This window comes from Nocardia sp. CA-120079, from assembly GCF_050955745.1.
In the GTDB taxonomy this organism is placed as follows: Bacteria; Actinomycetota; Actinomycetes; order Mycobacteriales; family Mycobacteriaceae; genus Nocardia.
On the sequence record NZ_CP192088.1, the window covers coordinates 2,521,911 to 2,635,868 of the forward strand.

At 66.2% G+C, this 113,958-nt stretch carries 106 protein-coding genes, 4 tRNA genes and 1 pseudogene (1 of these 111 cut by a window edge); 73 read left to right on the top strand and 38 right to left on the bottom strand.

What is annotated here, in order from left to right; all coding sequences use genetic code 11:
* From ACQPYR_RS11630 to ACQPYR_RS11650, 5 genes are all read right to left on the bottom strand, one after another.
* Positions 1–50, bottom strand: partial view of a 2-aminoethylphosphonate ABC transporter permease subunit gene (locus ACQPYR_RS11630; RefSeq protein ID WP_433631007.1) — the start only. 853 nt of this gene lie to the left of the window's left edge; the window shows 50 of its 903 coding nt (coding positions 1–50); the start codon lies at positions 48–50; its stop codon lies beyond the left edge, outside the window.
* Positions 51–111: 61 nt separating this feature from the next.
* Positions 112–1,299 (bottom strand): ABC transporter ATP-binding protein, encoded by a 1,188-nt coding sequence (locus ACQPYR_RS11635; RefSeq protein ID WP_433631009.1) that lies wholly within the window; start codon positions 1,297–1,299, stop codon positions 112–114.
* A 27-nt stretch (positions 1,300–1,326) separates the two neighbouring features.
* Positions 1,327–2,394, bottom strand: coding sequence for a 2-aminoethylphosphonate ABC transporter substrate-binding protein (locus tag ACQPYR_RS11640; protein WP_433631012.1), 1,068 nt, complete (start codon positions 2,392–2,394; stop codon positions 1,327–1,329).
* A gap of 62 nt (positions 2,395–2,456) precedes the next feature.
* Complete coding sequence (locus ACQPYR_RS11645; RefSeq protein ID WP_433631014.1) at positions 2,457–3,143, bottom strand: phosphonatase-like hydrolase; 687 nt, start codon at positions 3,141–3,143, stop codon at positions 2,457–2,459.
* A 9-nt stretch (positions 3,144–3,152) separates the two neighbouring features.
* The gene (locus ACQPYR_RS11650; protein WP_433631017.1) at positions 3,153–4,280 is read right to left on the bottom strand and encodes a TIGR03364 family FAD-dependent oxidoreductase; all 1,128 of its coding nucleotides are present in this window, start codon (positions 4,278–4,280) and stop codon (positions 3,153–3,155) included.
* Between the two features lie 135 nt (positions 4,281–4,415).
* Here ACQPYR_RS11650 and ACQPYR_RS11655 point away from each other — a divergent pair, with 135 nt between their 5' ends.
* Positions 4,416–5,138, top strand: a complete 723-nt coding sequence (locus tag ACQPYR_RS11655) for a GntR family transcriptional regulator (RefSeq protein ID WP_433635104.1) — start codon at positions 4,416–4,418, stop codon at positions 5,136–5,138.
* Between the two features lie 122 nt (positions 5,139–5,260).
* Complete coding sequence (locus ACQPYR_RS11660) at positions 5,261–5,668, top strand: hypothetical protein (protein WP_433631020.1); 408 nt, start codon at positions 5,261–5,263, stop codon at positions 5,666–5,668.
* A 43-nt stretch (positions 5,669–5,711) separates the two neighbouring features.
* Here the strand turns inward: ACQPYR_RS11660 and ACQPYR_RS11665 are convergent, their stop codons facing one another.
* Positions 5,712–6,722, bottom strand: a complete 1,011-nt coding sequence (locus ACQPYR_RS11665; protein ID WP_433631022.1) for an LLM class flavin-dependent oxidoreductase — start codon at positions 6,720–6,722, stop codon at positions 5,712–5,714.
* A gap of 143 nt (positions 6,723–6,865) precedes the next feature.
* Between ACQPYR_RS11665 and map the strand changes: the two genes are divergently transcribed.
* The 3 genes from map (at position 6,866) to ACQPYR_RS11680 (ending at position 10,228) form a co-directional block, all read left to right on the top strand.
* Complete coding sequence (gene map / locus ACQPYR_RS11670; RefSeq protein ID WP_433631024.1) at positions 6,866–7,729, top strand: type I methionyl aminopeptidase; 864 nt, start codon at positions 6,866–6,868, stop codon at positions 7,727–7,729.
* Between the two features lie 181 nt (positions 7,730–7,910).
* The gene (locus ACQPYR_RS11675; protein ID WP_433631027.1) at positions 7,911–9,464 is read left to right on the top strand and encodes a cobyric acid synthase; all 1,554 of its coding nucleotides are present in this window, start codon (positions 7,911–7,913) and stop codon (positions 9,462–9,464) included.
* 200 nt (positions 9,465–9,664) lie between these two features.
* Positions 9,665–10,228 (top strand): alpha/beta hydrolase, encoded by a 564-nt coding sequence (locus tag ACQPYR_RS11680; protein WP_397046632.1) that lies wholly within the window; start codon positions 9,665–9,667, stop codon positions 10,226–10,228.
* Here the strand turns inward: ACQPYR_RS11680 and ACQPYR_RS11685 are convergent.
* Positions 10,208–11,275, bottom strand: a complete 1,068-nt coding sequence (locus ACQPYR_RS11685) for an alpha/beta hydrolase (RefSeq protein ID WP_433631030.1) — start codon at positions 11,273–11,275, stop codon at positions 10,208–10,210. The two genes, ACQPYR_RS11680 and ACQPYR_RS11685, sit on opposite strands and share 21 nt — an antisense overlap.
* Positions 11,276–11,535: 260 nt before the next feature.
* Here ACQPYR_RS11685 and mqo point away from each other — a divergent pair, with 260 nt between their 5' ends.
* The 6 genes from mqo to ACQPYR_RS11715 all read left to right on the top strand — a co-directional run bounded on the left by mqo (position 11,536) and on the right by ACQPYR_RS11715 (position 19,263).
* The gene (mqo, locus tag ACQPYR_RS11690; RefSeq protein ID WP_433631032.1) at positions 11,536–13,038 is read left to right on the top strand and encodes a malate dehydrogenase (quinone); all 1,503 of its coding nucleotides are present in this window, start codon (positions 11,536–11,538) and stop codon (positions 13,036–13,038) included.
* A gap of 107 nt (positions 13,039–13,145) precedes the next feature.
* On the top strand, positions 13,146–13,595 hold the full coding sequence (locus ACQPYR_RS11695) for a GNAT family N-acetyltransferase (RefSeq protein WP_063045533.1): 450 nt from the start codon (positions 13,146–13,148) through the stop codon (positions 13,593–13,595).
* Positions 13,596–13,978: 383 nt separating this feature from the next.
* Entirely contained in the window at positions 13,979–16,123 is a 2,145-nt protein-coding gene (locus tag ACQPYR_RS11700) for a VWA domain-containing protein (RefSeq protein ID WP_433635105.1), read from the top strand.
* A 291-nt stretch (positions 16,124–16,414) separates the two neighbouring features.
* Positions 16,415–17,029, top strand: coding sequence for a cob(I)yrinic acid a,c-diamide adenosyltransferase (gene cobO / locus ACQPYR_RS11705; RefSeq protein ID WP_433631035.1), 615 nt, complete (start codon positions 16,415–16,417; stop codon positions 17,027–17,029).
* A 151-nt stretch (positions 17,030–17,180) separates the two neighbouring features.
* The gene (locus ACQPYR_RS11710) at positions 17,181–18,761 is read left to right on the top strand and encodes a cobyrinate a,c-diamide synthase (RefSeq protein ID WP_433631038.1); all 1,581 of its coding nucleotides are present in this window, start codon (positions 17,181–17,183) and stop codon (positions 18,759–18,761) included.
* Entirely contained in the window at positions 18,748–19,263 is a 516-nt protein-coding gene (locus ACQPYR_RS11715) for a cobalamin biosynthesis protein (RefSeq protein WP_433631040.1), read from the top strand. The genes ACQPYR_RS11710 and ACQPYR_RS11715 overlap by 14 nt, the downstream gene beginning before the upstream one ends.
* Before the next feature lie 6 nt (positions 19,264–19,269).
* On the opposite strand, the gene ACQPYR_RS11720 is transcribed toward ACQPYR_RS11715, so the two are convergent.
* The 3 genes from ACQPYR_RS11720 to ACQPYR_RS11730 form a co-directional block, all read right to left on the bottom strand.
* On the bottom strand, positions 19,270–20,484 hold the full coding sequence (locus ACQPYR_RS11720) for a cytochrome P450 family protein (RefSeq protein ID WP_433631042.1): 1,215 nt from the start codon (positions 20,482–20,484) through the stop codon (positions 19,270–19,272).
* 351 nt (positions 20,485–20,835) lie between these two features.
* Positions 20,836–21,966 carry a hypothetical protein gene (locus tag ACQPYR_RS11725; RefSeq protein ID WP_433631045.1) on the bottom strand — a complete coding sequence of 377 codons (1,131 nt, stop codon included), beginning with the start codon at positions 21,964–21,966 and terminating at the stop codon, positions 20,836–20,838.
* Positions 21,967–21,974: 8 nt separating this feature from the next.
* Positions 21,975–23,105 (bottom strand): phosphotransferase family protein, encoded by a 1,131-nt coding sequence (locus tag ACQPYR_RS11730; protein WP_433631047.1) that lies wholly within the window; start codon positions 23,103–23,105, stop codon positions 21,975–21,977.
* Between the two features lie 387 nt (positions 23,106–23,492).
* Here ACQPYR_RS11730 and ACQPYR_RS11735 point away from each other — a divergent pair, with 387 nt between their 5' ends.
* Positions 23,493–24,806, top strand: a complete 1,314-nt coding sequence (locus ACQPYR_RS11735) for a DoxX family protein (RefSeq protein ID WP_433635106.1) — start codon at positions 23,493–23,495, stop codon at positions 24,804–24,806.
* Positions 24,807–24,822: 16 nt separating this feature from the next.
* On the opposite strand, the gene ACQPYR_RS11740 is transcribed toward ACQPYR_RS11735, so the two are convergent.
* Entirely contained in the window at positions 24,823–25,275 is a 453-nt protein-coding gene (locus ACQPYR_RS11740) for a nucleoside deaminase (RefSeq protein ID WP_433631050.1), read from the bottom strand.
* Between the two features lie 212 nt (positions 25,276–25,487).
* Here ACQPYR_RS11740 and cobA point away from each other — a divergent pair, with 212 nt between their 5' ends.
* The 3 genes from cobA (at position 25,488) to ACQPYR_RS11755 (ending at position 29,910) form a co-directional block, all read left to right on the top strand.
* Complete coding sequence (cobA, locus tag ACQPYR_RS11745) at positions 25,488–26,747, top strand: uroporphyrinogen-III C-methyltransferase (RefSeq protein WP_433635107.1); 1,260 nt, start codon at positions 25,488–25,490, stop codon at positions 26,745–26,747.
* Between the two features lie 128 nt (positions 26,748–26,875).
* Positions 26,876–28,426 (top strand): MFS transporter, encoded by a 1,551-nt coding sequence (locus ACQPYR_RS11750; RefSeq protein WP_433631052.1) that lies wholly within the window; start codon positions 26,876–26,878, stop codon positions 28,424–28,426.
* A 2-nt stretch (positions 28,427–28,428) separates the two neighbouring features.
* On the top strand, positions 28,429–29,910 hold the full coding sequence (locus ACQPYR_RS11755; protein WP_433631055.1) for an MFS transporter: 1,482 nt from the start codon (positions 28,429–28,431) through the stop codon (positions 29,908–29,910).
* Positions 29,911–29,929: 19 nt separating this feature from the next.
* Here the strand turns inward: ACQPYR_RS11755 and ACQPYR_RS11760 are convergent, their stop codons facing one another.
* Positions 29,930–30,337: a PPOX class F420-dependent oxidoreductase gene (locus ACQPYR_RS11760; RefSeq protein ID WP_387288957.1), complete on the bottom strand. Its 408-nt coding sequence runs from the start codon at positions 30,335–30,337 to the stop codon at positions 29,930–29,932.
* A gap of 50 nt (positions 30,338–30,387) precedes the next feature.
* Positions 30,388–32,004, bottom strand: a complete 1,617-nt coding sequence (locus tag ACQPYR_RS11765) for a PucR family transcriptional regulator (protein WP_433631057.1) — start codon at positions 32,002–32,004, stop codon at positions 30,388–30,390.
* Positions 32,005–32,124: 120 nt separating this feature from the next.
* Between ACQPYR_RS11765 and ACQPYR_RS11770 the strand changes: the two genes are divergently transcribed.
* Positions 32,125–33,615 (top strand): CoA-acylating methylmalonate-semialdehyde dehydrogenase, encoded by a 1,491-nt coding sequence (locus tag ACQPYR_RS11770; protein ID WP_433631060.1) that lies wholly within the window; start codon positions 32,125–32,127, stop codon positions 33,613–33,615.
* Between the two features lie 17 nt (positions 33,616–33,632).
* Entirely contained in the window at positions 33,633–35,000 is a 1,368-nt protein-coding gene (locus ACQPYR_RS11775) for an aspartate aminotransferase family protein (protein ID WP_433631063.1), read from the top strand.
* Positions 35,001–35,094: 94 nt separating this feature from the next.
* Here the strand turns inward: ACQPYR_RS11775 and ACQPYR_RS11780 are convergent.
* Positions 35,095–35,229: transfer RNA gene (locus ACQPYR_RS11780), tRNA-OTHER, on the bottom strand.
* A gap of 514 nt (positions 35,230–35,743) precedes the next feature.
* Here ACQPYR_RS11780 and ACQPYR_RS11785 point away from each other — a divergent pair.
* Both ACQPYR_RS11785 and ACQPYR_RS11790 read left to right on the top strand, forming a co-directional pair.
* Positions 35,744–36,421 (top strand): NADPH-dependent F420 reductase, encoded by a 678-nt coding sequence (locus ACQPYR_RS11785; RefSeq protein WP_433631065.1) that lies wholly within the window; start codon positions 35,744–35,746, stop codon positions 36,419–36,421.
* A gap of 427 nt (positions 36,422–36,848) precedes the next feature.
* A complete protein-coding gene (locus tag ACQPYR_RS11790; protein ID WP_433631067.1) occupies positions 36,849–37,694 on the top strand; it encodes a hypothetical protein in 846 nt (281 codons plus the stop codon).
* Between the two features lie 862 nt (positions 37,695–38,556).
* Here the strand turns inward: ACQPYR_RS11790 and yaaA are convergent.
* The gene (yaaA, locus tag ACQPYR_RS11795; protein ID WP_433631070.1) at positions 38,557–39,303 is read right to left on the bottom strand and encodes a peroxide stress protein YaaA; all 747 of its coding nucleotides are present in this window, start codon (positions 39,301–39,303) and stop codon (positions 38,557–38,559) included.
* Between the two features lie 214 nt (positions 39,304–39,517).
* Between yaaA and ACQPYR_RS11800 the strand changes: the two genes are divergently transcribed.
* Together ACQPYR_RS11800 and ACQPYR_RS11805 are read left to right on the top strand one after the other, a co-directional pair.
* Entirely contained in the window at positions 39,518–41,272 is a 1,755-nt protein-coding gene (locus ACQPYR_RS11800) for a proline--tRNA ligase (protein ID WP_433631073.1), read from the top strand.
* A gap of 159 nt (positions 41,273–41,431) precedes the next feature.
* On the top strand, positions 41,432–43,183 hold the full coding sequence (locus tag ACQPYR_RS11805) for an acyl-CoA dehydrogenase family protein (protein ID WP_433631076.1): 1,752 nt from the start codon (positions 41,432–41,434) through the stop codon (positions 43,181–43,183).
* Between the two features lie 347 nt (positions 43,184–43,530).
* Here ACQPYR_RS11805 and ACQPYR_RS11810 read toward each other — a convergent pair whose 3' ends face one another.
* A complete protein-coding gene (locus tag ACQPYR_RS11810; protein WP_433631079.1) occupies positions 43,531–43,965 on the bottom strand; it encodes a ferritin-like domain-containing protein in 435 nt (144 codons plus the stop codon).
* Between the two features lie 73 nt (positions 43,966–44,038).
* Positions 44,039–44,668: a hypothetical protein gene (locus ACQPYR_RS11815; RefSeq protein WP_433631082.1), complete on the bottom strand. Its 630-nt coding sequence runs from the start codon at positions 44,666–44,668 to the stop codon at positions 44,039–44,041.
* Between the two features lie 277 nt (positions 44,669–44,945).
* Between ACQPYR_RS11815 and rimP the strand changes: the two genes are divergently transcribed.
* From rimP to ACQPYR_RS11855, 8 genes are all read left to right on the top strand, one after another.
* Positions 44,946–45,659 carry a ribosome maturation factor RimP gene (gene rimP / locus ACQPYR_RS11820; protein WP_433631085.1) on the top strand — a complete coding sequence of 238 codons (714 nt, stop codon included), beginning with the start codon at positions 44,946–44,948 and terminating at the stop codon, positions 45,657–45,659.
* The gene (gene nusA, locus ACQPYR_RS11825; protein ID WP_062992797.1) at positions 45,656–46,687 is read left to right on the top strand and encodes a transcription termination factor NusA; all 1,032 of its coding nucleotides are present in this window, start codon (positions 45,656–45,658) and stop codon (positions 46,685–46,687) included. The genes rimP and nusA overlap by 4 nt, the downstream gene beginning before the upstream one ends.
* A 176-nt stretch (positions 46,688–46,863) precedes the next feature.
* Positions 46,864–47,142, top strand: a complete 279-nt coding sequence (locus tag ACQPYR_RS11830; protein ID WP_433631088.1) for a YlxR family protein — start codon at positions 46,864–46,866, stop codon at positions 47,140–47,142.
* A gap of 108 nt (positions 47,143–47,250) precedes the next feature.
* Positions 47,251–50,286 (top strand): translation initiation factor IF-2, encoded by a 3,036-nt coding sequence (gene infB / locus ACQPYR_RS11835; RefSeq protein ID WP_433631090.1) that lies wholly within the window; start codon positions 47,251–47,253, stop codon positions 50,284–50,286.
* An 88-nt stretch (positions 50,287–50,374) separates the two neighbouring features.
* Positions 50,375–50,665 carry a DUF503 domain-containing protein gene (locus ACQPYR_RS11840; protein WP_396956059.1) on the top strand — a complete coding sequence of 97 codons (291 nt, stop codon included), beginning with the start codon at positions 50,375–50,377 and terminating at the stop codon, positions 50,663–50,665.
* Between the two features lie 101 nt (positions 50,666–50,766).
* Positions 50,767–51,210, top strand: coding sequence for a 30S ribosome-binding factor RbfA (rbfA, locus tag ACQPYR_RS11845; RefSeq protein ID WP_433631093.1), 444 nt, complete (start codon positions 50,767–50,769; stop codon positions 51,208–51,210).
* A 22-nt stretch (positions 51,211–51,232) separates the two neighbouring features.
* Entirely contained in the window at positions 51,233–52,252 is a 1,020-nt protein-coding gene (locus ACQPYR_RS11850) for a DHH family phosphoesterase (RefSeq protein WP_433631096.1), read from the top strand.
* A complete protein-coding gene (locus tag ACQPYR_RS11855) occupies positions 52,249–53,610 on the top strand; it encodes an MATE family efflux transporter (protein ID WP_433631098.1) in 1,362 nt (453 codons plus the stop codon). The genes ACQPYR_RS11850 and ACQPYR_RS11855 overlap by 4 nt, the downstream gene beginning before the upstream one ends.
* A 226-nt stretch (positions 53,611–53,836) precedes the next feature.
* On the opposite strand, the gene ACQPYR_RS11860 is transcribed toward ACQPYR_RS11855, so the two are convergent.
* Positions 53,837–54,649 (bottom strand): hypothetical protein, encoded by an 813-nt coding sequence (locus ACQPYR_RS11860; protein ID WP_433631100.1) that lies wholly within the window; start codon positions 54,647–54,649, stop codon positions 53,837–53,839.
* A 111-nt stretch (positions 54,650–54,760) separates the two neighbouring features.
* Between ACQPYR_RS11860 and ACQPYR_RS11865 the strand changes: the two genes are divergently transcribed.
* From ACQPYR_RS11865 to truB, 7 genes are all read left to right on the top strand, one after another.
* Positions 54,761–56,575 carry an Hsp70 family protein gene (locus tag ACQPYR_RS11865; RefSeq protein ID WP_433631102.1) on the top strand — a complete coding sequence of 605 codons (1,815 nt, stop codon included), beginning with the start codon at positions 54,761–54,763 and terminating at the stop codon, positions 56,573–56,575.
* 3 nt (positions 56,576–56,578) lie between these two features.
* Complete coding sequence (locus tag ACQPYR_RS11870; protein ID WP_433631105.1) at positions 56,579–58,675, top strand: Ig-like domain repeat protein; 2,097 nt, start codon at positions 56,579–56,581, stop codon at positions 58,673–58,675.
* 654 nt (positions 58,676–59,329) lie between these two features.
* Positions 59,330–60,334, top strand: a complete 1,005-nt coding sequence (locus ACQPYR_RS11875; RefSeq protein ID WP_433631108.1) for a permease — start codon at positions 59,330–59,332, stop codon at positions 60,332–60,334.
* Complete coding sequence (locus ACQPYR_RS11880) at positions 60,331–61,329, top strand: TIGR03943 family putative permease subunit (RefSeq protein ID WP_433631111.1); 999 nt, start codon at positions 60,331–60,333, stop codon at positions 61,327–61,329. The genes ACQPYR_RS11875 and ACQPYR_RS11880 overlap by 4 nt, the downstream gene beginning before the upstream one ends.
* A gap of 80 nt (positions 61,330–61,409) precedes the next feature.
* On the top strand, positions 61,410–62,366 hold the full coding sequence (locus tag ACQPYR_RS11885) for a metallophosphoesterase family protein (RefSeq protein WP_433635108.1): 957 nt from the start codon (positions 61,410–61,412) through the stop codon (positions 62,364–62,366).
* Between the two features lie 172 nt (positions 62,367–62,538).
* Positions 62,539–63,210: a 4'-phosphopantetheinyl transferase Npt gene (gene npt / locus ACQPYR_RS11890; protein ID WP_433631114.1), complete on the top strand. Its 672-nt coding sequence runs from the start codon at positions 62,539–62,541 to the stop codon at positions 63,208–63,210.
* Positions 63,210–64,115 (top strand): tRNA pseudouridine(55) synthase TruB, encoded by a 906-nt coding sequence (gene truB, locus ACQPYR_RS11895; protein WP_433631116.1) that lies wholly within the window; start codon positions 63,210–63,212, stop codon positions 64,113–64,115. The genes npt and truB overlap by 1 nt, the downstream gene beginning before the upstream one ends.
* Here truB and ACQPYR_RS11900 read toward each other — a convergent pair.
* The gene (locus ACQPYR_RS11900; RefSeq protein WP_433631118.1) at positions 64,087–64,686 is read right to left on the bottom strand and encodes a TetR/AcrR family transcriptional regulator; all 600 of its coding nucleotides are present in this window, start codon (positions 64,684–64,686) and stop codon (positions 64,087–64,089) included. The genes truB and ACQPYR_RS11900 overlap by 29 nt on opposite strands.
* 85 nt (positions 64,687–64,771) lie before the next feature.
* Between ACQPYR_RS11900 and ACQPYR_RS11905 the strand changes: the two genes are divergently transcribed.
* Both ACQPYR_RS11905 and ACQPYR_RS11910 read left to right on the top strand, forming a co-directional pair.
* Positions 64,772–65,185, top strand: coding sequence for a DUF4345 domain-containing protein (locus tag ACQPYR_RS11905; RefSeq protein WP_433631120.1), 414 nt, complete (start codon positions 64,772–64,774; stop codon positions 65,183–65,185).
* 44 nt (positions 65,186–65,229) lie between these two features.
* A complete protein-coding gene (locus ACQPYR_RS11910) occupies positions 65,230–65,496 on the top strand; it encodes an EF-hand domain-containing protein (protein ID WP_433631123.1) in 267 nt (88 codons plus the stop codon).
* A 158-nt stretch (positions 65,497–65,654) separates the two neighbouring features.
* On the opposite strand, the gene ACQPYR_RS11915 is transcribed toward ACQPYR_RS11910, so the two are convergent.
* Positions 65,655–66,431, bottom strand: a complete 777-nt coding sequence (locus ACQPYR_RS11915; RefSeq protein ID WP_040692983.1) for a metal-dependent transcriptional regulator — start codon at positions 66,429–66,431, stop codon at positions 65,655–65,657.
* A 149-nt stretch (positions 66,432–66,580) separates the two neighbouring features.
* Here ACQPYR_RS11915 and ACQPYR_RS11920 point away from each other — a divergent pair, with 149 nt between their 5' ends.
* The 5 genes from ACQPYR_RS11920 to ACQPYR_RS11940 all read left to right on the top strand — a co-directional run bounded on the left by ACQPYR_RS11920 (position 66,581) and on the right by ACQPYR_RS11940 (position 73,645).
* Positions 66,581–67,549 carry a bifunctional riboflavin kinase/FAD synthetase gene (locus tag ACQPYR_RS11920; protein ID WP_084509053.1) on the top strand — a complete coding sequence of 323 codons (969 nt, stop codon included), beginning with the start codon at positions 66,581–66,583 and terminating at the stop codon, positions 67,547–67,549.
* A gap of 127 nt (positions 67,550–67,676) precedes the next feature.
* Positions 67,677–67,946: a 30S ribosomal protein S15 gene (rpsO, locus tag ACQPYR_RS11925; protein ID WP_433631126.1), complete on the top strand. Its 270-nt coding sequence runs from the start codon at positions 67,677–67,679 to the stop codon at positions 67,944–67,946.
* A gap of 503 nt (positions 67,947–68,449) precedes the next feature.
* A complete protein-coding gene (locus ACQPYR_RS11930; RefSeq protein ID WP_433631128.1) occupies positions 68,450–70,723 on the top strand; it encodes a polyribonucleotide nucleotidyltransferase in 2,274 nt (757 codons plus the stop codon).
* Between the two features lie 89 nt (positions 70,724–70,812).
* Positions 70,813–72,114, top strand: coding sequence for a M16 family metallopeptidase (locus ACQPYR_RS11935; protein WP_433631130.1), 1,302 nt, complete (start codon positions 70,813–70,815; stop codon positions 72,112–72,114).
* 61 nt (positions 72,115–72,175) lie between these two features.
* Positions 72,176–73,645 carry a tetratricopeptide repeat protein gene (locus tag ACQPYR_RS11940; protein ID WP_433631133.1) on the top strand — a complete coding sequence of 490 codons (1,470 nt, stop codon included), beginning with the start codon at positions 72,176–72,178 and terminating at the stop codon, positions 73,643–73,645.
* A 1-nt stretch (position 73,646) separates the two neighbouring features.
* Here the strand turns inward: ACQPYR_RS11940 and ACQPYR_RS11945 are convergent, their stop codons facing one another.
* Positions 73,647–73,976: an ArsR/SmtB family transcription factor gene (locus tag ACQPYR_RS11945; RefSeq protein WP_433631135.1), complete on the bottom strand. Its 330-nt coding sequence runs from the start codon at positions 73,974–73,976 to the stop codon at positions 73,647–73,649.
* Positions 73,977–74,055: 79 nt separating this feature from the next.
* Here ACQPYR_RS11945 and ACQPYR_RS11950 point away from each other — a divergent pair, with 79 nt between their 5' ends.
* Positions 74,056–75,291, top strand: coding sequence for an MFS transporter (locus ACQPYR_RS11950; RefSeq protein WP_433635109.1), 1,236 nt, complete (start codon positions 74,056–74,058; stop codon positions 75,289–75,291).
* A gap of 11 nt (positions 75,292–75,302) precedes the next feature.
* Here the strand turns inward: ACQPYR_RS11950 and ACQPYR_RS11955 are convergent, their stop codons facing one another.
* Positions 75,303–75,842 (bottom strand): helix-turn-helix transcriptional regulator, encoded by a 540-nt coding sequence (locus tag ACQPYR_RS11955; protein ID WP_433631138.1) that lies wholly within the window; start codon positions 75,840–75,842, stop codon positions 75,303–75,305.
* Between the two features lie 124 nt (positions 75,843–75,966).
* On the opposite strand from ACQPYR_RS11955, the gene ACQPYR_RS11960 reads away from it, so the two are divergent.
* The 3 genes from ACQPYR_RS11960 to ACQPYR_RS11970 all read left to right on the top strand — a co-directional run bounded on the left by ACQPYR_RS11960 (position 75,967) and on the right by ACQPYR_RS11970 (position 79,212).
* Complete coding sequence (locus ACQPYR_RS11960) at positions 75,967–76,830, top strand: SDR family NAD(P)-dependent oxidoreductase (protein ID WP_433631140.1); 864 nt, start codon at positions 75,967–75,969, stop codon at positions 76,828–76,830.
* The gene (locus ACQPYR_RS11965) at positions 76,827–77,681 is read left to right on the top strand and encodes an SDR family NAD(P)-dependent oxidoreductase (protein WP_433631143.1); all 855 of its coding nucleotides are present in this window, start codon (positions 76,827–76,829) and stop codon (positions 77,679–77,681) included. The genes ACQPYR_RS11960 and ACQPYR_RS11965 overlap by 4 nt, the downstream gene beginning before the upstream one ends.
* Positions 77,682–77,811: 130 nt before the next feature.
* Positions 77,812–79,212, top strand: coding sequence for a pentapeptide repeat-containing protein (locus ACQPYR_RS11970; protein WP_433631146.1), 1,401 nt, complete (start codon positions 77,812–77,814; stop codon positions 79,210–79,212).
* Positions 79,213–79,304: 92 nt separating this feature from the next.
* On the opposite strand, the gene ACQPYR_RS11975 is transcribed toward ACQPYR_RS11970, so the two are convergent.
* On the bottom strand, positions 79,305–79,703 hold the full coding sequence (locus tag ACQPYR_RS11975) for a VOC family protein (RefSeq protein ID WP_433631148.1): 399 nt from the start codon (positions 79,701–79,703) through the stop codon (positions 79,305–79,307).
* A gap of 216 nt (positions 79,704–79,919) precedes the next feature.
* Here ACQPYR_RS11975 and ACQPYR_RS11980 point away from each other — a divergent pair, with 216 nt between their 5' ends.
* Entirely contained in the window at positions 79,920–81,026 is a 1,107-nt protein-coding gene (locus ACQPYR_RS11980) for a zinc-binding dehydrogenase (RefSeq protein WP_433631151.1), read from the top strand.
* A gap of 43 nt (positions 81,027–81,069) precedes the next feature.
* On the opposite strand, the gene ACQPYR_RS11985 is transcribed toward ACQPYR_RS11980, so the two are convergent.
* On the bottom strand, positions 81,070–81,516 hold the full coding sequence (locus tag ACQPYR_RS11985; protein WP_433631153.1) for a MarR family winged helix-turn-helix transcriptional regulator: 447 nt from the start codon (positions 81,514–81,516) through the stop codon (positions 81,070–81,072).
* 59 nt (positions 81,517–81,575) lie between these two features.
* Between ACQPYR_RS11985 and ACQPYR_RS11990 the strand changes: the two genes are divergently transcribed.
* The 8 genes from ACQPYR_RS11990 (at position 81,576) to ACQPYR_RS12025 (ending at position 88,656) form a co-directional block, all read left to right on the top strand.
* On the top strand, positions 81,576–81,986 hold the full coding sequence (locus ACQPYR_RS11990; RefSeq protein WP_433631156.1) for a MarR family winged helix-turn-helix transcriptional regulator: 411 nt from the start codon (positions 81,576–81,578) through the stop codon (positions 81,984–81,986).
* Between the two features lie 90 nt (positions 81,987–82,076).
* Positions 82,077–82,823, top strand: coding sequence for a 4-hydroxy-tetrahydrodipicolinate reductase (gene dapB, locus ACQPYR_RS11995; RefSeq protein ID WP_433631159.1), 747 nt, complete (start codon positions 82,077–82,079; stop codon positions 82,821–82,823).
* Positions 82,820–83,338: a hypothetical protein gene (locus ACQPYR_RS12000; RefSeq protein ID WP_433631162.1), complete on the top strand. Its 519-nt coding sequence runs from the start codon at positions 82,820–82,822 to the stop codon at positions 83,336–83,338. Before dapB ends, ACQPYR_RS12000 begins: the two co-directional genes overlap by 4 nt.
* Before the next feature lie 544 nt (positions 83,339–83,882).
* Positions 83,883–84,335, top strand: coding sequence for a flavodoxin family protein (locus tag ACQPYR_RS12005; protein WP_157124579.1), 453 nt, complete (start codon positions 83,883–83,885; stop codon positions 84,333–84,335).
* A 117-nt stretch (positions 84,336–84,452) separates the two neighbouring features.
* Positions 84,453–85,136, top strand: a complete 684-nt coding sequence (locus ACQPYR_RS12010; protein WP_387290019.1) for a response regulator transcription factor — start codon at positions 84,453–84,455, stop codon at positions 85,134–85,136.
* Entirely contained in the window at positions 85,133–86,419 is a 1,287-nt protein-coding gene (locus ACQPYR_RS12015; protein ID WP_433631165.1) for an ATP-binding protein, read from the top strand. The genes ACQPYR_RS12010 and ACQPYR_RS12015 overlap by 4 nt, the downstream gene beginning before the upstream one ends.
* Positions 86,412–87,425 carry a hypothetical protein gene (locus tag ACQPYR_RS12020; RefSeq protein WP_433631168.1) on the top strand — a complete coding sequence of 338 codons (1,014 nt, stop codon included), beginning with the start codon at positions 86,412–86,414 and terminating at the stop codon, positions 87,423–87,425. Before ACQPYR_RS12015 ends, ACQPYR_RS12020 begins: the two co-directional genes overlap by 8 nt.
* A gap of 31 nt (positions 87,426–87,456) precedes the next feature.
* The gene (locus ACQPYR_RS12025; RefSeq protein WP_433631170.1) at positions 87,457–88,656 is read left to right on the top strand and encodes a winged helix-turn-helix domain-containing protein; all 1,200 of its coding nucleotides are present in this window, start codon (positions 87,457–87,459) and stop codon (positions 88,654–88,656) included.
* Between the two features lie 243 nt (positions 88,657–88,899).
* On the opposite strand, the gene ACQPYR_RS12030 is transcribed toward ACQPYR_RS12025, so the two are convergent.
* Positions 88,900–89,346 (bottom strand): toxin-antitoxin system HicB family antitoxin, encoded by a 447-nt coding sequence (locus ACQPYR_RS12030; protein WP_433631173.1) that lies wholly within the window; start codon positions 89,344–89,346, stop codon positions 88,900–88,902.
* Between the two features lie 147 nt (positions 89,347–89,493).
* On the opposite strand from ACQPYR_RS12030, the gene dapA reads away from it, so the two are divergent.
* From dapA to ACQPYR_RS12055, 5 genes are all read left to right on the top strand, one after another.
* A complete protein-coding gene (gene dapA, locus ACQPYR_RS12035) occupies positions 89,494–90,402 on the top strand; it encodes a 4-hydroxy-tetrahydrodipicolinate synthase (protein WP_433631176.1) in 909 nt (302 codons plus the stop codon).
* A 67-nt stretch (positions 90,403–90,469) separates the two neighbouring features.
* Positions 90,470–92,449: a ribonuclease J gene (locus tag ACQPYR_RS12040; RefSeq protein ID WP_433631178.1), complete on the top strand. Its 1,980-nt coding sequence runs from the start codon at positions 90,470–90,472 to the stop codon at positions 92,447–92,449.
* A gap of 137 nt (positions 92,450–92,586) precedes the next feature.
* Entirely contained in the window at positions 92,587–93,213 is a 627-nt protein-coding gene (locus tag ACQPYR_RS12045) for a TIGR03085 family metal-binding protein (protein WP_433631181.1), read from the top strand.
* Positions 93,214–93,451: 238 nt separating this feature from the next.
* A complete protein-coding gene (locus ACQPYR_RS12050) occupies positions 93,452–96,040 on the top strand; it encodes a DNA translocase FtsK (protein ID WP_433631183.1) in 2,589 nt (862 codons plus the stop codon).
* A 69-nt stretch (positions 96,041–96,109) separates the two neighbouring features.
* Complete coding sequence (locus ACQPYR_RS12055) at positions 96,110–97,540, top strand: carbamoyltransferase N-terminal domain-containing protein (RefSeq protein WP_433635110.1); 1,431 nt, start codon at positions 96,110–96,112, stop codon at positions 97,538–97,540.
* A 177-nt stretch (positions 97,541–97,717) separates the two neighbouring features.
* Here the strand turns inward: ACQPYR_RS12055 and ACQPYR_RS12060 are convergent.
* The 5 genes from ACQPYR_RS12060 to ACQPYR_RS12080 all read right to left on the bottom strand — a co-directional run bounded on the left by ACQPYR_RS12060 (position 97,718) and on the right by ACQPYR_RS12080 (position 98,713).
* Positions 97,718–97,791: transfer RNA gene (locus ACQPYR_RS12060), tRNA-Leu, on the bottom strand.
* Between the two features lie 7 nt (positions 97,792–97,798).
* A tRNA-OTHER gene (locus ACQPYR_RS12065) sits at positions 97,799–97,906 on the bottom strand.
* 81 nt (positions 97,907–97,987) lie between these two features.
* Positions 97,988–98,060: transfer RNA gene (locus ACQPYR_RS12070), tRNA-Trp, on the bottom strand.
* Between the two features lie 78 nt (positions 98,061–98,138).
* Positions 98,139–98,285, bottom strand: coding sequence for a hypothetical protein (locus tag ACQPYR_RS12075; protein ID WP_433631186.1), 147 nt, complete (start codon positions 98,283–98,285; stop codon positions 98,139–98,141).
* Positions 98,286–98,368: 83 nt separating this feature from the next.
* On the bottom strand, positions 98,369–98,713 hold the full coding sequence (locus ACQPYR_RS12080; RefSeq protein WP_433631188.1) for a hypothetical protein: 345 nt from the start codon (positions 98,711–98,713) through the stop codon (positions 98,369–98,371).
* A gap of 244 nt (positions 98,714–98,957) precedes the next feature.
* Between ACQPYR_RS12080 and ACQPYR_RS12085 the strand changes: the two genes are divergently transcribed.
* Positions 98,958–99,959 (top strand): TerC family protein, encoded by a 1,002-nt coding sequence (locus ACQPYR_RS12085; protein WP_433631190.1) that lies wholly within the window; start codon positions 98,958–98,960, stop codon positions 99,957–99,959.
* On the opposite strand, the gene ACQPYR_RS12090 is transcribed toward ACQPYR_RS12085, so the two are convergent.
* From ACQPYR_RS12090 to ACQPYR_RS12100, 3 genes are all read right to left on the bottom strand, one after another.
* Positions 99,956–100,495: a hypothetical protein gene (locus ACQPYR_RS12090; protein ID WP_433631192.1), complete on the bottom strand. Its 540-nt coding sequence runs from the start codon at positions 100,493–100,495 to the stop codon at positions 99,956–99,958. The genes ACQPYR_RS12085 and ACQPYR_RS12090 overlap by 4 nt on opposite strands.
* A gap of 114 nt (positions 100,496–100,609) precedes the next feature.
* Positions 100,610–100,894, bottom strand: coding sequence for a YciI family protein (locus tag ACQPYR_RS12095; RefSeq protein WP_433631194.1), 285 nt, complete (start codon positions 100,892–100,894; stop codon positions 100,610–100,612).
* Positions 100,895–100,910: 16 nt separating this feature from the next.
* Entirely contained in the window at positions 100,911–101,477 is a 567-nt protein-coding gene (locus ACQPYR_RS12100; protein WP_433602198.1) for an amino-acid N-acetyltransferase, read from the bottom strand.
* Between the two features lie 155 nt (positions 101,478–101,632).
* On the opposite strand from ACQPYR_RS12100, the gene pgsA reads away from it, so the two are divergent.
* The 5 genes from pgsA (at position 101,633) to pspM (ending at position 105,445) form a co-directional block, all read left to right on the top strand.
* A complete protein-coding gene (pgsA, locus tag ACQPYR_RS12105) occupies positions 101,633–102,289 on the top strand; it encodes a CDP-diacylglycerol--glycerol-3-phosphate 3-phosphatidyltransferase (RefSeq protein ID WP_387296630.1) in 657 nt (218 codons plus the stop codon).
* Positions 102,286–102,780 (top strand): CinA family protein, encoded by a 495-nt coding sequence (locus ACQPYR_RS12110; protein ID WP_433631197.1) that lies wholly within the window; start codon positions 102,286–102,288, stop codon positions 102,778–102,780. Before pgsA ends, ACQPYR_RS12110 begins: the two co-directional genes overlap by 4 nt.
* 129 nt (positions 102,781–102,909) lie before the next feature.
* Positions 102,910–103,347, top strand: a complete 438-nt coding sequence (locus ACQPYR_RS12115) for a helix-turn-helix domain-containing protein (RefSeq protein WP_433631200.1) — start codon at positions 102,910–102,912, stop codon at positions 103,345–103,347.
* Between the two features lie 202 nt (positions 103,348–103,549).
* Positions 103,550–104,386 carry a phage shock protein PspA gene (pspA, locus tag ACQPYR_RS12120; protein ID WP_433602202.1) on the top strand — a complete coding sequence of 279 codons (837 nt, stop codon included), beginning with the start codon at positions 103,550–103,552 and terminating at the stop codon, positions 104,384–104,386.
* A gap of 168 nt (positions 104,387–104,554) precedes the next feature.
* On the top strand, positions 104,555–105,445 hold the full coding sequence (gene pspM, locus ACQPYR_RS12125) for a phage shock envelope stress response protein PspM (RefSeq protein ID WP_433631203.1): 891 nt from the start codon (positions 104,555–104,557) through the stop codon (positions 105,443–105,445).
* A 128-nt stretch (positions 105,446–105,573) separates the two neighbouring features.
* Here pspM and ACQPYR_RS12130 read toward each other — a convergent pair whose 3' ends face one another.
* The 3 genes from ACQPYR_RS12130 to ACQPYR_RS12140 are packed head-to-tail and all read right to left on the bottom strand — an operon-like array spanning position 105,574 to position 108,768.
* Positions 105,574–107,244, bottom strand: coding sequence for a hypothetical protein (locus ACQPYR_RS12130; protein ID WP_433631206.1), 1,671 nt, complete (start codon positions 107,242–107,244; stop codon positions 105,574–105,576).
* Between the two features lie 35 nt (positions 107,245–107,279).
* The gene (locus ACQPYR_RS12135) at positions 107,280–107,846 is read right to left on the bottom strand and encodes a suppressor of fused domain protein (RefSeq protein ID WP_433631209.1); all 567 of its coding nucleotides are present in this window, start codon (positions 107,844–107,846) and stop codon (positions 107,280–107,282) included.
* Between the two features lie 46 nt (positions 107,847–107,892).
* A complete protein-coding gene (locus ACQPYR_RS12140; RefSeq protein ID WP_433631212.1) occupies positions 107,893–108,768 on the bottom strand; it encodes a GH-E family nuclease in 876 nt (291 codons plus the stop codon).
* Between the two features lie 251 nt (positions 108,769–109,019).
* Here ACQPYR_RS12140 and ACQPYR_RS12145 point away from each other — a divergent pair, with 251 nt between their 5' ends.
* From ACQPYR_RS12145 to ACQPYR_RS12170, 6 genes and pseudogenes are all read left to right on the top strand, one after another.
* Entirely contained in the window at positions 109,020–109,649 is a 630-nt protein-coding gene (locus tag ACQPYR_RS12145; protein ID WP_433631215.1) for a TetR family transcriptional regulator, read from the top strand.
* Positions 109,650–109,668: 19 nt separating this feature from the next.
* Positions 109,669–110,334, top strand: coding sequence for a VC0807 family protein (locus ACQPYR_RS12150; protein WP_433631217.1), 666 nt, complete (start codon positions 109,669–109,671; stop codon positions 110,332–110,334).
* Positions 110,335–110,367: 33 nt separating this feature from the next.
* Positions 110,368–110,457, top strand: a pseudogene (locus tag ACQPYR_RS12155) (SWIM zinc finger family protein); the annotation flags it as partial.
* A gap of 33 nt (positions 110,458–110,490) precedes the next feature.
* Positions 110,491–110,940, top strand: a complete 450-nt coding sequence (locus ACQPYR_RS12160; RefSeq protein WP_433602207.1) for an SRPBCC family protein — start codon at positions 110,491–110,493, stop codon at positions 110,938–110,940.
* A complete protein-coding gene (locus tag ACQPYR_RS12165; RefSeq protein ID WP_433631220.1) occupies positions 110,937–111,284 on the top strand; it encodes an ArsR/SmtB family transcription factor in 348 nt (115 codons plus the stop codon). The genes ACQPYR_RS12160 and ACQPYR_RS12165 overlap by 4 nt, the downstream gene beginning before the upstream one ends.
* A 29-nt stretch (positions 111,285–111,313) precedes the next feature.
* The gene (locus ACQPYR_RS12170; protein ID WP_433631222.1) at positions 111,314–111,757 is read left to right on the top strand and encodes an SRPBCC family protein; all 444 of its coding nucleotides are present in this window, start codon (positions 111,314–111,316) and stop codon (positions 111,755–111,757) included.
* 98 nt (positions 111,758–111,855) lie between these two features.
* Here ACQPYR_RS12170 and ACQPYR_RS12175 read toward each other — a convergent pair whose 3' ends face one another.
* Together ACQPYR_RS12175 and kdgD are read right to left on the bottom strand one after the other, a co-directional pair.
* On the bottom strand, positions 111,856–112,989 hold the full coding sequence (locus ACQPYR_RS12175; RefSeq protein ID WP_433631229.1) for an L-talarate/galactarate dehydratase: 1,134 nt from the start codon (positions 112,987–112,989) through the stop codon (positions 111,856–111,858).
* A gap of 17 nt (positions 112,990–113,006) precedes the next feature.
* Positions 113,007–113,921 carry a 5-dehydro-4-deoxyglucarate dehydratase gene (gene kdgD / locus ACQPYR_RS12180; protein ID WP_433631232.1) on the bottom strand — a complete coding sequence of 305 codons (915 nt, stop codon included), beginning with the start codon at positions 113,919–113,921 and terminating at the stop codon, positions 113,007–113,009.
* Positions 113,922–113,958 lie beyond the last annotated feature (37 nt).

Genomic DNA, 113,958 nt, shown 5'->3' on the forward strand with positions numbered 1-113,958 from the left:
GGCGACCCATCGTCGGTGATCTGCGGTTCCAGCAGGGCAGAAGTAGTCATGCCTTGGCCTCATCGCCGCTCGGCTCCGACATGCCCATGGAGGTGAGGCCCGCGCCGCCCCTCATCTCGGCACGCCCGGCTCGTGCGCGGCCGAAGTCCCTGCCGTCGGCGGGATCAAGACTCCGGCCGGGTCCGGGAACCGTACGCCGACGATCGCGCCGACCTCGGTATCGAGATGGCCGGGCACATCGGCGGTGATCCCCTCACCCAATCCGTCGACCGTCAGCCGCAATCGCGTCGAAGCCCCACGCCACACATTCGATACAACGATGCCGCGTACCGCATTCCGCTCGGAGGTGGCACCGATCTGCACAGTATGCGGACGCACACAGAGCAATCCGAGGGCGTCCACGCCCCAACCGCCGGGGGTATCCGGTGCCTCGGCCCGCAGCGTGAAAGTCCCGACGGTAACCAGCGCTGCGGTGCCGGACGTTCGATTCACCATGCATGGCAACAGGTTTGCGCCACCGAGGAAAGCCGCAGTGAAGTCGCTCGGCGGTCGCCGCCACAGATTCTCGGCGGTGTCGATATCGACCAGCCGCGCGTCACGCATCACCGCGATCCGGTCCGCCAAGGCCAGCGCCTCGGTCTGGTCATGGGTGACATACAGCATCGCCGTATCCGGCAACGCTTTTCGCAACTCCTGCAACTCACCGAGCATCGTCTGCCGCAACTGGGCATCGAGCGCGGCCAGCGGTTCGTCGAGCAGCAACACCTTCGGCCGGATGGCCAGCGCACGCGCGATCGCCACCCGCTGCTGCTGACCACCGGACAGTTCACGCGGCAACCGCTTGGCGTAGGCCGCCATGCCGACCATTGCCAGGGCTTCGGCCACCCGCCCGTCGATTTCCTTGCGCGGCACCCGATGCGCCTTCAATCCGAACGCCACATTGTCGTGCACCCGCATATGCGGAAACAGTGCATACGACTGCACGACCACACCGATCCCGCGCTTGGCGGGTGACAGGTCGGTGACATCGCGCCCGGCCAGCCGCACCGCGCCCGAGGTCGGCCGGACGAATCCGGCCAGCGCCCCGAGCGCGGTCGACTTGCCCGAACCGCTCGGTCCGAGGAGCGCGACCGTCTCACCGCCGGCGACGCGCAGATTGAAATCGGTCAGTGCGACCGTGGTCTTACGGCCGCGGCCGTAGCTGACTCCCACCCGGTCGAACACGATCGCGGGTTCGGTTGCGGTGGTGAGTATTTCGGCTGCGATGACCGACCTGGGATGCGCTTCGCCGACGGACATGATTGCGGCTCCTCGGTTTCAGTGGTTCTACTGCCCGGTTGCCTTGTTGTAAGCCGCCACATCGGCGTCCAGGTCCGAAAGCACCTTGGTCCAATCGACATTCACGACCTCGACCCCTTTGAGCGCGGCGCTGGCCGAGGGACCGGAACCGGTCGCCGGGGCATCACGCAGCTCCTTGCGGGCGGGCACCGCGAAGGTGTCGGGCAGCGACTTCTGCGCGTCGGCCGAGAGCAGGAATTCCATGAGCTGCTTCGCCTCGCGCTGGTGCGCAGCGCCCTTGGCCAGGCCCATTACGTACGGCACGGCCACGGTGGAGCGCTTACCGTCGGCGGCGGCCGGGAAGAAGATATTGAACTTCGAGCCCTTGTCCTTGACAGTGGTGAGGTTCATCTGCACATCGCCATTGGCGACAACCAGCTCACCCTTGTCGACCTTGGCCTGCAGCTTGCCGGTGGACGAGGACGGGCCGACATTATTGGCCTGCAGTTTGGCCAGGTAATCCAGCGCGCCCTGCTTGCCGAGCAGATTCTGCAGCAGGATCAGCACCGCGGTGCCGTCACCGGCCTGACCCGGCGTCGAATACTGCAGCTTGCCCTTGAACTCCGGCTTCAGCAGGTCGTCCCAGGTGAGATTGGTGGTGTCGACCGAGGGATTGGCAATGAAGGACAGGTAGTTGCCCGCCAGCGTGACGTACTTGCCGTCGGCATCCTTATCGCCGGCCGCGACGAAGCTGGTGTCGATTCCGCTGTCCTGCAACAACCCCGAGCTTTTGGCCTTCTGAATGAACGGCGGCAGCGTCACCAGCACATCGGCCTGCGGATTGGACTGCTCCTTGTCCACCCGGTTGACCACTTCACCCGAACCGGCCTCGACCAGGTTCACCGAAATACCGGTCTTCTTCTCGAATTCGTCGAATTGGGTCGTGTACCAGCTGCCGACGCCGTCGGCGGAGTACACGGTGATGGTCTTGCCGCCGCTGCCGGTGCCGGTGCCGCCACAGGCCGCGGTGAGCGCGACGGCGGTGACGGCGGTGACGGCCAGCGCGGTCCGGGAAATGGTGCGTGCCAGACGGCCCTGCGTGTTCGAAGTACGCACGATGACTGCAACTTTCGGTTCGTGTCGGGTGTGGAATCGAAGGGACGGGGGATTCGGGGCGATCAGGTTCGGTCGAGGATCAAGTCCGCGAATTCGGTCACCGAGGCCACCACATGGGTGGCTCCCGCCGCACGCAACTGCGCTGCGTCATGTGCGCCGGTCAGCGTCCCCGCGACGATTCGCGCACCCGCGGCCAGACCGCTGGCGATATCGCTGGTCGTATCACCGAGTACCGCAACCTGATCCACGGCATCGATACCGAGCCGCAGCAGCGCGGTCAGGACCATGTCCGGGTACGGGCGGCCGCGTCCGGCATCCGAAGGGGCCAGCGTCAGATCGGCGATCTCGTTCCAGCCCAACGCATGCAGCAGCCGATCCTGGGTGGTACGGCTGAAGCCCGTGGTGAGCGCGGCCTTGACGCCCGCCGCGCGCAGTGCGGAAATCGCATCGGCCGCACCGGGAATCGGAGTGATATCGACCTGGTCGATCAGGGCGTCATAGGCGGACTCGAACGCGAGGTTGGCGGCCCGTGCGCGCCCCTCGTCGCCGAGCAGGGCCCGGAAGACCGCGATCTTCGACTGACCCATTGTGTCGAGCACATACTGGCGGGCCCTATCGCGTTGCGGCCCTTCGGTTTCGATACCGGCACTGGTCGCGGCGGCATCGAAGGCGCGCAGTACCAGTCCGCCGTCGGCGACCGTGGTGCCCGCCATATCCAGGACGGCGAGAGTGATGTTCTTGTCCGACACGGGTGCTCCTCAGAGATTCAGCAGGTCGGCGGTTTCCGCGCCGATCGCGGGGCCGAGGGTCATGCCGCGGCCACCCGGACCGGTGACGACCCAGATGTGCGCATCAGCCTTCGCGCGGGTCACGATGGTGGCCGGATCGATGCTCTGGCTGTAGACGCCCGCCCAACGCCGCACTACCTGCGGGAGTTTGCGTCCCAGCAGTTCCTCGGTGACGGCGGTGAGGTGTTCGTAGGGTGCCTCGTCCACATCGAAGGCGAAGGGCTCCTCGTATTCGTGGGTGTCGCCGATGGTGAGACCGCCGTTGAGGCGCTGTACGCACAGCAGCTGCATCCTGTGCTCGGCGGCGATCGCGGTCTGCGATTGTTCCGCGTTCAGCACGTCCAACTCCGGACCGGCGAAGCCCGGGTAGTAGCGGAAGCTGTCGCCGTCGGCGATCGCGGTGGTCAATGGCTCGCCGAGCGGCGCGGTCTGCATCATCTGCAGCCGGACTCGGCGCACCGGGATGGTGCCGACGAGTTCGCGGGTCAGGCCGGTATGCGCGGCGCCCGGACAGACCAACACCAGATCCGCTTCGAAGGTGCGGCCATGATCGTCGAGAACCGTTGCGCCGGAACCGGTATCGGTGACCTGACGCGCCTCGGTGCTCGCATGGAAGGTATAGCGGTCCGATGCGGTCAGATATGCGCGCAGCGCGGGCAGTGCCTGCCGGGATTCGACGGCGGCATCGGTCGAACAGTGCAGTCCGGCAAGGAATTTGCCGCGCAGGGCCGGATTGATCGCGCGCACCTGTTCGGGTTCGAGCAGTTCGAAGCCGCGGGCTCCGGCATGCGTGCTCGCCGCGGCGGCCTCGGCGACCGCGAGTTCGGCGGGGGTGCGTACCAGCGTGATCGATCCGGCGGGTCGGAATCCGACACCGGGCACCTTGCCGCCGATCTCCTCCCACAGTTGCCGGGAGCGCAGCGTGAAGTCCAGTTCGGTGGCCGAGCGCCCGGAAACCCACACCAGGCCGAAGTTGCGCACCGTCGCACCACGCGCCTCGGGCTCCCGCTCCAGCTGCACGACCTCGTGACCACGGCCGATGGCGGCCAGGGCGTGCGCGGTGCCGAGGACTCCGCCGCCGATGATGACCAATCGCATGAATACATAGTGCGCAATGGTCTAGACCAACGAGTGTTGCTCGCGCGAACGCTGGGTTAACAATTGGTATAGACCAATCCGGGGTAGGCTGACGGTATGGACACATCAGGTGCGACGAGAGCCGAGGCCGATGAAATGCGCGGCGGGCGTATCGATTCGGTGCCGCGGCTGCCGAAGTCGTACCTGGTGCGCACCGAACTCGAGCAGCTGCTGACCGATCTGGAGGAGGGCGACCCCGTCCCCTCCGAGCGCGACCTCGCGGTTCGATTCGAGGTCGCCCGCGAAACCGTCCGGCAGGCGCTGCGAGATCTATTGGTGGAGGGTCGAATCCGCCGCCAGGGCCGGGGGACGGTGGTGTCCCGGCCGAAGATGGTGCAGCCGCTGTCGCTGCGCTCCTACACCGAGGGGGCCATCAGTCACGGCCGTGTGCCGGGCCGGCTGCTGGTCGGTTGGGGCGACGTCCCCGCCGACGCCGATACCGCCCGTGACCTCGGGCTCACGCTGGGCGCCCCGGTCATGCACCTGGAACGCGTACTCCTCGCCGACGGCGAACGCATCGGCCTGGAGAGCACCTTCATGCCCCTCGACCGGTTCGGTCACCTACGGGATACTTACGATCCGACGACATCGCTCTACGCGGCGGTGCGCGCCTCGGGCGTGGTACTCGGCAAGGCCACCGAACGCATCGAAACCGTCCTTGCTTCCCCGCGCGAGGCCGCCCTGCTCGAGTGCACCACGGCCCTACCGCTGCTACTCCTGCACCGGCGCAGCGTGGACCAACAGGGTGCGCCCGTCGAACGCGTCCGCGCGCTCTACCGGGGCGACCGCATCGCCTTCGAAGCGCAACTCGGCGGATAGGCACTTGGGCTACATCCACGCTCGCCGCGACGGCTCGAGCCTCGGTACCGCGTGGCGCGAGTGCGATCGCTGCGGCCGAGATCTGTTGCGCGCGTGAATGGTCGGCCAACTACGCTGTGCCGGTGTTTGCCCTCTACAGTGCTGCGATCGCGATCGTGACCGGTGCCACCTCGGCCTGGATCGGCTACTACTTCAACATCCGCAAGGACCGCTTGCAGTGGGACCGCCAGCATGCGACACGATGGGACGGCGCCCGGCGGGAGGCGTACGTCGCCTTCGCCGCGGCCATCAAGCACGAGGTTCGGCTGCACACCAAGATGGCGGCGGGCACACATCCGGACCTGTGGCCGGGGCATGAAACCTTGGCAGTGTCGGAAGGCTGGCCGATGCTGGTCGTCGCCGAGGATGCGCGCGCCGATCTGCTCGAAGCGATCCTCTTGCTCGCGGACGGTCCGACGGTGGCGGCGGCACGGGCCTGGCAGCAGAAAGTGTGGGACCTACGGGTACTGCACACAGCCGCCCATAAGTGATACCGCTTCGGTACCACTGTTGGCGAGGCGGCGTTGTGCTGGCTCAGCGCACCTGGGGTGCGACCTTCGCGCCGAGCAATTCGATGTTGTGCAGCACCTTTTCGTGCGGCAGGGTGCCGACGCTGGTGTGCAGCATGAAGCGGTCCAAGCCGAGGGTGTCGCGGGTGTCGGTGATCTTTTCCGCGACGTAGTCCGGGGTGCCGACGAAGAGGGAACCGCTCTGAGAGCGAAGGGCATCGAACTGTGCGCGGGTCATCGGGCCCCAACCGCGTTCGCGCCCAATGGTGCTCATCGCTCCGGCGTACGGCGCGTAGAAGTCGGCGACGGCCTGCTCGTCGGTATCCGCGATGTAGCCGTGCGCGTGTACCGCCACCGGCTGCTTCTCGTGGCCGCCCTCTTCGAGTGCCCGGTGGTACAGATCCACCAGCGGCTTGAAGCGTGCGGGCTGGCCGCCGATGATCGCGATCGCCAGCGGGAGGCCGAGCAGCCCGGCGCGAACCACGGATTCCGGGCTGCCGCCCACCGCGATCCAGACCGGCAGCGGCCGGTTGTCGGTGCGCGGGTAGATCACCGCATCGCGCAGCGGGGCACGGAATTTGCCGTTCCAGGTCACCGGCTCGTCCGCGCGAATGTGCAGCAGCAGCGCTAATTTCTCCTCGAAGAGCTCGTCATAGTCGCTCAGGTCGTAACCGAACAGGGGGAAGCTCTCGGTGAACGAACCGCGTCCGGCCATCAGCTCGGCGCGACCGTTCGAGAGTCCGTCCAGTGTCGCGAAATCTTGGTACACCCGTACCGGATCGTCCGAGCTCAGCACGCTGACCGCGCTGGTCAGCTGGATGCGCTCGGTCCGTGCCGCGATCGCGGCCAGCACGACCGCCGGCGCGGATGCCGCGAAATCCTTCCGGTGATGTTCGCCGACGCCATAGACGTCGAGTCCGGCGCGCTCGGTGGCGACCGCCTCGTCCACCACCTCGCGCAGCCGTTCGGCCGCGGTGGGCGCCGGTCGGTCGCCGACCGGGTACAGCTCCGCGAAAGTCGTGAGTCCCAGTTCCACAGCTCGAGTCCTGTTCGTGTGAAGTTTCTACGTCAACCACTAGCCTAAACGGACCGTGGTCCGCGACTATTCCTTCGGTTGACCGCGCGTTCGCGGCGCAGGCAAGGACAGTGCGAGATGACCGGTGCGGATACTCTTGTTCCATGTCAGTGCGTACCCGCCAGCCGCTTGTTCCCGGCACGCTCTCGCCCACCCGTGAGGTTCCGCGCTCGATCGAGCGTCCGGAGTATGCGTGGAAGAAGACCGTGAACGAGGGCCGTGAACCCTGGGTGCAGACTGCCGAGACCATCGAGAAGATGCGGATCGCGGGCAAGATCGCGGCGCAGGCGCTCGAGGAGGCGGGCAAGGCGGTCGCGCCCGGTGTCGCCACCGATGAGCTGGACCGGATCGCACACGAGTTCATGTGCGATCACGGTGCCTACCCATCGACGTTGGGGTACAAGGGTTTTCCGAAATCGTGCTGCACCTCGCTGAACGAGGTGATCTGCCACGGGATTCCGGATTCGACGGTGATCCAGGACGGTGACATCGTCAATATCGACGTGACCGCCTACATCGACGGCGTGCACGGCGACACCAATAAGACCTTCCTGGCCGGTGATGTCGACGAGGAGGTGCGACTGCTGGTCGAGCGCACGCACGAAGCGACCATGCGGGCGATCAAGGCGGTGCGGCCGGGCCGGGCGCTCAATGTGATCGGGCGCGTCATCGAGTCCTACGCCAACCGCTTCGGCTACGGCGTGGTGCGCGATTTCACCGGGCACGGCGTCGGCCCCACCTTCCACAGCGGCCTGGTCATCCTGCATTACGACCAGCCCGCCATCGAATCGGTCATCGAGCCCGGTATGACCTTCACCATCGAGCCGATGATCAACCTCGGCGGTATCGACTACGAGATCTGGGACGACGGCTGGACCGTGGTCACCAAGGACCGCAAGTGGACGGCGCAGTTCGAACACACACTGGTCGTGACCGACACGGGCGCCGAAATTCTCACTTTGCCGTGACAGGTGGACCGCGCAGTTCGAAGTTCGCGCTGTTGGGTTGTGACTGGCCCGGGCGCCGAGATTCTGACCGTGCCGTGACGGGTGGACCGCGCGGTTCGAAGTTCGCGCTGTTGGGTTGTGACCGGCCCGGGTGCCGAGATTCTCATCGTGCCGTGACGGGTGGACCGCGCGGGCTCGCGCCGTGACCAGCGCATCGACGGGCGCGCTGCTGATCGCCGGAACAACCTCCGACGCCGGGAAAAGCGTTGTGGTGGCCGGACTTTGCCGCATGCTCGCCCGGCGCGGCGTTCGAGTCGCGCCGTTCAAGGCGCAGAACATGTCCAACAATTCGGTGGTCACCCTCGACGGCGGCGAGATCGGTCGCGCGCAGGCCCTGCAGGCGGCGGCGTGCGGGCTCGAGCCGAGCGTCCGATTCAATCCGGTCCTGCTCAAACCCGGCAGCGACCGACGCTCCCAACTCGTGGTGCGCGGCAAGGCCATCGGCACCGTCGGTGCGCGTGACTATTTCCAGCATCGCCAGGACCTACGCGAAGTCGTTGCCGCCGAACTGGATTCGCTGCGCGCCGAATACGACGTGGTGATCTGCGAGGGCGCCGGTTCGCCCGCCGAAATCAACCTGCGCGCCACCGATCTGGCGAATATGGGGCTCGCCCGGGCGGCGCGACTGCCGGTGCTCGTGGTCGGCGATATCGACCGCGGCGGCGTGCTCGCGCACCTGTTCGGCACCGTGGCCGTCCTCGAGCCCGAAGACCAGCAACTGATCGCCGGCTTCATCGTCAACAAGTTCCGCGGCGATGTCGAATTGCTGCGTCCCGGACTCGACCGGCTCACCGAGCTGACCGGACGCCGCACACTCGGCGTCATTCCCTACGCGGACGAACTGTGGATCGACGCGGAGGACTCGCTCGGCACGGTCGCCGACGCGCCGGTCGGCCGTCCCAGCCCGCCGGTCGGCGCCGATTGGCTCACGGTCGCCGCGATCCGTCTGCCGCGCATCTCCAATTCCACCGATATCGAAGCGTTGGCCTGTGAGCCCGGTGTCGCGGTGCGCTGGGTCGGCGAACCGTCCCGGCTGGCCGATGCCGATCTGGTGGTGCTGCCGGGCAGTAAGGCGACCGTCTCGGATCTGGAGTGGTTGCGGCGCACCGGAATTGCCGATGCGCTACAGGCCAGAGCGGCATCCGGGCGGCCGATCCTCGGCATCTGCGGCGGATATCAGATGCTCGGGAGTCGCATCGTCGACCGGGTCGAATCGGATGCCGGGACGGTCGCGGGTCTGGGTCTGCTCGATCTGGAGATCGAATTCGCCGACCCCAAGGTGCTGCGACGCAGCACCGGGCGCGGTAACGGAATCCCCGTGCACGGCTACGAGATTCACCACGGTCGCGTCGAGCGCAGCGGTGATCCGTCCTGGCTGGAGCTGGACGGCTCGCCGACCACAGAGGGCACGGCGCGCGACGCGATCTGGGGCACCCACCTGCACGGGTTGCTGGAATCGGATGAGTTCCGTCGCTCTTGGCTACGCGAGGTCGCCGTCCACGCCGGACGGCACGGTTTCGTCGTTGCCGACAACATTTCGGTAGCCGCGATCCGCGCGTCTCAACTCGACCTGCTCGCCGACCTGATCGAACAGCACCTCGACATCGCCCACCTCGAACGCCTGCTCGCCGACGGTGCGCCCACCGATTCGCCGACCATCGTCTCTGGCTTGGGAGTCGGCAGCACACCCTTTTGATCAGCTCGCACAATCGCCGAAATGTTGTGCGTTCCTGGCTTGTGTGAACTGACAACGGTCCCGTTCTACTTGGTGCGCAAGGCGTCCCGGATTCCCAGCGCTAGGGAGAAATTGCGGACTCAGGCGTCGGTCCGGTCGTTTCCACCGCGCGCGGCCATTACGGACCGAGAAGTTGACTTCGAGCGTGTACCGTATTTCGGGTGAAATCTCGGCGGATCACGGTCGGTGACCGGGCATGGACCGTACGGGTCGACGGCCCGGAGTCTCGGCACAGCGTGCTGCTGTTGCCCGATGCCGGTGATCCGGTCGACGTCTACGACCAGGTGTGCGCGCGCCTGCACACCTCGGACCTGCGCACCATTGCGGTGGAATCGATAGCGGACCTGGATCCGGCGGGCGTGCACGCCATCCTCGACGAACTCGGCATCCCCTGGGTGAATGTCGCAGGACGCGGCGCCGGCGCGCAGCTGGGCTGGCAGGTCTGCGCGGGCGGTTTCGGCCGGTTCATCAGCCTTGTCGTCGCCGATCGCGGCCATCCCGCGATTCCGGCTGCCGACGGCACCGTCGCGGACCCCACGTGTCGTCCGGTGGAGGTCGCCGCCACCGTGCTGGTCACCAAGAATCTGCCGCGTTCGGTCGCGGATGCCTCCGGGCGCTACGTCTACGGCGAATTCCGGGTCGTGGAGATCGACGTCGACAATGTGGCGACCGAGGCCGACCACGAATTGGCCACCGAGATCGTGCTACGCACCAGCCTCTGGTGATCCGGCGGTCTTCCGGTGGAAGGCCGCTAGCCAGTCCAGCCAGCTGTCGAGTTCGGCGAAGGCCTTGGCCAGCGGTTCGGCCGAGGACAGGAAGACATCGTGGCGGGCGCCGTCGATCGGGACGATATTGGTCCGATCACCGAGGCAGCCCGACCAGCGCTGGATCTGGCGCACATCGAGCACCGCATCCGCCACATCGACGGCCGGACCGTACTTGCGCGCGAATTTCGTGATGCGCGAACGCAGAATCAACGCGGGCACGCCGACCGACAGCCCCGCCTGCAACTGGGCGTGCCCGTTGCGGATCGCGCGCAGCCAGCCGAGCCGGACCGGGAAGCCCGCCAGCGGCTTCCAATCCAGGTTGTAATCCCACTCGCCCGCGACGCTGTGGTGCAGGCTGTCGCCGTAGGAGCTGATCTTGTTACCGGGTAGCTCGACCATCGACCGGATCCGGCCGAGCATCTTGATCACCGGGGTGCCGATGGTCCGGTAGTACGACGGGCCCTGCAGATCGAACCAGGGGCTGTTGAGCACCAGGCCGACAATGCCCGACTTGGCCGTGCCCTTCGCGTCGTTGAGCCGGTTCAGCCAGAGCGACACGATGAGTCCACCGGTCGAATGCGCGACCAGCAGCACGTTGTCGCCCGCCTCTTCCTGGACGATGCGCAGCGACTCGTTCAGCTCGGCGTCGTAGAGCGCCAGATCGGTGACGTAGTGCGGCGTCTGGCCGTCGCGCAGCGAGCGACCGCACTTGCGCAGATCCAGCGCGTAGAAGCGATGTCCGCGCCCGGCGAAGTGTTCGGCGAGATGCTGCTGGAAGAAGTAGTCGGTGAAACCGTGGACGTAGAGCACCGCGGGTTCGGTGGTGGCGGCGCCGGTGTCGGGGGTGTAGCGAACGAGGGTCGCGACGGCCTCGCCCTCACCATCGGGGTCCGGACCGAGCGGCAGCGTGCGCTGCTCATAGCCCGCACCGAGGACATCGGGCTGCCATCGCTCGGTTGCCGGGGCGGTGATATCGGACACGCTGAGCGAAGCTTTATTCGTCACAAGGATCAATCTAGGCGACGTCAGGGACGTTTCGAAGGTCGAACCCAGGAAGGAATGTATGTCACATTCAGTAGGTTCGTTGCCGGACTTCGAACAGGTGAGGTGCACAATTGGGCTAGGTGAACGGCGGGTAACCTACACCTCGCCGAGTCACGCAGGACTCGCAACAACCACATAGCGCCCGTGCCCAGCAGGCCCACCGTGGGGGTGGGCGTGCGCAGAAGGACAAGGAAGTCGATCTACCCGTGCCGAACGCTGCCATGACTGAAAAGACCGATGTAGTACTCATCGGTGCCGGCATCATGAGTGCCACTCTCGGCGCACTGCTTCGGCAGCTGCAGCCGGAATGGTCGATCTCCCTATTCGAGCGGCTGGACGCGGCCGCCGCCGAGAGCAGCGATCCGTGGAACAACGCGGGCACCGGACACTCCGCACTGTGCGAACTGAACTACAGTCCGCAGAATCCGGACGGCTCGGTCGATATCAGCAAGGCCATCGACATCAACGAGCGCTTCCAGGTCTCGCGCCAGTTCTGGTCCTACGGCGTGGAGAACGGCATCCTCGGCGATCCCTCCGCCTTCATCAACCCCATCCCGCACGTCAGCTTCGTGCACGGCGCGGACAATGTGGACTACCTACGCAAGCGGTACGAGGCGCTTTCGCGGCATCCGCTGTTCTCGACGATGGAATACGTCGACAGCCCCGACGAATTCGCCAAGCGGCTGCCGCTGATGGCCAGGGGCCGCGACTTCTCCGATCCGATCGCGCTCAACTGGACCGATGAGGGCACCGATATCGACTTCGGTTCGCTCACCAGCGAACTGCTTGCCTACCTCGGCCGTTCCGGCGTCGATCTGGCCTTCGGTCACGAGGTGCGCGACCTCACCAAGCAGTCCGACGGTTCCTGGCTGGTCAAGGTGCGCAACCTGCGAACTCGCCAAACCCGGACGCTCATCAGCAAATTCGTCTTCGTCGGCGCCGGCGGCGGTGCGCTGCCGCTGCTGCAGAAGTCGGGCATCAAGGAGGCCAAGGGTTTCGGCGGCTTCCCGATCAGCGGTCAGTTCATCCGCTGCACCAACCCGGATCTGATCTACAAGCACGAGGCCAAGGTCTACGGCAAGGCCGCCGTCGGTGCGCCGCCGATGTCGGTGCCGCACTTGGACACTCGCATCATCAGGGGTCGTCCCGGCCTGCTGTTCGGCCCGTACGCCGGGTGGACGCCGAAGTTCCTCAAGGACGGTAAGAACACCGATCTGTTCAAGTCGGTGAAGCCGAACAACATCTTCTCGCTGCTCGGCGTCGGCGTCACCGAACTCGGCCTGACCAAGTACCTGGTCAGCGAGCTGCTCAAGTCCGAGGCGGGCAAGGTTGCCACGCTGGAGGAGTTCATTCCGCGCGCGGACGGCCACGACTGGGAGCTGATCACCGCGGGGCAGCGCGTGCAGGTCATCCGGCGCAAGGGTGCGGGCGGTGTGCTCGAGTTCGGCACGGCGGTCGTTGCCGCTGAAGACGGCACCATTGCGGGTCTGCTCGGCGCGTCACCCGGCGCGTCGACCGGCGTGAGCGCCATGATCGACGTGCTGCAGCGCTGCTTCCCGCACGAGTACGACGACTGGTCGCCGAAGCTGAAGGAAATGGTGCCCTCGCTGGGCGTGAAGCTCTCGGAGAACCAGGCGCTGTTCCAGGAAGTCTGGGATTGGTCGACCAAAACCCTGAACCTGAACGGTGTGTCGGACAACACGCCGAAGCACACCGTGATGTGAGCGACGGGCTCGGAGGCGGTGGCTCGCGTAACCACGCAGGGCCCCGCGAACATCGCAAATTGGATACAGCGGTCGCGCGGATCGCGTAATTGTGATAGCAAGACGCGATGATGTCAACGGTTGCACTCAAACGGTCCTGGGCGCTCGATCTCGACACCGCCACCCTGTACCAGCTGTTGAAGCTTCGCGTCGAAGTATTTGTCGTCGAGCAGAAATGCGCGTACCCGGAGCTGGACGGTTTCGACCTGCTGCCGGAGACGCGCCATTTCTGGCTCGATGACGAGGGCGAGATCATCTCGACGCTGCGGTTGACCGAGGAGCACGAGAACGGTGTGAAATCGTTCCGCATCGGCCGGGTGTGCACGTCGGTTCCGGCGCGTGGACACGGGTACACCACCCGGCTGGTGCAGGCCGCGCTCGCCGAGGCGGGTTCGGCGACCGTGCGCCTGAGTGCCCAGACCTACCTGGTCGACTTGTACGCCAAGTTCGGCTTCAAACCGGACGGCGACGAGTTCGAAGAAGACGGCATCATGCATCTGCCCATGCGCAAGGGCTGAGTTGTTGGCCGCGCCTTCGGCGCGGCGTGTTCGCGGCCCCCTGGTGTCTCGCGTCCGAGCCGTCGAGACTCGCGACTTCGTCGCATGCGCTTCGACGGCTCGGACGCGAGACGGGCCGCGAACTCCTCGCTCGTAAGACTCGCTCCGTGGGGGTCGGTGATGGTGGGTCGTTCGGCACCTGATGTGCGCACCGACATTCGGAGTGTGCGCTGCGTTCGGTTCGACGAGACCGCCCGTGAGCGGGTTGCTCATGAGACTCGCTCCGTGGTGGTTGATCGAGTGGAAGGCCCGCTCTTTCCCCTGATGCGACTCTGGATGGTGTCCCGCAGTGGAGGGTGCTGGAGGGTGGGGGTGGTGGCGCTAATAGAGTCGGGGGCGTGTCGATGTCCCGTACCGAAACCGCGCCGCATGCCTCTTCGCTGACCGGGGCGCGTCCCGGTGCTGATGGTGATGCGGGCTTTCCGTTCTCGGCGGTGGTGGGGCAGGAGCGGTTGCAGCTGGCGTTGATCCTGTGTGCGGTGCATCCCGGGATCGGCGGCGTCTTGGTGCGCGGGGAGAAGGGAACCGCGAAATCGACTGTGGTGCGGGCGCTTGCGCAATTGCTGCCGCCCATCGTCGATGAGACGGGTGCGCGGCCGGCTCGGCTGGTCGAGTTGCCGGTGGGGGCCACAGAAGACCGAGTGGTCGGTTCCTTGGATCTGGAGCGGGTGCTGCGCGACGGCGAGCAGGCGTTCCGGCCCGGGCTGTTGGCGGCCGCGCATCACGGCGTGCTCTACGTCGACGAGGTGAATCTGCTGCACGACCACCTGGTGGACGTGCTGCTCGATGCCGCCGCGATGGGACGGGTGCATATCGAGCGCGATGGGGTCTCGCATTCGCATCCGGCGCGGTTCGTGCTGGTCGGCACCATGAATCCGGAGGAAGGCGAGTTGCGGCCGCAGCTGCTGGACCGGTTCGGGCTCACCGTCGATGTCACGGCATCGCGGAACGTGGACGTGCGGATGTCGGTGGTGCGGCGTCGGCTGGACTACGAGGCGGATCCGGCCGGATTCGCCGCACGCTATGCCGCGGCCGATCGAGAGGTGGCCGAGCGAATTCTCACCGCCCGCGAGCGGGTCGCGTCCGTCGCGCTCGATGATGTGGAGTTGCGGCGGATCGCCGCGCTATGTGCGTCATTCGATGTGGACGGGATGCGGGCAGACCTCGTGGTTGCCAGGACCGCCACCGCGCATGCGGCCTGGCGCGGGGCGGACGCGGTGGCCGAGGCGGATGTGCGGGTTGCGGCCGAGTTGGCATTGCCGCATCGGCGGCGGCGGGATCCGTTCGACGAGCCCGGGATCAGCGAAGAGCAGCTGGACGAGGCGATGCGTGCGGCGGGGGAAGAGGCAGAAAGGTCCAGCGAGCGTGCGGAATTGGAGCACGGTGCGGACGAGCTTGCAGGAGATGATCTCGACGGCCGGTCGAACGATGGGGGTTCGCGTGGTGGTCCGGACGGCCCCAGCGATGTCGACAGTGCGGGGAACAATGCGAACGATCGGGATGGTGGTCCCGCTAACGGTGGCTCGGATGATCGAGGCCCGGACGACGATCCGGATGGCGGTCCAGGCCCTGGCGGTCCGGGTGCACCAGCCCCTGACGGCGATGGATCGGATTCGCTGGGCGGCGGGCAGTCGCCGTCCGCGCGCGAGGGTCGTATCGGCGCTCCCGCGACATCCATTGTGACACCGCCGCGTTGGGAGGTGCCCGGCATCGGCGAGGGTGCGGCGGGCCGCCGTTCGCGCGCACAGACGAGGCAGGGACGCACGGTGCGGTCCAGTACCGATACCTCCGGCGGCCTGCACCTACTCGGCACCGTATTCGCCGCCGCACCGCACCAGCACTCCCGCGGCCGAGCCGACGGCCCGTTGAAACTGGCCGCCGAGGATCTGCGCGGTGCGTATCGCGAAGGGCGCGAAGGCAATCTGGTGGTATTCGTGGTCGATGCCTCCGGATCCATGGCGGCGCGCGACCGTCTGTCGGCGGTTACCGGCGCGGTCGTCGCTCTGCTGCGCGACGCCTACCAGCGTCGGGACAAGGTCGCCGTGATCACGCTGCGGGGCGTGGAAGCCGAACTCGTCCTGCCGCCGACCTCCTCGGTGGATATCGCGGTGCGACGCCTGTCCGGTATTCGCACAGGCGGCAAAACCCCACTCGCCGCAGGGCTTTTGAAGGCCCGCGAGGTCGTGCACCGCGAACGCGTCCGCGATCCGCGCCGCCGCCCGATGCTGGTCCTGCTCACCGACGGCCGTGCCACTGGCGGCGTCGATCCGGTGCCCCGCGCCCGCGCCGCCGCGAATCTGCTTGCCGTCGAGGCGATCACCTCGATCGTCGTGGATTGCGAACGCGGCATGGTCCGCCTTGGCCTCGCCGCCGACCTGGCCCGCACGCTCCGCGCAGGCTACCTCCAACTCGCCGAACTGACCGGCGACTCGGTCGCCGACGTCGTCCGCGCCGGATCCGGTCGCCTCGGTGTGACCCGAGCCGCCTGATCGTGGCGGATCTACCTACCGAACCCGTAGCCCGGCATTCGGCCTTTCGGCGCATGATCGCATCGGCATCGGCATCGGCATCTCGATCCGTCTCGCGTCATCACGGCGCGGACAAGGCTGGCCGGCGAACCTGTGCGGGGGACCCTCCGCGTCTTCGGTCGTCGATCGGCTCGGAATCACCGCCGGTCGGGTTGCTTGCACGCGAGCGCCTTGGGGGCCATTACTTTTCGCGAGTTCGGCCGCCGTGCGGTCGGATGGAAGTTCTGTTCGATGGGCTATCAAGGAGTTTCGATGCCTAAGGGTGTGCCGGAGACGGTTCCGGATGACGGGCTGACGACGCGGCAGCGGCGGAATTTGCCGGTGCTCGCGGTGCATACGGGGCCGGGGAAGGGGAAGTCGACGGCCGCGTTCGGGATGGCGTTGCGGGCGTGGAATCAGGGATTCGATATCGCGGTATTCCAGTTCGTCAAGAGTGCCAAGTGGAAGGTGGGGGAGGAGGCGGCATTTCGCACCCTCGGCCGCCTGCACGAGGAGACCGGTGTCGGTGGGCCGGTCGAATGGCACAAGATGGGCGAGGGGTGGTCGTGGACCCGCAAGCAGGGCACCGATGAGGACCATGCCGCCGCCGCACTGGCCGGGTGGCGCGAGATCGCGCGCAGGCTGCAGGCTGAGCAGCACCGCTTCTACGTTCTCGACGAATTCACCTACCCGCTCAAATGGGGTTGGGTCGATACCGACGAGGTAGTCGAAACTCTGCGCAACCGCCCAGGCAACCAACATGTGGTCATCACCGGCCGCGATGCCCCCGCAGCACTCTCGGATGCCGCCGACCTCGTCACCGAAATGACCAAAATCAAGCACCCCATGGACGCCGGCCGCAAGGGCCAACGAGGCATCGAATGGTGACCACACCCTCCGCGGAACCGCTCGAGAATGCACTGGTGGAGGCTGGTACTCGGGGTTTGCCTGCACCAGCGCATGGTGATCACCCGACGTACCGAAAGCCGGCGCGGGTCGGTATTCCGCGTTCGTGTGCCCGAGAAAGTGGGCGGCGGTCGTGAGCGCGGGGCAGGTTCCGGCGGTAGTGATCGCCGCGCCCGCTTCGGGCAGCGGGAAGACGACGTTGGCGACCAGTCTGATCGGGGCGCTGCGCCGGGCCGGGCATCGGGTGGCGCCATTCAAGGTGGGGCCGGACTATATCGATCCGGGGTATCACGGCCTGGCGGCTGGGCGGCCCGGTCGCAATCTCGATCCGGTGCTGGTCGGCGCGGATCGCGTTGTTCCGCTGTACCGCCACGGTGCCCAGGGGTGTGATCTGGCGGTGGTCGAGGGCGTAATGGGTCTGTTCGACGGCCGCATCGACGAGAACCACGCCGCACCGATCGCCGAGGGGTCGACCGCGCAGGTTGCCGGATTGCTCGGCGCCCCAGTGATTTTGGTCGTCGATGCCCGTGGCCACAGTCAGAGTCTCGCCGCTCTCCTGCACGGCTTCGCCACCTTCGACACCGCCATCAGCTTGGGCGGCGTCATCCTGAACCGCGTCGGGAGCGAGCGTCACGACCAGGTACTGCGCGCCGCCTGTGACCGAGTCGGCCTCCCGGTCCTCGGATCACTACCGCGCATGGCCGAACTCGAGGTCCCCTCCCGCCACCTCGGGCTCATCCCCGCAGTCGAACACGGCCACGCCGCCACCGCCGCCGTCGAAGCAATGACCGACCTCGTCGCCGCCCACGTCGATCTCGGCACCATCGCCCGCCTCGCCCGCTCGACCACCACCGCCCCAGCCTGGGATCCGGTAACCGCGGTCCGCGAATCCGAAGACTCGAGCACCGCGGCCGCGCCGAGCGTGGACGAAGCGATCGCCGCAGATGTGACCAGCGCGTTTGCGGGTGCCGCGAGTCATTCGAATGCCGAGGGTCGCAACAACACTGCCATTGCAGCTCCTGCAGGGGGCGGCGAGGGAGCGCGTTCAGCCGCAGAACGCGCGACGCCGGCGTTCGCAGGGGCCGGGCTCGATCCGGTAATTGCGATGGCTGGTGGGCCTGCGTTCACGTTCGGGTACGCGGAGCACCGGGAGTTGTTGGAGGCCGCAGGAGCGCGGGTTGTGGTCTTCGATCCGATGCGGGATGAACTGCCCACGGGGACAGCAGGTTTGGTATTGCCCGGCGGGTTTCCGGAGGAGCATGCGGCGGCACTGGCTGCCAATGATCGGCTGTTGGCGCAGGTCGCGGAGCACGCCGGGGCGGGCCTTCCAGTGCATGCCGAATGTGCCGGATTGCTCTATCTCAGCCGCTCGCTGGATGGCCATCCGATGGCGGGTGTGGTTGATGCGACAGCCGAATTCGGCCCCCGCTTGACCCTCGGCTATCGAGATGCCGTGGCACTGGCCGATTCCGCGCTATGGCGCGCGGGAGAACGGGTGCGCGGCCACGAATTCCACCGCACCCGCCTGGTCACCGCCGGCACCGATACCCCCGCCTGGGGCTGGCACTCCGCAGGCGACCGGATCCGCGAGGGCGCTCTCATCCACCGTGTCCACGCCTCCTACCTGCACACCCATCCCGCCGGAAACCCCGGAGCCACCAGCCGCTTCGTCGCGGCAGCCGCCGACTACGCCCGCACCCGTGCCGCCGGCTGACACGCCCGAGTTGCGCACCGCCGCACCGGTGATTCGGCCCAACTCGTTTGCGGCACAGCTTGATCCGGCCCTGGATCCGCACGATCCCGTGGCAGCGCTGTGCGATGCGACGGCAGCGCCGGCAGGATATCCGCGAGCGCCTGAACTGGTTGTCGGTCTCGGGTTCCGGTCGGGCACATCGACCGGACGGATTCTGAATGCGCTGCGAGAAGTGCTGGGCGACAAGCTTATTACCTGTCTCGCGACGATCGATCGACGCGCCGAGGAACTACGTGCTGCCGCCGACTGCCTGGGCGTCTCGGTCCGCACATTCACCGCGGCCGAGCTCGCCCAGGTCGACGTACCGAATCCCTCGGCACGCACCGATGACGCACTCGGCACCGCCAGCGTCGCCGAGGCGGCCGCGCTACTGGCCGCCGACGGTCCGCTCGTTATTCCCAAGCGGACCGTCGACGGAATAGTGATCGCGGCCGCGCTCACCCCGAAATCGCCACTGACATAACGAGCGTCAGGACACCTTTCCCAATTCGATCGGCAGGGACAACGGGCCGACGGTGAAGAACGACGGCGAGTAGGGAATATCGTCCGGATCGATGGTGAGCCGCAGATCCGGCAGCCGCCGGTAGAGGGAGGCGAGGGCGAGTCGGCTCTCCAATCGGGCGAGCGGTGCGCCGATGCAGTAGCGCGGTCCGTGTCCGAAGCCGAGATGTCCGGTCTGTTCGCGGGTGAGATCGAACTGGTTCGCGGTCGCGCCGTACTTCTCCGGATCGACCCCGGTCGCCTGATAGGCCACACCGACCGCATTCCCCTTGGGAATGGTCACACCGGCGATCGTCACATCGATCAGCGTGAACCGGTAGCTGGTCATCATCACCGAATGGCGGTACCGCAGCGTTTCCTCGACCACATCGGCCCAACGGTCTTCGGCCTTGGCCAATGCCAGCTGATCGGGGTCCCGGTGCAGTGCGACGACGGCGTGGCCGAGCAGATGCACCGTGGTCTCGTGACCGGCGATCAGCATCAGCCAGAGCACGCCGACCAATTCGTCGGTGGTGAGCCGATCGCCCGCATCGCGGGCCTGCACCAGATCCGAGGTCAGGTCGTCGCCGGGTTCCAACTGCTTGCGCTGCACCAATTCGTGCAGGAAAGCCCCGAGCTCGTTCTGGGTCGCGAATGCCACCTCCGGTGGGGTGGTGTGCGCCAACAGCGTGGAGGTCCATTTCCGCAGCCGCGGCCGGTCCGCATCTGGCACACCGAACAATTCGGCGATGACCGCCATCGGCAGCGCGTCGGTGAAGGCTGGTACCAGATCCACGCCGTCACCTGCGGCGATCACGTCGTCCAACAGGCCATCGATGAGCTCTTGGATGCGCGGTTCCATCGCCTGCACCCGTCGAGGTGAAAATCCCTTCCCGACCAGACCACGCAGCCGGCGGTGATCCTCACCATCCTTCGTCGACAGATGGTCGCCTTGGACGATGGCCCGTAGCGGCCAATCCTCCGGTATCGATCCGTCGTATAGCGCGGGCCAATGCTTCGGGTCCCTGGCGAAGGTCTTGTTGTCGCCGGCGAGGACTTCCGCAACGGCGTTGTGCGTCAACGCCAAATAGGCGGGCACGCCGCCCGGGAATTCCACCTCGACCACGGGCGCGGTCTGCTGTAGCCGGATGCAGGTGTCGAGCGGGCTTTCGTCGGCGGCGGGGAATGCGGGAAGACTTGTCATGATGACCCCTCGGGCGGTGCCGACCCGTTGGCACGGGTATGGACGATCGGTCGCTTACGCAACCAGACAAAGCTTCCGCCGAATCACCTTGTTCAGCAAGATGTTTCGCCGGTGGAGCGACATGGTGCCAGGCATCGGGCACATCCGCCGGCAGGACAGTTCTCAGTCGCGGGAAGCCCATCGATTCGGCATCGCTCCCTTGGACCAACGTGGTTTAGTGGGGTGATGGATATCCGAGGCGATCCATGGGGAAATGTGATCGGGTTGACCGACTACCGCAAACGTCCCGAGTTGGCACGGCCGACGAGCTGAATCCGGTGGGCACGCACGAGCACGTGCCCACCGAAAACCTCACGGCGCGACCGAACCCCAGTCGGCGAACCCGGTCGGATCGTGCCGCCCGAGACTTCCGTGTTCGAACAGGCCCCACCCCTCGGAATCCCCGCAGCGCGCGTGCGCCACATGATCGATGACCCCGAACGGGATGCGCCCCGCGATGGCCGGATCGGTCAGGTCGTAACTACTGCTCGAGGACCAGTCGCGACCCATCCATCGACCGTGCAACCAGTCCGGATCTCCACCGTATCCGCAGCCGACGTGCAGGGGGATATTGGTGACGGTCCGGACTTCGACCTCGAGCGGCTTACCGTCGGGGGTGATCATCTCCAGCCGTGCGCCGATGGGATGCCTTGTACCGGAACGATATTCGATGTGGTAGCGCGGCCACCCCAGCTGCTCGGTGCGACCGTCCGGGAAGATGCGGACGGCGTCGTTGAGGGTGCGCTTGCCGTCTGGTTCCTCCTGCAGTATCAGCACGATGGCGAAATCGTCGAAGCGCAGCGGCGCGTACATCCACCAGAATCCGCCGGACGGTTCGGCGGCGGCCCGGCCCGGCGGCTCGGGTTCGCCGACCGGGCGAATGCCCCAGGAGCGGTCTCTGGTGCCCATCCAGACGGCCGGGTCGACGCTGAGATCCGTGCCGTCGACGTGCAGCGTTCCCTCCCACGAGCCGACCTGTGCGAACCGGGTGGCCTGGATGATCGGGCGGTTGCCGTTGAGGATCAGATGCGGTTGTTCCTCGACGGTGGGGAAGGATCCGTGCCAGGTGAGGTCGAAGCCGAGGTCATCGTGCTCGCAGATCACCCGGATCCGCTGCAGCGGTTCCTGCACCTCGATGCGGTAGCCGCCGACACGCAGGTCGACGCCGCGATCGCCGAGCGCGTCGGAGAAGCGGACCGTGCGCTGGATGTCGCCACGTCGGACGCAGGCGTACGCGTCGATCACCCCGAGGTTCGGATACACCCCGCCGCCGGTGACGAAGAAGGTGCCGCCGTCGCGGTCGTGACCGTTGAAATAGCTTCTGTCGTAGAAGTTCCGGTCGCTGCTCGCGACTCGGGACATGGACAGGTGGGTCTGGTGGATGGGGTATTCGTCGAGGGGCGAGGGAGCGGAGCCTGCGGAGCGACCATTGGATACAGCCATGATTTCCTCTAATCCCATTCGTAGGTTCCGTCGAGCAGCGCCTCCAGGCTTGCTCGGTGCATCACGTAGTCGTCGCGATCGGGGGTGTCGGTGTCCTCGCCGAAGTGGATCATCCGGCGCTTGACCCTGGCCATCACGATCGCGTGCCGCAGCGCGGCGTACACGATGTAGAAGTCGAGATCCCGAACCGTATATCCGGTGTTCTCCTCGTATTTCGCGACGACATCCGCGCGCCGCAGGAAGTCCGGCAGTCCGGGCTGATCGAAGCGGGTGGCAAGGTCCTGGAAGAAGCGGTGAATGAAGATGACCCAGGCGATATCCAGTTCGCGCGGGCCGAGTCCGGCCATCTCCCAATCCAGTACACCGACCGGGGTGAAGCCGTCGTACAGAATGTTGCCCGGTCGCGAATCGCCCCAACTCAGTACGTCCGGACCTGGATCGGCGGGCCAGTGCGCGTCGAGCCAGTCGAAGGTTCGCTCGATCAGGGGAATCGGGTAGCCGTCGTCGGCCAATGCCCAGCGGTACCAGTTGCGGTGCCATTCGACATGTCGGCGCAGTGCCTGACCAGGACCGTCCAGCATCGGGAATCGCGTTGCCGGATCGGGGATTTCGTGTACCTTCGCAATGACCTCGACGGTCTTGGCGGTCAATTCCGCCCGCTCCTCGGGACTGGCGTCGAAGAGCCAGCCGATGAACACATACGGCGGATTGTCCGACGGCACCCGCCCATCGACGCGCCGCATCACGAAAAACTTTGTGCCGAGCGGCTTCTCGTCGGTCTCCAGCCAGCACAGCTCGGGGACCGGCACCGTCGAGGCGGCCGCGACCCCGGCCATGATCCGGTATTGCAGCTCCAGGTCGTAGTTCTCGAAGACCGGGAACGAGTCGGCCTCCGGTGTCATCCTGGCCACGAACGAACCACCGTCCGCGCGCCCGTCCACACTCCATTCGGCATCGAACAGCACCGTCGGACTCGACATCCCCGCACCCTGCGGCCGCGACAGCGCCGAAATCTTGGGCGGGTGATCCGCGTGGACCTTGCCGTCCAGCCACCGGGACAGGTCCTCGGCGAGGGTGTCGAGGTCCCGCGCGCTGACGGTCAACTGCCGTCGCGCGGTGGGATCGGGATCGTCGGCCATTCTTTGTCCTCCTGACGCATGTGCCTGCGGAAACTGTAACGCGTTCTAGTCGGTGCTTACCGCAGAAATTCGAAGAAATCGAGCGACCCTCACTGGGTGATATTCGGTATTGACAATCCACTGCACGAGGTGAGGGGTCATACTTCCGGCGGAGTCGCGTACACCGATGGATGGGGGTGGAATCGGGGTTTTCCTGGAAGCGGGCGGTTATTCCGCGCCGATACTGTCGGCTGAAGTGGAGTCGTGCGAGGGAGGGATTCGTGTGAGCGAGCGCCGGCGAGTGAACCATCGGCACAGGGCGCCTTCGCGCACGACGGAGCCGAGCGCCGGCGAGGCGCAGTCGTGAGCGCGGTCGGTGCGGAGGTTCTCGATCGGGAAGACAGCGTCATACCGTCCGAGCCGATCCGGTGGAATCCGTTGACCAGGATCGCTTTCCGGTTCTCCTTCGGCTATTTCGGACTGTTCTGCCTGCTGTTCACCCAGATTCCGTTCGCCTTCGCCGGGCTGCTCGCCGGATCGCTGTCCGACAGCGCGGTGCTCTGGGAATTTCGCGCCTTGCGCCCGATCATCGAGCCGACCGGACGACTGTTCTTCGATACCGATGTCGTGCTGCGCGAGGATTCGGGCAGCGGCGATCAATACTTCATCTGGACATTCGTTTTCTGTGTGCTGATCGCCGCCGCGGTGGCGACCCTTATCTGGACCGCGCTGGACCGGCGCAGGCCGAACTATGGGCAGCTTCAGGCCTGGTTCCTGCTCTTCATCCGGATGTGCCTGGGCGGGCAGATGCTGCTCTATGGCTTCGCCAAGGCGATTCCGACGCAGATGCCGCAGCCGGCGCTGGCGAAACTGTTGCAACCCTACGGTGAGTTCAGCCCCGCCTCGGTGTTGTGGAACCAGGTCGGGAGTTCACCCACCTACGAGATCCTGCTCGGCTGTGCCGAAGTGCTGGGCGGACTGCTGCTCTTCCTGCCGAGGACCGCGACGCTCGGCGCAATGCTGAGCCTGGTGAGCTTGGCGCAGGTTTTCGTGCTCAATATGACCTTCGATGTCCCGGTCAAGATCCTGGCCTTCCACCTCATGCTGCTGAGCATGGTGCTGCTCGCACCGCAGGCGCGGCGGTTGGCGAACGTGCTGGTGCTGAACCGGCCATCCGAACCCGCCACGCAACCGGACCCGTTCCGCGGCAACCGAACTCGCCGGATCGCGATCGCGCTGCAAGCCGCACTGGGCCTGTGGATGGCAGCGGGTTTCGTGCACACCGGCCTGAAGTACTGGAACGAAGGCGGCGGTGGCAGTCCGAAGCCGCCGCTGTACGGGATCTGGACGGTATCGGAATTCACCGAGGACGGTGTGCCGGTCCCTCCGCTGACCACCGACGAGACACGTTGGCAGCGAGTCGTTTTCGACGTAGCCGGTATGACCTACCAGAAGATGGACGGCACCCTGGTGCCCGCCGTCCCCTCCGTCGATACCGCCGCCCACAGGATCTCGGTGTCCACCCCGCCGGAGCAGCCGGACGCGCAACCCGCCCAGATCGCCGACTTCACCTTCGAACAGCCCGCGCCCGACCGTCTGAAGCTCAACGGGCAGCTGAACGGTCGGCCGGTGACCATTATCGTGCAGCAGGTCGATCTGAACAGCTTCCCGCTGCGCGGCCGTGGGTTCCACTGGGTGCAGGACTATCCGTACTTCCGCTGAAATCGTTTGTCCGACATCAATCCTCAGCTACCCCGATGTCCTCGTGCCAGAGCAACGGTTGCTCGACGATGAATTCGGTCATCAGGTCGACGCAGCGCTGGTCCTCGAGCACGGTCACCGCGACGCCGTGCTCGGCCAGCCAGTCATGCCCGCCGTAGAAGGTCTGTGCTTCCCCGATGATCACCGCGCCGATCCCGAACTGGCGCACCAGCCCGCTGCAGTACCAGCACGGTGACAGGGTGGTCACCATGATGGTCGAGCCGTAGTCGCGGCGGCGACCGGCATTGCGGAAGGCATCGGTTTCGGCATGCATGCTGGGATCGCCGGACTGCACCCGCCGGTTGTGCCCACGTCCGAGCAGGGTGCCATCGGCCGCGAACAGGGCCGCGCCGATCGGAATCCCGCCTTCGGCCCGGCCGCGCAGTGCCTCCTGGTATGCGACCTCGAGCAGTTGCTGTGCCTGTGTCATCGCTCCAACCCGCACCCCGGATCCGCCTGTGCGGCACCGCCCGTCGCGAGCCACCCGATCAGCGCTGCCGATACCGCCGCCCGACCCCAGCGATTCATGCGCAGAAGTATAGGGAGGCAGTCCGCGGTGGGTGATTGCCGGGCACGCGCACGCAGGACGTAGGCTCGAACATTGTGCCGAACACGTCAGTACCTATCGATGACCAGCCGGAAATCAACCCGGCCGACCGTCCCGCGAGTGATCCGAACTACCTGGTCGGGCTCGATCTCGATGGGCGGCGCGTTGTCGTAGTCGGCGGCGGGACGGTGGCGCAGCGCAGGCTCGGCCTATTGATCGCCTCCGGGGCGGACGTGCACGTCATCAGTCGCGAAGTCACCCCGGCTGTGGAGGGAATGGCTACGTCGGGGCAACTCACGCTGACATTGCGCGCCTATGCCGAGGGCGATCTGGACGGCGCCTGGTATGCGATCGCGTGCACCGACGAACCCGAGACCAATGCGGCGGTTGTCGAGGAGGCCACGCGGCGACGGATCTTCTGTGTGCGCGCCGACGTCGCGCGGCTGGGCACCGCGGTAACTCCGGCGACGGCTCGGCACGACGGCCTCACCCTCGGCGTGCTCGCCGGTGGTCAGCACCGGCGGTCCGCCGCCGTGCGCAATGCGCTGCTCGAGGCGCTGCAATCAGGTGTGGTGACCGATGATTCGACGCCGATCACCCCGGGTGTCGCGCTGGTCGGCGGCGGTCCCGGCGATCCGGATCTGATCACGGTGCGCGGCCGCCGCCTGCTGGCCCGCGCGAATCTCGTTGTCGCCGACCGGCTCGCACCGCCGGAGCTGCTCGCCGAACTCGGCCCGGACGTCGAGGTGATCGACGCGGCCAAGATTCCATACGGGCGGGCGATGGCACAGGAGGCGATCAATTCCGCGCTGATCGAAGGCGCCAAGGCGGGCAAGTTCGTGGTGCGGCTCAAGGGCGGCGACCCGTATGTGTTCGGGCGCGGGTACGAGGAGCTCGAGGCTTGCGTCGAGGAAGGCATTCCGGTGACCGTGGTCCCCGGCATCACCAGCCCCATCTCCGTCCCCGCCGCCGCGGGCATTCCGGTGACCCATCGCGGCGTCACCCATGAATTCGTGGTGGTCAGCGGCCACGTCGCACCCGACCATCCGGATTCCCTCGTCGACTGGCCCGCGCTGGCCCGCCTGCGCGGCACCATCGTGCTCATGATGGCGGTCGAGCGCATCGAACAATTCGCCACCGCTCTCATCGAGGGCGGCCGACCGGCTGACACCCCGACCACGGTGATCCAGGAGGGCACCCTGCGCACCCAACGCGTGCTGCGCGCGGACCTCGGCACTGTCGCCGCTCGCGTTCGCGAAGAAGCCATCCGCCCGCCCGCGATCGTTGTGATCGGCCCCACAGCGGGCTTCTCCACCGAATCCGCCGCACCGCGAGTCGAGTCCTCCGCCGGGTAATGCCGCACAACCGCTGGACTCCCGCAACTGGAAGGTCTCACAACCGCCCAGTGACTTTCGCTATGACTAGATGAATCGCACCCGCGGGAGCGGAGACCCGGGTTCCGGATCAATTACAGTGGCTCACCGTGCTCGATAACCCCCCTGCGAAGACGCAGTACCCGGTGACGCAGCGGGCCTTCGGGCTCGCCATTCTCGTGCTGAGCGGGCTGCAGCTGATGGTTGTGCTCGACGGCACCGTGGTCATCTTCGCGCTGCCCCGACTGCAGGAGGAGATGGGCATGTCCAGCGCGGGCGGCGCGTGGACGGTGACCTCCTACGGTCTGACCTTCGCGGGACTGATGCTGCTCGGCGGGCGACTCGGGGATGCGTTCGGTCGCAAACGCATGCTGGTCCTGGGCGTCGGCATGTTCACCATCGCCTCGCTGCTGTGCGGGTTGGCGCAGGGCCAGGCCATGTTGATCGCGGCCCGAGCCGTGCAGGGCGCGGGCGCGGCGATTGCGGCGCCGACTGCATTCGCCCTGGTGGCAACCACTTTCGCGCCGGGAAAGGCGCGTAACCAGGCCATTGCGATCGTCGGCTCGATGGTCGGTATCGGCTCGGTCGGCGGTCTGGTGGTCGGTGGTGCGCTGACTCAGCTGTCCTGGCGGTGGATCTTCCTGATCAATGTGCCCATCGGTGTATTGATCATTCTCGGTGCGCTGTCCCAGCTCGCGGATACCGAACACCACCGATCGCCACTGGATATACGCGGCGCGGTACTCGGCACCGTGGCCTGCGCGTCGATCGTGTTCGGTGCGACGGAGGGGCCCGAGTTGGGCTGGGGGAGTCCGGCGGTTATCGGCGCGCTGGTGGCGGGTGCGGTGCTGCTGATCGTCTTCGTGGTCGTCGAACGCACCGTCGATGATCCGCTGCTGCCGTGGTCGCTGTTCGACAGCCGCGATCGGGTCACCACCTTCATGCTGATCTTCCTGGCCGGCGGCGTTCTCGGTGCGATGACGTTCTTCGTCGCGCAGTTCCTGCAGAATGTGCTCGGCTACGGACCGCTGATCGCGGGTATCGCTTCGATCCCGTTCACGATCGGTATCGGCATCGGCGGCGCGGTGGCCTCCAAGGCGGCGCTGTTCGTCGCACCGCGCTGGTTGGTGTGTGGCGCGGCATTCGTCCTGGCCGCCGGACTGCTGGTCGGCTCGCAGCTCGACGGCGGCGTGAATTACCTGACCACCCTGCTGCCGCTGTTGATAGTGATCGGCTTCGGTGTCGGCGTGGCAATGGTGCTCGCGCCGCTGTGCGTGCTCGTCGGGGTGCCTGCGTCCGATATCGGTCCGCTGTCCGCGGTGGGGCAGATGTTCATGAATCTCGCGACGCCGGTATTCATCGGTCTGCTCACTCCCATCGCGGCATCGCGCACCATGTCGATGGGCGGGCGCACCGGTAAGGCGGCCGATATGAACGAGGCCGAGATCTTCGCGCTCGGCAGCGGATACACGCTGGTGCTCGCGGTCTGCTCGCTGGTCGCGGTGCTGGCGGGCTTCATCGCGCTGACATTGCGCTATACGCCCAGACAACTGGCCGAGGCACAGCACGCGCAAGAAGAATCGCAGCGGACCGGCTCCATGCCGGTGGTGCCACGGACGGGGCCGCTACCTGTCATCCGTCGCTCTGACTACAGTGGCTGACTGTGCCAGACAATCCCGCCACGACGCCGTATCCGGTGACGCGGCGGGCCTTCGGCCTGGCGATCCTGGTGCTGAGCGGGCTGCAATTGATGGTCGTCCTCGACGGCACGGTGGTGATTCTCGCCCTGCCCCGACTACAGGACGAACTGGGTCTATCGAGCTCCGGTAGCGCCTGGATGGTCACCGCCTACGGTCTGCCGTTCGCGGGTCTGATGCTGCTCGGCGGCCGGATCGGCGACTCCTTCGGCCGCAAACGCATGTTCATCGTCGGCGTCGCACTGTTCACACTGGCCTCGCTGCTGTGCGGACTCGCGCAGAACGAGGGCATGCTGATCGCGGCCCGCGCGATCCAGGGCACCGGCGCCGCGCTCGCCGCTCCGACCGCACTCGCCCTGGTCGCGACCACTTTCGCGCCCGGCCGGGTGCGCAATCAGGCGATCGCGATCTTCGGCTCCATGATGGCCGTCGGCTCGGTCGGCGGACTGGTGATCGGCGGCGCGCTCACCGAGGTGAGCTGGCGCTGGATCTTCCTGATCAATGTGCCGATCGGTGCGTTGATCCTCACGGGCGCGGTGCTGCGGCTGCGCGACACCACTCCCCACCGACTACCCCTGGACGTGCGCGGGGCCGTACTCGGCACCCTCGCCGTCGCGTCCCTGGTGTTCGGCGCGACCGAAGCGCCCGAATTCGGCTGGGACAGTCCGGTCATCATCGGTTCGATTGCCGCCGGTCTGGTGTTGTTGGTCGTCTTCGTGCTAGCTGAACGCTGGGTGGACAACCCGCTGCTGCCCTGGTCGCTATTCGATAAGCGCGATCGGGTCGCCACCTTCGGCGCTATCTTCCTGGCCAGCGGAGTGCTGGCCGCGACAACCTATTTCGCGGGATTGTTCGTGCAGAATGTCGTCGGCTACAGCCCGCTGGTCGCCGGGGTCGCATTCATCCCGTTCACCATCGGCGCTGGTATGGGCACCGCCACGGCTTCGCAACTGGCGATGACGGTCGCGCCGCGCTGGCTGTTGAGCGGTGCCGCGGCGATTCTCGTCGTCGGACTGCTGTTCGGCTCGACGCTCGAACGGGGCGTACCGTACTGGCCGACCCTGGTGGGGCTGTTCATCATGATCGGATTCGGCATCGGTATGGCCGTGGTGATCGTCCCGCTGTGCGTATTGGTTGGTGTCGCGCCGAAGAATATCGGCCCGCTGACCGCGGTCGGCCAGATGTTCATGAACCTCGGCACACCCGTCGCGATCGGTCTGCTCGCGCCGGTCGCCGCATCCCGCACGGTGTCGCTCGGCGGGCGAACGGGTAAGCCAGCCGGTATGACGCCCGCGGAGCTGGATGCGCTCGGAAGTGGTTACACGCTGGTGCTTTTCGTCACCGCCTTCGGCGCACTGCTGGTGGGGCTGGTGGCACTGACATTGCGCTACACCGCGGCCGAGGTCGGTCAAGCGCAGCACGCAAGGGAAGAGGCCGGGCAGAGTTGAGCCCCGCCCGGCCGTGAGCTCACAGTCGACCGGCGACCTTGCGCGGGGTCACCCGCACGATTACCCGGGGTCCGTCATTGACGGAGGCGGGGTTGAATTCGACGTACGGCAGCCCGGTGTAGTGGTGCGACAGCTTGTCCGGCAGCGTCTTGTCGGGATCGGGGGTGATCGTGGCGGTGCCGCGAATCTCCGCGTACGCGTACGGATTATCCGGCGGATTGATCATCACCGTGATCCGCGGATCACGGGCGAGATTCTTGCCCTGCTGCCGATCCACCGTCGTGGAGAACAGCAGATCGTCGCCATCACGCTCGAGCCAGATGACGGTCAAATGGGGTTGCCCGTTCGGTCCGATCGTCGCCGCGGTCGCGAAGACCTTCGACTCGTCCAGGTACTTCTTCAATTCCTCGGAGAGCACAGCTGTCATGCGTCGAGGAAACGATTGCCGACTCCAGAACATTCCCGATCCGGTCGAAATCACCTGTCGGTCCTGGAGTTCGAGTCGGCGGTCAGATCGCGAATGAGCAGTGCGGTATGCAGTGAGGTCCGGGATTCCCCGTCCTCGAGGTCGACGTCGAGAATCCGCTCGATGCGGGCGAGCCGGTCGTAGAGGGTCGGTCTGCTGATATTGAGCCGCTTGGCGAGTTCGGTCTTATTGCCCGCGACGTCGAGAAACTGTCGCAACGTGCGGGTCAGATCGGCCGCATGCCGAATGTCGTAGCGCAGCAACGCACTCAGCTCCGTTTCGGCGAAGCTCTGCACGCCGGGTTCATCGCGGATCAGCGAGAGCAGTCCGCGCAACCGGATATCGCCGCTGCGATAGAACGGTCGCGGCCGATCGGATGCCGCGTCCAGCGATAACGCGATTTCGGCGATGTGCGCCGCCTGCGCCAATTCGCGTGCGGTGTCGAGCAGTGAATCCGCTTGCGCGCCAACGCCTATGACCACACGCCGCACCCCCTCCACCCGCCGCACCTCGGCGATGATCGCCGAGCACACGGTGCGGAGCGTGTCATCGAGATCGGCGCTGCGCGGGATCGCGAGCACCATGCCGACGCGGTCGCCGTGCTCGGCCGCGGTCAATGCGGTGGCCTTCGACAGTCCGAGACCGTGGGTGACCGCGTCGAGCACGCCCGCGCTGCGGCGCTGCCTGGCGACCTGATCGGATTCGGCAAGGGCGGCAACGTCGATCGCGAGCGGAACGTAGTGCGCGCGGCGGGTCAACAGGCCCAATGCGGCCGCCCTGGCCTGCGCATCGCGTTCGTCGAGGACGCGACCGTTGACCATATCGTCGATGAGTCCGGTCTGCGCTTGGCGATGCAGGCCGAAGCGATCCTTATCGATCATCCGATGCAGCGTCAGCGTCTGTGCGGCACGCTCGAGCACCATGCGGGCGCGCGGCGTCGCCAGGCCGCTCGAACGCAGGATCAACCGACCCCAGCGCTGGGTATGCGGGCCGACCTGCACCACATCCCAGCCCTCGGGCAGCAGTCGCGAGGTGGTCTCCCAGTTCTCCAGAATCGCCGAGGTGCTGGTGTGCCGGGCGGTCAGCGCCAGCACCCGGTGTGCCAGATCTTCCAGTACGACCGAGGAATCGAGCATGTCCGCGGCCGTCTCGACGATTTCGGCCAGCGCGGCGCGGCGCACGCTGAGCTCGGTGAACGTCTCGTGCACGGTACGCGCGAATTCGAGTTCGGCGTACTGGTCGGCCACGATCACCCGGTGCACCGCCTCGGTGATCTCCACGAAGCGGGTGACGCGATGCAGCGCGATGACCGGGAGTCCGAGGGCGTCGGCGGTCTCGGCGACGATCGGCGATAATCGCGGCACGGCCTCGCCGAGCTCGATGACCAGTCCGGCGACCCCCGCGGCGGCCAGCGAATTCAGATACGTGACCGTCGACTCGTCGCTGCCGGTCAATGCCAAGCCCGTAGTCAGCATCAGCTCGCCGCCGACCAGCAATTCGGCGACCTCCGGCAGATCGCTGACGTGCACCCACCGCACCGGCCGATCCAGCGCCGCCGCACCGACGACCGCTGGCTCGCCCGCCCGCACAACCGGCATTGCCAGCACATCGGCGACAGAAAGCAGCATCCTACAAATCGTAATAGGAAATCCGAAATCGCATACAGAACGTCGGGCCGAAATCGGGCATCGATGGTGCAGAGTCGAAACCACGACACCATCCGGAGTTCGGGATCGAATCGAGGAGATATGCAGACAATCGCGCACTGGCTCGACGGCAAACCCTTCGCGGGCACGAGCTCGGCGACCGCGCCGGTGACGAATCCGGCGACCGGGGTGGTGACCGGGCAGGTAGCGCTGGCCGGTGTCGAGGATGCCAGGGCGGTGATCGCATCGGCGACGGCGACGTTCCCGGAATGGCGCGACACCTCGCTGGCGCGACGCACACAGATCCTGTTCCGGTTCCGCGAACTGCTCAACGAGCGTAAGGAAGAACTCGCCAAGCTGATCACCGCCGAACACGGCAAGGTGCACTCCGATGCGCTCGGCGAAGTGAACCGCGGTCTCGAAGTGGTCGAATTCGCCTGTGGTGTACCGCATTTGATCAAGGGTGGCTTCACCGAGAACGCCTCGACGAAGGTGGACATCTTCTCGATCCGCCAGCCGCTGGGCCCGGTCGCGGTGATATCACCGTTCAACTTTCCGGCGATGGTGCCGATGTGGTTCTTCCCGATCGCGATCGCCGCCGGGAATACCGTGGTGCTCAAGCCGAGCGAGAAGGATCCGTCATCATCGCTGTGGCTGGCCGAGCTGTGGCACGAAGCCGGTTTGCCCGCCGGGGTTTTCAATGTGCTGCAGGGCGATAAGGTCGCGGTCGACGAACTGCTCGACAACCCGCATATCAAGGCCGTCTCGTTCGTCGGCTCCACACCCGTCGCGAAGTACGTCTACCAGCGCGGCACCGCCGCCGGTAAGCGCGTGCAGGCGCTCGGCGGCGCGAAGAACCACATGGTGGTGCTGCCCGATGCCGATCTGGATCTGGCCGCCGATGCCGCGGTGAATGCCGGATTCGGTTCCGCCGGAGAGCGCTGCATGGCGATCAGTGTGGTGCTGGCGGTCGGTGCGGTCGGCGACGAACTGGTCGCCAAGATCGCCGAGCGCGCGAAGACCATCAAGACCGGTGACGGCACCCGCGATACCGATATGGGTCCGCTGGTGACCCGCGAGCATCGCGATCGCGTCGCCGCTTATATCGATGCGGGCGAATCCGCCGGTGCCAGTGTCGTTCTCGACGGCCGCGGCGTCGAAGCCGATGGTGAAGCGGATGGATTCTGGCTCGGCCCGACGATTCTCGATCATGTGGGCACCGAGATGAGCGTCTATACCGACGAAATCTTCGGCCCGGTCCTGTCGGTCGTGCGCGTCGACGGCTACGACGAGGCGCTGGCACTGGTCAACGACAATCCCTATGGCAACGGGACCGCCATCTTCACAAATGACGGTGGTGCGGCCCGGCGCTTCCACAATGAGGTGGAGGTCGGCATGGTCGGCATCAATGTGCCGATCCCGGTTCCGATGGCCTACTACAGCTTCGGCGGCTGGAAGAATTCGCTGTTCGGCGATTCCCATGCACACGGCATCGAGGGCGTGCATTTCTTCACCCGCGGTAAGGCCGTCACGACGCGTTGGCTCGATCCGAGCCACGGCGGTCTCGAGCTCGGATTCCCGCAGAACAAGTAGCTACGCAGGAGAATTCGATGACCCTCCCGAATGGATCGGCACCCGAACTCGCCCGGCAGGCCGCCGACCGCGCCTACGAGCTCGACCGCCGCCATGTATTCCACTCGTGGTCCGCGCAGGCGCACCGGACGCCGATGACCATTACGGCCGCCCAGGGCTGCTACCTATGGGACGCCGACGGTAATCGGCTGCTCGATTTCTCGTCGCAGATGGTGAACACCAATATCGGTCACCAGCATCCGAAAGTCGTTGCCGCGGTGCAGGAACAGGCCGCAAAGCTGTGCACCGTCGCACCGCAGCACGTCAACGATGCTCGCTCCGAGGCCGCCCGGCTGATCGCCGAGCGAACCCCGGGCGAACTCGACAAGATCTTCTTCACCAATGGCGGCGCCGATGCTGTAGAACACGCGGTCCGGCTGGCGCGTCTGCATACCGGCCGCTACAAGGTGCTTTCGCGCTACCGGTCCTACCACGGCGGCACCGAGACCGCGATCAATCTCACCGGCGACCCGCGGCGCTGGCCCAACGACCACGGCAACAGCGGCGTCGTCCATTTCTTCGGTCCGTTCCTGTATCGCTCGCAATTCCATGCGAGCACCGAAACCGAGGAAGCCGAAAGGGCTTTGGCGCATCTCGAACAGACAATTGTGTTCGAGGGACCGGACACGATTGCCGCCATAGTGCTCGAATCCATCCCCGGCACAGCGGGAATCATGGTTCCGCCGCCCGGGTATATGGTGGGTGTCCGGGCGCTGTGCGACAAATACGGCATCGTCTTCATCGCCGATGAGGTGATGTCGGGGTTCGGGCGCACCGGAAAGTGGTTCGCCATAGAGCATTTCGAGGACGTCGTCCCCGACCTGCTGACCTTCGCCAAAGGGGTGAACTCCGGTTATGTGCCGCTCGGCGGTGTCGCGATCAGTCCCGCCATCGCGGCGACCTTCGATGATCGTCCGTACCCTGGCGGGCTGACCTATTCAGGCCATCCGTTGGCTACGGCCGCGGCGGTCGCGACCATCAACGCGATGCGGGACGAGCGCATCGTGGAGAACGCCGCCGATATCGGCATCCGTGTCCTCGGACCCGGCCTGCGCGAACTTGCCGAACGCCACCCCAGCATCGGTGATGTGCGCGGGGCGGGTGTGTTCTGGGCACTGGAACTGGTGCAGGACAAGCGAACTCGTGCGCCGCTGGCGCCCTATGGGGGGACCAGCGCGGCCATGAACGAAACGGTTGCCGCGGCCAAGGCGGCGGGCCTGCTGCTGTTCGTCAACTTCAACCGACTGCATGTGGTTCCGCCGTGCATCATCGACGAGGCCGAGGCCAAGGAAGGTTTGGACATTCTCGACCGTGCACTGGTGCTCGCCGACGAGCACACACTCTGACCTGTTCCTTGGTGCCACCCGAATTCGCGCACCGGGTCGGCGGGATCGGATCAATCTGATACGACGTGTCATACGATTAGACCATCTTCCATTGTGGCTGGAAGAACAGGATTTGAACCCGTATCTCGTCGCGATTGTGTCCTTCCTCGTGATCGGGTGTTCGGCGGCGAATACTCAATCTGGAGCGAGAGTCTGAGATTCCGGCTGCCTCTACCGCTTGGGCTATCCGGGCCCGTGCCCGGGGCGGGATTCGAACCCGCACTGTCACCGTGTCTTCAGGCTTACCTTCAGTTCGAGTTTGCGCTCTTGCGCTTCGCCCGCACGCGGCGAGTTTCGCGGGCCGAACGACACAAACGCATCGATGTGGTCGGGGAGCGCTGGTTGCAGGGACCGGGGGTGTCGATCTGGCGCGTCGCTATCGTGAGTCGCATCGGCGGTGGTACGCCATTGATCATCGGCTGCGATGAGGTGGGGCACAGGCGATCTCGCATTGCACTGATGCGCAGCCGCTCCGTCCAGCGAACTCGTCTTGCGCGCCTTCCGCACCCGGCTTCACCACCAGATCCGACCACCGCCGACCGAGGCGATCGCGGTTGTCGCTGTCGAGGTGGTGCGGACCGGGGCGACGGCTCTGTTGACTCGTATGCCGACTCTCCTGGCGGATCAGCCGAACGTTGTGATCGACATCTGCTGCTAGGGGCGGGTGCGGGAACATTCGCGACGCCGCCTCGGTTGGGTGGGGCATGACAACGCTTGGATTGATCGGTAGCGGGAATATCGGCGGCACGCTGGCGCGGTTGGCCGTCGCGGCCGGACTCGATGTCGTGGTCAGTAATTCACGTGGCCCGGAAACGCTGGCGGAGCTGGTGGCCGAGCTCGGGCCGCGGGCGCGCGCCGCCACCGCCGCGGAGGCGGCCGCGGCCGGTGACATCGTCGTGGTCACGGTGCCGTTGAAGAACTACCGGCAGGTCCCGGTGCAGCCGCTGGCAGGCAAGGTCGTCATCGACACCAACAACTACTACCCGGACCGCGACGGCACCTTCCCCGAACTCGAGGACGGCACCACCACCAGCAGTGAGCTGCTGCAACGCCACCTGCCGACCTCGAAGGTCGTCAAAGCGTTCAACAACATCTTCTACCCCCACCTGGCCGCCCTCGCCCGCGTCGCCGACTCGCCCGACCGCTCGGCCCTCCCCATCGCAGGCGACGACGCCGACGCGAAAAAGGCTGTCGCCGAACTACTCGACACCCTCGGCTACGACATAGTCGACGCCGGCGCCCTGAACGAGAGCTGGCGCTCGCAGGTGAATACCCCCGTCTACGGCGACCCCTACGCCGAAGCCCTCCCCTTCTGGGAGCACCCCGCCACTTCCGCCCCCGCCGAAAAGATCCGCACCGCCCTCGCGGCCGCCCAGCGCTGAAATCGCAGGACAGCACCGCGCCGAATGCGCACCCACCGACGTGGCGCATATCCGGTGAGCGCCGCGCACAAGTTGCAACTCGTGCGCGGCGCTCACCGGATATGCGCCATCTGTATGTCACGACCTCGCGCCCATTGTGGGCTGGGGCATCGCAGGATGGTGCTCACTGGAGCCTGGTAGGTCGTAGGTGGCGGCTCAGATGGTCTGTGTGGCATGGAGTTATGCACAGGGCGCGAGTTGTCCACAATCCGTGGATTGGGGCTTTCGGCTGGATGGGGTTGGTCGAGAACATCGGGGAGTGGACGTACCTCGAACTATTTCTCGGCGGACTGCGCTGGAAGCAGGATTCACCGGACGTGAGCTGAGCAGGCGACCTTGGCAGCGGGTGTGTCGGGGGCAGTACGTGAGCGCAGTCGATATCGGCGAAATGAGTACTGCACAACGGCATCTGGTGCTGACCGGTGCTGTCGCCGCCGGCTCCAGCTCAGCTGCCGTCGTCAGTCATGTCTCTGCGGCTGTCGTGCACGGTCTGCCGGTGTGGTCGATTCCGTTGGCGCGGGCTCACTTGACCCGCAATCGAAGAACCGGGGCGCGCACGGGTAGGCGGGTCATGATGCACGCCGCGTCCATCGAGTCGGACGAGGTGGTGCAGATCGGCGATCTGCGGGTCACGACAGTAGGGCGCACGATCGTCGACCTCGCCAGAACCGTGCCCTTCGAACAAGCTGTCGTCGTGGGTGATGCCGCACTGCGCCTCGGGCGCACCGGCCGTGCCGAACTGGCAGAACAGCTGGTGCGGGCGAACGGCTGGCCGGGCTGCCCGGCCGCGCGCCGAGTCGTCGACTTCCTCGACGGTCGCGCCGAGAGTCCCGGCGAATCGCGCAGTCGAGTCGTTCTGCGCACCGCCGGACTGCCCGTACCGGAGCTGCAGTCGACCGTCCTGGACAGCGACGGCGGATTCGTCGCTCGGGTCGACTTCTTGTTCCCGACACTGGGCGTCATCGGCGAATTCGATGGAATGGTCAGGTACCGCAGGAACTTCCGGCACGGATCACCGGAATCCACAGTGGTCGCCGAGAAGCTCCGCGAGGACGCTCTGCGTGTCCTCGGCTGGGCCGTCGTCCGCTGGACCTGGCCCGACCTGGACACCCCCGACCGTTTGCTGACCCGCCTGACCCGAGCCGCCGCCTTCGCCCACCGCACTCCTAGATCCGGCACCTGGCACCCCGCCGACCACGAATGCCCAGCCGCAACTCACCGACGTCCGAAGTGAATTGCTCGCACCGAGCCAGTGCATGCCGCACACAAGTTGCGGAGCCTGTTGCCGAATTGTGGGTGCTGGTCGTGTTGGTTGGTGTGGTGATCGTGGTCGCGGGCCATCGGCCCGCCGACCACGATCAGGTGGCTGGTGCGGTGGCTTGGTGGATGAGGTAGCGCAGGATGTTGGTGGCGGTGGCGGCGAGTTTGAGTTCCGCAGTGCAGGCGGGCGGCCGGCGCTCCCTCTGAGCGAGTGGAGTGCGCGCACCGAGCCAGTGCGCGCCGCACATATGTTGCGACCTCTGTGCGGCGTGCACTGGTCATGTGCAGCTGCGGTTCGGTTGCAGGTGATGCCGTTGACGCGGCCGCAGCGTCTTTGCGGGCGATCCAGTGCTAGCGGACCCTCACCCTTCGCCCGGCGGGCGTAGGTAAGCGAGTGGAGTGCGCGCACAGAGCTAGTGTGCGTCGCACATATGTTGCGACCTCTGTGCGGCGTGCACTGGTCATGTGCAGCTGCGGTTCGGTTGCAGGTGATGCCGTTGAGCCATGCCGCAGCATCGATACGGTCGATCCAGGACCTCACCCCTTGCGCGCCCGGCGAGCGTAGGTGAGCGAGTGGAGTGCTCGCACAGGGCTAGTGTGCGCCGCACGCAAGTTGCGACCTCTGTGCGGCGTGCACTGGTCATGTGCAGCCGCACGTCGGTTGCAGGTGATGCCGTTGAGGCATGCCGCAGCATCGATACGGTCGATCCAGGACCTCACCCCTTGCGCGCCCGGCGAGCGTAGGTGAGCGAGTGGAGTGCTCGCACAGGGCTAGTGTGCGCCGCACGCAAGATGCGATCTCTGTGAGAGGTGCACTGGTCATGTGCCGTCGTACCTCAGCTGGTGATGATGAGGAGTTCGGTGGGGGAGGCTATTTCGGCGCGGAGGCCGGATTTGGTGGCGATGCGGGCTACGGCGCGGATGTCGGTGGGGTCGGCACGGGTGAGGACGAGGGCGCGGGCGAGTAAACCCTTGTGGTGTTTGTTGAAGTGGCTCACCACGGTTCGTGAGCCGTCTGGATGTTCGGTGAGCACATTGGCGGTGATGGCGTCTGGGATGCGGCCGAGCTGCTGGTAGGTGCCCGAGCGCAGGTCGATGACGAGTTCACCGGAGGCCTCGGCGACCAGCGCGTCGGGCAGGACATCACGCCAGATGGCGGAAAGCGTCGAGAGGCCGGGAAGTTTGGCACCGCCGGACAGTCGGTAGGCGGGGATGAGGTCATCGGCGCGGACGGCGCCGAACAGGGCGGAGCCGATGCCGAGGCGGGCATAGGCCTTGGCGCGTTGGACCTTGGTGAAGGAGCGGGCATCGAGGGCGTCGTAGAGCACGCCGGTGTAGCGCTCGAGTGCGGGCCGGGTGGCTGACGTGCGCAGCGTCGCATTGCGCGCGATCTCGGTATCAGCCCCCTTGCCGAGGCCGAGCACCGCGCGCGAAGCGTCTGGGTCGGCGGCCAGCTTGACGACCTCGTCGATGAGCCGGTCGCGCACCGCCGTGAGCTGCGGCATCGCCAGCGACTCCAGCTCCAGCGGCACATCGGTTCCGCCATCGGACTTGGTTTCGGAAGGGGGCAGCAGCACCAGCACGAGTGGATAGGGTACCGCGTGAGCGAGCGTCAGCGAGTGAACCATCAACACAGCGCGCAATCGCGCACGGCGGAGCCGAGCGCCAGCGAGGTGGAGTCGTGAGCGGTCAGGGCTCGGAGGCGGTAGCTTGCGTAACCACGGAGAGCCCCCGCTCATGCCGAAATGGGCCAATGCGTTGCAGACATCGTCGGGCCAGCGACTACCCTGTCGTTCCGTGATCACCCGCCTCTCCCACCTGTTCCTGCGTACCCTGCGCGACGATCCCGCCGACGCCGAGGTGCCCAGTCACAAACTCCTCGTCCGCGCCGGATATGTGCGGCGCATCGCCCCGGGCGTGTACTCGTGGCTGCCGCTGGGCCTGCGGGTGCTGCGGCGGGTCGAGCAGGTTGTGCGGGAGGAGATGAACGCCATCGGCGCACAGGAGATCTCGCTGCCCGCGCTGCTGCCGCGCGAACCGTACGAGACCACCAACCGGTGGACCGAATACGGCGACGGACTGTTCCGGCTGCAGGACCGCAAGGGTGCGGACTATCTGCTGGGGCCTACGCACGAGGAGCTGTTCGCGCTCACGGTGAAGGGTGAATACAGCTCGTACAAGGATCTTCCGGTCACGCTCTACCAGATCCAGACCAAATACCGCGACGAGGAGCGGCCTCGCGCGGGCATTCTGCGCGGCCGCGAATTCGTCATGAAGGACTCCTATTCCTTCGATCTCGACGAGGACGGACTGAAGGCCAGCTACAACGCGCATCGCGAGGCCTACCAGCGCATTTTCAACCGGCTCATGGTCAAGTACGTCATCGTCGCGGCCACCTCGGGTGCGATGGGCGGCAGCGCGTCGGAGGAATTCCTCGCGGACAGCCCGGTCGGCGAGGACACCTACGTGGTGTGCCGCGAATCCGGCTACGCCGCGAATGTGGAAGCGGTGGTCACGCCCGCTGCCGAACCGCAACCCATCGAGGGCCTGCCCGCCGCCGTCGTACACGACACCCCGAACACCCCGACCATCGCGACGCTGGTGGATTGGGCGAACGGTGCGGGCTTTTCCGCGCAACCGGTCACCGCGGCCGACACCCTGAAGAACATCATGGTCAAGCTGCGCCACCCGGATGGCAAGACCGAACTACTCGGCATCGGCATTCCGGGCGATCGTGAGATCGACGACAAGCGCCTCGGCGCCGCGGTCGAACCCGCCGAGGTGGAACTGCTCACCGAGGCCGATTTCGCCGCCAACCCGTTCCTGGTCAAGGGCTACATCGGCCCGAAGGCATTGCAGGCCAACGGTGTTCGCTATCTCGTCGACCCGCGCATCGGCACCGGAACCAGCTGGATCACCGGCGCCGACGAGCCGGGCAAGCACGTCGTCGGCTTGGTCGCGGGCCGCGATTTCACCCCTGACGGCATCATCGAGGCCGCCGAGGTGCGTGACGGCGATCCCTCGCCCGACGGGCGCGGCGTCCTGGTGTCCGCGCGCGGGATCGAGATCGGCCACATCTTCCAGCTCGGCAACAAGTACACCGACGCGTTCGAGGTCGATGTGCTCGGCGAGAACGGCAAGCCGGTGCGGCTCACCATGGGCTCCTACGGCGTCGGCGTCTCCCGCATGGTCGCGGTGATCGCCGAACAGCAGCATGACGAGAAGGGGCTGCGCTGGCCGCGCGAGGTCGCGCCGTTCGACGTGCACGTGGTGATCGCGAACAAGGACGACTCCTCGCGCGAGGGCGGCGAACAGGTTGCGGCGCTGCTGGATACGGCCGGACTCGATGTCGTCCTGGACGACCGCAAGGCCTCGCCCGGTGTGAAGTTCAAGGATTCCGAGCTGATCGGCGTTCCGCTGGTCGTGGTCGTCGGCCGCGGCTGGGCCGAGGGCAAGGTCGAGATCCGCGACCGCTTCACCGGCGAATCCACCGAGGTCCCGGCCGATTCGGTGGTCGAATCGGTGCTCGCGCAGGTCCGCGGCGGGCGGTAGGTCTGCCTTCGACAACCGGTAGGGAAGCCCGGTCGACCGAGCTCGGTCGACCGGGCTTCTCGCATTCGTCCGGACCTACGGTTCCGTAGGCACGATTCGTGGCGCGCGGTAATCCCGGACCCGCTTCTTACTGCTGTTACCCGCTGGTAAGTTAGCGGCATGACGAGCATCGACGCGTTGTTGTTCAACCCCACCAGCTATGACCCGAAGCAGTTCGACGCCGAGACGCGGCGGCTGCTCAAGGCCACCATCGAGTGGTTCGAGTCGCGGGGCAAGCGGCAACTGCTGGCCGATGACGCGGATGCGGTGTGGGTGTCGGACTTCCTCGAGTTCGTCAAGAAGGAGCGCCTGTTCGCGACCTTCCTGACCCCGGCCGCCTACGCCGACGGTGACGCGAACCGGCGGTGGGACGGTGCGCGCAATGCGGCGCTGTCGGAGATCTTCGGCTTCTACGGTCTCGCGTACTGGTACGCCGAGCAGGTCACCATCCTCGGCCTCGGCCCGATCTGGCAGAGCGATAACGAGGACGCCAAGAAGCGCGCGGCCGCCGATCTCGCCGACGGCCAGGTGATGGCATTCGGTCTGTCCGAGCGCGATCACGGTGCCGACATCTACAACACCGACCTGATCCTGACGCCGACCGAGCCGGGCAGTGCCGATGCCGAGGCCGGCATCCTGTTCCGCGCCAATGGCGTCAAGTACTACATCGGCAATGGCAATGTCGCATCGATGGTGTCGGTGTTCTCCCGCCGCGCCGATATCGAGGGCGCGGACGGCTATGTGTGGTTCGCCGCGGACAGCCGCCACGACAACTACGAGCTCATCGACAACGTCATCCACGGTCAGCTGTATGTCAGCACCTTCGCGCTGCACGACTACCCGGTGACCGCCGCCGACATCCTGTCCACCGGTCCCGAGGCCTTCTCCGCCGCGCTCAACACCGTCAATGTCGGCAAGTTCAACCTGTGCCACGGCAGCATCGGCATGGTCGAGCACTCGTTCTACGAGGCCATCACGCACTCCAACAACCGCATCCTCTACGGCCGGGCCGTCACCGAATTCCCGCATGTGCGAACGAATTTCGTGGATGCGTACGCGCGCATCGTCGCGATGAAGCTGTTCAGCGACCGCGCCGTCGACTATTTCCGCAGCGCCGGCCTGGAGGACCGCCGCTACCTGCTGTTCAACCCGATGACCAAGTCCAAGGTGACCTCCGAGGGCGAGACCGTCATGACGCTGCTGCTGGATGTGCTCGCCGCCAAGGGGTTCGAGAAGAATACCTACTTCGCGCAGGTCGCCCGCTATATCGGCACGTTGCCCCGGCTCGAGGGCACGGTGCACGTCAATGTCGGCCAGATCCTGAAGTTCATGCCGAACTACCTGTTCAACCCGAAGGACTACCCGGAGATCGGCACCCGTGTCGATGCCGCCGACGACGAGTTCTTCTTCCGGCAGGGCCCCGCTCGTGGCGCGGGCAAGGTGCAGTTCGCCGACTGGACTCCGGTGTACGAAAAGCACGCCGATCTGCCGAATGTCGCGCGCTTCTACGAGCAGGCCCAGGCCCTGCGCACCCTGCTGACCACGGCAGCACCCGATGCCGATCAGCAGAAGGACCTCGACTTCATGCTGACCATCGGCCACCTGTTCTCCCTGGTGGTCTACGGCCAGCTGATCCTGGAGCAGGCCGCTGTCACCGGCTTGGACCGCGACATCATCGAGCAGATCTTCGACTTCCAGATCCGCGACTTCAACGGCCACGCCACCACCCTCTACGGCAAGCCCTCCGCCACCCCCGACCAGCAGGCCTGGGCCGCATCCGCCCTGCGCCCGCCGGTCACCGACCGTCCCCGCTTCGACCGCGTCTGGGCCGAAGTCGCCGCCTACGACAGCGCCTACGAAATGCGCCCGTAGTCGCGACCGCACTGGCCGCCCACCCGCGCACTGGCCACCTGTGCCGTGCATGGGTTGGTGTGCCGTGCATGGGTTGGTGTGCCGTGCATGGGTTGGTGTGCTGTGCACGGATTGGCGCCGCGCACGGATTGGCGCCGCGCACGGATTGGCGCCGCGCACGGATTGGCGCCGCGCACGGATTGGCGCCGCGCACGGATTGGCGCCGCGCACGGATTGGCGCCGCGCACGGATTGGCGCCGCGCACGGATTGGCGCCGCGCACGGATTGGCGCCGCGCACGGATTGGCGCCGCGCACGGATTCGCTGACGAATCCGTGCGCGGCGGGCGAAAAGGTGCGCGGAGGGCGGTTAGGTCTTGCCCGGGAAAGCCACGGTGGGTGGGTTGGCGCCGAGGATGGCTTGCCAGGTGGCCAGGCGCAGCGCGCATTCGGTGAGGGCGTCGACACCCGTCCGGCGGATGGATTCGGAGCTGCCGTTCTCGACGACCGCGCGCCAGGCTACGGCGGTATCGGTTTCCACCGTGACGGCCAAATTCGCCGCCGGAATCGGATCGTTCACCGGGAACGGCGTGGTGTAGGCGGCGTCCGGCGGCGGCACGGCGACTCCGGCCGCCTTCAACGCATCGATGGTGGTGTCGCGGCGGGCACGGTGGGCTGCGGTGTCCTGCGCGACCAAGCGGACTCGCTCGGCGGAGGCGTAGGCCGCGATCACACCGTAGGCGTACACCGCCGCGTATTCGGCGCGCAACGCGTCGAGCAGGGCTTGACGTTCGGCTTCGGTCATGTGCGCATCCCTGTCCGGATCAGTTGAGTGGTGCGTACGGCGTGGCGTGCGAGGTAGGTCGAGGCGGCACGACTCATGCCAGCAACACCCCCGCCTGCGCCGCACACGACGCGCTGATCGAGGCCAATAGCCCTGCCCGATAACCGGATTGGGTGCGGGCGAGATCACCCGCTGACTGCTGCGACTTGGCCAGCCGAGTGCGCAACTCGTCGATGCTCGGCGGCGTGGTGGGTGATCCGGATCCGCCGCCCGATGCCGCGGGGGAAGTACCGGAAGGGGGCGGGGAGACTTCGCGGGTACGGTGCGTCGGGGTGGTGCCGTCACCGTAAACGCCGATCACACGGTTGATTTCGGCACGCAGCGCATCCGCGTGTGCGGTGCGTTCGTCCGCGATCGCGGTCAATGCGGCATGCCGCTGCGGCGTCACCGCGATCGCCGCCGTCGCGGCCGCTGCGTCGGCGCGCGCCAGGTTCTCTTGTGCGGCAAGCGGATCGGGCTGATACACCGTCTTATCCGTACATCCGGCCACCGCGCCGACGGCTAGCACACCCACGGTCGTGCCGCCGGCCAGCCGCAACGCGGTGCGGCGGTCGACGATGCCGATGCGCCCGACACCGGCGCTGCTGTGCTGGGATTGATGCCGGTCGACGGGGATGCCGGAAGTGCACCCGGCGCGCGGCGGGGCGGGGAGGCGGATTGGCACGGCACCATCGTGCCAGATTCGCGCGGCACGGCCGACCGAGCGCCTACCGTGCGGTCGGTGCGAGGCCCGGCGCGCTGTATTGCGACCGCGTGGCCAGGAAACTTGCTCGAGGCCGCTGGTCCATTACACTCTCGAGGCGCGTTACGCTAGATCTCCGGTAGAGAAATTTTTTTCCGTAGCGACTGCTTGCAGGTCGCTCGAAAGGGCCAGCTAGCGACTGCTTGCAGGTCGCTCGAAAAGATCAGCCGTCTGACAACTGAACCAGGAGCCGCCCCACATGCCCATGCCGACCGAGGAAAGGGTGAGCCAGCTCGTTGCTGGGCTCGTCGAGCGCCGAGGATTCGACCTCGAGGGTGTCGAGATCTCGACGGCGGGCAAGCATGTGGATGCCCAGGCTCGGGTGCAGGTCATCGTCGACAGCGATGCCGCTTCCGATCTCGATGCCATTGCCGGACTCAGTACGGAACTCTCCGAGGCCCTCGACAATGCGGGCGATTTCGGCGAGACGCCCTATCTGCTCGAAGTGACCAGCCCCGGCATCGACCGCCCGCTCACCGCCGACCGCCACTGGCGCCGCGCCCAAGGACGCAAGGTACGGATCAAGCTACGCACCGGGGCGTCGTCGCCGGATCCGAAGTCATCGGACAAGTTCGAGGCCAGGGTCGGTGTTCTCGCCGATGACACGGTGGCGCTGGTGCTCGGCGGGAAGAACAAGCCGCACCGAGTGACGATTCCGCTGGCCGACATCGCCGAGGCCGTCGTCCAGGTGGAATTCAACCCGCCCGGCGCGCGGGAACTGGAACTCGCGGGCGGAGTCGCGCCCGGCCGTCCGCGGCCGGGGCAAGAGGAAGCGGTGGACCCCACCGCCGATGTCCGAGGAACAACCGATGTACCGAATGAACCGACAGGATCTGTAGCCGCCGGCGACCACTCGCAGGTCGCTCGAAACAACACAGCGTCCGATTCGCCGACCGAAGGGATCGTGGAATGAACATCGAAATCGAAGCCCTGCGCGCGATTGTCGCCGATAAAGGGATCTCGATCGAGACCGTGATCTCCGCGATCGAGTCGGCACTACTCACGGCCTACCGCCACACCGAAGGCCACCAGCCCAACGCTCGCATCGATATCAACCAGAAGACCGGCGTGGTCCGGGTGATGGCGCGCGAACTCGACGCCGACGGCAACGTGATCTCCGAATGGGACGACACACCAGAGGGTTTCGGCCGGATCGCGGCGACCACCGCGCGCCAGGTGGTGCTGCAGCGGCTGCGCGATGCCGAGAACGAGAAGTCCTTCGGCGAATTCTCCACCCATGAGGGCGACATCGTCGGCGGTGTGGTGCAGCGCGATGCCCGCGCCAATGCCCGCGGCACCGTCGTGGTGCGGATCGGCAGCGAACTGCACGGCACCGAGGGACTGATCCCGCCCGCCGAGCAGGTGCCCGGCGAGAGCTATGAGCACGGCGACCGGATCAAGTGCTACGTCGTCGGTGTCTCCCGCGGCCCGCGCGGCCCGCAGATCACCCTTTCGCGCACCCATCCGAATCTGGTGCGCCGACTGTTCGCGCTCGAGGTGCCCGAGATCGCCGACGGTTCGGTGGAGATCGTCGCGGTCGCCCGCGAGGCCGGACACCGCTCCAAGATCGCGGTGCGTACCACCGTGCCCGGCGTCAATGCCAAGGGCGCATGCATCGGTCCGATGGGTCAGCGCGTGCGCAACGTGATGAGCGAACTGGCGGGGGAGAAGATCGACATCATCGATTACGCCGATGATCCGGCGACCTTCGTCGGGAATGCGCTGTCGCCGTCGAAAGTTGTCTCGGTCACGATCGTGGATCCCGAGGCCCGCGCCGCACGCGTGGTCGTCCCCGACTTCCAGCTCTCGCTCGCCATCGGCAAGGAAGGGCAGAACGCCAGGTTGGCGGCCCGTCTGACCGGTTGGCGGATCGATATCCGCAGCGATGCCACCCCGGATGCGGGCAGCGGCAGTGTGCGGACGGAGGCGCATCGGAGTTGATCGATTCCCGCGAATCGAGCCCGCCGGATGACATGTTCGTAACTTCCGAAGGGGCGGGGTTCGGTGTTCCGAGCGGGACAGCGGTAGAGTGGTCTCAGGTTCAACGCGAGCCTTCGGTTTCTTTGCCCGAACGCATCACCGAGCTGACCCCGGCGCACCGACGTCGAACAGCTCCGATGCGAACGTGCATCGGATGCCGAAAGCGCGAGTTGGCCGTCGATCTGTTGCGGATCGTGGCGCAGGACTGTGAAACCGGTGACGGTTCCGAGGTTGTTGCGATAGTCCCCGACCCGCGGCGCAGACTTCCCGGACGGGGTGCCTGGCTGCACCCCGTTTCGGTTTGTTTGCGCACCGCAGAACGACGCCGAGCATTCGGCAGAGCACTACGAGTGTCCGGAAAACTGGATATCTCAGCCCTGGAGAAGTACCTCGAGAACAGGCACGAGCACTCATGAGCACACCGTGAAGCACCAACGATGAACGTCCATCGGAGATAACCCGAGGTCGTGCGGGCCCGCCACCCCTAGGCGGAGGCACTGCTCGACCTCTCAGTGAGGAGAGCAGTGGCAGGCAAGGCCCGCGTGCACGAGTTGGCCAAAGAACTCGGTGTCACGAGCAAAGAACTACTCGCAAGGCTCAAGGAGCAGGGCGAGTTCGTGAAGTCGGCGTCCTCGACGGTGGAAGCACCCGTCGCGCGTCGACTGCGCGAGTCGGTGGCGGGGAAGTCCGCGCCGACCAACGGCACAGCGAAGTCCGGGGCCCGGCCCGGTCCCGCATCGAGCACCCCGTCCGCGAAGCCCGCCGCAGGTGGCGGTCCGCGTCCGGGCCCACGTACCCCCGCTCCTGCGCCCGCGCAGGCAGCGACCCCGGCGGCTCCGGCCGCCCGTGAGACGGCGGCTCCGGCCGCGCGTCCGTCCGACGCTGCGCGTCCCGGTCCGGCCGCACGTCCCGGTCCGGCGAAGCCCGCCGCCAGGGAGACCGCTCCGGTCCAGGAGACCCCGGCGGCTCCGGCCGCGAAGGCCTCCCCTGCGCCGAGCACTCCGGCGCAGAGCGGCCCTCGCCCGACTCCGGGTGGCGCACGTCCGGGTCAGCAGCAGCGTCCCGGTGCTCCGGCACACGGTGGTCCGCGTCCCGGTGGTCCGGGAGCCGGCCCGAAGCCGGGGCCGAAAACTCCGCGCGTCGGCAACAACCCCTTCTCGTCGGCGCCCGATCGTGAGCGTCCCGCGCCGCGTCCAGCCCCCAGCCAGGGTGGACCTCGCCCGGGTCCCGGCCAGGGACCGCGTCCGGGGCCGGCCCAGAGCGGTCCCCGTCCGGGTGGTACCCAGGGCGAGCGGCGTCCGTCTCCCGGTCAGGGTGGGCCGCGTCCCGGTGGGCCGCGTCCGAGCCCCGGCTCGATGCCGCCGCGCCCGAATCCGGGTGCCATGCCCGCGCGTTCGGCCCGTCCGGGTCCGGGCGGCGGCGCCGGTGCAGGTCGTCCGGGTCGTCCGGGTGGTGGCCCGGGTGGCGGCGGCGGTCGTCCCGGTGGTGGCGGCGGTGGCGGTGGCTACCGCGGCGGCGGTGGTGGCGGCGGTGGCACGGGTGCGCCCGGTGCAGGTGCCGGTGCTCCCGCGGCCGGTGGTTTCCGTGGTCGTCCCGGTGGCGGTGGCGGCGGTCGTCCGGGTGGTCCCGGTGGCCGTGGTGGTGCGGCCGGTGCGTTCGGTCGTCCCGGTGGTGCCCCACGTCGTGGCCGTAAGTCGAAGCGGGCGAAGCGCGCCGAGTACGAAAGCATGCAAGCTCCCGCCATCGGTGGCGTGCGGCTGCCGCGCGGTAACGGCGAGATCATCCGTCTCGCCCGCGGCGCTTCGCTGTCGGACTTCGCGGAGAAGATCGATGCGAACCCGGCCGCCTTGGTGCAAGCCCTGTTCAACCTCGGTGAAATGGTCACCGCGACCCAGTCGGTGAACGACGAGACCCTCGAGCTGCTCGGCAGCGAGATGAACTACGTCGTGCACGTGGTCAGCCCCGAGGACGAGGACCGCGAGCTGCTGGAATCGTTCGACCTGACCTACGGTGAGGACGAGGGCGGCGAGGAAGACCTCGAACAGCGTCCGCCGGTGGTGACCGTGATGGGTCACGTCGACCACGGTAAAACCCGACTGCTCGACACGATCCGTAAGGCCAACGTCCGTGAGGGCGAGGCCGGTGGCATCACCCAGCACATCGGCGCCTACCAGGTGCTCACCCATCTGGGCGATAACGACCGGCTGATCACCTTCATCGACACCCCGGGTCACGAGGCGTTCACCGCCATGCGTGCCCGTGGTGCCAAGGCCACCGATATCGCGATCCTGGTGGTCGCCGCCGACGACGGCGTCATGCCGCAGACGGTGGAGGCCATCAACCACGCGCAGGCGGCCGATGTGCCGATCGTGGTCGCGGTCAACAAGATCGACAAGGAAGGCGCGAACCCGGACAAGATCCGGCAGCAGCTGACCGAATACAACCTGGTTGCCGAGGAATACGGTGGCGACACCATGTTCGTCGACATCTCCGCCAAGCAGGGGACCAATATCGAGCAACTGCTCGAGGCGGTCCTGCTGACCGCGGACGCGGCGCTGGATCTGCGAGCCAACCCGGACATGGACGCACAGGGTGTCGCCATCGAAGCGCACCTCGACCGCGGCCGAGGCCCGGTGGCGACCGTGCTCATCCAGCGCGGCACGCTGCGCGTCGGTGATTCGATCGTGGCGGGCGACGCCTACGGTCGCGTCCGCCGCATGGTCGACGAGCACGGCGACGATGTCGTCGCGGCGCTGCCGTCGCGGCCGGTCCAGGTCATCGGCTTCACGTCGGTTCCGGGCGCCGGTGACAACCTGCTCGTCGTCGACGAGGACCGGATCGCTCGCCAGATCGCCGACCGTCGCAATGCGCGCAAGCGCAACGCACTGGCCGCGCGCAGCCGCAAGCGGATCAGCCTGGAAGATCTGGATGCCGCGCTGAAGGAGACTTCGGAGCTCAACCTGATCCTCAAGGGCGACAACTCCGGTACCGTCGAGGCCCTCGAGGAGGCGCTGCTCGGTATCGAGATCGACGACGAGGTGCGCCTGCGGGTCATCGACCGCGGTGTCGGTGGCGTCACCGAGACCAACGTCAACCTGGCGTCGGCGTCGAACGCGATCATCATCGGGTTCAACGTCCGGGCCGAGGGCAAGGCGACCGAGCTGGCCAACCGCGAAGGCGTGGACATCCGGTACTACTCGGTGATCTACCAGGCCATCGACGAAATCGAGAAGGCCCTCAAGGGCATGCTCAAGCCGATCTACGAAGAGGTCGAGCTGGGCCGGGCGGAGATCCGCGCGATCTTCCGTTCGTCGAAGGTCGGCAATATCGCCGGTTGCATGGTCACCTCGGGTTCGGTCAAGCGCAACGCCAAGGCGCGCCTGCTCCGCGACAACTTGGTGGTCGCGGAGACGGTCACGATCTCCACCTTGAAGCGGGAAAAGGACGACGTCACCGAGGTCCGCGAGGGCTTCGAATGCGGTATGACGTTGACCTACAACGACATCAAGGAAGGCGACGTGATCGAGGCCTACGAGCTGCGCGAGAAGCCGCGCGACTGATTTGTTCGTCGGTGGTCCGGTCCGGCCGTCAACGCTGGACCGGACCACCGAGACGATCTTTTCGTAGGCGCCGATACAGGAGGCTTGGGTGTACCTGGGTGCACTGGAGTTCGACGTCCTGCTCGGAGATGTGCACTCGCTGAAGCAGAAGCGTTCGGTGATCCGGCCCGTGCTGGCCGAATTGCAGCGTTTCGGCGTGAGTGCCGCCGAGGGTGGGGAACAAGACCGCCACCGTCGCTCACTGCTCGGAGTCGCCATGGTCAGTTCCGGTATGGATCACCTGACCGAGGTACTCGACAAATGTGAGCGTCACGTCGCGGCTCGTCCGGAGTTAGAGTTGCTGGCAGTGCGCCGCAGGATCTTCGGACCCGAAGACTGAGCCGCGGCGGGAACGACGGGCCCGGAGGCGGTAGCTTGCGTAACCACGCAGGGCCCCGGTCCCGCCGCAAAATGAACACAGCAAGTGAGGAGGGTTCAGCCATGGTGGATCAAGCCAGGGCACGCCGACTCGCCAAGCGGATTTCCGCGATCGTGGCGACCGCGATCGAATACGAGGTGAAGGATCCGCGTCTGAATTTCGTGACCGTGACCGATGCGAAGGTCACCGGCGATCTGCGCGAGGCGACGGTGTACTACACGGTGATGGGCGAAACCCTCGACGTGGAACCGGATTACGCGGCCGCGGCCGCCGGTCTGGAGAAGGCGAAGGGTGTGCTGCGCTCGAAGGTGGGCGCGGGCACCGGCGTGAAGTTCACCCCGACGCTGTCGTTCGTGCTCGACAAGGTGCCCGACGCGGCACGGGATATGGAGGAGCTGCTGGCCAGGGCGCGGGCCGCCGATGACGCGGTCGCGAAGGTGGCGGCCACCGCCACCCACGCCGGCGATGCCGACCCGTACAAGGTCGAACGCGAATCCGACGAGTGACGTGCGGTAGACCATGACGACGATGCCCGTCGACCCGGGTAGGGGGGTCGCTGTCGATGCGGTCGATTTCGGACCGGCCCTTGCCGCATTGAACGTGGCGCGTTCGGTCACCATCCTGTGTCATGTGCAGCCCGATGCCGACACCATCGGCAGCGGGCTCGCTTTGGCATTGGTGTTGCATCGGCGCGGTGTCCCGGTGTGGGTATCGTTCGCCGAGCCCGCCGAACTACCCGCAACGATGCGGACGCTGCCCGGTGTGCAGCATCTGGTGCCGTCGGCCGATGTGCCCGCCGAGGTGGATCTGCTGGTTTCGGTGGACTGCGGCAGTGCCGGTCGGCTGGGTGCGCTCGCCGATCGATTGGCCGGGGCCCGAACGACTTTGGTGTTCGATCATCACCGTTCCAACACCCGGTTCGGCATGATCAATGTGATCGATGCGAGTGCGGAATCGACGACGAGTCTGATCGCGCGACTGCTCGATTCCTGGCAGGAGCCGATCGATGCCGAAGTGGCACATTGCCTTTACGCCGGATTGGTCACCGATACCGGATCCTTCCGCTGGGTGCGCCCCGGCACCCATCACCTGGCCGAGCGGCTACTGGCCACCGGCATAGACGGTGCCGAGATCACGCGCTCGCTGATGGATACGCATCCGTTCGGCTGGTTGCCGATGCTGTCGCGGGTGCTCGGCTCGGCTCGGTTGGAGCCGCAGGCCGGTGGTGGGACCGGGCTGGTGTACGCCATTGTGCGGCGCGAGGATGTCGATGGTGTGCGCTCGGAGGAGGTGGAGAGTGTGGTCGATATCGTCCGCACCACCTCCGAGGCCGGGGTTGCCGCGGTATTCAAGGAATCGCGCACGATTCCGGATCGGTGGACGGTATCGCTGCGGTCGCGCGACAGTGCGCCGGGGGCGCAGGATGGTGTCGATGTGGCCACTGTCGCAACGTCTTTGGGCGGTGGAGGACATCGGTTCGCGGCCGGATACACCACTAATGGCACGTCCGAATCGGTCGTCGCGGCGCTGTTGGCCGAACTCGGGTGAGTTCGGAAGTCAGCGGGGTCGCGTCCAATCCGATCGGCGCGGCGGGGCCGCGACGGATTCTCGGACTCGCCTTGCCGACCTTGGGTGTGCTGGTGGCCGAGCCCATCTATCTGCTCTTCGACCTCGCTGTGGTGGGGCGGCTGGGGGCGCTGGCATTGGCCGGACTTGCGGTCGGCGGATTGATTCTGGCGCAGGTCAGTTCGCAGCTGACTTTCCTCTCGTATGGGACCACGGCGCGGGCGGCGCGGCGGCATGGGGCGGGGGATGAGCGCGGTGCGATCGGGGAAGGGGTGCAGGCGACCTGGGTCGCCGTGATCGTCGGGACGCTGGTTCTTGTTGTGGGGCAGGCGATTGCGGTTCCGCTGACGAATGTGATCGCCGGTGGTGGGGATATTGCCGGGGAGGCATTGGTCTGGGTGCGGATCGCGTTGTTCGGGGTGCCGCTGATTCTGATCGCGATGGCGGGTAACGGGTGGTTGCGCGGAGTGCAGGAGACGCGCAGGCCGCTGCTGTTCGTTGTTGCGGGACTGCTGGTTTCGGGGGTGTTGTGCCCGGCGCTGGTGCACGGGTTGCTGGGTGCGCCGCGGCTGGAGTTGGCGGGTTCGGCGGTCGCGAACGCGGCGGGCCAGTCCGTGACGGCCGGGCTGTTCCTGACCGCGCTGGTGCGCGCACGTGTTCCGCTGGCGCCGCACTGGTCGGTGATGCGGGCACAGCTGGTACTCGGTCGTGATCTGATCGCCCGCAGTCTCGCCTTCCAAGCCAGCTTCGTGTCGGCGGCGGCCGTCGCCTCCCGGTTCGGCGCGGCATCGGTGGCCGCCCACCAACTGGTTTTGCAGCTCTGGAATTTCCTTGCCCTGACCCTGGATTCGCTCGCCATCGCCGCCCAAACCCTGGTCGGTGCGGCACTCGGCGCGGGCGATGCCACCGGAGCGCGCGGACTGTCGCGCCGTATCACCCGCTGGTCGGGCGGATTCGCGCTGGTCCTCGCGGCGGCCTTCGCGGCAGGCGCGATCGTCATCCCCGAACTCTTCACCGACGATCCGGCCGTCCTCGACCGCACCCACGTCGCCTGGTGGTTCTTCGTCGCCATCATCCCGATCGCGGGCATCGTCTTCGCCCTCGACGGCGTCCTGCTCGGCGCGGGCGACGCAGCCTACCTCCGCAACACCACCCTCGGCGCCGCCCTCCTCGGTTTCCTCCCCGCCATCTGGCTCTCGTTCATCTTCAACTGGGGCATAGCGGGCATCTGGACCGGCCTCGTAGCCTTCATGCTGCTACGTCTGGTCGCCGTAGTCTGGCGTGCAGAATCCGGCCGCTGGGCGCAAATCGGTACGGAGATCCCGCGTGTGAGTGCGTAGTCCGGTGCGCCACGGTTTCGCATCCCGCACATGTTTTCGCCGAGCGAACGTGCCTGGCGGCTAGCAGGTTTTGAAGTCGTGTCGGCGGACGACCGCTCCTGCTCGGCGAACTTGCTTGCGGCAACGGGTCGTCGGTGGTGTCGGCGGACAACTCACCTGCCGGGTGAGTTCGTGTGCGGCGGGTGACGACCCTGCCGGACGAACTTGTTGCGGCGGGTGACGGGTGTCAGTGGTGTCGGCGGACGACCACTCCTGCCGGACGCACCGAGCGGCCGGAGACCGTCAGCCCGGTTCGGACGACCGATTCCACCGTGCGGTCCAATGCGGGATCGTCTGTCTTCGCGACATCCGCCGCTTCCATGGTGAGCGAGTCGAAGGCGTCATCGGGACGTGGGGTGACGAGTGTGCCGCCGCGGCCGATGATGAGGCGTTCGATGCGGGTGGCGACAGCTTCGAATGCTGTTCGCTCGCGCGGGGATTCAGCGGTGGCGGCGCAGGCGGCGGTGTCGGTGTGGATGGCGAAGAGTTCCAGGACGAGCGGAAGGTCGGCGGCTGCGCGGTCGCGGCGGTCGCGGGCCTTGGCTTCGTCGGCCAAGCGGTCGATGGTGGTGGCTTGGCGGGCGACTACTCGGGTGAGGTCTTCGATGCGTTCCGCCAGGTGGGCGAGTGAGTCGGTGGATTCGAGCTGTGGTGTTTTGACAGGGAAATCGGTCTGCGGCGCGTTCAGGGCCTCGTCCTGTGGCGTAAGGGGATTGGCGGTGTGACCGGCCCGTGATGTGAGGTCGGTGGGGGTCTCGGCCTGTGCTGCGGCTGGGTCGGTGAGGTGACCAGACGGTGGTGTCGCCGGGTAGGTCTCGGCCCACGGAGTGCGGGATTTGGCGGGGTGACCTGTCTGCGGTGCGGTTGAGTTGGTGAGGTTTTCCAGCGGTGGCGTGAGAGGGCTGTCGGGGTGGCTGACCTGTGCTGCGGTCGGGGCCGCTACCTGCGGCGCGGCGGGGGTGGCTGGGTTCTCGGGGTCCGGCGCGGCGGGGTCGGTCATGTTCGCACCTTAACGTGAGTTCGCCGGGGTGCTGCGACTGTTTTGGGCGGCATCGGGATCCACTGTCGGGAACTGGGCTGGTGTCAGATGTGGCTGCTACCATCGCGTCTCATGGGGGTCTACGGCATCGACCTTGGTACGACGAATTCGGCGATCGCGCGGATAGACGCCGATGGTCGGCCCGAAGTCATGATCGGGTTGAACGGCGAGGCGACCGTGCCTTCGGTCGTTTTGTTCGCGTCGGCATTCGATCATCTGGTGGGCGAGGGTGCGCGGCGGCAGGCCAGGCTCGATCCGGAGCATGTGTGCGCGCTGGTGAAGCGACGGATGGGCGATACGGATTGGCGTTTCGCCGCGCACGGGCAAACCTGGTCCGCGCCCGCGGTTTCGGCGCTGATTCTGAAAAGTCTTGCCGCAGATGCCGAGTTCGGCGGTGGCGAACCGGTGCAGCGTGCGGTCATCACCGTGCCCGCCTACTTCGGTGACGAGGAGCGGCGCGCGACCATCCAGGCGGGCACGTATGCGGGCTTCGATGTGGCGGGCGTTCTCTCCGAGCCGATCGCCGCGGCATTGTCCTACGGTTTCGGCCGACTCGACGGCAGCCCCGCGGTGCGAGCGACGGGCCCGGAGGCGGGAGCGCCCGGACAGGCACAGCCGGCCGAAGGCGGCCCGTTGAGGGTGGCGGTGGGTGACGGGCGGGCCCACGGAGGGCACCGGGAGCACCGCGAATTCAGCACCGACGTCGGCAAGCCGGGCCCGCGCGAGACGGTTCTCGTCTACGACCTGGGCGGCGGCACGTTCGACGCGACGGTCATCGAACTCGCCGACCGCCGCATTTCGGTGCTCGCGGTCGAGGGCGATCACCAACTCGGCGGTGCCGACTGGGATGAGCGCATCGCGCTGTATCTTTCGCAGAAGTTCTGCGAGGCGAATCCGGATGCCGAAGACCCGCTGGACGATTCGGCGGGTTCGCAGATGCTGGTACTGGCCGCCGAACGCGCCAAACGCGAGCTGACCGATGCCGAGCGCACCGATGTGGTGATCGCGCACGACGGCGCCCGCGCGGTGATCCCGCTGACGCGCGCCGAAGTCGACGCGATGACCGCCTCGCTCATGCGCCGCACCATCGACCTGACCCGCGATTGCCTGACTGCGGCGAGCAAGCGCGGTGTCGCATCCGTCGACCGTCTGCTGCTCGTCGGCGGCTCTTCACGTATGCCGATGGTCGAGCGCGAGCTGCGCAAGGAACTCGGGCTCGCAGGTGAACTGCGCGATCCCGACCTCTCGGTGGCGCGCGGCGCGGCGCTCTACGGCGAAAAGCTGGAAATGGAACGTCTCGTTCTCGCCGACCTCACCACGCGCGGCCGACTGCGTGGCGGCGCGAATATCGAGGACGCCGCACCGGCCGATCTGGACCAATCGATCGCTCGCGTCGCCGCCTCCTTCGCACAACCGGTGGGGCTGGTGCGCCGGATGCTCGAAATCCAGGTCGATACCGTTGTTTCGCGCGGGTTCGGTGTGCTCGCGCTCGACTATCAGTACGGGCTGGCGGCGACCTGGTTGGTGCATCGCAATTCGACGCTGCCGGTGAAGGTGCGTCGTTCCTTCGGCACCGTGCGGGCCGATCAGGACGAAATCGCGCTGACCATCGTGGAACAGCAGGGCCAGGCGGCATCGGCGCGCCCCGAGGATACGAAGGTGCTGGTGGAAGGACGCATTCGCGGCATCCCCGCGGGCTATCCCGAGGGTAGCGAGGTGCGGGTGACCTTCGAGATGGGCTTCGACGGCGTCCTGCGCGTCACCTGCCATCACGTCGACGCCGACATTCCGTTGGTCCTGACCGCGCAGACCGGCGCGACCCTGTCGCAAGCGGATGTGGCGCGCGAACTCGATCAGGTCCAGCGCACCCGCCGCCGTGACAGCTGAGCCGTGACCATGCAGGCGTTCGATCCGAACGACTACCGCAAGCGGGTGCTCGCCGCAGTCGAGCGCCGCGGCGGGCTCGAGGAGTCGGATCCGTTCGAGCTCTACGACATTCCGCTGGAGGAGGCGGAGTCGCTGAGCGATGCCGAGATCGCCGCTCGGGTGGAGGAGGTCTGGGGTTTCTGGCAGCGCCAGCGCGACCATCCGAAATACCGGGTGCTGGTGGGGCTGCTGGTCGACGCGCACCCGAAGCTGTCCGGCGTACTGCTGGATTCGGCGGCTCGCCGCGCGGAAACGGCGCGGATCCGGGAGATGCGCGAGCGCCGGGATGCGGACCGCTACGAGATGCTCGACGCGGCGATCTCGCGATTGGTGCAGCGTCACGGCGGCGTTCCAGCCGGGAAGGTGCCTGGGCTGGAGGAGATCGGCGCGATGGGCGGGCTCAGTGCCGCCGAGGTCGCGACTCGATTGCGCAGGCATCGCGTCATCGAGGACGCCCCCGCGCCCGCCGGTGCGCTCACCGACCAACGCAGACAGCAGATTCGGCAGTTGCTCAGCGAATGGGAACGGCTCATCGACGGTGAACCGACGCCGACGTTGTTCGCGCTGCTTCGGGTGGATCCGGCGAAGGGCGGTCAGACCCAGGAGATTCGACTGCGCGCCGAGGCATTGCGCGCGCGGTCGCGGGAGCTGCCGCCCGGTCGCATCCGAGTTGTGTTGGACGAGCTGCTGATTCACATCCATGATGTGCTCGAATCGGGTGACGCGCCGCTGCGGGAGTATCTGCGGACGGTGGCCGAGGATGTCGCCAAGGAATTGCGGCCCAAGGTCAGGGCGGCGGTGCTGGTAGAGGACGAACTCGTCGGCGACGACTTCCATTATCTGCTCGACGAGGCGATGCGGTTGGGCCTCGATCGGGCCGACGCCACCCGGGTGCTCACCGAGATCGCCGCGGAACTCGGTGCGCGAGTAGCCAATTCGCCGACAACCGCGCCACCGCGATCCATATCGCAACCGCCTGCACCCAGACTTTGGGAACCACCCCTCAAGGCTGCCCGGGCGGCGCTGCGTGGGGGTCGCCCACAGGAAGCCGCGCGGCATGTCGAGGAGGCGCACCGGCTGGTCGGGCCCGACAGGGAAGGACTCACTCCGATCCGTTCGGTATCCGATGAGGTCGAACGGGTGCTGAACGAGGCACAGGCTCACTGGCGCGATGCCACGGTCTCGTGCGCGGCAAAGCGGTATGTCGAGGCGCTGCCGCATCTGGAACAGGTGCGCCGCACCGCATCCGATCTACTGCCACCGAATCAGGTGCCGAGTATCGACCAGTTGCTCGCCGAGGCCCGAGCGGCCATTGCCGAGGCGGACCGGCTCGTCGCCGAGGCACAAGCCGGACCGGCCGATGCCAGGATGCGCGGGCTGCTCGCCGCGGTCGAGGTATGCGCCGATCACGCCGGTGCGGCCGCCGCGCTCGCGGAGTCGCCGATCGAGGCCCCGCGGCGCGTCGAGGCCACCAGATTGGCGAATGGGTCGGTGCTCGTGGTGTGGTCGCCGACATCGACGGATAACGTCGCCTACCGGGTGACCAGGTTGCAGCCGGACGGATCCTGGCGCGTGGTCGGCCGCACACAGGCGACCGAACTCGAAGACGGTGGCGCACCCGCCGCCGGGCAGCCGGTGTACGCGGTGGCCGCCGCTGTCGCGGGCAGATACTCCGAGATCACCCGATCCGATACCGGGCCGGTCGCGAAATCGCAAGGCAGACAGGAACGAGCGCAGGACGATCCGTCGCCGGGTGGCATTCCGACCGTGACCGGACTGGCCGAACAGGCGGGGCTACTGGTCTTCACCTGGCCCATCGGGGTTACCGAAGTCATGGCCGTCGTGCGATCCGACCAACCGCCGACCGCCCCGGACGACCCCGAGGCCCGCTCCTGGAAGGTCACAAATATGCGCTACGAAATCGACGGCGGCGTCCGCATCCCGCCCGATATCCCGCGACCATGTCATATCGCCATCGCATCCTGCCGCCGCGAAACGAACGGAATGCTCACGGTCGCAGTGGGTTTCGCGCCGACCGCACGGCTGCGCTGGCTCGGGTGATTGCCATTGGCCCGGCTGGTTGTCGTGGCGTGGGATGGGCGGAATGCTGATGGGCGCAGTGGGTTTCGTGCTGACTGCATGGTTGCGCTGGCTCGGGTGATTGCGATTGGCCCGGCTGGTTGTCGTGGCGTGGGATGGGCGGAATGCTGATGGGCGCAGTGGGTTTCGTGCTGACTGCATGGTTGCGCTGGCTCGGGTGATCGCGATCGATCTGGCTGGTTGTCGTGGCGTGGGATGGGCGGAATGCTGATGGGCGCAGTGGGTTTCGTGCTGACTGCATGGTTGCGCTGGCTCGGGTGATCGCGATCGATCTGGCTGGTTGTCGTGGCGTGGGATGGGCGGAATGCTGATGGGCGCAGTGGGTTTCGTGCTGACTGCACGGTTGCGCGGCTCGGGTGATCGCGACTGGCCCGGCTGGTCGTCGTGGCGCGAAATGAACGGAAGGCTCATGGTGGCTCGCAGCTTTCGCGCGCACCGCGCGTCCACAGGTTCGGTTAGCCCGGCGGCCGTCGCCGAAGGTAGTGGAATTGGCGGTTTGAGCAGGCTCGCGAGCGGCAGTTCGACTGCCGTCGAATTTCGGGCGCGGCGGGCGGCGCAACGCGGGTGTTCGGCGGCAAGTGGGGATTCGGCGAAGGCACAAGGCAGGATGGGAACGTGCTCGCACAGAACGCTGTGAATTCGGTACGGACGCGGGTGTCCTCGACATATGTTCTCGCCGCGCTGATCGTCCTCGGACTGGTCCTGCGGGCGCCAATCGTGCATGCGGTCGGGGCGTCCGCGCGATTGCAGACCGCAGTGACTATCTTCGCGGGTGTCTTCGTGCAGGCGGTGCCGTTTCTGGCGCTCGGGGTGTTGGTGAGCGGTGGTATCGCGGCCTACGTCTCGCCTGCGGTGCTGCGAAAGGTATTGCCGCGCAACGAACCTGCCGCGATCGGCGTCGCCGGGTTGGCCGGGATGGCACTACCCGGCTGTGAATGCGGTGTCGTGCCGGTGGCGCGACGACTGACCGATCAGGGGGCGCCCGGATCGGTGGCCTTGGCCTTCATGCTGTCGGCTCCCGCGATCAACCCGGTGGTGTTGATCGCCACGGCGGTGGCGTTTCCAGGCGAGCCGGGAATGGTGGCGGCGCGGTTCACCGGTTCACTGGCCACCGCGGTGGTGATGGGGCTGATCTGGTCGCGAATCGGACGCCCGGCCTGGCTGCTGCCGCGTGGCACCGGACGCGACCACTGCGTGACTGGGCGAACCCGGTGGGAGGTCTTCACCGAGGCCGCGCGTCACGATCTCTTGCAGGCCAGCGCATTTCTGGTACTCGGCGCCGCGGCCGCCGCCGCGCTGCATGTGCTGGTTCCGCCCACCTGGTACGAGCGGTTGGCCGGGCAAATGGTGGTCGCGATCCTGATCATGGCGGTGCTGGCGATCGTGCTCGCGCTGTGTTCGGAGGCCGATGCATTCGTCGCGGCGAGCATGTCGACGCTGCCCCTGCTGCCACGGCTGGTATTCCTGGTCGTCGGCCCCGCCGTGGACGTGAAGCTCTTCGCCATGCAGGCAGGCAGTTTCGGCCGCCGCTTCGCAATGCGCTTCGCCCCCATGACCTTCGCCGTCGCCGTGGCGTGCGGCACGATCGCCGGCTACATCTTCCTGGGAGGTGCCCGATGAAACGAGAAACACAGAACCTGCTCTTGTTACTTATCGGCAGCGCAGTGCTCTGGATAACCCTCGACGGCACCTACCTACGCTATGTAAAGCCGAGCTTGTATCCCTTCCTACTGATCAGCAGCATCGGCTTCATCCTGCTCGCCCTGGTAGCAATCTTCCGAGATATTCACCGCAGCACCGCATCCGACGAACACACCAACGTGCACGGCCATACTGACCTGCTCGGCCACATAAGCACGAGCAGCCCCAGCGACAATCGCGGCGGCGACGATGTGCCGGGCCATGCCAGCGTGCACGGTCGCAGCGACGTGCTCGGCCAAGCGAATTCACCCGCCGACGGTGACATGCGCGAGGGAGCATTCGGCGGCGAGGATGCACTGAGCCACGCCAACGCACGGAGCCACGACGATGCATTCGGGCACGGCGCCGCGCACGGGGACCACAGGCACGGTTCGGGCCGGGCGCAATGGCTATTGCTCGCGCCGGTCGCTGCCCTCCTGCTCATCGCACCACCCGCATTGGGCGCGGGCGCGGCCGTAACCAGTTCGCCCGTTCAAGTCGTCCCGCGCGACATCGCCGCGGAGCAGCCGAAGCTCCGGGCCTTTCCGCCGCTGCCTGCTGAGCAGGCGCCGCGCTTGCCGATTGTGGATCTGGTGGATCGGGCGCTTCAGGACTCCAGTCACTCGCTGGACGGTCGTGAGGTCACTATCAGTGGGTTCATTATTCGGCCCAAGGATCTCGAGCAGCAGCATCCGGATACGCCCGATGCGGATCTCGCGCGAGTGGTCATCACCTGCTGTGTCGCTGATGCCCGATATGTACTCGTGCACCTGTCGGGGATGCCGGAGGTGATCGAGGACGATGCCTGGCTCGAGATCAGGGGTGTCGTCCAAACCGGTAGCGCCCAACGGGATCCGGACCACACGCCCACCCTCGTCGTCACCGACTATCAGCGGATCGAGGCTCCGGATCGGCCCTACGAACGCGGCCGTTAGCGGGCGGACTCTAACCGGTATCGCCCATGATCATCGAGCCGAACGGCGGCAACTCCCGCGGATATGCCAATGTAGGTGTGGTGATACCCAAGTTGATGGCGGTGAGCGACATTCACGTCGGGCACCAGGGGAATCGTCCGGTCGTCGAGCAGATTCGGGCGGATTCGCCCGAGGACTGGCTCATCGTGGCCGGGGATGTCGGGGAGAAGTCCGACGATATCCGCTGGGCGCTGGAGCTGCTGCGCGGCCGCTTCGCCAAGGTGATCTGGGTGCCGGGCAACCACGAATTGTGGACCACGGCGAAGGATCCGGTGCAGATGCACGGTGTCGCGCGCTACGACTACCTGGTGTCGATCTGCCGGGACCTCGATGTCATCACACCGGAGGATCCGTTCCCGGTGTGGACTGGCGCGGGGTCCGAACAGTACGGCGGTCAGGTGACGCTGGTTCCGATGTTCCTGCTGTACGACTACTCGTTCCTGCCCAAGGGCACCAAGACCAAGGCCGAGGGCCTCGCCCTGGCCCGGGAACGCAATGTGGTGGCCACCGACGAATTCCTGCTGTCGCCGGATCCGTATCTGACCCGTGATGCCTGGTGTCACGCCCGAGTGCAGGTCACCAAGCGGAAACTGGACGCGCTGCCACCCGAGACGCCGATCGTGCTGATCAATCACTTCCCGCTGGTCCGCCAGCCCACGGAAGTGCTGTGGTACCCGGAATTCGCTCTCTGGTGCGGCACCGATCTGACCGCCGACTGGCACACCAGCTACAACGTGGTCTGCTCGGTCTACGGCCACCTGCACATCCCGCGCACCTCCTACTACGACGGCGTGCGCTTCGAAGAGGTGTCCCTCGGCTATCCGCGCGAATGGCAGCGTCGCGGACTGCCCGACCAGTTGCTGCGCCAAATTCTCCCGACCCCGGACTACCCACCGGGTTCGCTGAACAAATGGGGCGGCCACTTCAAGGTGACACCCGAGATGGAGGCCGCAGCAGCCGAGATGCGCGCAAAAGCCGAGCGTCGCCGCGGCGTTTGACCTCTGTCCGGCATCGCGGCGGCAAATTTGATTCGCCGCGCAACTACTGATTTGGTGTGTACATGGGTAACTCGTCGGATACGGGCAAACTTGCCTGGCCCCTGACCGCCGGACGCCGATGCTGCTCGCGTGGCAGACGAGTCTGGCCTGAAGGTTCGGGGAGGCGGAGGAGTTGATCGAGAAAATTCTGCCGGCTGGCGTGGCTTCGGCAGAGCTCCTGGAGTATCCCGAGGATCTGCAGCCGTATCCGGCCGAGGCGCACCTCATCGAGAAGTCGGTGGAGAAGCGCCGCCGGGACTTCATCGGTGCTCGGCACTGTGCCCGGCTGGCGCTGGTGGAACTGGGTGAGGCTCCGGTCGCGATCGGCAAAGGCGAGCGGGGCGCACCGGTGTGGCCGCGCGGCATTGTCGGCAGCCTGACGCACTGTGACGGCTACCGGGCGGCGGCCTTGGGTCACAAACTGCGGTTCCGCTCGATCGGCATCGACGCCGAACCACACGGCACGCTCCCCGAGGGCGTGCTGGATTCGGTGAGCCTGCCCCCCGAGCGGGACTGGTTGGCGCGGGTCGCCGGTTCGGGTCTGCACCTGGACCGCTTGCTGTTCTGCGCGAAGGAGGCCACCTACAAGGCGTGGTGGCCATTGACCGCACGCTGGCTCGGCTTCGAGGACGCCCACATCACCTTTACCATTGACGAGAGTTCCGATGGCGCGGGTTCGGGGACGTTCCACAGCCAGATTTTGGTGCCGGGACAGGTCACCGATGGTGGCGCGCCGCTGATTTCCTTCGACGGGCGCTGGATGATCGGCGACGGACTCATCCTGACCGCGATCGTGCACGACTGATGGCCGACGCCCGGATCGACGCACTCGGCGGTCTGCTGATCGTCGACAAGGACGGCGGCTGGACCAGCCACGACGTTGTCGCGAAATGTCGAAAACTATTGCGCACCAAGAAGATCGGCCACGCCGGGACGCTCGACCCGATGGCCACCGGCGTGCTGGTGCTCGGCGTCGAACGCGCCACCAAACTGCTCGGCCTGCTCACGCTGACCACCAAGGCCTACACCGCGACCATTCGACTCGGCCAGGCCACCACCACCGACGATGCCGAGGGCGAAGTGCTCTCGACCGCGTCGGCGACCCATCTCACCGATGCCGAAATCGCCACGCACACTGCGGAATTGACCGGTGACATCGAACAGGTGCCTGCCACGGTCAGCGCCATCAAGGTGAACGGCGAACGCGCCTATGCCCGGCACCGGGCCGGTGAAGACGTACAGCTCGCCGCGCGTCCGGTCACCGTCTCGCGCTTCGATATCCTGGCCCGCCGGGATATTTCGGAGTTCGTCGATTTGGATGTGGTGGTCGAATGTTCGTCCGGCACCTACATTCGTGCCCTCGCGCGCGATCTGGGTGCCGCACTGGGCGTCGGCGGCCATCTGACCGCCTTGCGCCGCACCAGGGTCGGCCCGTTCACCCTCGAACACGCCAGAACCCTCGACGAATTGGCCGAATCCGAAAACGCGCTATTGAGTCTGGATATCGACGACGCCATCCGAATCGCATTCCCGCACCGCGATATCGATGACAAGCAGGCCGACGATCTGCGTAACGGTCGCTGGCTCGAGCCGGTCGGCATATCCGGTGTCTACGCCGCTGTCGACCCGTCCGGCCGCGCGATCGCGCTATTGCAGGAGAGCGGTAAGCGCGCGGCCTCGGTCATGGTCGTGCGTCCGTCGAATCTTTGATCGCGAGCGGTTCCAGCGCGCCGAGCAGCGCGCCGACGCAGATATCGCGGAGTTCGCTGCGGGTGCAGGTGCGGTTTTCCAGCCAGTCGACCGATAGCACCCGGACGAAGGTCAGCCAGCCCATCAGCACCGATGAGGTGAGCTCGCGGATTCGGCCTTCGACGCCCATGACGTCGAGCAGGCGCACCCGGAGTTCGCCGAGTTCGCCCGAGATGATCGCCTGGATGGTCGGATCGCCCGAGAGCAGGCGGTTGGCGGCCACCACCGTATTGGCATTGGCCTCGAAATAGTCGAAGTGCTCGTCGAGTCCGGCCGCGAGCTGTTCGGACAGCGGGGTTTCGGTATCGAGTTTCGTGGCGACCAGCAGGCGATCGGCGGCCAGCTGGTAGACGCCCGCGAAGAGGTCGCGTTTGGTCGGGAAGTGGCGGTAGAGCAGGGCGCGCGAAACACCGGCCGCCGCCGCGACGTCCTCCATCAGCACCGCATCGTAGGCGCGTTCGGCGAACAGTTTCGCGCCCGCGTCGAGCAGCAGGCGGCGGCGTTCGTCGGGGGCGAGGCGGCGGCGGGTCACCCTGCCAGATTAGTTGACGTATGTCTACTAAGCGTCGTAGGGTCGGGCTTAGTAGACATACGTCTACTAGTGAAGGGAGGAATTCATGACCGCGGCACTCAAATGGCTGTCCATGGCGATGGGCGTTGTCATCGTTGGTATCGGCGTATTCCACATGGCCGCCGGAATCGACGGCATCCCCGATATGGGGTCCTCCGGCGTCACCGCCGACAGTCAGACTCGCTTCTTCGGCGGCATCTTCCTCGGCTACGGCCTCGCCTGGATCTGGGCAGCCCGCCAAAATCCGATCTCCGCACTCGCGGTGCGCTGGCTCGCCGGAATCTTCCTACTGAGCGGCGTCGCCCGTTTGATCTCGGTCGCCGTCTACGGCTGGCCGCACTGGTTCCAAATCGTCCTCACCGCAATAGAATTCGCCCTCCCTCCGATATTCTTCTGGCTGGCCGCCGCCCACGAAAAGCGCGCTGCCTTCACAACCGACCGCGTGCCCGCCGCCGGCTGACCGGTGCCGCATAGCCATTGACTACCTCGCGCAGGGTGTGCCCTATGCGAGGTAGTCTCCCGGGCCGAATTCGATGCCGCACTGGTCGGCGGCCGTATCGAGGTCACCGATGCCGATGCGGCCTTCACGGTCTTCGATATCACGGCGACGGCAAGATCTCGGTCGAAGAACTCGGATCCCTGATCCGCCATGTCGGTGCTGGACTGATCGACGAGCCCGCCGAATCGCTGCTTGCGGCGGCAGATACGGACGGGGACGGCTTCCCCTCGCCGTCCGAATTCCGTGCGCTGCTGAATTTCCTATCGCGCTGACCGATTCGGCGCGCGAAATTTCTATGGGGCTTGACCTGTGCTAACTCCGAGGCCCAACGATGCGATAGGTGGGTATCGGAGTTTGTTCTTGCCGCGGACGCGGTGGCCGCGGCGGCGTGCGGTGGTGACAACGATTCGTCACCACCGGCACGCGATCGTCAGTCGCTGAGCCAGATGGCTTCGGCCGCAGGGCGGCCGAGATCGATGGTGCGGTCCCCGATGCGAATCGCGATGGTGCCCGCGAAGTCTCGGCGTTCCACCACGACGATCGGCGTATCGAGGGCGATGCCGACCGAATCGAAGTAGCGCAGCATATCCGGATCGGCATCGGAAATCCGTGCGACATGGCCGGATTCGTCCGCGCGGAAGTCGCTGAGCTGGCGAGCGGGCGGCGTCGGCACCGCACCGTCAACCGAGGGAATGGGATCGCCGTGCGGATCCCGGTCTGGATAGCCGAGTTTCGCGTCGATGCGGGCCATCAGCAGCTCCGACACCGCGTGCTCGAGCACCTCGGCCTCGTCGTGTACCTCATCCCAGCCGTAGCCGAGTTCGTTGACCAGGAATGTCTCGATCAGCCGATGCCGCCGCACCATGGCGACCGCCGCACGGCGCCCGTGCTCGGTGAGGGTGATGGATCCGTACCGGGCGTGTTCGACAAGGCCCTGATCGGCGAGCTTGCGCACCGCCTCGGAGACGGTCGAGGCCGAGACACCGATCCGTTCGGCGAGCAGTTTCGTAGATACCTTTTCCTGCGACCACTCCTGAGCGGTCCAGATCACTTTCAGATAGTCCTGGGCGACCGAGGTGAGCTCCGGCGCAATCGTCGCGGTGCTGCCGTGGGGGCCTGTGGTCTCGGTCGGCTGCGCTGCGGTGTCGGCCAGCTCGCGTCGGGTTGCGATGTCTCGTTTACCGGGCACATCTTCGAGCTTATGCATTGGACTCCCGATTCACACATTCAGACACTTGAACACTGCTCACCCAGCTGAACCCGCAATTCACCCCATGTACACACGGGGCTCGGGCCGGAGTGCGGATCGACACCTCCGAATACTGTTCGCCCCTCGTTTTGCGTAGGCTGCGGACTGTGCAGAGATGGCGAAGCCTCGATGACGTACCCGCGGACTGGGGGCGGTGCGTGCTCACGATCGGCGTATTCGACGGTGTGCATCGCGGCCACGCGCAGCTGATCAGCAGGGCCGTGAAGTCCGCTGCCGCGCGGGGTGTTCCGGCGGTGTTGATGACCTTCGATCCGCACCCGATGGAAGTGGTACGCCCCGGCTCGCATCCGGCGCAGTTGACCACGCTGACCCGGCGCGCGGAATTGGCCGAGGAGCTCGGCGTCGACGTGTTCTGCGTCATGCCCTTCACCCAAGAATTCATGAAGCTGACGCCGGGACGCTACGTCCACGATCTGCTGGTCGAGCGGCTACATGTGACCGAGGTCGTGGTCGGTGACAACTTCACCTTCGGCAAGAAGGCTGCGGGCACCATCGAGACCATGCGCGAACTCGGTGAGCGCTTCGGCTTCGAGGTCGACGGCGTGAAACTGCTCGGCGAGCACGCGGTCACCTTCTCCTCCACCTATATCCGCGCCTGCGTGGACGCGGGCGATATGGCCGCGGCCGCCGAGGCGCTCGGCCGTCCGCATCGGGTCGAGGGCGTGGTCGTGCACGGCGACGGCCGCGGCCGTGAGCTCGGCTTCCCGACCGCGAATATCGCACCGCCCATGTACGCCGCGATTCCGGCCGACGGCGTCTACGCGGGCTGGTTCACCGTGCTCGGTCCCGGCCCGACCATCGGCACCGTGACGCCGGGGCAGCGCGCGATGGCCGCGATTTCGATCGGCACCAATCCCACCTTCTCGGGGCGCGCCCGCACCGTCGAGGCCTATGTGCTCGACAGTGAGGCCGACCTGTACGGCCAGCACGTCGCGGTGGATTTCGTCGAGCATCTGCGCGGTATGCGCAAATTCGATTCCATCGACGAACTCCTCGAGGCCATGGCCCGCGACGTCGAGAACTCCCGCAAGGTTCTCACCGCCGCCGACTCCTGACCGGATTCGGTTCGGTGTGGGGGTGTCGGGTAAGGTGGCTCCTCGGGTTTGCTGCGGTCCGCGGTGGCACCCGGCCGGGTAACCGGAATCCTCGAGCGCGGAACTGAGAAATAGGAGTGGATGCCCCATGGCGCTGACCACCGAGCAGAAGTCGGCCATTCTCGCCGAGTACGGCGTGCACGAGAAGGACACCGGTTCCCCGGAGGCGCAGATCGCGCTGCTGTCCAGGCGGATCGCCGACATCACCGAGCACCTGAAGAAGCACAAGCACGACCACCACACCCGCCACGGCCTGATGGCGCTGATCGGTCGTCGCAAGCGCCTGTCGAAGTACCTCGCCGACAAGGACATCCAGCGCTACCGATCGCTGATCGAGCGCCTGGGTCTGCGTCGGTAATTTCTTGCGGCGCCTGCGGCGCCGCGTGTTCGCGGCCGGGAATGACAGCATCGCGTAGCGCTTCGACGACTCGGACGCGAGACGGCCGCGAACGTCGCTCGTAAGACTCGCTCCGTGGTGGTCGGGTCGGGTGTGGAAGCGCTCGACACGCTGCTTGGCAGAGCCGGTCGATCAGGTAGCCAACGGAGAGAAGTACAATCTCCCCGTTGGCTATATGTGTATGAGGGGTATTCACAGCTCCGTTTGCACGACAACATTGCACAGCCGTATGCACCCGCCCGCGTGGCGTCGGTCTTCGGTAGTGGCCTCCCGGCAGGCGAGCAGTCGCCGGCGGGCTTCGATCGATGACCGCCTCCGCGTCGCCGTTTCCAAGGGGATTCGGCCGGGTGTGCGCGTCGCAGCCAGGAGGGTTGCCGCGCGTCCGTATCCGGTACGGCTGACGAGAGCTGGATCGCGCCCCCCGGCGCTCGATCCAGCGAAGACGAGAGGTTGAGAGCAGAGAAATGTCTGAAACAACTACATCTTCGGCCATCGAGGTCGAACCCGGTGTGTTCGAATCCGTCGCGCTGATCGATAACGGCACCTACGGAACCCGCACCGTCCGCTTCGAGACCGGCCGCCTGGCCCGCCAGGCCGCCGGTTCGGTCGTCGCCTACCTGGACGACGAGACCATGCTGCTGTCCGCGACCACCGCGGGCAAGCACCCCAAGGATCAGTTCGACTTCTTCCCGCTGACGGTCGATGTCGAAGAGCGCATGTACGCCGCGGGTCGCATCCCGGGTTCGTTCTTCCGTCGTGAGGGCCGCCCCTCCACCGACGCGATCCTGACCTGCCGTCTGATCGACCGTCCGCTGCGTCCGTCCTTCGTGGACGGCCTGCGCAATGAGATCCAGGTCGTGGTCACCGTGCTGAGCCTGGACCCGAACGACCTGTACGACGTCGTGGCCATCAACGCCGCCTCCGCGTCCACCCAGATCTCGGGCCTGCCGTTCTCCGGCCCGGTCGGCGGCGTGCGCGTCGCGCTGATCGACGGCCAGTGGGTCGCGTTCCCGACGGTCGAGCAGCTCGAGGGCGCGGTCTTCGACATGGTCGTCGCGGGTCGCGTTGTCGAATCCGGTGACGTGGCCATCATGATGGTCGAGGCCGAGGCCACCGAAAAGGTCATCGCACTGGTCGAGGGCGGTGCGCAGGCGCCGACCGAGGCCGTGGTGGCGCAGGGCCTCGAGGCCGCCAAACCGTTCATCGCCCGCCTGTGCAAGGCGCAGCAGGATCTGGCCTCGCTGGCTGCCAAGCCGACCGAGGAGTTCCCGCTCTTCCCGCCGTACGAGGCCGATGTCTACGAGGCCGTCGAGGGCACTGCCAAGCGTGAGCTGGGCGAGGCGCTGAGCATCGCCGACAAGCAGGAGCGCGAGGCGAAGATCGACGAGATCAAGCTCGCCGTGCTGGACCGGCTGGCCGACGACTTCTCCGGTCGCGAGAAGGAATTGGGCGCGGCATTCCGCTCGGTCACCAAGAAGCTGGTGCGCCAGCGCATCCTGTCCGACGGCTTCCGCATCGACGGTCGCGGTCTGGCCGATATCCGTGCCCTGTCCGCCGAGGTCGCCGTGATCCCGCGGGCCCACGGTTCGGCGGTGTTCGAGCGTGGCGAGACCCAGATCATGGGCGTCACCACCCTCGACATGGTGAAGATGGCCCAGCAGGTCGACTCGCTCGGCCCGGAGACCTCCAAGCGGTACATGCACCACTACAACTTCCCGCCGTTCTCCACCGGTGAGACCGGTCGCGTCGGTTCGCCGAAGCGTCGTGAGATCGGCCACGGTGCGCTGGCCGAGCGGGCCCTCATCCCGGTGCTGCCGAGCCAGGAAGAGTTCCCCTACGCCATCCGTCAGGTCTCGGAAGCGTTGAGCTCCAACGGTTCCACCTCGATGGGTTCGGTCTGTGCCTCGACCCTGTCGCTGCTGAACGCCGGTGTGCCGCTGAAGGCGCCGGTCGCCGGTATCGCCATGGGCCTGGTATCGGACACGATCACCAACGACAAGGGCGAGGAAGAGGTTCGCTACGTCGCGCTGACCGACATCCTCGGCGCCGAGGATGCCTTCGGCGATATGGACTTCAAGGTCGCGGGCACCCCGGACTTCGTCACCGCGCTGCAGCTGGACACCAAGCTGGACGGCATCCCCTCGCAGGTGCTGGCCGGTGCGCTGAGCCAGGCGCACGACGCACGTACCACCATCCTGGAGGTCATGGCCGAGGCCATCACCACCCCGGACGAGATGAGCCCCTACGCTCCGCGCGTCACCGCGATCAAGATCCCGGTCGACAAGATCGGTGAGGTCATCGGCCCGAAGGGCAAGGTGATCAACCAGATCACCGAGGAGACCGGCGCCAACATCTCGATCGAAGATGACGGCACCGTCTACGTCGGTGCGACCAACGGCCCCGCGGCGCAGGCGGCGATCGACCAGATCAACGCCATCGCGAACCCGCAGCTGCCGAAGGTCGGCGAGCGCTTCCTCGGCACGGTCGTCAAGACCACCGCCTTCGGCGCGTTCGTCTCGCTGCTGCCCGGCCGCGACGGCCTGGTGCACATCTCCAAGCTGGGCAACGGCAAGCGCGTGGCCAAGGTCGAGGACGTGGTGAACGTCGGCGACAAGCTGCGCGTGGAGATCGCCGATATCGACAACCGCGGCAAGATTTCGCTGGTGCCGGTCGACGAGAGCGCCGACGAGCCGGAGGCCGCCGAATCCGTTGATGCGGGCCAGGCGGAGACCGAGTAGTACTTGTCTCTGTGACGAAGAAGAAGACGACAACCCCTCTGCTCCGCGGCGAGCAGGGGGGTTCGTCTCTCGAGCTGCGGATGGACCAGATGCGGGGCACGGACGCGGGGGTGCGGCGCACCGTACTACCCGGCGGGCTGCGCGTGGTCACCGAACATGTGCCCGGCGTGCGTTCGGCGTCGATCGGGGTGTGGGTGGGGGTCGGCTCGCGCGACGAGGGACCGACCGTCGCGGGTGCCGCGCATTTCCTGGAACACCTGCTGTTCAAGGCGACTCCGACGCGTTCGGCGCTGGATATCGCGCAGGCGATGGACGCGGTCGGCGGCGAGCTCAACGCGTTCACCGCGAAGGAGCAGACCTGCTACTACGCCCATGTCCTCGACGAGGATCTGCCGCTGGCCGTCGATATGGTCTCCGATGTCGTACTCAACGGCCTATGCCGGGCCGAGGACGTGGACGTCGAGCGGCAGGTGGTGCTCGAGGAGATCGCCATGCGCGACGATGATCCGGAGGATCTGGTCGGCGACGCATTTCTGTCCGCGCTCTTCGGTGATCATCCGATCGGGCGGCCGGTGATCGGCTCCATCGAAACCATCGAGGCGATGAATGCCGCGCAGTTGCGCGGCTTCCATCTGCGGCGCTACCGGCCCGACCGGATGGTCGTCGCGGTCGCGGGCAATGTGGAGCACGACCACACCGTGGAATTGGTGCAGCGCGCATTCGCGCCCCGGCTCGACCCGGCCGCTGAGCCGGCCCGCCGTCGCGAGGGCCGCTTTCGGCCGCACAGCGCACCTGAGCTGCACTGGTGCCATCGCGACAGCGAACAGGCGCATCTGGCCTTCGGCGTGCGCGCCTTCGGGCGGCACGAGGGGGAGCGTCGCTGGCCGCTGTCTGTGCTCAATACCGTGGTCGGCGGGGGCCTGAGTTCGCGGCTGTTCCAATGCATTCGGGAGGAACGCGGACTGGCGTACTCGGTGTATTCCAGCGTCGACACCTTCGCCGATACCGGCGCGTTTTCGGTGTACATCGGCTGTCAGCCGGAAAATCTCGGCAAGGTGGCGACATTGGCGCGCGGGGTATTGGGAGAGATCGCGGCCAATGGCATTACCGACGCGGAATGCGCGCGTGCCAAGGGTTCATTGCGTGGCGGACTCGTACTCGGCCTGGAGGATTCGGCATCGCGGATGAACCGGATCGGGCGCAGCGAACTGAGTTACGGCAACCACCGCAGCGTCTCGGAGACGCTGACGCGCATCGATGCGGTGACCACCGATGAGGTCTCCGCGATCGCTCGTACCCTGCTGGCGCGGCCGTTCGCGGCCGCGGTGGCCGGACCGTACCGGCGCACCCGGGACTTGCCCGCCGCGGTGCGGCGATTGGTCGAGGACTGAGGTAGATCAACAAGGTGGCCGGTGCGATTCGCGCCCGGCCACCGATCCGATCGGGGTGGATATGACGGGATCGGCGCTGGGGCGTGCCGAGGTGGCGGTCGAACTCGGACGGCTCGACGAGGCGCGCCGGATCATCGGCGAGGCATTGGTCGAGCAACCGGACGATCCGGTGTTGCTGGAACGCATTGCCGACATCGCCTATCGACTCGATCAGACCGACGAGGCGCTGCGCTATGCGACCGCGGCGATCGCCGCCGATCCGGCGCGCATCGACGCGTACCTGACCGCGGCCCTGGCCTACGACGCCTACACCATGCGTGAGGAAGCGCAACGGCACGCCCGCATGGCGACTCGGTTGGCACCCGACAATGTCGCCGCCCTGCTGGTGCTTGCGCGAGTCGTCGCCGATGCGGCGACCTCCGATAGACAACGAGCCGAAGCCCGCGTTGCTCTCGAACGGGCGACCCAACTCGCCCCCGCACATGCGGGCACACACGCCCACGCGGCGGAAACCTATCGGCGACTACATGATTCGGATGCGGCCAGACGCCACGTCGAAGCCGGTCTCGCCGAGGACCCGGCGCATGCCGAACTGCTGCAGACCCGCGCGCGGCTGGATTTCGAGAACATCGCGACCAGGGATAAGGCAGTCGCGACGCTGCGTGGACTGCTCGGCTCGAATCCGGGCAATGCGGGTGCACGTCGGCTGCTCGCCGAAATCATGTGGCGGGCGCTGATCAGGCTGGCCGCCTGGGGGTGGTTCTTCGCGGCCGCCGTGGTCTCCCTATCGATGTGGATTCCCACGGGTGGTATGCGGGTGCTGACACCGGCGCTGTTCGTTGGTGTCCTCGGTGCGTGGTTCGGCGTGTTCCGGAAGCTGAGTAGTCAGCTGCCGCCGGGATATCTGCGTAAGCGGTTGCTAGGGCGTCCGGAAGCGTTGTCGGCGTTGGTGATCGGGCTGCTCTCGAGTTTCGTCGCCGATATCGGTGCGCTGGTATTGCGATCGGATTGGTCGGCCGACGAAGTGCGCGGCGGGTACATCGTGGTGCTGGTCGGGGTGGTGGGTGCTGCGCTGGCGCATCTGCTGCTGTTCGGGGCGTGGGTCGTGCGGCGCGACGGCGAGTCGGATCGCGGTGCGGGGGAGGAGTTCGCCCTGTTGAGCGTGATCGTCGTGGTCGTTGGCGGGCTGCTGCTCGTCGGAATGCTTGCCGCGCTGCGGCATTGGGCTCGCCAGCCTGCGGCGTTCGGGGTGTTCGTCGCCATCGTGGGCATTGTGGTCGCGACGTTGCTGCTCGAGATTCTGCTGGTGCAGGCGCTGGAGTACCGGTGGCGGATGTTCGACGCGTATGTCGGGGGCGTGCTGTTGGTCGCGGCGTTGATGGCGCTCGCGATCTGGTGGGGTTTACAGCAGACCGCGACGCAGACCTTCCACAGCGATGAGCGAACTCCGGTGCCGACCGCCCCGAAATCACCGCCGACCGTTCCGACGTTCCATTTCACGCCGCCGGTGCTGCCGACGCCCACGGGTTGACTCAGTCGCTGCGGGCGCGGTTCGCCGCCTCGACGATCGAGGGCAGCAGGCCGGGCAGGGCATTGTCGAGGTCCTCGGAGCGCAGACGCTGGCAGGTCTGCCCGTCGATAATCAGTCGCTCGATGACACCGGCTTCGCGCAGAATCTTGAAGTGATGGGTGGCGGTCGACTTGTTGATCACCTCATAGAGCGCACCGCAGCGCACGGCGGTGCCCGCGTTGCTCAGCCGTCGCACCATCTCCAGCCGCACCGGATCCTGCAGGGCGCCGAGCACGGCGGGTAACGAGGCGACCGGAGGCGCCTCGGTGGCCGATTCCTTAGTTTCGGTCATGATCTACCTCACAGTGGTTTGATGGTCATCGTACCGGCTGTATCGTCTATTGAAGTTCGATCATCATCAAACTTACCTGATCGGGGTTCCGATGGCAGCGATAATGACGGTGGCGGCCGACCAGCAGACCTCCCAGCGCTGGGCCTATGCGCTGATTCTGGCGGCGAGCGGGGTGGCGCTCGGCGTCTCCGGGGTGCCCGCGCCGCTGTACGGCATGTATCAGAAGGAATGGCATTTCACGCCACTCACGACGACCTTCGTTTTCGCGGTATACGCATTCGCGGCGCTGGCCGCGGTGCTGGTATCCGGTCGCATCTCCGATGTGGTCGGTCGCAAGCCGGTGCTGCTCGGTGCAATCGCCACCATGATCATCGGGCTGGTGGTGTTCCTGTTGGCCGACAATGTCGCGATGCTGTTGGTTGCGCGGGCGCTGCACGGGCTGGCGGTCGGCTCGACGGTGGTCGCCGGTGCGGCGGCGCTGCTGGATCTGCGGCCGAAGCACGGTGCGCGGTCCGGTCAGCTCAGTGGTGTTGCCTTCAATGTTGGTATGGCCGTGGCGATTCTGGGTTCGGCATTGCTGGCGCAGTACGCGCCGCATCCGCTGCGCATGCCGTATGTCGTCATCACGGTGGTGTGCTTGCTCATCGGCGTCGGTGTCATCGCATTGCGGGAACCGCATACCGCCCGGATCGCCGGGCGCATTACGATCGCGAAACCGGCGGTGCCGCAGGAGATTCGCGGTGACTTCTGGTTCTCCGCGCTGGGTGTGATGGCGGCCTGGTCGGTGCTCGGCGTGCTGCTGTCGCTGTATCCGTCGCTCGCCTCGGCGGAGACCGGCATCCACAATCTCGTCTTCGGTGGCGCGGTCGTCGCGTCGACCGCGGTGGCCGGTGCCACGGCTCAGCTCTTCGCGACCGGAATTCCGGCGCGGCGCGCGGCAATCGGCGGCGATACCGGCATGGCGGTGGCGCTGGTGCTGACCGTGCCCGCATTGCACACCGGCAACTGGGTAGTGGTGCTGCTGGCCGGAGTATTACTCGGCGGGACCTTCGGACTCGGCTTCGGTGGTTCGCTGCGGCATCTGTCCGAGGTCGTGCCGCAACACAAGCGCGGCGAGACCATGTCGGCTTACTATCTGCTCGCCTACACCGCCATGGCGCTGCCGACCATCCTCGCAGGCTGGGCGGCCACCGAATGGGGTCTGAGCGAGGTGTTCCCATGGTTCGTCGGTGCGGTCGCCTTCGCGTGCCTGGTGGCGGCGGGGCTCGGACTGCGCCGGAATCAGGAAGCGAAAACGCAAGGGGCGCAGGGGTAGCCGATTCGGCGCTACTCGTCTGGCGACTCCTGCGACAGGCGCGCTTTGGTCCAGTCCGCCCACTCGCCGAGGGCCGAGGACAGCCGGATTCCGGCCTCGGCGGCGATGCGCAGCGAATCCGTCTGCGGGCTTCGGCCGTATTCGCCGCGGTCCTTGGCGGCGGCGATCTTGCGGTAGTTCTCCGCGAGGCCGTGGTAGTAGGCAGCCTCGCGGTCGAGGTGTTCGGCTACCTGTTCGGGTGTCATCAGCCAGAAGAACACCGAACGCAGCAGCGGTTCCAATCGAATGGTGTGGTCTACCTCGGTCTCGGTCAGCCAGCGCCTGACCTCGGTCAGGCCCGCCTCGGTGATCCGGTAGTCCTTGCGTCCGCGCGGGCCCTCGGCGTCGACGGCGATGTATCCGTTCTCCTGTAATTTGCGCAGCTCGCTGTAGATCTGTGGATGCCCGGCGGGCCAAACCGAACCCAGTACCTCATCGAATCGCTGGCTCAGATCCCAGCCGCTCGCCGGGTTTTCGGCGAGTAGTCCCAGGAGGGCATGTCTCAGTGACACGGTTGATCACCCGCGTTGTGTTCATGTGGACATGTTCCTGTTGACATGTCGATAGACATCTGAGAGGCTTCCTTCGCGTTCACCTGTTCAAAGTAACATGTTGATTCGAACATCTGGAGGAGCCGTGCCGAAACACGGTCAGGGCAATGTCTTCATCACCGGGTCCACCGGCGGCATCGGCGCCGCGGTCACCGATCTGCTGATCCAGCGGGGCTATACCGTCTATGTGGGTGTGCACTCCACGGCGCCCAGTCATGATTCCGCCGAAATTCGTTCGGTAGCAATGGATGTCACCGATCCCGACAGTGTGGCCCGCGCGGCTGCCGCGGTCGCCGAGCAGGTCGGCTCCGAGGGGCTGCACGCGCTGATCAACAACGCCGGAATCATCGTGCAGGGGCCGCTCGAACTGGTAACACCCGATCAGCTGCGCCGCCAGTTCGACGTGAACACGCTCGGCCCGGCCTACGTCTGCCGAGAGTTTCTGCCGCTGGTGCGCGCGGGCCGAGGCCGCATCGTCAATATCAGTGCGCCTACCGCGCGCCTCCCGATACCGTTCATGGCGCCCATTTCGGCGAGTAAGGCGGCTCTGGCGTCCTGGTCGAATGCACTGCGGCTGGAACTGTCCGCCTGGAATATTCCGGTGGTTCTCGTTGAGCCCGGTGGCACCCGCACGGAGATCTTCGCCAAAGCGGAACTGGGTGCACAGCAAGCGTTCTCCGAGTCCGACCCGGAGCGCGTCGCGCTCTACCGCAGCCAGCTCGAGGCCGTCGCGGCGGCCGGTGCACGCATGCGACTCGGTCCGGTCGGTCCGGTCGCGCGAGCGGTGGTGCAGGCGGTGACGACGCGAAAGCCCAAGCGACACTACGCCGCGGGGACCGGCATCCGCACTTTCGCGCTGCTGGTCCACCTGCCCGTATCGCTACGCGAACGCGTGATCTCCGCCGTCTACGGGCTGCGCTCGGCATCTCGTGTGGCGGGTGCGGCATGAGCGCATCGGAATCACGAACCATCGTCTTCGTCGGCGCCACATCTGGAATGGGCCGGCATGCCGCGCGGCGGCTGGCGCGCGATGGACACCGGTTGATTCTCATCGGGCGGGACCCGCGCCGCACCGCCGAATTGCGCGCCGAGTTGCCCGATGCCGCCGTGATCACCGCCGATGTCGCCACGGCGGCCGGAATCGACCGTGCCGCAGCGCAGATCGTCCAGGTGACCGATACGGTGGACACGCTGGTGAACAACGCCGGAGTGATGGTGCCCGACCGAGAGGTCACCGCCGAGGGCGTCGAGTTGAACTTCGCCGTGCACCACCTGGCGCCCTTCTCGATGACCGGCGTTCTCCTGTCGCTGTTGCAGCGCGGTGCCGGGCGAGTGGTGAATGTCAATTCCGAGGGCCATCGCGCAGCGCTATTCCACTCGGGTGCAATAGATCTCGACTTCGCTGACCTCGGCAGCGAACGTCACTACGATCCGTTCATCGCCTATAGCCGCAGCAAACTGGCAAATCTGTTGTTCAGCTACGAATTGCAGCGTCGGCATCCCGAGTTGGCCATCCTCGCATTGCATCCTGGAATGGTTCGCTCCGATCTCGGACGGCAGTTTCCGCGCCTGCGGGTGGCGGCCATGCACGCCATTTCGCTTCCGACGGCCAAGGGGGCGGCGCCGATCATCGAACTTGCCACCAGCTCTGACATCGAAAGTGGTTCTTACTACAACCGATTCAACCCTGTCAGGTCGTCCCCACAGTCTTACGATGTGGCCACCGCCCGGCGGCTGTGGGAGGTGACCGAACAATTGCGCGGCCGGTTCGACCAGCAGCCGATCCGGGGCCGTGCCTGACCGATCTACCGTGACCGCCGGATCGGTCGCCCCGCCACGCATCATGAATCGCATTCGAAAAGGTAAGGGGCGCAGGTGTAGCTGATCCGGCCGGGTAGTCGGCGAGCGACGATCCGGCTACCATGCGGAGATGCGATGGGGGCGGTTGGACAACCGACTACACCGCGCGGCACTGTTGCTCGCGGTGGTGGGCGCGGTGGTCGGTGGATTGGTGATCGCCGGGCTGACCTGGTGGTTGTTGTGGTGGCTCCTGGGTGCGAAGGCCGAGACGCCGAATCAGTTGGACCTCACCAAGATCGCGCTGTCGGTGGCCGCCGGGGTTGGCGGAGCGGTCGCACTGGTGGTGGCGTATCGGCGGCAGCGGGATCTGGAGCGCGGGCGGTTCGCGGAGTTGTTCGGAGCGGCGGCGCGGCAGTTGGGGGACGCGGATGTGGCGGTGCGGATCGCCGGGGTTTACGCGATGGCGGGGGTGGCCGATGAGTTCTCGGCACCGAGTCGAAGACAGCAGTGCGTCGACGTGCTGTGTGGGTATCTACAGTTGCCGTACGAACCGGCCGATGGCGCGAATCATCTTGTCTCGCGGACCGAATCGACGGAGGAAACGGGGATCAAGGTCGCGCGGGTCTACCAGTTCCGGCAGAACGATCGGGAGGTGCGCCGCGCCATCGTCCGCGTGATTGCACAGCACCTGAGACCCTCGGCGGACATCTCGTGGTCGGCGTGCAACGTGTCTTTCCGAGGTGCGGTGCTGGAGACGGCTGATTTCCGAGACGCGGTGTTCTCCGGGCGGCACACGGCGTTCGCCGGGGCGAGGTTCATTGGACCCTCGACCTTCGAGCGCGCGCGGTTCGACGGACACCATGTCACCTTCCGTGGCGCGACCTTCCGGGACGGCCCGGCGCTGTTCGACCGCGCGACGTTCGATACCAGCCTCATCGAGAAGCGGGAACCAGCAGGCTATGGTACGACCTTCGCCGAGGTCACTTTCGAAAGTTCGGTGTCATTCGAGAGTGCGACTTTCAAAGGTCCGCGCACAAACTTCAGCGGCGCCCGCTTCCTCGGCGCGCGAACCTCGTTCCAGGACGCGAAGTTCCGGGCGGAGCTGACCTTGTTCGAGCGTGCCGCCTTCGACGGTGACCACATCGCCTTCGATCGCGCTGAATTCGTGAGTGCCCGTGTCACATTCGGAGGCGCGCAGTTCTACGCCACGCTCACGGCCTTCGACGAGGCCAGGGTAGGTGCGTCGAATCGACTGCGAAACAGGGGCACCCGCGAAACGGACTTTGCGCGCGCCGAATTCCACGGTGGCGTCAGATTCCCGCAGACGGTGCTCGGCGGGCGCATAGTCGATTTCACCGAAGGTGACTTCTTCGGCGACATCTCCTTCGTCGGCACCCGTTTCGCCGCCCAGGAAATCAACTTCGATCGTCCGAAGGCATGGGTGGGCATCCACTTCGATTGGGATGATGTGCCGACCCGCAAACCGACGAGCGTCAAACCGAATCCCTGGCCACCGACCGCCGCGGTGTGACGCTCAGCCGACCCGCGCGAACAGGCCGGCAGCGCTCCGCAAAACCAGCACGTCGGGGCATCCACAGTTGACGGCTGCCCCGACGGCGCGCACTACGTCGGCCAACCACCGTAGGGAACGGTGATCAGCTCCATGAAGTGACCACTCGGGTCGAGGAAATAGACGCCGCGACCACCATCGTTGTGGTTGATCTCGTTGACGCCCTGTTGTCGGGGGTCGGCCCAATGCTCCAGTTTGTAGCGCTGGATCTTGGCGTAGGCCGCGTCGAACTCGGCCTCGGAGATCAGGAATGCGTAATGCTGGGGCTGGATTTCGGTGATGTGGGGCGGCACATTCGCGAAGTCGAAGGTGACTCCGTTCCCCGTCGGCAACGGGATGAACGGACCCCACTCTTTTCCTAGTTCCAAACCAAGGATGTCCGACCAGAATTCGGCTGACACCCGATTGTCGTGGCAACCGACAATGGTGTGATTGAACTGGACAGAGGGCATCGCGGAGCGATTCCGTGCGGGGTGGTGGTCGGGTGACGGGTGGGCCAGGGGATTTCTCCTTGTGTCGTGACGGTCCCGACCCCGGGCTCGGTACAAGGCGGCCTACGGGAGCACCGTCACGGGCGTCGAGGTTAGCCAATCGCGCTCCATGGTGCCACCCCCGAGTGATGCGGGCCATGTTGGTCTGTCTGTGACGCTGCGCGGTAGCGTCGTGGAATGAAGATTCGAGGGGCGGTCCTGGAGCGGATCGCAGCGCCCACGCCGTTCGCCGAGTCGGCGCCGATCACCGTCTGTGAGCTGGATCTGGGGGAGCCGGGTTCGGGTGAGTTGCTGGTGCGGATCGAGGCCGCCGGGCTGTGTCATTCCGACCTGTCGGTGGTGGACGGAAACCGGGTGCGACCGGTGCCGATGCTGCTCGGACACGAAGCGTCGGGCATCGTCGAAGCGATCGGCCGCGGTGGCAGTGATCTCGCGGTGGGGCAGCGTGTGGTGATGACCTTCCTGCCGCGCTGCGGGGAGTGCGCGGGTTGTGCCAGTGACGGCCGCACGCCGTGTGGGCCGGGCAGCGTTGCCAACAATGCGGGTGAGCTATTGAACGGTGGACTGCGGCTGCACCGCGAGGGTGCGCAGGTGCATCATCACCTCGGCGTGTCCGCCTTCGCGACGCACGCCGTCGTCGATCGCCGATCGGTGGTTCCGGTCGATGCGGATGTCCCGCCGGAGGTTGCCGCGGTACTGGGCTGCGCGGTGCTCACCGGCGGTGGTGCGCTGCTCAACTCCGCGAAACCCGGTGCGGCAGATCGGATCATGGTCGTGGGGCTCGGCGGCGTCGGCATGGCGGCGGTGCTCGTCGCGGTGTCGCTCGGTGGGCACGAGGTGATCGCCGTCGATACCGTGCCGGAAAAGCTCGCTCTCGCAAAGGAACTCGGGGCGAGCGCCGTGTACACACCGGCCGTACTCGTGGAGCAGGGCGTACAGGCCGATGTCGTCGTCGAAGCCGCGGGCAATGTCCGCGCCTTCGAAACCGCCATTGCCGCAACAGGGCCCGGCGGTACGACCGTTACGGTCGGACTGCCTGCCCCCGATGCCCGTGCGAGCATTTCGCCTCTCGCATTGGTCGCGCAGGGCCGCACCATCATCGGCAGCTACCTGGGCTCGGCGGTGCCCTCCCGCGATATCCCGGAGTACGTTCGGATGTGGCGCGAGGGTCGGTTGCCCGTCGAGAAGCTGGTTTCCTCGCATGTCGGATTGGACGAAATCAACCGCGCCATGGATGAACTCGCTGCCGGGCATGCGCTGCGGCAGGTCATCGTGTTCGATTAGCGCGGCGGTATTTTCGTCCTCTCGTGGGGTCTGTGCAGGGTTTTCAGCCGCGCGGACCGGGGTGTTCGTCGAGGGCGTCGACGAATCGTCCTAGCAGGCGGGCGAATTCGGTGCGCTCACGGTCGGTCCAGTCCGCCATCGCGGCCGCCATGGCGCTGCGGCGGCCGTCGCGTGCTGCGGTTACGGCGGCGCGTCCGGCGGGGGTCAGTCGCAGGACGGCTCGCCTGCCGTCCTGCTGATCCGCCACCCGCTCCAAGTGACCGGATGAAACCGCCTGGGCGACAAGGCGACTCGCGCGAGGCTGATCGACGCCCAATGCCGGGGCCAGGGCTCCGACGGTGTCCGCATTCGCGCCTGCTACCGCGTCCAGCACCCGGAACACCGCGATCGGCACCGGCGAATCTTTGCCAAGTGCCCCGCGGGTCTGCCGCCGCCGGATCCGCACCATCGCCGCCTCGACGGCCGCGGTCACCGCATCGCGCTCTTCCATCGAGCCTACTTTCATGTCATATTACATGTAGTTGTAATTCTACATGCTTTGGAGGAACGATGGCAGCACTACGTCCGATCGGCTACTGGCTCAAGGAACTCGATCGCCGGATCGACGCCCGCTTCGAGGACGATCTCGCCGCGTCCGGTCTGACCCGCCGCCACTGGCAGATCCTCAACTCACTCGCCGAAGGCCCGCGCCCCGCCGCCGACGTCCGCGACGGCCTCGCCCCCTTCTGGAACGACCCAGCGGAGTGGGGCATCCAACTCGCGCAGCTGGTGGATCGCGGTGACGTCAGCGACGATTCGGGCACCCTCGCCCTGACCGACACCGGCCGCACCACCCACCACCAAGCCTTCACCCTGATCGGCAAGCGCCGCCGCGCCATGCTCGACGGCATCACCGACGACCAGTACATCGAGACCGTGCGCCTGCTGGAGCAGATGGCCGAGAATATGGCGGGCGCCTGAGCTGCGTGTCGCTGATCCCGGAGGTCTGCGGACCGGGAGGGGAGCGGGGTCGATAGGCTGGCGGAATCGTTGGTGGAATTAGGAGGTGCGGTGACCATTCGGGTCGGAGTGCTCGGTGCGCGGGGGAAAGTCGGTCAGGCGATCTGTGCGGCGGTGCAGGCGGCCGATGATCTGGAGTTGGTCGCGACCGTCGACAAGGACGATTCGCTCGAGTCGTTCACCGAGTCGGGCACCCAGGTAGTCGTCGACTTCACCAATCCCGACGTGGTGATGGGGAATCTGAAGTTCCTGGTGGAACGCGGAATTCACGCGGTCGTCGGGACCACCGGATTCGATGAGGGGCGCCTCGACGAGGTGCGCGGCTGGTTGGCCGGACGGACGGAGACCGGTGTGCTCATCGCCCCGAACTTCGCCATCGGCGCCGTGCTGTCCATGCGGTTCGCCGAGCAGGCGGCGCGGTTCTTCGATTCGGTCGAGGTCATCGAACTGCATCACCCGAACAAGGTCGACGCGCCCTCGGGCACCGCATATCGCACCGCGGGCCTGATCGCCGCCGCCCGGGACAAGGCCGGAGTCGGCCGCAGCCCCGACGCCACCACCCAGGCACTCGAGGGCGCGCGCGGCGCCGATGTCGACGGCGTTCGCGTGCATTCGGTGCGCTTGGCCGGACTCGTCGCACACCAGGAGGTGCTCTTCGGCACCCAGGGCGAAACCCTCACCATCCGCCACGATTCCATCGACCGCTCCTCCTTCGCCCCCGGCGTATTGCTCGGCGTCCGGGAGATCGCCAATCGCCCAGGCCTGACCGTCGGGCTCGACCCGTTCCTGGATCTGTGACACCGGAACCGGTTCAGCCGGAAGACCAGGGCTCGGACACCGACGCACGTGGCACCGACGTCCGCAAGGTCGTCGCATTCATCGCGGCCCTGGTCGTCGTGCTCGGCTTCTACTTCGTGTTGCTGGGCCGCATCGCGCTCAGCCTCATCGGTTCCGGTGACCTCGCAGCCGTCGTCATCGGCATCGGCGTGCTGATCCTGCCGTTGCTCGGCGTCTGGATCGTCGTCGCCACCGTCCGCGCGGCCCTGGCGCATCAACATCTGGCCCGCCGCATCCACGACGAGGGCCTCGAACTCGACACCTCGAACGTGCCGCGCCGCCCCTCCGGCCGCATCGAGCGTGCCGCCGCGGACGAACTCTTCAACAAGGTCAAACAGGAATGGGAGGCCGACCCCGACAACTGGCGCGTGTCCTACCGCTTGGCCCGCGCCTACGACTACGCCGGCGACCGCACCCGAGCCCGCGAAACCATGCGCCGCGCAGTAGCCCTGGAAAAACTGGACCACACCCCCTGACCAATCCCTACGTCGGTGCCACCCCGAATCCGGTCAGCCGATCACCATGCATTGGCGCACCCGAACACCAGGAAGCCCCGCCACCAGCGCATTCTCGTGGGCTTCGATGTCCTGTGCATGGATGATCACCATGTAGTGGTGGAGGCAAACGGCGAGAAGGCTGCGCGATCAGTGCATTGTCGTGGGCGCGATATGTGCGTCAGGGATACATCAGATGTCGCCCGAATAGCTGGAATCGAAGGCGCTCGCGATTTGAGGCCCCCGGGAACTCGAGCAAAGGAACCCCCACACAGAGCAGTCCCCGGTAGTCTCCATCGAATTCATGAGTTTCAGTCGTCGCTGACAGCTCCGATATTCGACTGGCTTGCCGGGGGCCTGGCCAGATCCTCGAAAGTGTCTCCCATGCCTTTGGACGTCTCCGCCGACAGTTCGGCACTTCCGGTTTTCTGGTGTAAACCTTTATTTTCCTCCTATTTTGTCGCCAGTCAATAGCTGAGGGCACTTGGATCCAACTCGAGCTCGAGGCGGCAGTACGCTGCTGGATGTGCCACGGCTGCTGATCATTCATCACACTCCGTCACCGCATATGCAGGCGATGTTCGAGGCGGTGGTCTCGGGAGCGACGGATCCGGAGATCGAGGGGGTGGAGGTCGAGCGCAGGGCTGCGCTCGCGGTCACCGCGAGCGATGTGTTGGCCGCCGATGGTTATCTGCTCGGTAGCCCGGCGAATCTGGGATATATGTCCGGCGCGCTCAAGCATGCGTTCGACACGTTCTACTACCCGTGCCTCGATTCGACGCGCGGTCGGCCGTTCGGCTTCTATCTACACGGCAATGAAGGCACCGAGGGGGCCGAACGTGGTGTGCGAAGCGTGACCACCGGACTCGGCTGGGAGCAGGTTGCCGCGCCGGTCATCGTGATGGGCGCGCCCGGTAAGGAGGAGATCCAGCAGTGCTGGGAACTCGGCGCGACCGTCGCGGCGCAGCTCATGGGGTAATGCGCGTCCCCCGAATTTTGGTGTCTGACCGGTATCTGGCGGATCCGGGCATACTACGAGGCGACGATGTAGCGGCGGGGATGTGACGAGTTTGCTCGGGAACGGAGTATCGAGGTGATGTGGGCCGAAGGGGGCGAAACAGCACCGCGCCGGATCGGGCTGGTCGAAGACCACGAATCGGTGGCGATCGGGCTTGCCGCGATGCTGGCGCCGGAACCCGATCTCGATCTGGTGCTGACCGCGGGGACGGTACCGGAACTGCTTGCGGCGGCGGCGAACAGCGCCCCGCTGGATCTGGTCGTGCTGGATCTGCGACTGGCCGACGGATCATCGCCGGAAGACAATGTGCGCGGGCTGCGCAACCGCGGCGTCGAGGTCCTTGTATTCACCGGCGCGGATAACGCGTTCCTGGTGCGCGCCGCGGCGAAGGCCGGTGTGCTCGGCGTGGTGCGCAAATCCGAAGATGTGCCGACGGTGGTCGCCGCGGTGCGCCGCGCCGCCTCGGGTGAGCAGGTGGTGACCACCGACTGGGCCGCCGCCATCGACGGCGATCCGCAACTGTCCGATGTCGGTCTGAGCCCGCGCCAGGAAGAGGTACTCACCCTCTACGCCTCCGGTGAGAAGGCCTCCCGCGTCGCGCGGCTGACGGGCCTGTCCGAACAGACCGTCAACGACTATCTGGGGCGCATCCGGCAGAAGTACGCCGATGCGGGTCGTCCGGCTCCCACCAAGACCGACCTCTACAAGCGGGCGGTAGAGGACGGATGGCTACCGGTTCCCGAGCGGCATCCCCGCGGATGACCGCGTCCAGCGCGCTGGACACCTCGATAACCACTGCGAGCTCCGCCGACCCGTTCCGGGCGAGTCGGTGGCGCCGTGGGCGGATCGCGGTGTCCAGGGAGAAAATCATCGAAGCGGCCTCGGATCGCATTCTGCGCCGGATGGGCCTGGCCGTCGGACTCGCCGGTGTGATCGTCGCGATCGTCGAATTACCCGACATCGCCGACCAGGCGAAATTCGTCTCCGGTCCGTGGGCGAGCCTGGTGGTCGGCGTGGCGCTCGGCTGGTTCCCGGTGCTCGCGGTCGTCTCGTTCACCATGGGCCGCAGGGCGATTCGCGTGGTGGCCGGTGCGGCCGCGCTGAGTTATCTTGCGGCGCTTACGACCATGCCGTTCATCTATGCCGCGCCGTTGACCGACACCACGTCGGTGTGGATGTATCGGGTGATCGCGCTCGGCGTGCTGGCGGCCGTGTTGGCCTGGCGCCCGGCGCTGGCAACCTGCTATCTCCTGGTCGGCGCCGCTACCGCGGCAGTGGCGAACCGGTATGTGCTGCCCGATGCGACGGTCTGGTCGCTGATCGGCGATTTCGCCAGGGCCGCCGGCCTGTGCGCACTGTTCCTGTGGTGCTGCGTCTACGCACTCGCGGCGGCCGCGCGGGTGGACCGGGAATCGGTGATCGCGAGCCGCCGCGCGGCCGCCGTGGCCGGTGCCGCGGCACGCGATCGCGAGCGCGCCCGCTTCGCCGCGTTGATCCACGACGCGGTGCTGTCGACCCTGCTCGACGCCTCGCGGGCGGGCGCCGAATCGCCGGTGCTGCGCGGTCAGGCGGAACGCACGCTGGAACAACTCGACGAATGTCGCGGCACCAATACCGAACCCGACCGACTCGACGCGCAATCGGCGATCGGCTTTCTGCGCTCAGCCATCCACGAGGTGAATCCGGGCATTCGATTCACCGCGCGCCGCTGGGCCGGACTCGATGATCTGCGCCTGCCGGTGCACGCGGCGGGCACCATCGCCGCCGCCCTGGCCGAGGCGGCGCGAAATAGTCTGCGCCACGCCACCGTTGCGGGCCGCACCGTGCAGCGCACCGTCACGGTGACGATCAGTGCGGGCGGTATCCGTGTCGTATTCCGCGATGACGGAGCGGGTTTCGATCTGGACCGGGTGCCCGCCGATCGGCTCGGCGTCTCGGTCAGCATCCTCGGCCGGATGCGTCAGCTGGCCGGCGGCGCCGGATTCGTGGAATCCCAACCGGGGGAGGGAACCACGGTGACCTTGGTCTGGGGTGGCGATGGCTGAAACCGATAACGAATTCGGCCTGCGCGATCTGCTCGGGCTGCGGGACCGGTCCGCCTGGCTCTTCCTGGTCATCTTCGAGGCCACGATCCTGCTGTACATGGTGCGCAATTTCGCCGAATCGCCGCTGCTGCTGGCCGCGACCGCGCTGGTGTTGGTGGCCGGCGCCGGAGTGCTGGTCCTGGTGATCCCGGTCGATCCGCTGCCACTGCCCGCCGCCATCGCGGTGGCCGCCGCCGGTCCGATCGCGGCGGCGCTGACCACCGTGAGTATCGACCACGGCATGTCCAAGCAGGTCTGGACCGCATTCGCGTCGTCCTATGTGCTCGCGGTGCTGGTGGTCCGCGGCCGGTTGGGTGCGGCGTGGTGCGGTGTCGCGGGCATCGCGGCGGTGATCGCGGTGGTCGGCGCGACGAACGGCCTGCGGGTGGTGGTCGGATCCATCGTGCCGATCGCGACGGTTGCCGGGGTTTCGATCGGCGCGGCGGTCATGCGGCCGATGCAGCGCTCGCTGCGGCTGCTGCGCGAGGAGGCCACCATGCGTGCGGCCGCCGAGGCGACCATGGCCGCGCAGAACGGCGAACGGGATCGGCAGCTGGCTCGGCTGGACAAGGTGGCGCGCCCGATTCTGGAACGCATCGCCGACGGCGCCGAACTCACCGCGGGCGAACGCGAAGAGTGCAGGCTGCTGGAGGCCGAACTCCGGGACGGTCTGCGCGCACCGCAATTGGTGACCGACGAATTGAGCAGTGCCGCCCGTGGCGCACGTTCGCGGGGGGTCGAGGTGGTGCTGCTCGACGACGGCGGATTCGCCGGGGTGCCGAAGTGGGTGCGCCAGCAGGTGATCGAATCGGCGGCTCGGGAATTGGATGCCGCCAATGCCGGTTCGGTGACCGTTCGGGTATTGCCGATGGGCCGACGGGTATTGGCCACGGTGCTCGCGAATGCACCGGATCGGGATCGACGCACCGAGATCGATACCGCGGGCGAGGTCTCGGTCTCGACTTGACCTGTCGTACCCCCATGGCATTGTCGTGGTCATGCGGACGATGAGTGCGGTCGCGGCACGCCGGACGGCGCTTGCCGCGCAGGGGTTCGGGCGGCGCAAACCGGCTGCGCCGACCCGGCGGACGATCCTCGACGTGCTCGGCAGAACCCAACTGCTGCAACTGGATTCGGTATCGGCGGTGGTGCGCGCGCACTACGCGCCGGTGTTCAGCCGGATCGGCGGTTACGACCGAACGGTGCTCGATGATGCCGCCTGGAGCAATGGTGTGCGCCGCCCGCGGCGGCTGGTCGAATACTGGGCGCACGAGGCCGCACTGATTCCGGTCGAGGACTGGCCGCTCATGCGCTGGCGGATGCGGAAATACGAACACGGGCGCTGGAGCGGCATGCGCCGGGTAACCGAACGCAATCCCACCCTCGGCAAGGACATTCTCGACGTCATCACCGAGGTCGGCGCTGCCACCGCCGGTGAAGTGGAGCGCCACCTCGAACTGGACAAGCCGCGTCCCAAGGGCTCCTGGTGGAATCTCAGCGATACCAAGATGATCTGCGAGGCGCTGTTCGCGGCAGGTGCGCTATCGGTCGACAAGCGGGTCGGGTTCACCCGCCACTACGACCTGGCCGAGCGAGTGATCCCGCCGGAGATCTTGGCGCGCAACGTATCCGAGGCCGAGGCGGTACGGGAATTGGTCCTGCGCGCGGCCACCGCACTCGGCGTCGCGACCGAGACCGACCTGCGCGACTACTACCGCCTGCACCGCTCACAAACCGAACCGGCCATCGTGGAGTTGGTCGATGCGGGAGAGCTGGGAGTGGTCGAGGTGGCGGGCTGGGGTAAACCCGCCTATCTGCGCGTCGGTGCCTCGACACCGCGCCGAATCGAGGGCGCGGCCTTGCTGTGCCCCTTCGATCCGCTCATCTTCTTCCGAACCCGCACCGAGCGGATCTTCGACTTCCACTATCGGATCGAGATCTACACGCCGGAACCCAAACGGGTGCACGGGTATTACGTATTTCCGTTCCTCCTGAACGGAGAACTCGTGGGACGCGTCGACCTACGTGCCGAGCGTGCGTCGGGCAGGCTGCTGGTGCCGGGTGCCTTCGCCGAACCGGGCCACGGCACCCCGGAGACGGCGCGAGCACTCACCGATGCGCTGCGTGAGATGGCCGACTGGCTCGAACTCGACGAGGTGGTGATCGGCGATCGCGGCGATCTCGCGCCGCTGTTGTGAACTGCTCAGGCCGATTTCGGTTTCCGCGTGGACTGCGATCGGCGCGAGCGAGCAGCGCACCGGCGCGAACCGGTAGCAGCGGCGAAAGCAGTTGCGGACCGCGCACGACAACCTTGGCTGCCAGGCTCCGCCCGCGCCCGGCGAGCGACGGACGACGGGCATGATCGACGTTGACCATAATCCGATTGAATCAGCGACCGGGTCCGCTTGCAATAGTTAGCGGTACTCGAAGTGACATCCAAGTCAGATGTCGCGTTTGGGTCCGTACCCGCGCATCTGGTCGCGCAGTGCACCGCTGACGGCATTCGACAGCCACGAGTTCAGCGAAACCCCGCTGGCCGCAGCGGCTTCCTCGGCCTTGGACTTCAATTGCTCGACCATCCGCAGGGTGACTCGGCTGATATCGCCGGTCATCTCCTCGATCGTCGGATGCTCGTTGTCCGCCGCCGGATTCTTTCGCACGTCGACGGTCGCATCGGTGCCATCCACCGAGACGTGAACTGTGCGGTCGCCGAGCTCTGCGCTGATCTCCGCGGCGAGGTCCGATAGCGCCGCGAGCAGCGCCAATCGGGCCGAACTCGCTGTTGCGGCGGCCAGGGCGGCGGCGGTGGCCTGGGTCTTTTCGTCGCCGAGCGCGGCGGCCGCGATGAGGTCCTCGCGTAGCTGGGCGGTATATTTGTTCAAATCCATGACATCATTGTGACGCCATTCATGGCGTCATTCAAGGGTGGATTTGACATCACGATCGAGTACTGCGAGGTGAATCACTCGCCGTGGCAGGCCGTTCGGCGATGAGGGTGTCGAGGCTGTTCCCGGGAGCGGGTAGCCTTTCTGACCATGACGAACGGTGAATCGACGCCTACGGAGCTGCGTGCGTCCGGCACGGTAGGTGTCGCGATGGTGACCCCCTTCGGTGTCGACGGCAAGCTCAATGTCGATGCCGGGGTCGCACTCGCGGCCCGCCTGGTCGACCGCGGCGTCGATTTGCTGGCAATTTCCGGTACCACCGGGGAATCGCCGACCACCACCGAATCGGAGAAGGCGGATCTACTGCGTGCCGTCGTCGATGCCGTCGGCGCTCGCGCCACCGTGATCGCGGGCGCGGGCACCTATGACACCGCGCATTCGATCGAACTCGCGCGCAATGCCCAGCGTGCGGGCGCGCACGGCCTGCTCGTGGTGACCCCGTACTACTCCCGGCCCACCCAGGACGGCCTGATCGCGCATTTCACCGCCGTCGCGGATGCCACCGACCTGCCGGTCACCCTGTACGACATTCCGCCCCGCTCGGTGGTTCCCATTGCCAGCGACACCATTCGCAAGCTCGCCGAACATCCGCGCATCGTCGCGGTCAAGGATGCCAAGGGGGATCTGAACGCGGGCGCGGATCTCATCGCGAATACCGATCTGGCCTTCTACTCCGGTGACGACGCGCTGAACCTGCCATGGCTGTCGGTCGGCGCGACCGGATTCATCAGTGTCATCGGACATCTCGTGCCCGAGCGGCTGCGCGCCCTGCTCGAGGCCTACACCGCGGGTGACGTGGTGCGCGCCCGTGAGATCAATGCGGGCATGCTGGCGTTGAACGCCGCGATGTCGCGACTTGGTGGTGTCGCGATGAGTAAGGGCGGGCTGCGTCTGCTCGGAGTGGATGCCGGCGAACCGCGCTTGCCGCAATTGATGCCGACCACCGAACAACTCGATGCCCTCGCCGCCGACCTCCGGCTGGCAGGGGTGCTTTCATGAGGAGTGAGCGAATCAGAATCACCGCATTGTCAGACATGATCGAACCGACCAGTAGTGAGGTGCAGTCATGACTGAAGCAGCAGGTCGTCGCCCCCGCCGGACCGCGACCCGGCCCGCGGGCGCGCCAGAACCCGCCGCGCAGCGTCCAGCGGCCGGCACCGAAAAGTCCGATCGGACAGCGCAATCCGACGTCGGCGAGCTAGCGCAGTCCGATACCGCGTCCGGACAGACCGCACCGGCGCAGGCCCCCGCGAAAAAGGCCGCGGTCAAGGCCCCGGCCGAGCAGCCACGCAGACCGGCGCGCGGCCGACAGCAGCGCGGTCGCGGTCGCGGTGAGCAACCCGTGTCCGCTCCCGTCGAGCGGGCAGCAGCCGACCGGCTCGGTGCCCCGCCGAAGCTGCCCAAGAATGGTCTGCGTGTCTTCGCCCTGGGCGGCATCGGCGAAATCGGCCGCAATATGACCGTTTTCGAATACGGCGGCAAACTGCTCATCGTCGACTGCGGCGTGCTCTTCCCGGAGGATCAGCAGCCCGGCGTCGACCTGATCCTGCCCGATTTCCGGCCCATCGAGGACCGGATGGATGATGTCGAAGCCATCGTGCTCACCCACGGCCATGAGGACCACATCGGCGCGGTGCCGTTCCTGCTGCGCCTGCGGGCCGATATCCCGGTCGTCGGTTCGAAATTCACCCTCGCGCTGGTGGCTGCGAAATGCCGCGAGCACCGGCAGCGCCCCAAGCTCGTCGAGGTGATCGAGGGCCAGCACACCACGCACGGCCCGTTCGGCTGCGAATACTTCGCGGTCAACCACTCGATTCCCGATGCCATTGCGGTGGCCATTCGCACGCCGGCCGGTGTCGCGCTGCACACCGGCGACATCAAACTCGATCAGCTCCCGCTGGACGGTCGCCTCACCGACCTGGCCGGTTTCTCCCGCCTCGGTGACGAGGGCGTCGACCTGTTCCTGGTGGACTCCACCAATGCCGAGGTGCCGGGCTTCGTCACGCCGGAACGCGAAATCGGCGGCGTTCTGGATACGGTGATCGGCAAGGCCAGGCACCGGGTGATCGTCGCCTCGTTCGCCAGCCATGTGCATCGCATCCAGCAGGTGGTCGATGTCGCCCAGAGGTACGGGCGGCGAGTGTGTTTCATCGGTCGCTCGATGGTGCGCAATATGGAGATCGCGCAGGAACTGGGCTATCTGACGGTGCCCGACGGTGTGGTCGTCGATCTCGATGTCGCCGCGACCCTTCCGGGCGATCGGCTGGTGCTCATCTCGACCGGCTCGCAGGGCGAACCGCTTTCGGCGCTGTCACGGATGGCGCGCGGTGAACACCGCCAGATCAATATCCGCGCCGACGATCTCGTGGTGCTGGCCTCCTCGCTGATTCCGGGCAATGAGAATTCGGTATTCGCCGTGGTGAACGGTCTGTCGCGGCTCGGCGCCACGGTGATCACCCAGCAGAATGCGAAGGTGCACGTCTCCGGGCATGCGTCCGCGGGTGAATTGCTGTACCTGTACAACGCGGTGCGGCCCACCAATGCCATGCCGGTGCACGGCGAATGGCGGCATCTGCGCGCCAATGCCGCACTGGCCGTGGCAACCGGTGTGGCGGAGGATCGGGTGGTGCTCGCCGAGGACGGCGTGGTGGTGGACCTGGTCGACGGGATCGCTTCGATCGTGGGACGCGTGCCGGTCGGACATGTGTATGTCGACGGACTCTCGGTCGGTGATGTCGGTGAATCGACGCTCTCGGATCGACTGGTCCTCGGTGAGGGCGGGTTCATCTCGATCACCCTCGCGGTCGACTCGACCACCGGTAAGGCGGTCAGCACGCCCGAGGTCAGCGGACGCGGGTTCTCCGATGATCCGACCGCACTCGTCGATGCCGCCGAACTCGTCGAGGCCGAACTGCTGCGGCTGGCCGGTGAGGGCGTCATCGAGACCCACCGCATCGCACAGAGTGTGCGGCGGGTGGTGGGCCGCTGGGTGGCCGAGACCTACCGCCGCCGCCCGATGATCGTGCCGACGGTCATCGGCGTCTGATATCTACCCGAAAACCGCCGGAAGCTCGTTGCTATCCGGCGGTTTTCGCTTGGCCGTCGCGGCTGGTGCCGCATTCGAAACCGCCGCCTGTCGGATTCGGTCTGCCGCGCCGACTCCGCATCCGATATGTTCGGCAGATGAGCATGGCGCAGCGGGAACGTCGGGCACTGGTGGACACGATGTCTGCGGTGGGGCCGGACGCGCCCACGCTGTGCGGCAGCTGGACGGTGCGAGATCTGGCCGCGCACTTGGTTGTTCGGGAACGCCGCCCGGACGCGTCGCCCGGCATCATGCTGAAACCGTTCGCAGGATATCTGGAGTCGGTGCAGGCCAAGGCGGCGCGGCGGGCATTCCCGGAACTGCTGGAGGATGTGCGCTCCGGTCCGCCGTGGTGGTCGCCGCTCAAACCGGTCGATGCGGTCGTCAATCTGACCGAGATGTTCGTCCATCACGAGGACGTGCGCCGCGGCGAACCCGGCTGGGAGCCGCGTGACCTGTCCGCCGCCGAGGAGGACAAGCTGTGGTCGGCGCTGCGTCGCATGGGTCGGATGGCCTACCGCAAAGCCCCGGTCACCATCGAACTGGCCACCCCGGACGGCCGGCGCGCCGTGGTGCATACGAAGTCCGGAACGGCGCAGGTGACGCTGACCGGCAAGCCCTCGGAACTACTGCTGCACGCCTTCGGCCGCGATGAGGTCCGGATCGAAACCGCGGGTGATCCGGCGGATGTGCGGGCGGTGCTGCAGACGAATCGGTCAGTGTAAACCGGCCCGCGGGTGCAGTTGCTCGGTCGACACGCCAAACACGATGGCTGATTTCGCAACGACTGCTCTCGTACACACATGGGTAACTCGTCGGGCCGCCAAAAGCCGCGTAGCACTTCACATGCGGTCCGGTACGAGACCGCCGAGGCACCTACGACCGGCAAAAGGTCCGGGGAGGCGGGACAGTTACGTGTGTGGTTGATGGTCTGGATGGGGCGTTTGCGGCTAGCCTGAGTTCATGGCAGGTAAGTCCCGCAGCTCCACGACCACTCGTGCGCGGGCGGGATCGGCCCGGGGGAGGACCACGGCGGCATCTCGTTCGGGCCAGGCTCGCACCACCGCTCAACGCCGCTCGCCCGCACCGCGCGCCCGAAACGCGCCGGCGCGCCGCCCGGTCCGTCGCAAGTCCGATACCGCACCGCTCGCGGTCATCAGCCGCGGCATCACCAGCGGCTGGAATATGCTCGCGCGCGGACTCGGCGCCACCACCAGGGCCGTGAGCCGGGCGGGCGAAATCGAACACGGTCATCGCCGCGACGGCATCGCGCTTGCCCTCATCGCCCTCAGCGCGGTGATCGCGGCCGCGGTATGGCTCTCGGCGGGCGGGCCGATCGGGCACTGGGTCGAGGAGGCGATTCGTGCCGTCTCCGGCTCGGCATCGGCCGGATTGCCGTTCGTGGCCACCGGAATCGCCATTGTCCTGATGCGGACCGAGGCCCGTCCGGAGATCCGCCCGCGGCTGGTACTCGGCGGATTGCTGATCGGATTGCCGGTCCTGGGTCTCTGGCATATCGCCGCCGGATCGCCGACCGATGCGCACGGGCGTTCGCGCGCAGCGGGTTTCGTCGGATTCGTGGTCGGCGGCCCACTGACCAGCGGGCTCACCGCCTGGCTTTCGGTGCCGATTCTGTTGCTGGCCATCATTTTCGGTGTGCTGCTGGTAACTGGAACTACCGTGCGCGAGGTACCGCAGCGGTTGCGCGAGTACTTCGGCACCGGCAGCGGTGGCGACGAATACGGTGACTACGACGGCGAATCCGATTTCGATCCGGCCAATTACGATGCCGACGGATTCCCGCTGCATCGCAATACCAAGTCGAAGCGGCGCGGTCGCACCCCGGAGGAGAACTATCCGCCCGACGAATTCGGCGGCTCCGATGCGGTTACCGAGGTCATGGGCGAACCGCCACTGCGCGATGCGAAACCGATTGCGACCGAGGCGGCGCCCGAAGAAAAGCCCAAGCCGAAGAAGCGCGCCCCGATCAAGGTCGAGGACCAGACCCCACCGCCGCCCAAGCAGCTGGAGTTCATCAACGACCGCGAGGTCGAGGGCGATTACACCCTCCCGCCGTTGACACTGCTCACCGACGGCGATCCGCCCAAGAAGCGCAGTGCCGCCAATGAATCGATGATCGAGGCGATCACCGAGGTGCTGGTGCAGTTCAAGATCGACGCGGCGGTCACCGGTTTCGTGCGCGGCCCGACGGTCACCCGCTACGAGGTGGAACTCGGGCCGGGTGTGAAGGTCGAGAAGATCACCGCGCTGGCCCGCAATATCGCCTATGCCGTTGCCACCGAGAATGTTCGGCTGCTCGCCCCGATTCCGGGTAAGTCCGCCGTCGGTATCGAGGTGCCCAACTCCGATCGTGAACTGGTGCGCCTGGCCGATGTGCTCAAGGCCCCCTCGACCCGAAATGACCACCACCCATTGGTGATCGGGCTCGGCAAGAATATCGAGGGCGATTTCGTCTCGGCGAATCTCGCGAAAATGCCGCATCTGCTGGTCGCAGGTTCGACTGGTTCCGGTAAGTCGAGTTTCGTGAACTCGATGCTGGTATCGCTGCTGGCGCGCTCGACTCCGGACGAGGTCCGGATGATCCTCATCGACCCCAAGATGGTGGAACTCACGCCGTACGAGGGCATTCCGCACCTCATCACCCCCATCATCACCCAGCCGAAGAAGGCCGCCGCCGCGCTGGCCTGGCTGGTGGAGGAGATGGAACAGCGCTACCAGGACATGCAGGCCAATAAGGTGCGCCACATCGACGACTTCAACAAGAAGGTCAAGTCGGGTGCCATTACCGCGCCGCTGGGCAGCGAACGGGTCTATCGGCCCTATCCGTACATTCTGGCCATCGTCGACGAACTCGCCGATCTCATGATGACCGCGCCGCGCGATGTCGAGGACGCGATCGTGCGCATCACCCAGAAGGCCCGCGCCGCAGGCATTCACCTGGTACTCGCGACGCAGCGGCCTTCGGTGGACGTGGTCACCGGTCTGATCAAGACCAATGTGCCGTCCCGATTGGCCTTCGCCACTTCGTCACTGACGGATTCACGAGTCATCCTGGATCAGCCCGGCGCGGAGAAGCTGATCGGTATGGGTGACGGACTGTTCCTGCCGATGGGCGCGAACAAGCCGACCCGGTTGCAGGGCGCGTTCATCTCGGATGAGGAGATCCACGGGGTCGTCGACTTCACCAAGAACCAGGCCGAACCCGAATACCAGGAGGGCGTCACCGCCGCCAAGGCCGGTGAGAAGAAGGATGTCGATCCCGATATCGGCGACGATCTGGATGTCTTCATCCAGGCCGTGGAACTGGTCGTCACTTCGCAATTCGGCTCGACCTCCATGCTGCAGCGCAAGCTGCGCGTCGGCTTCGCCAAGGCCGGGCGCCTGATGGATCTGATGGAGACCCGCGGTGTCGTCGGCCCCAGTGAGGGGTCGAAGGCACGCGATGTGCTCATCAAGCCCGATGAGCTCGAGGGACTGCTGTGGACGATCCGTGGTGGCGGGGACGCGGAGCCGGACGGCCCGGAGGAGTGAAAACGCTTCGGCGGCAGATATTCTCACCGCCGGTGGGCGGCCGCCGCGTCGGTACAGTGGTTCGGCGTGGTGATCTGCGGAATCAGAGTGTCGCACAACGGTGGGATCGCGGTTATCGAGGACGACCGGCTGGTTTTCGGCATCGAGCTGGAGAAGCTGGACAACGGCAGGCGCCACCGCGCGTTGGTCGATCTCGAGCAGGTCGCCGCGATATTGCGGTCGGAGGGCTTGACGCCCGCTGATATCGACCGGTTCGTTGTGGATGGTGCTGTGCCGGAGACGGATTCGACCGAGCCCGCACGCATTGCGACGCTGGTCGGCGGCCGTCCGGTAGAACTCACGATCGCGCCGTATCAGGACCGGCCCGGGCGCACTGTACCGCTGGCACGGCACCGCTTTCGTGGTCATGGATTCGGTTCCGCCGCCGACGAATACGTCAGCTATCACCATGTGGACCAGCACATCATGGGCGGCTACTGTACGAGTCCGTTCGCGGCGCGCGGCGAGGATGCGCTCGTCCTGGTGGGGGACGGTGGAGCTGTCAGACGGCTCTACCATGTCGTGGCGGCGGCACGACGAGTCCGTCCGGTCGCGGTTTTCCGCGGCGAATCGGGGGAGCCGTCGGCACTGGGTTCGCTTGTGCACAAGGACTCCGCATTGCCATCGAAACTGGTGGTGACCGGGGAATGCGCCCTCGATATCAAGTGGAATTCGCGCCTGCGGGAGCAGGGGATGGTCGAGGAGATCTGGATTCCGCCGTTTCCGGATGACTCCGGTGCCGCCATCGGCGCCGCCTGCTGCGAGATGTTCCGGAAAGGGCGCAATCCGGGGCTGCGGTGGGGTGTGTACTCCGGTCCACGAGTCAGGGTATGCGGAGTGCCGGACAACTGGCGCAGACAGCTCTGTGACGAGCGGGGAGTGGCGGAGGTATTGCACCGGAAAGGTGAGCCGGTGGTGGTGCTTACGGGTCGTGCCGAGATCGGACCGCGCGCCCTCGGCAACCGCAGCATCCTCGCTCCCGCAACGGATTCGGCGATGCGGGAACGGCTCAACGGCATCAAGCACCGGGCCGCTCACCGTTCGGTGGCGGCAGTATGCCGGGCGGAGCGGGCGGCGGAGGTGTTCGGCGCCGGCGCCGGTGATCCTTACCTGACCTTCGAGCACCGGATCCGCCCGCAGTGGGCCGACCGCATTCCCGCCGTGCGACAGGTCGACGGTACCGCGCGGGTGCAGACCATCGATGCGACGGCAAAGAGCGCGACCGCGCGGATTCTGGCGGCATACGAGGCCATCAGCGGCATACCGGTGCTATGCAATACGAGCGCGAATTCCGAAGGGTGCGGGTTCTTTCCGGATGTGGCCGCCGCGGCGCGCTGGGGTGGTACCCGCTATATCTGGTCCGAAGGCTATCTGTACACCGATCAGGCACGCACTCGGCAAACCGCTCGCGAACGCGCGTGGGCGCCGCGAGACTGGGGCCATACCAGCGTGATGTGGTAGCTCATCGTGGAGTCGAACCACGCGGCAGGGCCTTATGAGAGCCCCGGGGCGAACCTGCATGAGCCTGGGCGGGAAGTAGCTGGAGTGCCAGGATTCGAACCTTCATCCGCCTGCTTCGTAAACAGGTGCTCCATCCGTTGAGCTACGAGCGCTGATCCACGCAACCGCGCGGACCGGTTCCCTCGGCGAGATTCGAACTCGCATCAACCGGATTCTAAGTCCGGTGCCTCTGCCAATTGGGCTACGAGGGAATGGTTTTGGTACCCGTCGGTGGGATCGAACCACCGACCTGCGCCGTCGCGGACACCGCACGACTGCTTGCAGGTCGCTCGAAAGGGTCAGCTCTGTCCACTGAGCTACACGGGCTCAAAACCGGTATGCAGCAGGGTTGTTCAACTCCGGTAATACGAAATGCCTACTGCCGTATATTCGCTGTGAAGTTATGAGCACGGATGGCGGGACTCGAACCCACAGCCGACGACTTTGGAGATCGTTGCTCTTCCAGTTGAGCTACATCCGTTGGGCAAGAAAAAGGGCCGCTCCGTGGCGAATATTTCGCCGGAAGCGACCCCTGCTCAGGCCTTCTCGAATCGAGACCTCAGGGGCGGCTCCGGATACTCGCCTGTCGCGGCTGCGACATCAACAGCCAGGTCAGGCGCAGCTGCGATATCGGCCGCCGGGTGCCGGAACGCAATTGCCAGGCACCGGCGAGGGAGCGTAGTCCCTGGTCCTCGGTGCTGGTCATTGCCTTCACCTTTCGGGGTTCCGATTACCGTCCGATTACGTTGCAGATAACGCTAACACCGCAAGACCCGATGAGGAACCCATTTATTCCCTACCGGCGAGTTGTCGGTGTGCCTGCAGTGTGTAAGTCAACGGCAGACGCTCCGGATGCTCGCAGAGCAGCCACTCACCATTCGCCTCGCGTGTCATCTGGCCGGGCAATGCCTCCCAGGGAACGCTGCGGTGCTCCACCAGTCCGGTGATCGTCATGCCGTGGTCGAGCAGTGCGGTCACGACATCACCGAGTCCGTGATTCCACTCGTGCGTCACGGTTTGTGTGAATTCCGTCTCGGTTTCGACATAAGTCTTTTCAGGCGAAAACACCGTGGGTTCAGGCATTTCGAAGTAGGGATAGCCGACAGCCGGTCGGGCGGTGTGGATTTCGTCCATGACCCGCCGCCGGCGACTGCTTGCAGGTCGCTCGAAAGGGGCAGCATCGGATGGCCTTCGCGCAGGAACAGCCATCCGCCGGGCAGGAGCAACCCGCGACCGTAGTCGTCGCTCATGCTCGCGAGGGTGACACGTCGGCCGCCGGCATGTGAAATCATGGTCAGCAACTCTTCCGCTAGCTCGACAGAACGGACAAATCGGGCATGATTGCTGTCATGAAACGCGTTTCCGCCCCGGAGTCCACATGCAGATAACCGCACTCGAATGGATCCTGACGATCGTGGTGATCCTGGGTCTGTTCGTCTTCGACTTCTTCGCCCATGTCCGCACACCACACGATCCGACCTTCAAGGAATCCGGCACCTGGTCGGCGATCTACATCGGTCTGGCCCTGGTCTTCGGCGGATTCGTCGCCTGGAAGTGGGGCTCGACCTTCGCGGGCGAGTACTACGCGGGCTTCGTCACCGAGAAGGCCCTCTCGGTGGACAACCTGTTCATCTTCGTCATCATCATGTCGAGCTTCGCGGTGCCGCGGATCTACCAGCAGAAGGTACTGCTGATCGGCATTGTGCTGGCGCTGGTCATGCGGGGTGTGTTCATCGCCGTCGGTGCGGCGGCGATAAGTGCGTTCAGCTGGGTGTTCTATCTGTTCGGCCTGTTTTTGGTCTATACGGCCGTGAAACTGTTGCGCGAGAGCGGACACGAGGTCGAGCAGGAGGGCAAGCGCGACAGCCGGATCGTGGCGCTGGCCAAACGCGTGCTCCCGACCACCGACGAATACGACGGCGACAAACTGCTCACCTGGATCGACGGCCGACGCGTGATCACCCCGTTGTTGTTGGCGCTGTTGGCAATCGGCTTCGCGGACCTGCTGTTCGCGCTGGACTCCATCCCCGCCATCTATGGTCTGACCGAGCAGCCCTACCTCGTGTTCACCGCGAATGCCTTCGCGCTCATGGGTTTACGGCAGCTGTATTTCCTCATCGGCGGCCTGCTGGATCGCCTGGTCTACCTGTCCTACGGCCTTTCGGCGATTCTCGCGTTCATCGGCGTCAAACTGGTGCTGCACGCATTGCACGAGAACACCCTGCCTTTCGTCAACGATGGTCGGCACGTCAAGATACCGGAGATTTCCACGCCGGTCTCGCTGAGCGTGATCATCGGGATTCTGCTCATCGCGACCGTCGCGAGCCTGATCAAAACCCGTGGCGCGGCTCGGTCCGTCGAGAGCCGAGTAGCCGATTAGAAGACCCGGTTGTTTTCGGGCGTGATCTCGAAGCCGCGCCCGGTGGCGTCATTGCGGCAAGTCACCCCGACGGGCTGGGCCAGGCAGGTGAAGCCTGCCACGCTCAGGCTCGACCCGACCGGCAGCACCGGCGCGTCGGTATCCGCTCCGGATGCGGTACCGACGAAGTAGCCCCGGTTCACGCACAGATATCCGGCGCTCTCGCCGACGGCCAGTGCGGCCGCGCTCGGGTCGATGCCCCAGCAGGCCTGCATCGCCGGCGGGGTGGGCTGGGTCGTGCCCTGGCAGCCCACCGGTCGTTTCGGCTGCCCGAACGGCTCATCGAGGAAGCCGCATGCGATGCCGCCGTCCGCCGTCCGGAAGTAATAGCCGTCGGCGGCGCGGTATATCGACTCGTCGACCGAACCCGGTCGTAGCAATGGACGATCCCCGACCGTCAAGTTTGCCGTGGTGTCGAAATCGGCGGCCGTCGAGCAGATGGTGAGTGCGAGACCTGCGACCGACATCGACGCGAAAATCGCGACGGATATGCGCATACGGGGGAGTCTGCGTCGGTGGGCGCGGATTCTTCCGCACCTGGCGCGGCGTGTCGCCGTGAGTTTGCTGACCGCCGAGTGTTGAGCGGCGACACGCGGCGGTCAGCCGGGTCGTCAGGAAGCGAATGTGCCCATCACCGGCAGCCACTCGACCGCCCGTACATCCTCGATGAGGTTCTCGCGGGCGAACGGATCCTGCGGCAGCAGTTCCTTGATGGCCGCCTCGTCGGCGACCCGGAACAGCAGCAGTGCGCCGGAGCCGTCCGGGTAGGGACCGCTGGTCAGCAGCGAACCCGCGTCGATCAGGCCGTTGAGCCAGGCCCGATGTTCCGGGCGGACGGTATCGCGCGCCTCGACGGTGGCATCGGAGTAGGTGTAGTGCACGGCGAAGATGGGCACGATCGATCCGTTCTGGTCAGAGGTTCAGCAGCATTCGAGTATTGCCGAGGGTGTTCGGTTTCACATAGCTGAGGTCGAGGAATTCGGCGACACCGGGATCGAAGGTCCGGCACATCTCCGCGTACACCTCGGCGGTGACCGGTGTGCCGTCGATTTCCACGAATCCGTGCCTGCCGAAGAAGTCCACCTCGAAGGTGAGTACGAACAGCCGTCCGAGCTCGAGTTCCCTGGCCACCGCGACCAGCCGTTCCACGATGAGCCGACCGACACCATGCCCCTTGACATCGGGATGCACCGCGACCGTGCGCACCTCGCCGAGGTCGGCCCACAGCACATGCAGCGCACCGCAGCCGACGACCCGGCCGTCGAGTTCGGCCACCCAGAATTCCTGTACCGCCTCATACAGTGTGACCAGGTTCTTCTCCAGCAGGATCCGACCGGCGTATTCATCGACGAGGCTCTTGATCTGGGGTACATCGGAGGTTCGGGCGCGGCGCACGACAGGGACAGATTTGTTCGCGGCAGGTGCCGCGCCCGGATACGCGTCGCTGGTCGAACCACCTAGTGGTCCCCGAGAGGTCATGTGGTGCACAGTAGTCGGCCCGGTTACCGATACTCTGAACGTGTGCCGCACATCCACCCGCTCCGCTCACCGCATCGCGTCGGCATGCGTCCGAGCCTCGTGACGGTGGGTGTCGTGGCCTGGGTGACGTGGGCTTACGCCAGCGAGGGGGAGGCGTGAGCGTGCAGCCCGAAGAGATCGATCGACGCTGGGGCGAACCCGTGGTTCGCGCCGGATTCGCGCCCGCCCAGACCGATCCCGTCGTCCCGCTGATGAATATCGCGAATGTGCTCACCATGCTGCGCATCGCGCTGGTGCCGTTGTTCGTGCTCGCGCTGTTCGTCGGCGGCGGCCACCAGACCGGCTGGCGGATCGCGGCTGCCGCACTGTTCGGCATCGCCGCGATCACCGATCGCTTCGACGGGCAATTGGCGCGCAAATACGGCCTGGTCACCGATTTCGGCAAACTCGCCGATCCGATCGCGGACAAGGCGCTGATCGGTTCGGCGGTGATCGGACTTTCGATGCTCGGTGATCTGGCGTGGTGGATCACCCTGGTCATCTGCGCTCGCGAGATCGGGATCACGCTGCTGCGGCTGGTGGTGGTGCGGCGCGGGGTGATTCCGGCCGGACGCGGCGGCAAGTTGAAGACGCTGGTGCAGTCCGTCGCGATCGCGGTATTGCTGTTGCCGCTGCACGGCGGATTCGCCACCGCGGGCATGACATTGATGTATGTGGCCGTCGCGCTGACGGTCATCACCGGCCTCGACTATGTGGGGCAGGCGGCGCGGGTGTGGCTCGCGGGAGGTCCGGGCCGGACACGCGGCGCATGACCGATCCGCTGACAACCGGAGCGCCCGTCGTCGAATTGGTGCGCGAGCTGGGTGCCGTCCGGCAGACCGTGGCGACCGCCGAATCGCTGACCGCGGGGCTGCTCGCGGCGACCATCGCCGGGGTGCCGGGTGCCAGCGCGGTGCTGCGTGGCGGGCTGGTCGTCTACGCGACCGAACTCAAGCACAGCCTTGCCGGCGTAAGTGACGAAGTGCTCGCGACCGAGGGCCCGGTCGCCGCGAGCACCGCCGAAGAGTTGGCCGTCGGTGCGCGGCTGCGCTGCGGTGCGGACTGGGGTATCGGATTGACCGGGGTAGCCGGACCCGAATCTCAGGGCGGGCATGCCGTCGGCACTGTGTTCCTCGGACTGGCCGGGCCGGGGCATACCGAGGTCATGCGGCTGAAACTGGACGGCGACCGGTGGGCGATCCGAATCGGCGCTACGCACAGCGCGGTACGGGAGTTGCGTCGTATCGTGGGAGACGGTCACTAGGTGCTGCCGCGCCTGGTTTGCCGCCGTGGGAACCAACCGGGCCCTGTTCGACGTTGTGCCAGAAAGGACGGCGTGCGCAGCGCTGGTAGGCGCCCGCGGACCCGGTTACTGGGAGCTAAGGAGAACGACATGACGCTGCTGCGAGAGGCGATCGGGGACAGTTTGCGGCGTGCTCGTCTCGCCCAGAGCCGGACCCTACGTGAGGTCTCCACCTCGGCGCGCGTGAGCCTGGGATATCTGTCGGAAGTCGAGCGGGGCCGCAAAGAGGCCTCCAGCGAACTGCTCGCCGCAATCTGCGCGGCCCTGGATGTGCCGCTGTCGCGGGTGCTATGGGATGTGAGCACGATCATGGCAGGCGCCGACGGTCTGCCCGCCGACGCGCCCGCACAGAGCGCCGATGCACCCGAGGCGGAGCGGACCGCTGCGGCCGAATCCGCCGAGGCCGCGCCGGAGCCCGCGAGCGCCACGATGTCGGTGGCCGATGCCCGTACGCAGATCGCCGAGGACACCCGGATCGTCATTCCGGCCCCGCGGGCCGACATGCTGGTCCTGGTGAAAAGCAACTGATCAATAGACCAGAGGTGGCGTCTGCGGCCGACGCTGCGAACCGGTGCCGAAAGCGGATAGATTCTGTACTAGGCGTCAGTTGGGCCGGGTTCGCCCGGCCCGGGTGCCACATGGTGGAGGATAGGCACATATCGGGTGCGTGACGGTCGCGCACTGGAGTCGCGGTAAAGCGCGGCGCATCTTATGGAGGCGGGATCAATCGATGGCTAATCCGTTCGTCAAGGCCTGGAAGTACATGATGGCCCTCTTCGATTCGAAGATCGAGGAGCATGCGGATCCGAAGGTCCAGATTCAGCAGGCTATCGAGGAAGCTCAGCGTCAGCATCAGGCCCTCTCGCAGCAGGCCGCATCGGTCATCGGCAACCAGCGTCAGCTGGAGATGAAGCTCAACCGTCAGCTCGATGATGTCGAGAAGCTCAATGCCAATGCGCGCCAGGCCGTCATGCTGGCAGATCAAGCCGCCGCTGCCGGCGATACCGAGAAGGCGATCCAGTACACCAACGCAGCCGAGGCATTCGCCGCGCAGTTGGTCACCGCCGAGCAGGCCGTCGAGGACCTCAAGGTGCTGCACGACCAGTCGCTGCAGGCGGCCGCGCAGGCCAAGAAGGCGGTCGAGCAGAACGCGATGCTGTTGCAGCAGAAGGTCGCCGAGCGCACCAAGCTGCTCAGCCAGCTCGAGCAGGCGAAGATGCAGGAGCAGGTCTCGGCATCGCTGCAGCAGATGGATTCGACGCTGTCCGCGCCCGGCACCACGCCGAGCCTGGATGCCGTGCGCGAGAAGATCGAGCGCCGGTACGCGAATGCGCTGGGTGCCGCCGAACTCGCGGGCAATTCGGTGCAGGGCCGGATGCTCGAGGTACAGCAGGCCAGCATTCAGATGGCCGGACACAGCAAGCTGGAGCAGATCCGCGCCTCGATGCGCGGCGATGCGCTGCCCGCGGGCGGTGCGACCGCACCGGCGATCAATCCGGGTGCCGCGCAGGTGAATCCGGCACAGCCGCAGCCGCAGATGAACAAGGGCCAGACCGCGCAGCAGTAGCCCCGTCGTTCGAAATAAATACGGCGTTCGAAATAAATACAGTTCGGCGAGGACTGGTTCGGTGGAAGACATGGCACGGGTACCTGGCGGGTCGGCCGTCGGTCCTGCTCGGGCCCTGCCTGTCCGGCCACCCCTGGTCGCCCCGAACCCGTGCCCTGGAGGAGACCGATGAGCCCGCAGGGACCTCGCGAACAAGGTAAGGGCGGTCGTCGTCGCGGTGCCGCGCTCGTGCGTGCACAGGCGGCGCTCGCACCGCAGCCGGGGAGCCTGCCCGACAGTCTGCGCGAGGTGGGCGAACATGCGCTGGTGGCCGTGCGGCGTTGGGCGGATCCGCGCGAGCGGGAGTTGCGCAAGCGCCGCCGGGCCCGTCGCCGCAGTTTCCAACTGGGCACGGTCGGCGGTCTCACCACCGCGGGAACCGTTGGGTTGATGGTGCTTTCGGCACCGGTATGGGCGGTGGTCGTGGTCGGCGGGGGAGCGGTGGCGCTGGTCACCGGTACTGCGCTGAGCGCCCGCCGCTACCTCCAATTGCGCAGCTCACCGCTGCCGCAGGCAGCTTTCGTGCCGCGCAAACAGCCACCGTCGTGGTCATCTGCGCGCGGGCCGATTTCCCGCCTGGTTCGGGCGGAGAAGGCGCTACACGGCCTCGGCACGCAGATCGCCCGCTCGAACCGGCTGCCCGAGGACGACCTCGCCGACATGATCGAAACCGCGGGTTCGGGTGCGGCCGCGCTGCACGCGCTGGCCGCCGACATCACCGCGATGGAACAGGCACTCGGCGCCATGGGGCGCTCGAAATCCGTTGCCGCCGTTGGCCTTACCGAGAATATGCAATTCGCACGCGGCCGCCTCGATAGCGGGGTCGCCGAGTACGAACAGGTAGTCGCCGCGGCGGGGCGGATTCTCGCGGTACCCGAAAGTGCGGTGCTGCGAAACAACTTCGACACCATCGTCGCCGATCTGCGCGACGCGGCCGATCGCCTGGACGGGTGGGCGCAGGCCCTCACCGAGATGGCCGACCAGCACGCCCCCACTTCACCTCCGCCGCAGGGGATCTAACCCGCGAACATCGTGCTCACTGCCGCAGCGCGGCTCGGCACAAGATCATCATGTTCTGGTGGCGGCATCGGTCGAGAGATCACAACACCAGTGCATGGTGATCGTCTGACCAATCGTGGAATGGCGGGCTAGGTGGATGGGCGTGGGCGGTCGTCGGGGGTGGGGGCGTCGATGGCGGGGGGCGCTGGGGTGGCGGTTGCGTTGGATTCCGTTTCGGCAGAGTGGGTTTCCGGTTCGTTGGTATCCTGATCCGATTCCGTTTTCCGGTCGGTACGCACCCACGGGGTCGGGCGGGTGGTGGTCGGTGCCGTCACCTTGGGTGGGCGGACCGACGGGCGGGTTGTCGACCAGGGGGAGGTGACCGGCTTGCGGTCGGTTGGCTCGAGCTCGGCCGGACGGTTGGCCGCGGGGCGAGATCTCTTGCGTACTGCGGGTTTACCGGAGGTTGGGAGAGGAGTCGGCGTTCTCGGGGTGGCCGTCCATGGGGTCGCCGGTGTCGACTGATCCGTCGGTTCGACAGCTTGTGGCACGGAGGCGGTCGGACCGCTGACGGCAGACGCGCCGGAATCGGGGCCTGCTCGATTGCCGAGTGTCATCGGGCCGGATTCACGGGTATCGATAGCGCCTTCGGATTGCCTGGCTGACTGGGATGCCGATGCAGAGGACTCGGCTGCCGGGGCATTGGTCAGATCGCCGCGCGGCGATATCTGCTGATTCGGTGCCGAACCCTCGGTTCCGCCGGGTCCGGTAGCGTCCGCAGCGTCATAGGTTGGCGAACTCAGCGGGTTCGAGAGTCCTGCTCGGGGAGTCGACGCGGTGGTATCCGCTGCGCCGGGGTGCTGGCCATCCGCGACTTTGGTGGAGTTCTCCGCACCGGGGGCGGGTTTTTCGGTCACCTCGTGACCAGCGCTGGTTGCTCGAACGTCTGGGGGAGCCGGATGGTCGGCGGTCGACATGTTCGGCGGAGATTGTGGCGAATCGACACCACTCGTCGTCGACGGTGGTTCGAAAACAGTTCGGGTCGTTGGCAGATCGCTTGCGTCGCGCTGAGGAACGTCCGAGTCGTAAGGCGCGTCTGGGTTGCCGGTGGTGAAGTCGAGTTTCGCAACCTGATCGCGGAAGTTCTCCGCATGGCGCATGATGTCATCGGCGTGCTCGTCGAGCAGCTTGGAGTAACGCAGCACTTCATCGGGTTCGATGTGCAAGGGTCGGTTGGCCGTGCTGCTCGGTGGCGGGACGCCCAAGGCGTTGCTCGCCGCGTCGTAGACAACGCCTTTGATCATGTCGTCGATGGTGTGTTCGAGCGGTTCGATGGCCTTGATGATCACCTCGGCAATCAGATATGCGATCAGATTCTGCTGCATCTGATCGCATATCCTGCGTGCTGCCGCAGTCAGCAGCGGAGCGGTTGCCGGACCTGCTGGTGTCGCGATGATGGCGGCGTAACTGACCGCCAAGGCGGCCAACTCGGCGAGCACGGCGACTTTCACGACGGTGATCACATCGGCGGCGATATCCAATGCCTTCGCCACAACACGGCATGCTGAATCGAGATCCGCCATGTGCGTCGCACTCATATGCGCCCAGACCGAGAGCAACTGTTCGTACGAATATCCCGAATAGGCCGAGCCCATATCCTTGATGGCACCGGTGGCGGATTCGTTCGTCTGCTGGACATTCCCAGCGAATTCACGAACATGCTGGCCGAGTTTGCGCACGTCGTCTTCATTGATATCCGGATACGGAACGCCACAGAAGTTCAGGAACAGTGCAACCTCGTGTGGCATCTCGATCGGCATCTACACCCCCGAAAGTTGCGGACTGATACGCGACTCTACAGCGCGGATCCTCGATTGATATCCAGCAGATCCGTCCTGTTCTCCTGCCATATCTCCCACAGTTCGTCCGGGCTGTTATCGCCCGCGAACTCGGCTTCCTGTCGAGTTATGGGCAGGAGGGTGATCAGTTGCAGCACCGGCTGCCCGTCGGGATCACGCAACAGGTCGAACTCGTCACCGAAAAACGGGCTCGGATAGCCGATGACGCCGTGAATTTCGGTCCCGTCGATCAAGGGTGTGGCATTGGTCAGAACGGAGTCGTACTCTATCCCGCGCCGGTTGCGCAAGACGAGCCCGGCGGTAATGTCGACAATGTGGTGGGCAAATCCTTCTTGCCCGGTTCGCAGCGTGCAGACGAGTTCTTCGGGTAATAGCGACGACACTTCTTGAAAACGCAATCCGTTGGTGATCACCGAGGTGACCGGATATTCGTCGTTGTCGAAGAAGGCGAGGTCGTAGCCCCGATTCCGGCCGTCGATCTCGGCCGCTTCCGCGTACCGGAACTTTCCGAGATGCCCGCTATTGTGCTCGAGCAGATTCGGGAATTGGCTGGCTGAGGTCAAGGGTTACCCTTCGCTGATACCGGACGGCCGGACGTCGTCGCGCCGATCATACCTCGGCTGATGGCGCTGCCGTCGACGCAGATCCACCGCTTCCCGGTTTCGGTAATCCCTTGACAATAGTTTCGGGGTCGGGTGCGTTCGGTAGTTGTGAATACTTGTCGGCCAGCTCGGCGTAATGACCATAGCCCGGCTCCGTGGACTCATGGCTGTGGCCTCGGTTGGCGCTCTGCTCTTCCAGGCGATAGTGACTAGCATTGGAGTACACCTCCTTGAATCCTGCCTCATCGATCTTGTGATATATCGCGAACTGCTGCAGTCGCCAATATTCCGCATCTTCGACATGCCCCATGTCGGCAACTCTGGGCGCCGGCTTGGTGAATTCGACATTGTTGTTGACAATGGGCGGATCGGTCGGACTGATGGTGTTCTGCGCCTTCCATTCGTTATAATAATCCGGCGGCTGCGTCCTTTTGGCATGCCCCTTTTCGTTGTATTTGAAGAATTGCGGCTCGCCATTGGTCATGCGTTGCACTTCGAGCGTCTGACCCGACGTCGAACAGATCAACTTGCCATCGGCACGTTGTGCTGCCGTCAAGTTGACGTCGTTCTTGGTTTTGGCGGGGAAATTCGGGCGAGAACGGCCGTACACCCAGTCGTCGAGCTTTCCCTTGATGTGTTCGGGCTTGGTTCCCGCCGGACTTGTCGCGGTCCCGACATTGGGCCGACCTGTGTTATCGGCGTTAAGGCTTCTGGGACCACCGGCACGCTCTCTCCAATTGAACTCTTTCGTTCCCAATTGGTCGGCATGTACTATTCCACGAGCGCCTGAACGCAGTTCCGTGGCCGTATTCAGAATGGGTTTGCGCAGGACTATAGCGGCCTCATCGAGGTCTTTCACCAGCCGTAGCCCGAGCAATACCATCTCCCTGGACAGCATAATTAGCCGCCGAGGAATGCCCGAATATTTTCCACGTTTCCGTCCCCTCCGATCGGCGTCACCGCCGAGTCTCCGCCGGCAATCGATGTAGATAGTCCAATATTCAACGTCGATTCGCCGAACATTTTAGGATATGCCCGATCGGGAAATCTCCCATCCCTGGGAAGAGCTCTCGCCTGTTTGCTTGCTCGCATCGACTCTTGCTCACCTGAGCAAGATGACCTACAGTTTTGCTCATGCAAGCAAGAAGCAGGTCGAGCAAGCAAGACGAGCGGACCTTCACCGAGACTGCGCGCCGGGCGCAGATCGTGAGCGCGGCGATCGCGGTGGTCGCCGAGCACGGCTATCCGAATGCTTCGTTCGCGAAGATCGCCAAGCAGGCGGGGCTGAGCAGTACCGGCATGATCTCCTACCACTTCGCGGGCAAGGATGATCTGATCCGCGCGGTGGTCGCCGAAATCATGCGCGTGGCTTTGGAATTCGTGAGCAATAGGCTCGAGGGGGAGGTCGACTACACGGCCCGGCTGCGCCTGCACTTCGCCGCCAACCTGGCACTGCTGGACGAGTACCCCGACCATCTGCGGGCGCTGTCGAGCATCATCGCGAATGCGCACCCGAGCGACCCGCAGACTTTCGGACTCGCCGAGCATCTCGCCGACTTCGGCCGAATCCAAGCGGAGCGCATCCGAGAAGCACAGCGGGCCGGGGTATTTCGGGATTTCGACCCCACGGTCATGGTCATCGCCATGCGAGGGGCGCTCGACGCGGCGATCGCCCGCGCCTCCGTCGACCCCGACTTCGATACCGCGGCCTGTGCGCGTGAACTGGCCGATCTCTTCGACTATGCCACCCGCAAGCACTCGTGATCACGACCGGAGCCGAATCATGAACCAACAGCAGGCGATTGCGACCGACCGCACGCCGCAGCAGAAGCGCGCCGCAGTGCGCCGCCACCTCGTGCGCCAGTTGCTCGTGGAACTGGTGCTCCCGCTCGGCGGTTACTACGCCTTACGTGCGGCCGGGGTGAATCCGTGGCTGGCGCTGGTCGCGCCCGCCCTGCTCACCGTGCCGTTCCTGGCCTACAGCGCGATACGGCAGCGCCGCATCGACATGGTCGCACTGTTCACGCTCAGCATGATCGTGGTGGGGACGGCGATGTCGATGGTGACGGGCGACCCCCGGACCCTGCTGGTGCGCGACAGCTGGATCTTCGGCGTGCTCGGGCTGTGGGTGCTCGCCACCCTGTTCACCCGGCATCCATTCATGCGCAGTGCCGCCCGCACGATCGTGACCGTGAAGATCGGTGAGGAAGGCTATCGGCAGTGGGATGCCCGCTGGGACAACGACTCTCGATTTCGCCGCCAGCTGCGGGTGCTGACCGCGGTGTGGGGTCTCGGCTTCGCCCTCGATGCCGTGGTGCGGGTCGTGCTCGCCTACACCCTCCCCGTCGATTCGGTGCCGCTGGTGAGCACACTGCAGTGGCTCGTCGTCCTCGGTGGGCTCTTCGTCTTCCATTACGCCTACGTCACCAAACACGGGTTGAAGGTCTGAGTCGCCACCGAAACCCCGGCGGACCATGCGTGCTGGTCTCGCCGGGGTTTGTGCTGTCGGCACGCGGTCGCAGCCCTATATGCAACCAATGGTTGCGCGATGAGCCGTGGTCGGCTAGCGTGATGTGCAACCAAACGTTGCAGATGGAGGAAGAGTATGGAGTACGGCAGCATCGAGCGCGAGATCCACGTCGACGCCTCACCCGAGGTCGTCTTCGAGGTGGTCAGCCGCCCGGAACACATTTCGGAATGGTGGTCCGACGCGGCCGATTTCGAGACCAGTCCCGGCGCTGTCGGTGAACTGGTCTTCGGCGACCGGGAACATGTCGCCCCGATCACCGTGGTGACCGTCGAGCGGCCACGGCTGTTCTCGTTCCGCTGGTGCTATCCGGAGGGCTCGGCCGACCTCGCCGACTCGCTGCTGGTCACCTTCGAGCTCACCCCGGCAGGCGCGGGCACCAGGATTCGTCTCACCGAGACCGGGTTCCGTGAGATGGGTTGGGAGGCTGCGAAGTTGGAGGAGGTCTACCAAGACCATAGCGCCGGTTGGGACAGGTTCGTTCCGCAACTCGGCGAGTACATCGCGCGGCTGGTGTCGACCCCGTGACCGCTACCGTCGACGACGACCTGTGGTCCGCGGTCGGGGACCCGACCCGTCGGCGGATGCTCGACCTACTTTTGGCGGCCGGCGATGGCACGGCCACCAGTCTCAGCGAGCAGCTGCCAGTGACACGGCAGGCCATCGCGAAACATCTGGGCGTGCTCGACCGCGTCGGCCTGGTGCACGCCACGCCCGCGGGGCGGGAACGGAGGTATCGGGTGGATGAGGCGCAACTTGCCCGCGCGGTCGCGCAGTTGGCCTCGGTCGGGGCGGCGTGGGACGCGAGGCTCCGGCGCATCAAGCGGATCGCCGAGGCGATTCAGCGCACAAAAGATCAGCAGCAGAAGTGAAAATCCGACACTGGAAAGAGGATTCGAAAATGGTGGATATCCTGCACCGAGTCGCAATCAAAGCGCCGACGGCCGAGGTCTATGCGGCCCTGACCACCGTCGAGGGGCTCGCCGGCTGGTGGGCGAACAACACCCAGGGCAAAGGCAATGACGTCGGCGGCGTGCTCCAATTCCGTTTCGATGCCGGTGGATTCGATATGAAGGTCCTCGAGCTCGACCCGGGCAAGCGCGTGCGCTGGGAAGTCGTCGAGGGACCCGAAGAATGGGTCGGCACCCAGGTGGACTGGAGCCTCGACCAGGCCGACGACTACACCGTCATCCTGTTCAAACATGAAGGCTGGAAGGAGCCGGTCGAATTCATGCACCACTGCAGCACCAAGTGGGCGGTCTTCCTGCTGAGCCTGAAGTCGTTGGTGGAGACCGGAAAAGGCGCGCCCGATCCGCACGACGTCAAGATCGACAACTGGAACTGACGCAGCAGGCCTTCCCGCGAATCGGACAGGCGATCACCATGCGCTGTCAGTTCTCGACCGACGCCGCACAACGCATGGTGATCATCTGACCAGCCGGGTCAGCAGTGGATGGTGTGTTCGGCGATGGTCCAGGCGCGGGCTTGGTCGCTGATGGTTACGCCGAGGCCGGGGCGCGATGACAGGTGCATGCGGCCGTCGGCGATTTCGAGACGTTCGTTGAAGAGGGGGTCGAACCATTCGAAGTGTTCGACCCAGGGCTCTCGGGGATAGGCGGCGGCGAGGTGGATGTGGATTTCCATCGCGAAATGTGGTGCCAGTTGCAAGTTTTGGCTGTCGGCGAGGGCCATCACCTTCAGGAATTGGGTGATGCCCCCAACCCGCGGTGCGTCCGGCTGCACGATGTCCGCGCCGTGGGCAGCGATGAGTTGGGTGTGTTCGGCGACGCTGGTGAGCATTTCACCGGTGGCGATGGCGGTGTCGAAGGTGGCACTGAGTTGGGCGTGGCCATCGAAGTCGTAGGCGTCGAGGGGTTCTTCGATCCACACCAATCCGAACGGTTCGAAAGCTCGGCACATGCGGCGAGCGGTGGGACGGTCCCACTGCTGGTTGGCATCGACCATCAACGGCACGCGGTCCCCGAGCTTCTCGCGCACCGCGGTGAGCCTCCCGAGATCCACCGCGTGGTCGGGGTGTCCGACCTTGATTTTGATGCCGCCGATGCCGTGTTCCAACGATGCAGTGGCGCGGTCGAGGACTTCTTCGATGGGCGCGTGCAGGAATCCACCGGAGGTGTTGTAGCAGCGCACCGAATCACGGTGTGCACCCAGCAGTTTCGCCAGCGGTAACCCGGCGCGTTTGGCCTTGAGATCCCACAGCGCGACATCGAAAGCGGCGATCGCCTGCACCGACAGCCCGCTGCGACCGACCGAGGCACCCGCCCACATGAGTTTGTCCCAGATCTTGGCGATATCGCTGGGATCCTCACCGAGCAGTACGGGCGCTATCTCGCGGGCATGTGCGAACTGGCCCGGCCCGCCCGCGCGCTTCGAGTAGCTGATGCCGATGCCTTCGAGCCCGGCCTCGGTGGTGATCTCGGCGAAGAGCACGGCGACTTCGGTCATCGGTTTCTGTCGACCGGTCAGCACCTTCGCATCGCTGATCCCGGTGGGCAGGGGCACGGTGACCGAGGAGATCTCGACGCTGGTGATCCGGTCGAGGATGGGTGAATCCATGGTGGGGTCCTTCGGGGTCAGGCGATCGTCTTCACGAGGGTGGTCAGCTCGGCGAGTTCGGCCTCGGTGAGGTCGGTGAGCGGCGGGCGGACCCGGCTGGATGGTCTGCCGACCGCAGTGAGCCCGGCCTTGATGATCGATACCGCGTAGCCGGGGCGGCGGTCGCGGATGTCGAGGTAGGGGATGACGAAGTCGCGCAGGTGCGTGTAGACGGTCGCGCGATCGCGGGCGCGGACCGCGCGATAGAAATCGAGCGCGAATTCGGGTGCGAAATTGAAGATCGCCGAGGAGTACGTGGTCACGCCCATTTCGGTGTAGGGGAGTGCGAATGTTTCCGCGGTGGGCAGGCCGCCGATGTAGGTCAGCCGATCACCCATCCGGGTGTAGATCCGCGTCATCGACTCGATATTGCCGACGCCGTCCTTGAACCCGATGAGGTTCGGGCTGCGTTCGGCCATCTTTGCCACCGTCACGTCATCGCAGGCGGCATTGGCGCGGCTGTAGAAGATCACCCCGAGCGAGGTCGCCGCACACACCTGGGCCACATGTTCGACCAGCCCGTCGGGCGAGGCTTCCACAAGATACGGCGGCAGCAGCAGGATTCCGTCCGCACCCGCCGCCTCGGCCGCGCGCGCCTGCTCCACAGCCACTCTGGTGGCCGCCGTCGCGGGCGCGATCACCGGAATCCGTCCGGCGGTTTCGGCCACCGCCGCGCGCACCACGCGATCGATCTCCGCGCTGGTCAGGGTAAAGCCTTCGCCCGTGCCACCGGCCGCGAACAGACCCGCGACCCCGTATCGGGACAGCCAGCCGATGTGCTCCCGGTAGGCCCGCTCGTCGAAGTTCAGTTCGGCGTCGAAATGGGTGACCGGGAACGAGAGCAATCCGCGCCCCAGCGCGGGTCCCAATTCCTCGGCGGATAGCTGCGGCACGAATATCCTCCTGGCGACGGAAATTGCTGATTTCTCT

Coding starts and splice junctions, on each gene's coding strand:
- ACQPYR_RS11635 (WP_433631009.1), bottom strand. CDS start 1,299: ATGTCCGTCGGCGAAGCGCATCCCAGGTCGGTCATCGCAGCCGAAATA.
- ACQPYR_RS11650 (WP_433631017.1), bottom strand. CDS start 4,280: ATGCGATTGGTCATCATCGGCGGCGGAGTCCTCGGCACCGCGCACGCC.
- ACQPYR_RS11655 (WP_433635104.1), top strand. CDS start 4,416: ATGCGCGGCGGGCGTATCGATTCGGTGCCGCGGCTGCCGAAGTCGTAC.
- map (WP_433631024.1), top strand. CDS start 6,866: ATGTCAGTGCGTACCCGCCAGCCGCTTGTTCCCGGCACGCTCTCGCCC.
- mqo (WP_433631032.1), top strand. CDS start 11,536: ATGACTGAAAAGACCGATGTAGTACTCATCGGTGCCGGCATCATGAGT.
- ACQPYR_RS11695 (WP_063045533.1), top strand. CDS start 13,146: ATGATGTCAACGGTTGCACTCAAACGGTCCTGGGCGCTCGATCTCGAC.
- ACQPYR_RS11700 (WP_433635105.1), top strand. CDS start 13,979: ATGTCCCGTACCGAAACCGCGCCGCATGCCTCTTCGCTGACCGGGGCG.
- cobO (WP_433631035.1), top strand. CDS start 16,415: ATGCCTAAGGGTGTGCCGGAGACGGTTCCGGATGACGGGCTGACGACG.
- ACQPYR_RS11720 (WP_433631042.1), bottom strand. CDS start 20,484: ATGACAAGTCTTCCCGCATTCCCCGCCGCCGACGAAAGCCCGCTCGAC.
- ACQPYR_RS11725 (WP_433631045.1), bottom strand. CDS start 21,966: ATGGCTGTATCCAATGGTCGCTCCGCAGGCTCCGCTCCCTCGCCCCTC.
- ACQPYR_RS11730 (WP_433631047.1), bottom strand. CDS start 23,105: ATGGCCGACGATCCCGATCCCACCGCGCGACGGCAGTTGACCGTCAGC.
- ACQPYR_RS11740 (WP_433631050.1), bottom strand. CDS start 25,275: ATGACACAGGCACAGCAACTGCTCGAGGTCGCATACCAGGAGGCACTG.
- ACQPYR_RS11760 (WP_387288957.1), bottom strand. CDS start 30,337: ATGACAGCTGTGCTCTCCGAGGAATTGAAGAAGTACCTGGACGAGTCG.
- ACQPYR_RS11765 (WP_433631057.1), bottom strand. CDS start 32,004: ATGCTGCTTTCTGTCGCCGATGTGCTGGCAATGCCGGTTGTGCGGGCG.
- ACQPYR_RS11770 (WP_433631060.1), top strand. CDS start 32,125: ATGCAGACAATCGCGCACTGGCTCGACGGCAAACCCTTCGCGGGCACG.
- ACQPYR_RS11775 (WP_433631063.1), top strand. CDS start 33,633: ATGACCCTCCCGAATGGATCGGCACCCGAACTCGCCCGGCAGGCCGCC.
- ACQPYR_RS11785 (WP_433631065.1), top strand. CDS start 35,744: ATGACAACGCTTGGATTGATCGGTAGCGGGAATATCGGCGGCACGCTG.
- ACQPYR_RS11790 (WP_433631067.1), top strand. CDS start 36,849: ATGAGTACTGCACAACGGCATCTGGTGCTGACCGGTGCTGTCGCCGCC.
- ACQPYR_RS11805 (WP_433631076.1), top strand. CDS start 41,432: ATGACGAGCATCGACGCGTTGTTGTTCAACCCCACCAGCTATGACCCG.
- ACQPYR_RS11810 (WP_433631079.1), bottom strand. CDS start 43,965: ATGACCGAAGCCGAACGTCAAGCCCTGCTCGACGCGTTGCGCGCCGAA.
- rimP (WP_433631085.1), top strand. CDS start 44,946: ATGCCCATGCCGACCGAGGAAAGGGTGAGCCAGCTCGTTGCTGGGCTC.
- nusA (WP_062992797.1), top strand. CDS start 45,656: ATGAACATCGAAATCGAAGCCCTGCGCGCGATTGTCGCCGATAAAGGG.
- ACQPYR_RS11830 (WP_433631088.1), top strand. CDS start 46,864: ATGCGAACGTGCATCGGATGCCGAAAGCGCGAGTTGGCCGTCGATCTG.
- rbfA (WP_433631093.1), top strand. CDS start 50,767: ATGGTGGATCAAGCCAGGGCACGCCGACTCGCCAAGCGGATTTCCGCG.
- ACQPYR_RS11850 (WP_433631096.1), top strand. CDS start 51,233: ATGCCCGTCGACCCGGGTAGGGGGGTCGCTGTCGATGCGGTCGATTTC.
- ACQPYR_RS11860 (WP_433631100.1), bottom strand. CDS start 54,649: ATGACCGACCCCGCCGCGCCGGACCCCGAGAACCCAGCCACCCCCGCC.
- ACQPYR_RS11865 (WP_433631102.1), top strand. CDS start 54,761: ATGGGGGTCTACGGCATCGACCTTGGTACGACGAATTCGGCGATCGCG.
- ACQPYR_RS11880 (WP_433631111.1), top strand. CDS start 60,331: ATGAAACGAGAAACACAGAACCTGCTCTTGTTACTTATCGGCAGCGCA.
- truB (WP_433631116.1), top strand. CDS start 63,210: ATGGCCGACGCCCGGATCGACGCACTCGGCGGTCTGCTGATCGTCGAC.
- ACQPYR_RS11905 (WP_433631120.1), top strand. CDS start 64,772: ATGACCGCGGCACTCAAATGGCTGTCCATGGCGATGGGCGTTGTCATC.
- ACQPYR_RS11910 (WP_433631123.1), top strand. CDS start 65,230: ATGCGAGGTAGTCTCCCGGGCCGAATTCGATGCCGCACTGGTCGGCGG.
- ACQPYR_RS11915 (WP_040692983.1), bottom strand. CDS start 66,431: ATGCATAAGCTCGAAGATGTGCCCGGTAAACGAGACATCGCAACCCGA.
- rpsO (WP_433631126.1), top strand. CDS start 67,677: ATGGCGCTGACCACCGAGCAGAAGTCGGCCATTCTCGCCGAGTACGGC.
- ACQPYR_RS11930 (WP_433631128.1), top strand. CDS start 68,450: ATGTCTGAAACAACTACATCTTCGGCCATCGAGGTCGAACCCGGTGTG.
- ACQPYR_RS11935 (WP_433631130.1), top strand. CDS start 70,813: ATGCGGGGCACGGACGCGGGGGTGCGGCGCACCGTACTACCCGGCGGG.
- ACQPYR_RS11940 (WP_433631133.1), top strand. CDS start 72,176: ATGACGGGATCGGCGCTGGGGCGTGCCGAGGTGGCGGTCGAACTCGGA.
- ACQPYR_RS11945 (WP_433631135.1), bottom strand. CDS start 73,976: ATGACCGAAACTAAGGAATCGGCCACCGAGGCGCCTCCGGTCGCCTCG.
- ACQPYR_RS11965 (WP_433631143.1), top strand. CDS start 76,827: ATGAGCGCATCGGAATCACGAACCATCGTCTTCGTCGGCGCCACATCT.
- ACQPYR_RS11970 (WP_433631146.1), top strand. CDS start 77,812: ATGCGATGGGGGCGGTTGGACAACCGACTACACCGCGCGGCACTGTTG.
- ACQPYR_RS11975 (WP_433631148.1), bottom strand. CDS start 79,703: ATGCCCTCTGTCCAGTTCAATCACACCATTGTCGGTTGCCACGACAAT.
- ACQPYR_RS11980 (WP_433631151.1), top strand. CDS start 79,920: ATGAAGATTCGAGGGGCGGTCCTGGAGCGGATCGCAGCGCCCACGCCG.
- ACQPYR_RS11985 (WP_433631153.1), bottom strand. CDS start 81,516: ATGGAAGAGCGCGATGCGGTGACCGCGGCCGTCGAGGCGGCGATGGTG.
- ACQPYR_RS11990 (WP_433631156.1), top strand. CDS start 81,576: ATGGCAGCACTACGTCCGATCGGCTACTGGCTCAAGGAACTCGATCGC.
- ACQPYR_RS12010 (WP_387290019.1), top strand. CDS start 84,453: ATGTGGGCCGAAGGGGGCGAAACAGCACCGCGCCGGATCGGGCTGGTC.
- ACQPYR_RS12015 (WP_433631165.1), top strand. CDS start 85,133: ATGACCGCGTCCAGCGCGCTGGACACCTCGATAACCACTGCGAGCTCC.
- ACQPYR_RS12020 (WP_433631168.1), top strand. CDS start 86,412: ATGGCTGAAACCGATAACGAATTCGGCCTGCGCGATCTGCTCGGGCTG.
- ACQPYR_RS12025 (WP_433631170.1), top strand. CDS start 87,457: ATGCGGACGATGAGTGCGGTCGCGGCACGCCGGACGGCGCTTGCCGCG.
- ACQPYR_RS12030 (WP_433631173.1), bottom strand. CDS start 89,346: ATGGATTTGAACAAATATACCGCCCAGCTACGCGAGGACCTCATCGCG.
- dapA (WP_433631176.1), top strand. CDS start 89,494: ATGACGAACGGTGAATCGACGCCTACGGAGCTGCGTGCGTCCGGCACG.
- ACQPYR_RS12040 (WP_433631178.1), top strand. CDS start 90,470: ATGACTGAAGCAGCAGGTCGTCGCCCCCGCCGGACCGCGACCCGGCCC.
- ACQPYR_RS12045 (WP_433631181.1), top strand. CDS start 92,587: ATGAGCATGGCGCAGCGGGAACGTCGGGCACTGGTGGACACGATGTCT.
- ACQPYR_RS12050 (WP_433631183.1), top strand. CDS start 93,452: ATGGCAGGTAAGTCCCGCAGCTCCACGACCACTCGTGCGCGGGCGGGA.
- ACQPYR_RS12075 (WP_433631186.1), bottom strand. CDS start 98,285: ATGACCAGCACCGAGGACCAGGGACTACGCTCCCTCGCCGGTGCCTGG.
- ACQPYR_RS12080 (WP_433631188.1), bottom strand. CDS start 98,713: ATGGACGAAATCCACACCGCCCGACCGGCTGTCGGCTATCCCTACTTC.
- ACQPYR_RS12085 (WP_433631190.1), top strand. CDS start 98,958: ATGCAGATAACCGCACTCGAATGGATCCTGACGATCGTGGTGATCCTG.
- ACQPYR_RS12090 (WP_433631192.1), bottom strand. CDS start 100,495: ATGCGCATATCCGTCGCGATTTTCGCGTCGATGTCGGTCGCAGGTCTC.
- ACQPYR_RS12100 (WP_433602198.1), bottom strand. CDS start 101,477: ATGACCTCTCGGGGACCACTAGGTGGTTCGACCAGCGACGCGTATCCG.
- ACQPYR_RS12110 (WP_433631197.1), top strand. CDS start 102,286: ATGACCGATCCGCTGACAACCGGAGCGCCCGTCGTCGAATTGGTGCGC.
- ACQPYR_RS12115 (WP_433631200.1), top strand. CDS start 102,910: ATGACGCTGCTGCGAGAGGCGATCGGGGACAGTTTGCGGCGTGCTCGT.
- pspA (WP_433602202.1), top strand. CDS start 103,550: ATGGCTAATCCGTTCGTCAAGGCCTGGAAGTACATGATGGCCCTCTTC.
- pspM (WP_433631203.1), top strand. CDS start 104,555: ATGAGCCCGCAGGGACCTCGCGAACAAGGTAAGGGCGGTCGTCGTCGC.
- ACQPYR_RS12130 (WP_433631206.1), bottom strand. CDS start 107,244: ATGCCGATCGAGATGCCACACGAGGTTGCACTGTTCCTGAACTTCTGT.
- ACQPYR_RS12140 (WP_433631212.1), bottom strand. CDS start 108,768: ATGGTATTGCTCGGGCTACGGCTGGTGAAAGACCTCGATGAGGCCGCT.
- ACQPYR_RS12145 (WP_433631215.1), top strand. CDS start 109,020: ATGCAAGCAAGAAGCAGGTCGAGCAAGCAAGACGAGCGGACCTTCACC.
- ACQPYR_RS12150 (WP_433631217.1), top strand. CDS start 109,669: ATGAACCAACAGCAGGCGATTGCGACCGACCGCACGCCGCAGCAGAAG.
- ACQPYR_RS12160 (WP_433602207.1), top strand. CDS start 110,491: ATGGAGTACGGCAGCATCGAGCGCGAGATCCACGTCGACGCCTCACCC.
- ACQPYR_RS12170 (WP_433631222.1), top strand. CDS start 111,314: ATGGTGGATATCCTGCACCGAGTCGCAATCAAAGCGCCGACGGCCGAG.
- ACQPYR_RS12175 (WP_433631229.1), bottom strand. CDS start 112,989: ATGGATTCACCCATCCTCGACCGGATCACCAGCGTCGAGATCTCCTCG.